Raw genomic sequence first — 114,857 nt, 5'->3', positions numbered from 1 at the left:
CGGTGCGTACTGCGCCTCAAAATTTGGCCTTATCGGTCTCACCAAGTGCTGGGCGAAGGAACTCGGCCGCGAAGGCGTCACGGTCAACGCGGTGTGTCCCGGCTGGGTCGACACCGAAATGACCGGCAATGACGTCGCTCGCATCGCCGCGGAGATGGGGCGCGACGCCGCCTCGTTCAAGGCCGAAATCGCTGATCCGCTGGAGTTGAAGAGGTTCAACACCCCTGAAGAAGTCGCCGAACTGGTCGCGTTTCTGATGTCGGACAAGTCGTCCGGCATCACTGGTCGTGCCTGGCTGATGCAGACGATCTGGAACCAACAGTAATGTCAGTCAATCCGGTTGTCGTGGTTCCGGTACATATCAAACATACCGAGCCGGAAGCAGAGACGTCGCTTCGGCATCTGAAGAAATATCTCGGTCGCTATCGCCTCGTGCTTGCCAAGCCCGCGCAACTCGACTGGTCGATCGAGGGGCTGGATAACGAGATATTTCCGGACGAGAGCTTCCAAGGTTTGCTTGGATATAATCGCCTGATGTTGTCTCCTGCTTTCTATCGTCGCTTTGCGCAGCACAGCCATATTCTGATCTATCAGCTCGATTCACTTGTATTTCGGGATGAACTGACTGAGTGGTGTGAAACCGAGTATGATTACATTGGCGCGAGTTGGTATCCTGACCTGATCGAGCGATACATCGGTGAACCATGGCCATTCGCCAAGGTTGGTGCGGGAAATGGCGGGTTCAGTTTGCGCCGCGTGTCCGCCTTCATAGAACATTTGGAGAATCGAAGACCGACTTTCCGTCATGCCTTCGATAGGTTGTTTGATGGAAACGTCGACGTTGCAATGCGCCTCTTGCGCTTCCGCAAGCACTTGACGCCTTCGAACTACAAAGAGCACAAGATGCTTGCTGAAGACGTATATTGGGGCGTTTTTGCGCCGCTGATGGACCCGTCGTTTCGAGTCGCTCCTCTGGATGTCGCTAACCGATTCTCATTCGAATATGATCCGAACTTCTTGCTGCAACAATCACGCGGCCACTATCCGTTCGGATGCCATGCTTGGTATCGCTTTGCCGACGCTAGAGAGTTCTGGGAGAGTCGGCTGTTGCCGCCGCTGGGCAAGTCGGTCTAGCTTCCAACCACTTGTCAGCCGTGGCGGCCTTTCTTTTCCTCTATTCGAACTACGTAATTCGCGGAGTTGGCCTCCCGGCCCCGACCGATTGGAACGAACCTCCTGAATGCGGATGTGGGCGGTCACCATAGTAGGCGAGGGTGAAATCCTGCCAGACCTCGCTAGCGAACCGCATATCTTTTTTCACTTCGTCTGAAAATACGCCGGTCTGGTCTGCCGAGTCGATCCGGTCGCGATTGTGGATGACGAGCCGGCGTTCGAAATCGTTGAGGCAGAACTGCAGTGGATCGGTCGGGAAACCACGAGCGAGGGGCGGAGATCGTGTCAGCGAGAGATAGCTGCTGAACAGTCGTTCAACAATGAAGGGGAGAAACGGAGACGGCGGGATGTGAACCGTTGTCTTGAGGACGTCGCGGCAGGCCGGGTGCTCGGGGTGAGCTTCGAGGAATTCGGCCATCGGCACCAGCACGCCCCCGACATAGTCCTCCCAGAATTGTTCGGTGCCGACCCAGAAGTTGCAGTAGCACAGCAGGTCCGGACCATGCCGTGGCAGCTCGGCAACCCGGATCGCGATGCCGCAGGCGTCGAGCAGTGCCTGGGCCCGCGCGACAAGGCCCGGATGGGCGTTCTCCCCCTGCATCCAGACGTTGAACGAGATATAGGCGAGCTGCGGAAACGGATTGACGAAACAGACCTCGGCGTCGGCATTGGCGTTGACGAAGTCGATGAATTGCGCGCCGGAGAGCCCGGTCTTCAGGCCGAATTTCGGAGAGAACAGCCCGGTGAAGCGGTGTTGGCGATGCAGCCCGCGACGATACATGTCGACCAGAATGGCGAATTCGCGCCATTCCGGCCGGTTGTTGTCGGTGATCAGAAGCGGCTTGAACGCCGGCTCGACGAGGGTCTGTCCGGGGCGATACAGCGGCTCGTAGATCGCGATCATCGCTTCATGCGCCCAGGTGCTGATACCTGTTCATCACGTCGACCGGATCGCCGGAGGCCGCAATGCTATGGTTCTCGATCAGGAAGGCCTGATCGCACAAGGTGGTGATGTCCGCCGCCGAATGCGACACCAGCACGATGGTGCCGCCGGAGGCGCGAAACTGCTTGATCACCTCGGTGCACTTGGCCTGGAACGCGAAATCGCCGACGGCGAGCACCTCGTCGACCAAGAGAATTTCCGGATCGAGTTGCGACACCACGGCAAAGCCCAGCCGCGCCAGCATGCCGCTGGAATAGAACCGAATCGGCGTGTCGATGTGGTCTTCGAGTTCGGCGAAGGCGATGATGCTGTCTGCGCGCCGGCGGATTTCCGCGCGCGAGAACCCGAGCACCACGCCGTAAAGATCGATGTTTTCGCGGCCGGACAGATCCGGATGGAACCCGGCGCCGAGTTCCAGCAGCGACGAGACCCTGCCGGTGACGCTGACCATGCCGCTGTCGGGGCGCATGATGCCGGCGATCAGCCCGAGCAGCGTGCTCTTTCCCGCGCCGTTGCGGCCGACGAAGCCCACCGTGGTGCCTTGCCGGATCTCGAACGAAATGTCCGTCAGCACCGGATGGGTCTTCTTGTACTTGCTGGCGGAAAAGATGTTCAGCACATAGTTTTTCAAGCCGCCGGTGAGGAAGGTGCGGTCCGAATAGCTCTTGGTGACGTTGTCGAACTTGATTGCGACTGCCAAAGTCATCGCCCTATTTTTGCATTGAACCGGCTGGCCAGGCCCCGAGCCGCAGGCGCGCCGTCGCGATTAGATGACTTCCGCGAAGCCGGGAGAGAGTTTGCGGTAGATCAAGCTGCCGATGACCAGCGCGATCGCGGCATAGATATAGCATAATTCGATGTTGCCCCACTGCACCTCGTTCTTCAGCAGCACGCCGCGCCAGGCTTCGATCAGCGGCGTCATCGGATTGAAGCTCATCCAGTGATTGTAGGGCGCCGGCACCTTTTCGATCGGGAACAGCACCGGCGACAGATACATCATCATGCTCAGCACGATGGCGATGATCCGTTCCATGTCGCGAAAGAACAGGTTGATCGAGGAGGCCGCGAGGCCGATTCCCAGCAGGAACAGGAACTGCGCCGGGATCAACAGCAGGACCCCGACGATCACGCTCGATCCGATCGGAATATGGTAGAAATACATGAAGCAGAACGTGATCGGCAGCGACATCACGAAGTGGAAGGCGTCCTGGATGTTCAGGGCGATCGGCAGCACCGAGCGCGGAAACACCGACTTTTTGATCAGGCTGCCGTTGGCCAAGAACACGCTGCAGGCGCCGATCAGGTAGTTGTTGAACCATTGCCAGGCAAACAACCCGATGATCAGGAACAAGGGATAGTTCGGGATGCTCGACTTGAATACCACCTGCATGGCGAAATAGAACACCAGCGCCGACGCCAGCGGATTGGCGAGCGACCACAGATATCCCAGCACGTTGTTCTTGTAGCGGACCTTGACCTCTTTGTGGGCCAGGGTGATCACCAGGTCGAAATAGTGCCAAGTCGAGAATCTCGTGCTCCGTTTGGGACGGAGAACGGCGATTTCGCTGCTGCTCATGGCAATTTCAGTCCGTTGCATCGGTCGCGTCTAACCTTGGGTGGCCTCGCCGACCTGAACCGTCTCAGCCTGGCGCACGGCGGGCGGCAAAGCCAAAGGGTGACGAGAATGGCTGTCCGCGGCGGCTGCACTCAGGCGAGCAGCCGGTCGAGGCACGTCTTTAGAGCATCTCGCCAGGATTGTGAAGCGACGCTGAAAGTGGCCTCGGTCGCGGCGCAGTCCAGGCGCGAATTGGCCGGGCGGCGGGCCGGGGTCGGATATTGATCGGAAGTGATCGCCAGCACCCGCTGCGGGGTGCGGCGTCCTCGCCGGCTGGCCTCCGCGAAGATCGCCTGCGCAAAGCCATACCAGGTCACGTCGCCGTGTCCGGCGTAATGGTAGATTCCTCCGGCCGATCCGGCGCGGAGGCCTGGGTGCGCGGCGAGCCGCAGGCAGGCGGCCGCGAGATCGTCGGCGAAGGTGGGATTGCCGAGTTGGTCGTCGACGATCCGCAACTCGTCGCGCTCGGCACCGAGTTCGAGCATGCGCTTGACGAAGTTGCTGCCGGTCTCGCTGTACACCCACGCCGTCCGCAGGATCGCCGCGGCCGGATTGGCGACCCGCACGGCGATCTCGCCGGTGGCCTTGGAGGCCCCGTAGATGCTCACCGGACGGATCGGGTCGGTCGGCAGATAGGGCGCGGCTTTGCTGCCGTCGAACACGTAGTCGGTCGACAGATGGATGAACGGAACGCCGCGCGCCGCTGAAATTTCCGCGAGCAGCCGCGGCAACCGCTGGTTCAGCGCGTAGGCGGCGTCCTGGTCGGTTTCGGCCTTGTCGACCGCGGTGTAGGCCGCCGCGTTGATGACCGCCTCGGCGCCGGTTCGCGTTACCGCGTCGTCGAGCTCGGCCTTCACCAGGGCGTTGACGTCGTCATGCCCGAGACAGGTCACGTCGTGAACGCCGGCGCCAAGCCGCGCCAAGGCTGTGGCGACTTGTCCGTGGCGTCCGATCACCAGAATTCGCATGGTGGCCTCGTTTCGTCGCTCAGGCGTGTTTCTGCCGCAACGGCTGCCACCACCAGGCGTTGTCGATGTACCATTGTACGGTGCGGCGCAGACCGTCCTCGAACGAGTGCTGCGGCTTCCAGCCAAGCTCGCGTTCGATCTTGGAGCAATCGACGGAATAGCGGAAATCGTGGCCGGCGCGGTCGGTGACGAAGCTGATCAACGACCGATAGCTGCTGCCGTCCGGCCGCGGCCGAAGCTCGGTGAGCAGATCGCAGATGCCGTGCACCACGTCGATGTTGCGGCGTTCGCTGTGGCCGCCGATCATATATTTCTCGCCGACGGCGGCCTTGTCGAACACGGTCCAAAGCGCGCGGGCGTGGTCTTCGACGAACAGCCAGTCGCGCACGTTGGCGCCTTGTCCGTAGACCGGCAGCGGGCGGCCTTCGAGGCCGTTGAGGATCATCACCGGAAACAGCTTTTCCGGAAACTGGTGCGGACCGTAATTGTTCGAGCAGTTCGACGTCACCGTCGGCAGCCCGTAGGTGTGCAGCCAGGCATTGACCAGATGGTCCGACGCCGCCTTCGACGCCGAATAGGGCGAGTTCGGCGAATACGGCGTATCTTCCTTGAACACGCCGGTTTCGCCGAGCGCGCCATAGACCTCGTCGGTGGAGACGTGATGAAACTTGAAACCGTCACGGTCGGCGGCGGCGAGCGCACCGTGGTAGGCGCGTGCGGCTTCCAGCAGCACGAAGGTGCCGTTGATGTTGGTGGTGATGAACGGCGCCGCCGAGGCGATCGAGCGATCGACATGGGATTCCGCCGCCAGATGGATCACGCCGCGCGGCTGGTGGGTGGCGAACACGCCGGCCATCGCCGCAGCATCGCATATATCGAGCTGCTCGAACACGAAGCGCGGGTTGCCCTCGAGCGTCTTCAGGGACGTGCGGGTTCCCGCATAGGTCAGCTTGTCGATGCAGACGACCTTGACGTCGGTGGACGAAACGACATGCCGACACAGCGCGGAGCCGATGAAACCGGCGCCCCCCGTGATAATGACCGTATTCTTCATGGTTCGCCTTGAATGATGGATCGAAATGCCCGGGGCGGGCGGGCGTGATGCGGGGTCAGTGTCGCAGCAGATTGAGGATATATTTGCCGTATCCGCTGGCGACCAAGGGATGGGCGAGCTGCTCGAGCTCTTCGTCGTCGATGAAGCCCATCCGCCAGGCGACCTCCTCGATGCACGCGATCTTCTGGCCCTGGCGTTTTTCGATGGTCTGGACGAATTGGCTGGCTTCGAGCAGCGTGTCGTGGGTTCCGGTGTCGAGCCAGGCATCGCCGCGGCCGAGTTTCTCGACGGCGAGGGTGCCGTTGGCGAGATAGACGTTGTTGACCGCGGTGATTTCCAGTTCGCCGCGTTCCGACGGTTTGACGGCTTTGGCGATCTCGACAACGTCGTTGTCGTAGAAATACAAGCCGGTCACCGCGTAGTTGCTCTTCGGCTTGGCCGGCTTCTCTTCGATCGACAGCGACTTGCCATTCTCGTCGAATTCGATGACGCCGTAGCGCTCGGGGTCGTGCACCCAATAGGCGAAAACCGAGGCGCCCTTCTCGCGCGCGGCCGCGCTGCGCACCCCGTCGCCGACTCCGGAGCCATGAAAGATGTTGTCGCCGAGCGCCAACGCGGCGTGCGATCGGCCGATGAACTTCTCGCCGATGACGAAGGCTTCCGCCAGTCCCCGCGCTTCGGCCTGTACCGCGTAGTCGAATTCCATTCCGATCTGGTGACCGGTGCCCAACAGCTGTTGATAAAGCGGAAGCGCGGTCGGGGTGGAAATGATCATCACCTCGCGAACGCCTGCGAGCATCAACGTGCTCAGCGGGTAATACACCATCGGTTTGTCATAAAGCGGGATCAACTGTTTGCTGATCGAAATCGTTGCGGGGAAGAGTCGCGTGCCTCTTCCGCCGGCCAGAATGATGCCCTTGAATTTCGGCTTTGCCATGTCAGATCCGGCTCACTGTTCACAAAACAACTCGATGCCCTCCAAGCGGGGAAGGGCTCCCGACAGGTCGTCCGGACCTCAGAATAGATTAGCAGGTTTGGCCCCGAAGGCGGATCCGTCACTGTCCTGGAATTGCCATCCTGCGGATCGACAGATTCTGGGCCAGCATAATCGAAAGGCTTAGATTTTCTGGGTCCGAGCGTCAATACTTCCTTGGCAGTGGCGACCGAAAAGGGTTAAGTCCTTGCGGTTTCTCATGCCTGCGAGTTGTCGAAATGCGGCTACTGTTGACAACCTATCATCAAGCTTTTCTGGCGCCGGGCGGGGGAGAGACCGAATTTTTGTCGCTGGCGGAATACATGAGCGAAAACGGCGTGCGCGCCGATTTCTACGGCCCCACCTCGCGTCCGCTGCGCTATTACGATGCCGTGGTGCATTTCTCTGCGGTCGGCGGTGGCGAGGGATTGCTGAGAAATATTCGGGATTCCGGAAAGCCCATCATCCTTCTGCCGAATTATAACTTCTTCAGCCCGGCGCCCGAGTCGCTGGCTGTGGTGCAAGAGCACTTTGATCTCGCCGACCTGATCGTACTGAGAACCTTCGTCGAAGCCGAGCTTTGCAAAGCCACCTTCAAGGTCGACGAAGCCAAGCTGGTCGTGGTTCAGCCGGGCATCAATCCGTCGTTCGCCAAACCGGTCGCGGACGATCTGTTCCGATCCGCCTATGGCGTCGATCGATTTGTGCTGTGGGTGGGGGCGCTGGACGAAGCCAAGCAGCAGTTGCAGGCGATCGAAGCGCTGAACGAATTCGCCGTGCCGTTGATCTTCATCGGCGGCTATCGCGATCGCGGCTACTTCGAGAAATGCAAGGCCGCGGCATCCGAGAACATTCGATTTTTGCCGTATCTGCAGCCCGGCTCCGAGATCATTCGCTCGGCCATGCAGAGTTGCAACGTGTTCCTGGAACTGGGGGTCGATTTTCCGGGCCATTCCGCCATCGAGGCCGGGCTCGCCGGCGCGCCCTTGGTGCTGCGCGAGCATCCGTGGTCGCGGGAACTGCTCGGCGATGACGTCAGATATATTTCGGATGACGCGCCGGCGGCGATCCGGGAGGCGGTGAGCGAGGTTTTGGCTCATGGCAAGCGCGGTCTCTTGGTCGATCGCATCAAGCGCGGTCTGGTTCAGCCCGACAGCACCGCGCGTTTGATCGCGGAAATCGAGGCCTATGTCGAGCGGCGAAAGGCCCGGGGCTGACCGGGCATCGCCTCGCTGGCGATGCGCGTCGATCATGTTCGGAGTGAGGCGATGACGTTCGGCATCAAGCGGAGCTAGGCGAGCGCGATGGCACGACGGCATTGCCTCGTATGGGTCCGCGGCACCACCGGACCGCAGCCGCAGATTTGGGCCCCCGAAGCCTTCGAAGTCACGCAAGGGCGGATCGATGCGTACGTCATCGCAATCCACGAACTGAGCGCGGAAGAGCAATCGATGCCGCTGCGAAGCCTTGCCGCGCGATACCCGTTGTCGTCCGGCAGCGCGGGTTGATGCGATCTGCGGCGAGCGCCGTGGACGTGCGGTGACTGCCGTGGCGGCTCGGATCGGCGCGTAGAGCTGCAACTACTTCTGGCGTCGGCAGGCCAGGCGCGAAAGCCATCGCGCATGCCGCGTCGATCGGCGACGCCGCCGTCACCCGCCATGGATCGATGCTGGGGACCCAGACGGGGGGCGGCGGCCCGTCCGGTACATCGCCGCGGCACTCTTGCGATCTCTTTCCAAATGGGATAACCGCCGTCAGGAGGGCAATCCGTCGACTGAGAGACGTATCATTCCGCTGATCATGTGCGGCGGTGCCGGGACGCGACTGTGGCCCGCGTCGCGCGAGGTGCGTCCCAAGCAGTTTCTGCCGCTGTTCGGGCCGCGATCGACCTTCCAGAACACGGTGTTGCGGGTGTCCGACCCTGGGGCTGTTCGAACGCCCGATCGTGATCACAAATCTCGCCTATCGGTTCATGGTGCTGGAGCCGCTGGCCGACATCGGGCTGGGAGCCGACGTGATCCTGGAGCCATTGCGGCGCGACTCCGGTCCGGCGATCGCCGCCGGCGCCGCGTTCGCGCAAACCCGCGACCGTAACGCTATCGTCCTTGCGCTGGCCGCCGATCTCGTCGTCGCCGATACCGCGGCTTTCGTTGTCGCTGCAAATGCATCACCATCGGTCCGAGCATTGGATCATGATTCGCGGCACCGCACAGGTGACGGTGGGCGATGCCGTGAAGATGGTTCACGAAAATGAATCGGTCTACATCCCGATCGGGACGACCCACCGGCTGGAAAATCCGGGCAAGATCCTGTTGGAGCTGATCGAGGTGCAGACCGGAAGCTGTCTCGGCGAGGACGACATCATCCGCATCGAAGACGATTATCAACGCCTTTAGTGTAAGATAACAAGGTCCGTGGTCTCGACGCATGGTTGGTTGAGGAGTTCTAGACCGAAACCCGGATTGCGGAGCTGGCCTGGTGCGGGGGCCTCATTTTAGTACCGGGACGTCGGCTGTGCTCGGTAGGTTGCCGTCGCGATCCGGGGACGATGACGCGGCGTGCGATGAAGGCTGATGGAGGAGGACATGGCAAGTGGCGACCGCCTGCAGATCATCGTGCCTTGTTACAACGAGGAGCAGGTGCTGCAATCCACCGCCGCCACGCTGGCCTCCGTGATCGAGTCCTGCATCAGCGCGGGCCTGATCGCGCCGTCGAGCGCGGTGCTGTTTGTCGATGATGGATCCTCGGACCAGACATGGCGTCTGATCGAAGACTTGCACGCCGCCGATCCGCAGCGTTTCGACGGCGTTCGGTTGTCCGCCAATCGCGGACACCAGGCGGCGCTGTGGGCGGGGCTGTCGACCGCGGATGCCGATCTTGTCGTGTCGATCGATGCCGATCTGCAGGACGACCCCCAGGCGATCGTCAGGATGATCAAGGAATACGACGCCGGCGCAGACGTGGTATTCGGACTGCGCTCGAATCGCGAAAGCGACGGCTGGTTCAAGCGCAGTTCGGCCACGCTGTTCTACCGCTTGTTGCGCCTGCTGGGCGTCAACATCGTGCCGCAGCACGCCGATTTCCGGTTGATGAGCCGCCCGGCGATCGACGCCTTGCTGCAATACTCGGAATCCAACTTGTTCCTACGGGCGTTGGTGCCGCAGCTCGGCTTCGCCACGGCGCAGGTCAGCTACCCCCGAACGTCGCGGGCCGCGGGAACCACCAAGTACCCTATCGGCAAGATGCTCGGTCTGGCCATTGACGGGATCACCTCCTGGTCGGTGGCGCCGCTTCGGGCGATCGGGTTGCTTGGCCTGACGGTGTCGGCAATGGCCTTCTTGCTCGGTCTGTGGGCGCTGTGGGCCGCGCTGTTCACCCATGCGACCATCCCGGGCTGGGCCTCGATCATGCTGCCGCTGCTGTTCTCCCAGGGCTTGCAGTTCATCTTCCTGGGCCTAATCGGCGAGTACATCGGTAAGATCTTCGTGGAGACCAAGCGCCGGCCGAAATTCATCATCCGCGCCCGGGCGGGGACGAACCCGCGCTCGGCCGCGGCCCGCGCCGAGCGCGCCGAGAAAGTGAACTGATGCAGTTCGCGACCGAGTTTGAAGTTACCACCCCGGCGCACTGGAGCCGCACCGTGGCGCGCTGGCCGGTGGCACTGGCTGCACTGGCGGTCTTGCTGACGGTCGCGGCCAAATTGTTCATGGTGTTCACGCCGAGCGAGATGGACAGCTTCTGGATCTATTCCTGGGCGGTCAATCTGGTCGACCACGGCATCCGTGCCGACCGGTTCTTCTATCCGGACGATCCGGTCGGCGGCACCCATGTATTCCAGATGATCCCGACCGCGCTGGTCGCGGCGATCTATCTGGTGACGGGGCACAGCTCCACGACGATCCTGCTGGCCAATCTCTTGTGGCTCTCGATCGTGTTCGGCGCATTGTACTGTTTCCTGCGCAGCGATTTCGCTTGGCCCCCGGTGGCCGCGCTGACGGCAAGCGCGGTGCTGTGCTTGATGGAACCGGTGCTGCGCGACATCGTTTCGTTGCGCGCGGAGAGCATCTCGCTCGCCATGACGTTGATCGCGCTGCTGCTGGTGCGACGGCGGCGCTTGGTGTGGCTGGCCGGCGTGCTGGCAGTATTGGCGGTGGAAGCGCATGCCACCGGCGTCGTCGGCGCCACGTTCATCGCCTTGCGGGCGCTGCGGGATCGGCCAAGCCTCGAACGCTTCGCGGCGTTGGCGGCGGGCGGCGTCGGCGGACTGCTGGTGGTTTGGGCACTGCATCCGGACATCCTGTCGTTGCGATGGTTGCACGCGCTCGGCGAACGGCAGGGCAGCAATGGCATCCGCTCGCCGCTCGCGGCTTATTTCTGGTTTGCCCAATACAAGCGGCATCTGCCCGAACTGGCCGGCCTCGGCCTCGGCGCCTGGCTGATGCTGCGCAGCTGCGGCTGGCGAGGGATCTGGTCGCATGCCTCGGAGTATCTGCTGCAAGCGCTGATCGCGGTGTGCCTGCTGGAACTGCTCGGCCGCGGTAGTTATCTCTATGTGATCTGGATTTTCGTGCCGCTGTATTTCGCGGCATTGCGGGTGTTTCCGCTGGCGCTGGCACCGCTGCTGGCGTTTCACCTGCTGAACTATCTGGCGCTCGCGGTGCATCTCGGCGGTTACAGCCATGCCGGCTTGGCGAGCGTGCTGCGGTCGATGGCGACGCCGCAGACCATTGTCATGGGTCAGAATCCGGTGCTGATGGGAGCGCCGACGCCGGATCAGTTTGTCTGGTTGCCGGACAGCGCCGGTCTGCCGCCGCAGATCCTGGCGACATCCCGGCCGGTGCTCGTGGTCAGCCGCGTGGTGCGGCCCGAGGTGCAGATCGATCGGAAATTCGGCGAGTTTTACATCGGCTGGCTGCGCGGCAAGCCGAGCCCTTGATACGGCCGCGGGTTTGAACCATCGCTTGGGAGAGCTCACTCATGGCATTGCCGCCACCGGACGAGGCCCCGGCCACGCGTTGGGCCGCGGAGGACTATCCCGATTATGCCGCGGACGTGAACAGCTCGATCGATTTTTCCGGGCTGCCGCAGTCGTTCTTCACGCGCGGCAAGGCCGAGAAGATCATCGAGAAGGTCCGCGCGCTGCAGGGCGCGTCACCCGCAAGGCTGCTCGACATCGGCTGCGGACCGGGATTGATCCACGCGTTTCTGCCGGCTGCCGAGATCCAACTGACCGGCGTCGACGTCAATGCTGGCGCGATCGCGGCCGCGCAGGCCCAGCATCAAGCCAACGCCTATCTGACCTATGATGGCCGCGCCTTGCCGTTCGAGGATGCCAGCTTCGACATCGCGGTCGCCATCTGCGTGATCCACCATGTCCCGCCGGCGGAGTGGGGCGGGTTCGTGCGCGAGGTGCGGCGGGTGTTGCGTCCTGGCGGCGTGATGGTGGTGTGTGAACACAATCCGCTCAATCCGCTGACCCGGCTTGCGGTGCATCGCTGCAAATTCGACCACGATGCCGTGCTGCTCAGGGCTGGTTCGATGGCGAAATTGATGCGCGATGCCGATTTCGAACCGGCGCAGATCGAGTACATCTTTTTCACACCGTTCGACGTCGCAATCGTCAAGCGTCTTGAAAGAGCGATTCGCTGGCTGCCGCTCGGCGCACAATACGTCGCCACAGCACGCAAGCCGGCCTGACCTCGCGATGCGGTCATCGAGCCGGGATGACGCGACGTCGCATGCCTTGGTCGATTCAGCGAATCGAAGCGATCTGCACGGCGGCGCTGGTGCGCAACGTCATGCCACCGGCAACTCCCGCGGCGATGAGAAATGCTGCCATCGCAACGGGGATGGCGACCAGTCTGAGTACTTGCGTTGACGGACGCATGGCGGTCTCCTGGGAATCGAACCCGGTTTCAGCCTGCGAAGTTTTGGTTAACGCGCCCTTAACACGGCGTCATCCTGGGTCTACTACCAGGCTACCGGTCCGACTATAGCCAACGCTTGCGGCGTTTGAAGCTCTTCAGATTCTTGAAGCTCTTGCGCTGATCCCCCGCGCCGCCGAGGTAGAATTCCTTGACGTCCTCGTTGTCGCGGAGCTCTTCGGCGGTGCCGTCGAGTACCACCTTGCCCTGTTCCATGATGTAGCCGTGGCTGGCGACCGAGAGTGCTGCGCGGGCGTTCTGTTCGACCAGCAGGATGGTGACGCCGAGGTCGCGGTTGATCTGTTTGATGATCGAAAACACCTCTTTGACCAGCAACGGCGACAGCCCCATCGACGGTTCGTCCATCAGGATCATTTTCGGGCGCGCCATCAGCGCGCGGCCGATCGCCAGCATCTGCTGTTCGCCGCCGGAGAGGTAGCCGGCGAGGCCAGTGCGTTCCTTCAGCCGCGGAAAGTAGTTGTAGACCATCTCGATATCGGCGCCGATCTTGTTGTCGTTGCGGGTGAAGGCGCCGAGCCGCAAATTCTCCAGCGAGGTCATGTCGGAAATGATGCGGCGGCCCTCCATCACCTGGAAAATGCCGCGGCGCACGATCTTGTCGGGATCGATGCCGTCGATCCGCTCGCCGTCGAACAGGATCTCGCCGCGGGTGACCTCGCCGTCCTCGGTCTTCAACAGCCCGGAGATCGCCTTCAGCGTGGTGGATTTGCCGGCGCCGTTGGCGCCGAGCAGCGCCACGATGGCGCCCTGCGGCACTTCGAGGCTCAGCCCACGCAGCACCAGGATCACGTCGTCATAGACCACTTCGATGTTTTTGACGCTGAGCAGCGGGGCGGCAGCGGACGCTGGGATAGGGCGGCTGCTGATATCGGTGTTCGTTTGCACGGGCGTGGCTCCGGCTCATCTCGCATCGCTTCATCGCGACGGATGCGTTGCGGTTCCTGCACCTCTCCCCGCAAGCGGGGAGAGGGAAGCGCTACCACCCCGCCCATTCCGCCTTACGCGGCAGCTCGATGGTCTTGACCTTCTCGAGCTTCACGGTGCCCTTCTTGATCAGGTCGTTGAGGTCGCCGTCGGTCGGGCCGGAGACCCGCGAGCGATACAGGTTGACGGTCAGCGTGCCGCGGTGGTCCTTGTCGGTCCAGGTCGAGGGATTGCAGACGCCTTCCATCCCGGCCGGCACCCAGTCCTTCTTTTGGTAGAAGCCCTTGGCGACGTTCTCGCCGGTGGCGCCGCCGTTCGCCGCGGCCCAATCCAGCGCTTCCTTCATGTAAAGCGCGCTGCAGACCCCGGCGATGTAATGCACCGGGCGATAGACGTTGCCGGTGGGATCGGAGATCTTGGAGATCTCCTGCACGGTCTTCATGCCCGGCGCGTCGCCGCCCCAGCCGACCGCGGTGCGCAGCGGGAAGATCACGCCGTCGGCGGCGTCGCCGGCGGTCTTGGCGGCGTTCTCGTCCATGCCCCAGACGTTGCTCATGAACTGCACGTCGACGCCGGCGGTCTTGCAGGCCTTCATCACCGAAATATTCGAGGCCGCGGTGTTGCCGAGATAGGCGTAGTTGGCGCCGGCGCTCTTCAAGCTGAGGCATTGCGCGCTGTAATCGCCCGGGGCGAGCGCGAACACCAGCGGCGGCAGCACGTCGAAGCCGAGTTCGGTCGCCATCGCTTCGCCGGCGGCCTTCGGCGCGTTGGGGTAGGGATGGTTGGCGCCCATGTGGACGAATTTCGGCTTGCCGGATTTGCCCTTGGCTTTCCAGTCTTCCGCGGCCCAGGTCAATTCGGCGCGCAGCGCATCGGAATAGGAGGGACCGTAGAAGAAATTATACGGCGCCGGCTTGGCCTTGCCGCTGGCGCCGAGCGGATCGGTCAGCGCCGCGGCGTAAGAGCCGGACAAATCGGGGATCTTGTCGTTGGCGAGGAAGCCGGTCAGCGCCTCGGTGTCGGCGGTGCCCCACCCCATGATCGCCGCGACCTTGTCGCTGCCGGACCATTTCTTGTACAGCGCGATCGCTCGCGGCACCTGATAGCCGTAATCGTTGGTGTCGACATTGAGCTGCTTGCCGCCGACGCCACCGTGCTTGTTGACCCAGGCAAAAGTGTCGGCGACGCCCTGGCCGTAGGGCGTGCCGACGTCCGACGTGCCGCCGGAATAATCGGCGAGGTGGCCGATCGCGATCTGCGCCTGCGCGCCGGCCCCGAAGCCCGCGATCACGAGCGCCAGCGACGCGGTGCTCAACAAGGATTTCATCGTCATGTGGTGTCCTCCGGTGATCTTTCGTTGACGTTTCATTCGGTCGTCCCGCTCGAGCTTCAATGCGAGAATGGGTAGAGTTTCCAGTAAGTCTTGATCTGCCGCCAGCGATGCGCCAGGCCATCGGGTTCGAAGATCAGGAACAGGATGATGATCACCCCGATCGCGATCTCGCGCAGAAAGGTCAGGTTGTTGTTCAGCGACAGCGCGCGATCGATCGCGCCGCCTTTCAGCGAGGCGGAGAGCCATTCCATCGATTCCGGCAGCAGCACCACGAAGGCGGTGCCCATCAGGGTGCCCATGATCGAGCCGGTGCCGCCGATGATCACCATGGCGAGGAAGATGATCGAGCGTTCGATGCCGAAGCCTTCGTTGGAGACCACCAGCTGATAATGCGCATAGAGCGCGCCGGCGATCCCGGCGAAGAATGCCGCCAGCCCGAACGACAGCGTGCGATATTTGGTGAGGTTGATGCCCATGATCTCGGCCGAGAGATAATGGTCGCGCACCGCCACAAGCGCGCGGCCGTCGCGGCTGCGCATCAGGTTGGTGACCAACAGATAGCTCGCCAGCACATAGGCCAGCACCACATAGAAATATTGCCGGTCGCCGCGCAGCACATAGCCGAACAGCGAGAACGGCTGCGCCATCGCCGGCACCGAGCCGCCGGAAAACCATTCGGCGCGGGAGAAAAAGTCGAGCAGGATATATTGCGCCGCCAACGTGGCGATCACCAGATACAGCCCCTTTAGCCGGGCCGCCGGCAGGCCGAAGATCAGGCCGACCAAGGCGGTGATCACGCCCGACAGCGGAATCGCGAAGAACACCGGGATCGGCAGGGTGTTGGAGATATAGGCCGAGGTGAAGGCCCCGAGCAGGAAGAATGCGGCGTGGCCGATCGAGATCTGCCCGGTGAAACCGACCAGGATGTTCAGCCCGAGTGCGGCGATGCCGTAGATGCCGATCTGGATCAGGATGCTCAGCCAGTATTCGCTGAGCAGCAGCGGCGCGAAGCAGACCACCACGATGCCGGCGAGCGCGGCATTGCGGCTCATCGGGGTCGGGAAGATCGTGGTGTCGGCGGCGTAGGAGCTGCGGAAATCGCCGGCCGGAATGATCGAAGGTGTCGCCATGGGGATCAGATCCGTTCGATGTCTTTGGTGCCGAACAGCCCATAGGGCTTGATCATCAGGATGATGATCAGCACGTAGAACGGCGCCACCTCGTAGAGATTGCCCCAGTGCAGATATTCGCTGTCGACATATTGGGCGACGTTCTCGAGGAGCCCGATGATCAGGCCGCCGACCACGGCGCCGCCGATCGAATCCAGCCCGCCGAGAATCGCCGCGGGAAACACCTTGATGCCGTAGGTGGAGAGCCCCGACGACACGCCGTTGACCACCGCCACCACGACGCCGGCGACCGCCGAGACGGTGGCCGAGATCGCCCAGGCCATCGCGAACACGCTTTTCACCGAGATGCCGAGCGACTGCGCGACCTGCTGGTTGAACGCGGTGGCGCGCATCGCTAGACCATATTTGGAGACCTTGAAGAACCACGCCATGCCGATCATCATCGCCACCGAGACCACCAGGCTCATGACATAGACGGTCTGGATCTGCAGTCCGGCGAACGACACCGACTGGCTCTCGAACACCCGCGGAAACGGCTGCGGGCTGACGCCAAAAATCCATTTCAGCGCGGCCTGGAACACGGTCGACAGCGCGATCGTCACCATGATCACCGAGATGATCGGCTCGCCGATCATCGGCCGCAGCACCACGATCTGCACCGCGATGCCGAAGCAGAACATGAAGGCCAGCGTGATCGGCATGCCGAGATAGAACGGCACCTGGTATTTGGTCAGCAGCGTCCAGCACACCCAGGCGCCGATCAGCAGCAATTCGCCCTGCGCGAAGTTGACGACCTGCGTGGCTTTGTAGATCAGCACGAAACTCATCGCCACCACGCCGTACAGCGTACCGACCACCAGGCCGTTGACCAGAAGCTGGATTAGGAGCTGGGAATTCATGCGGAAGGGGCTCCGTCAGTTCTGCGGGCGAAGAGTTTGCGAGAGTCGTCTGACCTCTCCACGTCATGCCCGGGCTTGTCCCGGGCATCCACGTTATGGCTGTAGATAAGGACGTGGATGGCCGGGACGTCAGGACGCGACGTGTTCACGTCGCATCCTTCGCCCGGCCATGACGGGTCTTGCGGCCCAACTTTCCTCATTCCGCCGCCCCCATTGCCGCCGCGTCGCGGGCGAGGTCGACCACGGCGAGCCTGGTGCGGATGCGTTGCGTGGTGCCGTCCTGGAACTGAATCATGGTGTCGACCGGAATTTCCGGCGCGCCGCCATAAACGCCCTCGATGATGTCGGCGTATTTCTCGTTGATGACGCTGCGGCGGACTTTTCGTGTGCGGGTCAGTTCGCCGTCGTCGGCGTCGAGCTCCTTGTAGAGCAGCAGGAACTTGCCGATCCGCTGCGCCGCCGGCAGCGTGGCGTTGACCGCTTCGACCTCCTTGCGCAACAGCGCATAGACCTCCGGCCGCGAGGCGAGGTCGGTGTAGGTGGTGAAGGAGATCCGTTTCTTCTCCGCCCATTTCGAGATGATCGAAAACCGGATACAGATCATCGCCGCCAGCATGTCGCGGCCGGCGCCGAGCACCACGGTCTCGGCGATGTAAGGCGAGAACTTCAGCTTGTTCTCGATATATTGCGGCGAGAACCGTTCGCCGTGCGAGGTCTCGGCCAGATCCTTGATGCGGTCGATCACGACCAGCTGCGCGCTCTTGTTGAAATAGCCGGCGTCGCCGGATTGCATCCAGCCGTCGATGATGTCGGCGGAGGCCTCGTCGTTCTTGTAGTAGCCGAGGAACATGTTGGGGTGGCGCACCACGATTTCGCCGACGCCGTGGATGTCGGGATTGTCGATGCGGATCTCGATCTCCTCGGACATCGCCACCCCGGTGGTGTCGGGATCGACCTCGCCCTCGCGATGCAGCGTGTAGGCGCCGAGCAACTCGGTCTGACCGTACAGCGTGCGTAACGGCACGCCCATCGCCTGGAAGAACTTGAAAGTGTCGGGGCCGAGCGCGGCGCCGCCGGTCGCTGCCGAGCGCAGCCGCGTGAAGCCGAGGCGATCGCGCAGGGCGCGAAACAGAATAGCATTGGCGAACAGCGAGGTCTCGCCGCGCGCCAGCGCCGACAGGCCGGCCTTCATGCCGAGGTTATAGAGCCCTTGTTTCAAGGGCGAAGCGTCCATCACTCGCGCCCGGACGTCGGCGGCGATGCTCTCCCAGACCCGTGGCGCGAACAGCACGAAGGTCGGCGCGATCTCGCGAAAATCGTTCATCATGGTGTCGGGCTGCTCGACGAAGTTCACCTTCATGCGGCTGAGCAGGCCTTTGCCGAGCACATAGACCTGCTCCATGATCCAGGGCAGCGGCAGCACCGAGACGTATTCGTCGTCGGGGCCTTTCGGATCGAAGGCCAGATAGGCCGCGCAGTGCCGCAGCACGCGGCCGCTCGCGAGCATCGCCAGCTTCGGATGTGCGGTGGTGCCCGAGGTGGTGCAGAGAATCGCGACGTCTTCGCCGTGCGTCGCATCGACCAGCGAATCGTACAACATCGGGTTGTGCCCGGCGCGGGCGCGGCCCATTGCGGCGAGTTGATCGGCGTCGATCAGCCGGGGATCGTCGTATTTCCGCATGCCGCGCGGGTCGGAATATACGATGTGGCAAAGCTGTGGCACGCGCTCGCCGAGCAGCAGCAGCTTGTCGACCTGTTCCTCGTCCTCGGCGAACACCAGCTTGGCCGCGCCGTAGCTCAAAAGATACGCCGCCTCGTCGTCGAGCACGTCGCGATAGAGGCCAAGGCTCATCGCGCCGAGCGCGTGGCTGGCGATTTCGGCCGCGACCCAGTCGGGGCGGTTGTCGCCGATGATGCCGATGACGTCGCCGCGCTGCACGCCGAGCTCGAGCATGCCGAGCGCGAAATTCTGCACCCGCTCCTGATAGTCGGACCAGGTGACTTCGCGCCACAGTCCAAAGTCTTTCTCGCGTAGCGCGATGTCGGCGCCGTGCTGCTGCGCGTTGAGCCGCAACAACTTCGGATAAGTGTCGGCTTCGGCGACGCGGGCCGCATAGTTCATCATGCCGCGGTCTCCGTCACCACCGGATGATCGGGCTTGTCGTCGGGGTCGACCAGCACCTCGTCCTCTTCGCCGAGATAAGCGCGCTTGACGTGAGGATCTGCCAGCACGGCGGCGGGATCGCCCTCGGCGATCTTGCGGCCGAAATCCAGCACCATGACGCGGTGGGAGATGTCCATCACCACGCCCATGTCGTGCTCGATCATCATCACCGTCATGCCGTACTCTTCGTTGAGGTCGACGATGTAGCGCGCCATGTCCTCCTTCTCTTCGAAGTTCATGCCGGCCATCGGCTCGTCGAGCAGGATCAGTCGCGGCTCCAGCGCCATCGCGCGGGCGAGTTCGACGCGCTTGCGCAGGCCGTAGGGCAGGGTGCCGGCGGTGGCCTTGCGCACGCTCTGCAGGTCGAGAAAGTCGATGATCTCCTCGACCTTGCGGCGGTGCTCGAGTTCTTCCTGGCGCGCGCCGGTCAGCCAATACAGCGAGCCGGTGATGAAGTTGTTCTTCAGCAGGTGATGGCGGCCGACCATGATGTTGTCGAGCACGCTCATATGGTGGAACAGCGCCAGATTCTGGAAGGTGCGGCCGATGCCGAGCGAAGCCCGGGCATTGGGCTTCAAGCCGGTGATGTCGCGGCCGTGGTAGAACAGCTGGCCTTCGGTCGGCCGGTAGCGGCCGGAGATGCAATTGACGATCGAGGTTTTGCCGGCGCCATTCGGGCCGATGATGGAAAATAACTCGCCGTCAGCGACCGCGAAGCTGACGTCGGTCAGCGCGCGGACTCCGCCGAAGCGCAGCGAGACTGCGCGCACTTCCAATGCGTGATCCACGCATTCCCTCCCCTGGTTCGTCGGCACGGCGGCGTTGAACACGCCTGCCGTCGCAACGCACTCGATCCGAGCGTTTGACGCTCTGTATCCCGCGGTTGGTCCGCTGGTCCGAGCTTACACGGATCGAATCCGCGTCATATTCGACTATTAGGTTCGCCGATGTCAAAGCCGGCCGACTGCGGCGTATTTGCGCTTCGGTGTGAGGGGAGATGCTGCGTCGCAGCAATGCACGGGCCTCGCGCGGCGCTTATCAGGCGCTGAGGCGGAGCGGGGTCTTGCGTCGGCGGCGGGTTGGGCAGAGCGCGACCGCATCCTGCAGCGACATCGGACGGCCGAGCAGATAGCCCTGGACCTTCTTCACCCCGATCGAGCGCAACGCATCGAGTTCGGATTGACGCTCGACGCCTTCGGCGACGATCCGGCTGCCGGTGTCGCGGGCGAAGCCGACCAGCGCACGGGCCAGCGCCTTGCGCGCCGGGTCGAGGTCGATGTTCTGGGTCAGCCCGATATCGAGCTTGATGAAGTCCGGCTGCATGTTGAGGATATGGTGCAGGCTGGAATAGCCAGCGCCGGCGTCGTCGACCGCGAGCCGCAAGCCGCGCTGGCGCAGTGGCCGCAGCACGTCGAGGATGGCGTCGTAGTTGCCGACGCTGGAATGCTCGGTGATCTCGACGATCAACCGATCGAGCGGCACGCCGTCGAACAGCCGCGCGAGATCGCCGCCGAGGATGGTCGCCGCCGAAGCGTTGACGCTGAGGTCGATCGGCGCCGGAAAGCGGCCGATCGCCTGCAACGCCTTGCGGATGGCGTGCAGTTCGAGTTCGACGCCCATGCCGACCTCGGCCGCGTCTGCGAACCATTTGTCCGGTGAGCGCAGCGGCAACGGCGAGAACCGTGCCAGGCATTCGAAGCCGAGCGGCTGCATCGCCTCGATGTCCCAGACCGGCTGGTACACGATCGACATCAGATCCTCGTCGATCACTTGGCCGACAAGGGTTTGTTTTGCGCGCAGCTCGCGTTGCGCCTCCAACTCACAGCCGATCTCGAACGAGGCGATCTCGGCGAACGCCTTCATGGTCGCGAGGTCGCGCTCGTTCAGCGAGCAATCGGCCTGAAAGCCGATGCAGCAGAACATGCCGTAGGTCTCGCCGTTCGGCAGCTCGATCGGGACGCTGAGATGGCTGCCGATCTGGCATTCGGCGGTGATCGGCATCGCCATCGCCAGCGGTTCGGCGGAGGTGTCGGGAATCAGTTGCGGCAGCCGGCCTTGCAATATGTGCCGGCAGTAGATTTCGTCGAGCGGGCGGCTGTCGCCGGGCTTGATGACGTGCTCGAGGCCGGGCGCATCGACGACGCGGAACACCGAGCGCTCGCCCTCGAACCTGGAGACGTAGGCGACTTGCAGGCCGAGATGGCTGCGCACCGCCTGCAACGCGCGGCGGATGCGGTCGCTGGCGTCGCCTTCGCGTTTGACCGCAGCGAACAACAGCGGAAGAGTCTGATCACATTCGCTCAGGTCATTCCTCATGCCGCTGGCCTCCAAGGGCGTCGCGCTATTCTGCTACGCATGTACCAAGTGAAAGTGCCTCCACTCGTTCCGGCCCGCGCTGTTCCATTGCAAATGTGGTAAACGGTCTCTTGCCGGGCACGCGGAATGAGCCGCTCCGCCGGGCGGCCCACGATTGCGCCGCCGCAGAACGGGACGAGAACCGGCGTCATGAATCACCGGCGCGAGGCTGTCTGGCAGCAAAAAGGCGCCGCCCAGCTCTGCGAACCGGTTTTGACATGGTAGCCTCTGGTAGCTACAATGCAGGATGCGCTCCGTCGGTCTCAAGACACTGAAGAACAAGCTGAGCGAGTATGTGCGGATTGCCGCCGGTGGCGAGACCGTTCTGGTCACCGACCGCGATCGCGTCGTTGCGGAGATCGGTCCTCCCAACCCGGCTCGTAGTTCGATGCCATCGGACGCGTTGTTGCTGGATGCCGTTCGCAACGGTTGGCTGACGCCATCGATCATCATCGGACGGGGGCCGCCGCCCCGCAACCCGGTGATGACCGTCGATACACTGTTGAATGAACTTCACAGCGACCGAGCGGACCGGTGATCTAGCTCGATAGTTCCGTCGCGCGCCTGCTCGGATTTTCCGAATGGAATGCGAAGGAGTGAGGAAGAAAACGAGTTCGGCATCGTGTCCCGGGCGCGGTGCAGCACGAAGTGCTGCTCCGCAGAACCGGGACCGCTACGAGGGCCGCGTTCCGTTACGGCCCCGGCTCTGCAGCGCACCACGCCGTAAAGAGCGGCGCGATGCGCTGCGTCCGGGGCACGCTTGATATCCGTTTTTGTCCAGACGGGTCGGCCGAAGGCCGGAGTTTCACTCGCCATGACCCACTCGCCATGACCCACTCGCAATGACCAACTCGAAGTCAGCCTTCGGGGATTCGCCGACGTCGCCTCAGACCTCCAGCCATTCCTTGCGCACGGCGTCGTTGGCCTTGAGGTCGGCCGGCGAGCCTTCGAACACGATGCGGCCGTGGCCCATCACATAGACGCGGTGCGAGATCCGCAGCGCGATCGACAGCTTCTGCTCGACCAAGAGGATGGCGACGCCGCGCCGGGCGATCTCGGCGATCAGGTCGCCGACCTGCTGCACGATGATCGGCGCCAGCCCCTCGGTCGGCTCGTCGATCATCACCAGGTCGGGGTTGCCCATCAGGGTGCGGCAGATCGTCAGCATCTGCTTCTCGCCGCCGGACAACACGCCCGCGGCGGTGTCGGCGCGCGCCTTCAGGTTCGAAAACATCTCCAGCATGTCGTCGAGCCGCCACTTGCCGGGATGGCGCGGGTCCTTGATGCCGAGCATCAGGTTCTGCCGCACCGTGAGCCCCGGGAAGATGTCGCGATGCTCGGGCACATAGCCGAGCCCGCGATGCGCGATCTTGTAGCTCGGCAAGCCTGCGATATCGGCGCCCTTGAAGCGAATGCTGCCGACCGGCGGCACTTCGCCCATGATCGCCTTCACCGTGGTGGAGCGGCCGACGCCGTTGCGGCCGAGCAGGCTGACCACCTCGCCGGCGGCGATCTGCATGTCGACGCCCTGCAGGATGTGGCTCTTGCCGTAATAGGCGTGCAGATCCCTGACCTCGAGCATCACGCCGCCTCCTCGCCGAGATAGGCTTCCTTGACCCTGGGATTGCCGCGGATCTCTTCCGGCGTGCCGGACGCGATGATCTGGCCATAGACCAGCACCGAAATCCGGTCGGCGAGGCCGAACACCACGCTCATGTCGTGCTCGACGATCAAAAGCGTGCGGCCCTCGGTGAGCCGGCGGATCAGCGACACCGCGCGCTCGGTCTCGGCGTGGCTCATGCCGGCGGTGGGCTCGTCGAGCAGGATCACGTTGGCGCCGCCCGCGATGGTGATGCCGATCTCCAGCGCGCGTTGTTCGGCGTAGGTCAGCAGACCGGCCGGGACGTCGCGGCGGCCGACCAGATGGATGTCCTCGAGAATCCGCGCGGTGCGCTCGCGCACCTCGGGCAGCTTGTCGATGTTCTTCCAGAACGCATAGCGCTGGCCGGTGGCCCACAGCACCGCGCAGCGCAGATTTTCCCACACCGTCATGTTGCCGAACACGTTGGTGACCTGGAAGCTGCGCGACAGTCCGCGGCGGTTGATCTGGTAGGGCGGCAGCCCCGAGATCACCTCGTCGCGCAACAGGATGCTGCCGGTGGTCGGCCGCATATAGCCGGAGATCAGGTTGAACAACGTCGACTTGCCGGCGCCGTTCGGGCCGATCAACGCGTGGCGTTCGCCCTGGGCCACTTTGAGGTCGACGTTCTGGATCACCTTGGTGACGCCGAAGCTCTTCTCGACGCCGCGCAATTCGATGGCGCTGGGCTCAATGGCGCTCATGCCGCAACTCCGTTCTGCCGGGCGGTGGTCAGCGCCTCGTCCCAGGCGTGGCCGACGCGGCGCCAGCTCAGCCGTGCCAGCGCAAAGCCGCCGACGATCAGCACGGCCGCGGTGGCCCAGGTCAGCGGGCTCGCCGCATCGAACGGGATGCCGAACGAGCGGATATGCGGGTCTTCGCCGGGATTGACGGTGTAGTGCACGGTGGATTCGATCGCCAACATCAGCCCGGTGATCATCGCCAATGTGGGCAGCAGCGCCACCGCGTAGCTCGGCAGCACCCGCGCCATGGCGCGGCCCTTGATCAGCGGCCGGTGCATCATCAACAGTCCGGTGACGCCGCCCGGCGCGAACATCACCACCGCGATGAAGAACAGGCCGAAATACAATTGCCAAACCGGGGTGACGTCGCTCAAGCCCAACGACAGGAAGGTGACGAAGATCGCGCCGACGATCGGGCCGATGAAGAAGCCGATGCCGCCGATATAGGCGGCGAACAGCACGGTGCCGGACTGCACCGCGCCGAGATAGGCGGAATTGGCGATCTCGAAATTGATCGCGGCGAGCGCACCGGCGATGCCGGCGAAGAAGCCTGCGAAGCAGAACGCCAGATAGCGGATGACGTGCGGATCGTAGCCGACGAATTGCACCCGCTCCGGATTGTCGCGCACCGCGTTGCACATCCGACCGAGCGGCGTCCGGGTCAGCGCGTACATCGCGATCACCGCCAGCAGCGTCCAGGCCGCGACCAGATAATAGATCTGGATCTGCGGGCCGAAATTCCAGTCGAACACTTTCAGGAGCTTGGTGCGATTGGCCGAGACGCCGGCTTCGCCGCCGAAGAAAGAGCGCAGGATCAAGGCCGAGGAGGCGACCAGTTCGGCGAGGCCGAGCGAGATCATCGCAAAGGCGGTGCCTGAGCGCTGCGTCATCACCCAGCCGATCAAGGCTGCAAAGAACAGCCCGGTGGCGCCGCCGATCAACGGCACCAGCGGCAGTGGGATCGGGAATTTGTGGCCGACGATGAAATTGATGGCGTGGATGGCGAGGAAACCGCCGAGCCCGTAATACACCGCGTGGCCGAACGACAGCATGCCGGTCTGGCCGAGCAGGATGTTGTAGGAGAGCGCGAAGATGATCGAGATGCCGATCAGGCTGAAGGTGGTCAGCGAGCCGCCGGAGGAGAAGATCTTCGGCAACAGCAGCAGCATCAGCGCCACCGCGATCCAGATGCCATAGAATTTCAGTTTGTCGACCAGCGCCGGCGGCGGAGGAGCTGCGCTCACGGTGATATCTCTCATGTGTCGCGGGTCCCCAACAGGCCCATCGGGCGGAAGATCAGCACCAGCACCAACAGCAGATAGGGCATGATCGGCGCGATCTGCGCGATGGTGACGTTCCAGATGTCGCTGAGCCAGCTCTGCGCCAGGTCCGGGCTGAGCGGGCCGAGCAGGCCGGCGAGCGAGGCGTTCATCGACACCGCGAAGGTCTGCAACAGGCCGATCAACAGCGAAGCGATGAAGGCGCCGGGCAGCGAGCCGAGCCCGCCGACCACGACGACGACGAACAGGATCGGGCCGAGTAGCCCGGCCATGTTGGACTGCGTCACCAGCGCCGGCCCCGCGATCACGCCGGCGACCGCCGCCAGCGCGGTGCCGACGCCGAACACCAGCATGAAGATGCGCCCGACATTATGGCCGAGATGGCCGACCATATGCGGATGGGTGAGCGCGGCCTGCACGATCAGCCCGATCCGGGTCTTCTTCAGCGCCAGCAACAGGCCGAGGAAGATCGCGACCGAGACCAGCAGCATGAACATCTTGAAAGCGGGATAATTGGTCGAGAACAGCGTGAAGGCGGGGAAGTCGAGCAGCGGCGGCACGCGGAAATCCACCGGGCTCTTGCCCCAGATGATCTGCACGATCTCCTCGATCGCAAAGGCGAGGCCAAAGGTGAACAGCAGTTCGGCGACGTGGCCGTTCTTGTGCACGCGGCGCAGCCCGTAGCGCTCCACCGCGGCGCCGATCGCGCCGGCCAGCAAGGGCGCGATCAGCAGCGCCGGCCAGAACCCGAACCAGCGGCTGATCTGGAAGCCGAAGAACGCGCCGAGCATGTAGAAACTGGCATGGGCGAAGTTCAGCACGCCGAGCATGCTGAAGATCACGGTGAGCCCGCTGGCCATCAGGAACAAGAGCATGCCGTACAGCACGCCGTTCAATGTGGAGATGACGATCAGTTCAAGCAAGGTTTGGCCTGCGATCTTGAGAATGGGGGGCTTTCTTCACCTCTCCCCGCAAGCGGGGAGAGGGAGTTCGCCGCGTCGCGTGGCGTGCGCCGCGCGCGTGCGTCGACGTCGCGGCTACGGCCGCTCCATCTTGCAGGTGGTCGGCAGCATGGTCTGGGCGGTGTCGATCTTGGCGACGAGCTTCCAGCCCCAGCCGGTCTTTTCCTCGTCGAACGGCTCCTTCTCGCTGCGTTCGCCGAGCGAGGAGATGTAGATCGGCTGGAAGAACTGGTGGTCGTCCTTGCGCATGATGCCTTCGCCGCCGTCCAGCACTTCGAACTTCATGTCTTCGAGCGCCTGCGCGACCTTGACCGGCTCCAGCGACTTGGCCTTTTCGGCGGCCGCGGCGAACATCCGCATTTCGTTGACGACGCGCGGATAGAACAGGCTGAAGTCGTACTTGGCGCGGATCGCCTTTTCGAGATCCTCCGACGGCTTGTGGCCGAGATTGGCGATGCCTTCGGTGATCTGGAACACCTGATGGTTGAGGCCGGCCTGCTTGATCGCGGTCGGTCCGCCGGTGCCACCGGCATAGTAGGTGTACCAGTTGACCTTCAGCCCGGCGTCGGCGGCGGCCTTCAACAACAGCGCAATGTCCTGGCCCCAATTGCCGGTGACCACGGTGTCGGCGCCGGATGCCTTGATCTTGGCGACGTAGGGCGCGAAATCGCTGATCTTCAACAACGGATGCAGTTCGTCGCCGACGATCGCGATGTCGGGGCGCTTGGCGGCCAGCATCGCCTTGGCCTGGGTGCGGACCGACTGGCCGAACGAATAGTCCTGATTGATCAGGTAGACTTTCTTGATCGCCGGAACGCCCTTGATGTAGTTGGTGAGCGCCGCCATCTTGATGTCGGAATTGGCGTCCCAGCGGAAATGCCAGAAGCTGCATTTGTCGTTGGTCAGCACCGGATCGACCGCGGCGTAATTGAAGTACAGCACTTCCTTGCCGGGATTGCGCTCGTTGTATTTGGTGACGAAGTCGGACAATGCGCCGCCGACCGCCGAGCCGTTGCCTTGCGTCACGTAGCGCACGCCGGCGTCGATCGCCTTCTGCGCCTGGATCAGGCTTTCCTGCGGATTGGTCTTGTTGTCGAGCGGGACGATCTCGACCTTCTTGCCGAGAATGCCGCCCTTGGCGTTCAACTCGTCGGCCATGAACTGGAAGGTCTTGAAGCCGACTTCGCCGACGCTGGCACCGCCGCCCGACAACGGGTCGATGTAGCCGATCTTGACGGTTTCCTGGGCGTGGGCAGCCTGGCCGAGCATCGGCAGGGCCAGCGCGGCAGCCACTACGAGTCTACGCATGGGGTCTCCTCCTTGGTTTTTTTGTTATGGTCGCGGGTATTGCCGAAGGCGTTGAGGTTGCCGCCCGACGATCCCGATTTGATTTTGATTGTGAGGCAATGATCGCGGCGCCGCAAGTGCGCCGATCGTTTCACGCTCACCGTTTGCCGGCCCTCCGTTCGGTCGACCCGTTCGCATCGGGAACCGCTGTTCGGCTGCGCTCCGCGTGAGCCCGGTCGTCATGTTGCGCAACTCGGTGATGCCGTCGTGGGCCAAGCGAAACGTCTGCCGGTCGGCAGCATGGCCGTCGTCGGCGCCGTGGTCTTGCGTCAAGTCACTGCGCATTCCGCTGCGCGGGATGGGGCTTGCGATCGGCCGCGCAATTTGCGCAATGTCGGTTCGAAGCGGCGCACGCTGCGGCGATCGAATCGCTTCCGCTGCGCGACGATTGATCGCATCGAAACGAAGCCCGGAGGTGACCGAGAGTCAAACCGCAGGTTGTCGCGGCATGGCAGATCGCGCATCGCGGACGGCCGAACGGGCCGTCGCGGTCCCGGCGGTACGCCAACGGTAACGTCGGCGGCGCTGCCGCATGGCCCGCCGCGACCTGATCCGCTAGGGGATTGCGTCGCCCGATGCAGGCTGGCATCGCTGCGGCAATGCGCCCATACACCCTGCGGCGTCTTGCGAGACGTCGTCACAGAATCTGAGAGTTTAGAGATGAAGCTTGGCAAGCGAGTATTGGTCACCGGCGGCGCCGGCTTCTTGGGATCGCATCTGTGCGAGCGGTTGCTCGGGCTCGGCCATCAGGTGATCTGCGTCGACAATTTCTTCACCGGGCAGCGCCGCAACATCAAACATCTGCTCGCCAACCCCGACTTCGAGGTGATCCGCCACGACGTCACCTTTCCGCTCTATATCGAGGTCGACCAGATCTACAATCTGGCCTGTCCGGCTTCGCCGATCCACTACCAGCACGACCCGGTGCAGACCACCAAGACCAGCGTGCACGGCGCCATCAACATGCTCGGGCTGGCGAAGCGGCTGCGCTGCAAGATCTTCCAGGCCTCGACCTCGGAGGTCTATGGCGATCCGGAAATCCATCCGCAGGTCGAGAGCTATTGGGGCCGGGTCAATCCGATCGGGTTGCGGTCGTGCTACGACGAGGGCAAGCGCTGCGCCGAGACGCTGTTCTTCGACTATCACCGCCAGCACGCCACCGCGATCAAGGTGGCGCGGATCTTCAACACCTACGGCCCCAGGATGTACGTCAACGACGGCCGCGTGGTGTCGAATTTCGTGGTGCAGGCGCTGCGCGGCGAGGACATCACGCTGTATGGCGACGGCGCGCAGACCCGGTCGTTCTGCTACGTCGACGACCTTATCGAGGGCATCATCGGCCTGATGGAGACCGCCGACGACATCACCGGCCCGGTCAATCTCGGCAATCCGGTGGAATTCACCATCCGCGAATTGGCCGAGCAGGTGGTCGAATTGACCGGCTCGCGCTCCAAGCTGGTGTTCGCACCATTGCCGTCCGACGATCCGCGGCAGCGCAAGCCGGACATCTCGCTGGCGACGCGATTGCTGGACTGGGAGCCAAAGGTGCAGCTGCGCGAGGGGCTCGGCAAGACCATCGAGCACTTCAGGGGCGTGCTTGCCGAGTAACGACGCTTGGTCACTGCGCCGCGGCGCGCGGCTTGCGGGCATTGAGCGCGGTCGCCATCGCGCTGATCAACGGCTTCATGAAGAAGGCGTCGTTGGCCGGGTAGATGTCGGTGCGCAGCCCGTAGGATTTCAACTCCTCGGAGACCACCGGGCCGACCGAAGCGATCGGCGTCGCCGCCAAGGCCTCGCGCAGCCGCGGCTCGCAATGATGCGCCCGCGCCACGTCGATCAGCCGGCGGATCTGTCCCGAACTGGTCAGCGCCAGCGCGTCGATGCTGCCCGCCGCCATCGCGTCGATCGCCGCCAGCACGTTGCTCTCGGCGGCGCGGGCGTCATAGACGTACGGCAAAACCGGGTCGACGCTGGCGCCGCCCGCGGTGATCGCCGCGATCAAGACGCTATGGTCCTTGTCCGGATAGAGCTGCAGCCCGAGCCTTCGACCGCGAAGGTCGACGGCTTTCAGCGTTGCGGCGATGCCCTCCGAGGTCGGCACTTCGGTGACGATGCTGGCCTCCAGGCCGATTTCGCGCAGCGCCCGGCCGGGCTTCGGCCCGCGCGCAAAGCTTCGCGACTGTCCGATCGCGGCGATCAACGGCTCGCCGAGCTCGATGCGCCGCGCCGCCTTCACCAGCCGGCGCAGTCCTTCGCCGGTGGTCAGCACCAGATCGTCGAACGGCTGCGCGATGCAGCGTCTGATCCAGGCTTCGACCGGGGCGGGGTCCGGCGCGTCGTGGATGGCGAACATCGGGCATTGCAGCACCGCGGCGCCCTGTTCGGTCAAAAGCCGCGCGAACTGGGCTTCTTCCCGGGTTTCCAGGATCAGAATGCGGTAGCCGTCCAGCCGTTCGACCATGGGATCTCCTGCGCTCGAGGCCTCGGCATCTTGCCGCTTTGGACGGGATTGGCGCAAGGCCGCCGCGGGTGGTAGAGCAGAGTCGCTTCGCCTGCCGTTCCCGCTTCGTCCTCGCATCAAGCTGGCCTCATGCCTCACCATCAATTCGTGCTGACGCTGTCCTGCCCCGACCTGCCCGGCATCGTCTCCGCCGTCTCGACCTTCCTGTTCGACAATGGACAGAACATCCTCGACGCGCAGCAGTTCGACGACACCGAGACCGGCCAGTTCTTCATGCGGGTGGTGTTCAACGCGGCGCAGACCCGGGTGACGCTGCCGGTGCTGCGCGAGCTGTTCATCCCGGTGGCCGAGCGGTTCATGATGCGCTGGCAGATGCGCGACCGCGGCAACCGCCGCCGGGTGCTGCTGCTGGTGTCGAAATCCGACCACTGCCTGGTCGATCTGCTGTATCGCTGGCGCACCGGCGAGCTCGAAATGACCCCGACCGCGGTCATCTCCAACCATCCGCGCGATACCTATGAGGGGCTCGATTTCGGCGAGGTGCCGTTTCACTACCTGCCGGTCAGCAAAGAGACGCGGCGGCAGCAGGAAACCGCGATTTCCGGGGTGATCGCCCACACCAAGACCGATCTGGTGGTGCTGGCGCGCTACATGCAGGTGCTGTCCGACGAAATGTCGGGGCGGCTCGCCGGGCGCTGCATCAACATCCATCACTCGTTCCTGCCAGGCTTCAAAGGCGCCAAGCCCTACCACCAGGCCCATGAGCGCGGCGTCAAGCTGATCGGCGCCACCGCGCATTACGTCACCGGCACGCTCGACGAAGGTCCGATCATCGACCAGGATGTCGAGCGGATCAGCCACCGCGACCGGCCGGAGGATCTGGTGCGCAAGGGGCGCGATATCGAACGGCGGGTGCTGGCCCGGGCGATTCGCTATCACCTCGAAGATCGCGTGATCCTCAACGGCAAGAAGACCGTGGTGTTCGTCGATTGAGGGGCCAACGGATGGCGCGCGGCCGGGCGTGGCGTCGTGGTCGGATTTAACCAATGAACACAAATTCAGTGTTCTTAAATTCGACTTGGTTTGGTCTTAACCCGCCGCGGTTCGCGGGAACTCGGGCTGTCCACGCCGGCGGATTGTCGATGTGATCGTCCAATCGCGGCAGGAGTTTCATGTTACCGACCTGGTTACGAAACGGCAGGGGGTGACGGTGACTGCTGTTGGCAATGGCGAATGTCTTCGGGTGCAGGGCCTCGGTTCTGCTATGCAACGGTTGAACCGGAACATCCGCGAGACGTTGAGCGGCCGCGTAAGCGAAAGTGAGTGATGAAACATCCCAAACGAATGCCCGCCGCTCGATGACCAGGATCTCCGCTTTTACTTACCGGAACTGGCTGATCGCGATTCACGATGCCGGGGTGACGGCGTTCGCGGTGATCGCCAGTTTTTTCTTGCGGTTCCAAGGCGAGAACTTCACCGAGCGACTGCCGCTGCTGCTGACGATTCTGCCTTATTTCGTGGTTTTCAGCTTTTTCGTCTGTTACTTTTTCCATCTGACCACCACCAAGTGGCGGTTCATTTCCGTCCCCGATCTTTTGAACATCCTGCGCGCGGCCAGCGTACTGACGGTCGCGCTGCTGGTGCTCGATTATATCTTCCTGGCGCCGAACGTGTTCGGAACGTTCTTTCTCGGCAAGACCACCATCATCATCTATTGGTTTCTCGAGGTGTTCTTCCTCAGCGGTTCGCGGTTGGCCTACCGGCATTTCCGCTACACCCGCACCCGCAACCAGGCCAAGCTCAAGGACGCCGCGGCGACCTTGCTGATCGGGCGCGCCGCCGACACCGAAGTGTTTCTGCGCGCGGTCGAGAGCGGCGCGGTGAAGCGGCAATGGCCGGTCGGCATCCTGTCGCCGTCCAGTTCGGATCGCGGGCAGCTGATCCGCGGCATCCCGGTGCTGGGCACGATCGACGATCTGGCCAACGTGGTCGACGATTTCGCCGGCCGTAACAAGCCGATCAAGCTCGTGGTGATGACGCCGTCGGCGTTCGAGAGCGAGGCGCAACCGGAATCCGTGCTGATGCGGGCGCGCAAGTTGGGCCTCGCGGTCAGCCGGTTGCCGTCGCTGGAGGAGAGCCGCGATACGCCGCGGCTGGCGCCGGTGGCGGTGGAGGATCTGTTGCTGCGGCCGAGCGTCAAGATCGACTACGCCCGGCTGGAGGCGTTCGTGCGCGGCAAATCCGTGGTGGTCACCGGCGGCGGCGGATCGATCGGTTTCGAGATCTGCGACCGCGTCACCACCTTCGGCGCCGCGCGGCTGTTGATCATCGAGAATTCCGAACCGGCGCTGCATGCGGCGATGGAAACCATTCTCGCCAAGGAGCCCGCGGTGGCGGTCGAAGGCCGCATGGCCGACGTGCGCGACCGCGATCGCATCCACCAATTGCTGACCGCGTTCAAGCCGGACATCGTGTTCCACGCCGCGGCGCTGAAGCATGTGCCGATCCTGGAGCGCGACTGGGCGGAGGGCGTCAAGACCAACATCTTCGGTTCGGTCAACGTCGCCGACGCCGCACTGGCGTCGGGCGCCGCCGCGATGGTGATGATTTCCACCGACAAGGCGATCCAGCCGGTGTCGATGCTGGGGCTGACCAAGCGGTTCGCCGAAATGTACTGTCAGGCGCTGGATCGCCAATTGATGACCGGCGCCGACGGCGGCAAGCCGCCGATGCGGCTGATCTCGGTGCGGTTCGGCAACGTGTTGGCCTCGAACGGCTCGGTGGTGCCGAAGTTCAAGGCGCAGATCGAGGCCGGCGGGCCGATCACGGTGACCCATCCGGACATGGTGCGCTACTTCATGACCATCCGCGAAGCCTGCGATCTGGTGATCACGGCCGCGACTCATGCGCTCAGTCCGGCGCGGTTCGATGCCTCGGTCTATGTGCTGAACATGGGGCAGCCGGTGAAGATCGTCGATCTCGCCGAGCGGATGATCCGGCTGTCCGGGCTGCAGCCCGGCTACGACATCGAGATCGTGTTCACCGGGGTGCGCCCCGGCGAGCGGCTGAATGAAATCCTGTTCGCCGAGCAGGAGCCGATCAGCGAGACCGGCATCGCCGGCATCGTCGCGGCCAAACCGAACCAGCCGCCGATGGCGTTGCTGCGGCAATGGCTGACCCAACTCGAGCAGGGCGTCAGCAACGAAACCTGCTCGGAGATCTCCGGGGTGTTGAAAGCCGCGGTGCCGGAGTTCGGCGCCGAGGCCGAGCTTCGCACCGCGGCGCAGTGATCAGCGGCGCGGCCGCGAAAACCGCGTCAGGACCACCGCGACCGCCGCGACGCCGAGCGCCAGCAGCCCGGCTTCGATGATCGGCGAGTGGCTCAGCGCCGCGCCGATCGCCAGCGCGGCGAGGCCGAGATTCAACACGAACACCTCGGACACCACCTGCATGACGGTGAATTTGTTGGTGGTGGCGCGCTGATAGAAGTGCGAGCGGTGCGATTGCCAGACCGCCTCGCGCTTCGCCAACCGGCGCAACAGCGTCAGCGTGGCGTCCATCAGATAATACAACGGCAGCAGCAGCGCGGCCGCCCACGACTGTGCCGCGAGTTCGATCAGGCACCAGGCCAGCAACAGCCCGATCGGCAGGCTGCCGACGTCGCCGAGGAAGACCCGCGCCACCGGCCTGTTGACCGGGGCAAAGCCCAGACAGGCGCCGCCGAGCGCCGCCGCCAGCACCGCGTCCGGCCACGACAGCGTGCCGATGAGGCCGAGCGCCGCCAGCGCGCCGGTCACCGGCACCACCTCGGCCACCGTGATCCAGTCGAGCCCATCCATGAAGTTGACCAGATTGACGAACCACAGCGTGCCGACGAGCAGCCCGGCGCGTTCCAGCCATTCGGGGAGAAACGGCGCGATCCGCAAGCCGTCCGGCAGCGCCCAGACCATGGCGGCGACGGCGACGGCTTGCGCGATCAGCCGCGGCGTCACCGATAGAGGCGCGATGTCGTCGATCGCGCCGATCGCGGCGAGCAGCAAGGCGGCGGCGAACACCGGCAGCAGCGTCGCCAGCGCCGCGGGCGCCTGCAGCCAGATCAGACCTCCGGCCACCAGCAGCGTCGCGGCAACCACCGCGATGCCGGCGCCTTGCGGAGTCGGCGTGGTATGGGAGGAGCGGGCATTCGGCCGCGCCAGCGCGTAGCGCCTGAGCAGCGGCAAGCTCAATCGGATCAGCAATGCGGCCAGCGCCGCCGCCGACCCGACGCCGAGGCAGATCAACCATGCGGGGTGAAGCGCGTCGTTCGGCATGGCCGGTGGGATCGATGTTGCGGACTGCGAACGGTCCATCGGGGCTGGGTGACCGCCGTATAGGGGATCGCGGTGGTGTCGTCCATCGGCGCCGTGCGACGGCGCCTGGCCCGCCGCGCCAGCCGCTATCGCACCGGCAATTCCTCGGCAAGCTTGCGGGTGATCGGCTTCGGCAGAGTGAGGCCGGACAATTTCCAGCCGAGGTCCTCGTAATGCAGTTCGACCGCCGCCAGCGTCTCCGGATCGGATGTGTTGCTGACGCGAACGGCGAGCTTCACCGGATTGATCAGGCGCAGGCGCCCGAGCAGCGACGCCGGATCGCTGGTGTTGAGCTCCGCCAAGGCCGGCAGTCCGGCGATCGATGGCGTACCGGGGGCGCCTTGCAGCGCGCCGGATTTCAAGATCGTCGCGAGATTGTCCGCGGTCAGCAACTTGCCGACCAGCGCGTCGGCCAGCCCCGCGCCATAGGTGTTCACCAGCGCCTTCTCGATCGGCCGAATCCGCCGGGTTTCGCCGATGCGCTCCAGATAGGCCGCGACGACTTGCTGGGCCAGAGAGTCGGTGAGGGCCTTGAGATTCGTGCGTTGCACGATCTCCGCGCCGTCGCCTTGGCGTGCCGCGTTGGCCAGCGCCGACAGCGCGAAGGCGGCGCTGCCCAGATAGGCGCCGGCGAGCAGCAACACAGCGAGCAGACCGCCGATCATCCAGCGCATGCCAACCTCATTCTGGGTTCGGGCGTGTTCAACGTCCTGGAGCGCGGCAAGTTGCCCGGAACGCGGCTCAACCGTGCGCCCCGAGCCTATTGGCCGCTCGACTGGCGCAAGCCCGACGGATCGGTCTTCTCCAGCTCCTTGCGCTCGGGAGCCGGCATGGCGCGACGCCGCGCCATCTCCTTTTGCCAGGCCTCGTATTTGGCGCTGCCCGGCCGCGGCGGCGCGTCCGCCGGCAGCCCGCCGGCCCATTGCGGGACGTAATCGCCGGCGCCTTCGGAAATCTTTTCATTGATGGTGCCGCAACCGCCGAGGCTGCACGCCAACAGCACGGCGCCGACCGCGCCGCGGCGTTGCCAGGAGCCCATCTCGAACCAATTAGAAACCCGCAAAATCGTCCTGCCTCGCCACCAGATGGCCGCAAATATCATCCGGCCCCTCAATGATAGATCCTGGCTTCCATGGCAATGATATGGCTGCCGCGCCAGGTTTGCCAACGATCAGTTGTGCTGCGGCGGCTCGTCTCGGAGGACGTGCGCAGCCCGCGCGGATCCGAGCGGCGCGGCAGGGTGAAGCTGTCGGCGTTCGGTTTGCATTGAATTAATGATGTCTTTCTATGGTCGTTTTGGATGGCCGGTCGAACGTGTAGCGGTGTGCGCGCCGACGCATTCGACTGACAGGGAGACATGATGCAACGGACGAGACCGCCGTTTCGTGCGGACCATGTGGGCAGCCTGTTGCGCCCGCAGAAAATTGAGGACGCTCGCGCCAAGCTGGCGAGCGGCGCGATCACCGCCGACGATCTGCGCAAGATCGAAGACGTCGAGATCGAAAAGCTGGTGCACAAGCAGTCGGCCTATGGGCTGAAGCTCGCCACCGACGGCGGATTTCGCGACTCCGGACCGCTGGACTTTATCGGCGGGCTCGCAGGCTGCGAGCTGGATGCCGACGGTCGTTCGGTGCGGGTGATCGGCAAGCTGGATTTTCCCGACGATCATCCGTTGCCGACGCAGTTCAAGGTTCTGCAGCGCCACGCCGAAATCGCCCATGTGACGCCGAAGCTGACGATTCCGTCGCCCTCGGTGCTGCATTTTCGCGGTGGCCGCGACGCCATCTCGCAGGAGGCCTATCCGAGCATCGGGCTGTTCTTCGAGGATCTCGCCAAGACCTATCGCAAGGCGGTCAAGGCGCTCTACGACGAAGGCTGCCGCTATCTGCAGTTCGACGACCCGGTCTGGGCTCACCTGTGCTCGGAGGCCGAGCGGCAGACGCTGCGGGAGCGCGGCACGGACGCCGCCAATCTGCAGCAGGTCTATGCCCGCATCATCAACTACGCGATCGCCGAACGCCCCTCCGACATGGTGATCACCAGCCATGTCGGCCGCGGCAATTTCCGCTACTCTTGGCTTGCGTCGGGCGGCTACGAGCCGGTGGCCGAGACCTTGCTCGCAGGCATCAATTGCGACGGCTATGTCCTGGAGTTCGATTGCGACCGCGCCGGCGGCTTCGAATCGCTGCGGTTTCTGCCCAAGGGCAACAAGGTCGTGGTGCTCGGCCTCATCGGCTCGAAGAGCGGCGCCTTGGAGAGCAAGCCGGAGCTGGTGCGGCGGCTGCAGGAGGCCGCCAAATTCGTGCCGCTGGAGCAGCTCGCGCTGGCGCCGCAAAGCGGCTTCGCCGCCGCCGCGGAGGGCCACAGCCTCACCGAGGACGAGCAGTGGACCAAGCTGCGGCTGGCGGTCGAGGTGGCCAACGAGGTGTGGGGCAGGTGAGGCATCGTCAGAGGCGATCAGGAACCTGCGCTTATTTGGCGCCGGTCCAGGCCTCAGGCGCGACAGTGTGGAGCGGCTCGAGAGCAGAAGATAAAGTGCTCTTAAGAGCAATTAAAAGCGCTTTATTCTCTCTTAAAAGCCGGGCCGCATTCGTCTATGCGGGGTTTTCGTACTGAGCTTCGTGGTCGTCGCGATTCAACAGCGGCACGCCGTGATCGCACTGGGACAGACTTCGAGGCCAATCGCCGCCAAATCGCCCCGTGGTGCGGCCGCTGCCGCAGCCTATCATCGCTTGCTGGTGTTGGTACGAGGCGACTTTTCTGCGGTTGCAGCGTACCGTTTTGCCATGCGAAGCCAGGTTCCGATCAAACCTCAAGGTGCGGCCGTGCAAAGGTTCGTCCTGGAAGAAAACGCCAAGCTCTACAAGAGACTGCTGGCCGAAGCCGGCGACGAAAGCCGTCGCCAGGTGCTGCGCAAGCTATTGGCCGAAGTGGAAGCCGAGCAGACACAGAGCAAAGCCGGCTGAGCGCGTCGACACGCCAAACGGTGGCGGCGCGTCTTGGGCTTCTGAAGCCCCGAACTGACGACTCGCTACGCCGGTCCAGTTTTCTCATCTTGCGGGGCCGACGGTCAGCCTTTGCGAATAGATCCAGATCGTTTGACCGGCGCAATCGATGACGCGCGCGGGTTGGCCAAAGCGGGCGGTGAGCGCGGCCTGATCCAGTCCATCCGGCAGGATCCATCGGTAGTCCGGCGGCCGGCCGCGATCGATGCGGCTTTCTGAATAGGATCGCGGATCGTTGCCCCAATGATAGCGTTCGCCGGTGGCGCTGACCGGGTCGGCGTGCAGGCGCCATTCGCTGCTGGCCGTGATTTGGCGTGCCGTCCAGTATCCGGCGAGCCCCTCGCGAAGTGGGGCGGTTTGCGCGTCGTCGCCCAAGCAGTCGACGGCAGGATGCTGCCAGGTCCAGAGCGAGATCGAGGGCCTCAGCACGGCATACAGGGCTATCGCCGCAAAACCCGCCGCGACCACCGACGTCAGCCCGACGATCAGCGAAGTCCATCGCTTCAGCAGCAGGCCGACGGCGGCGGCCGCAAAGATCGTCGGCCACCAGATAACGCTGGCGAGATAGCGATAGGCGCCGCGATCTTCGTAGAGGAATGCGGCGGTCAGGCTGAGCGTGCCGACCATGGCGCAGGCTGCGATAGTCCAATAGAACCGTGCGCCGTCACGGTTCTGGCGACCCGCGGGTAACCAGCGCACGGCCAGCGGCGCGGCCAGCAACAGCAGCATCGGGATCAGCGTTCCGACCAGTAAAGAGGCGTTGATCTCGCTGAAAAACAAGCCGATGTGATGCGGTATCATCGACCAATTCAACGGAATGTCCGGCTGCCGGTTGAGAAAGCCGTCCCCGATCAGGCCGGCGGCCGACGCCAATGCTACGCCGGACAGCAACCATCGGCGGTTCCGGGAGGCGGTGGGGCTGAGCAGCAGTGCGACCGCCACCGGCGCGCTGTAGCAGAGCACGAACAGCTTGTCCGACGCGACTCCCAGAGCGCAGATCGCAAACAGGACGATGGCTCCCGAAGGCCGAAAATTGCGCCGCAACTGATCGGTCAGCCATGCCGCCGCCAGCGAAGCGATAAATGCACCGCCATGCGCCACGGGCTGCAGGGCTTGGAAATGCCGGCCGGCTCCCGAGAATGCCAGCTCGGCGCTCAGCATCGTGGCACTGACGATCCAGCACACGGCGATCGCTGGCGCTTTCGGTAACGTCGCGATGCGGCCGACGATGAGGCCGGCAATGACGACCAAGGTGATCAGCAAGGTACCTGCAAGCACGAAGGTCGCCACGCGCCAGGAGCCTGTGGCGATCTGTACCGGTGCAAACAACAATAGGTCGGGAAACAGACTGGGCGTTCGCGGGAGCTGAAATTGCATCCAGCCGAGCCCGTCGTGGAACACGTGCCGCGTCCACTCGGCGGCCAGGAGTTTGTCGGCGTCGACGAAATTTCGGAAGAAAGTCTCGCGAGAAAACCCGAACAGCAGCAGAAGCAGGCAGCCGAGGATAACGATCAGCAGCGTCGATCGCTCCCCCCAGCGTCCAGTGCGATGTTGTAGATCCTCCGGATGCGGCATTGCGCGAATGTGCCCTTGGAGTGGATCAGGACGCCCCCGTCCCGCGTCCGACGCTTTCATAGACGAAGCCGTGCGCGGCCATCTGTTCGGGACGATAGATGTTGCGCAGGTCGACCACCACCGGCTGCTTCATCGCGGCTTTCAGCCGGCCGAGATCGAGCGCGCGGAACTGGACCCATTCGGTGACGATCACCAATGCGTCGGCGCCCTCGGCGCAGGCATAGGCATCGTCGCAATAGGTCACCTCGGGCAATTCGGCGCGGGCCTGCTCCATGCCGACCGGATCGAAGGCGCGCACCTTGGCGCCCATGTCGAGCAAGCCGGTGACCAGCGGGATCGACGGCGCCTCGCGCATGTCGTCGGTATCCGGCTTGAAGGTGAGGCCGAGCACCGCGACGGTCTTGCCGCGGATATGGCCGCCGAGCGCGTGCGAGACCTTGCGCGCCATCGCGCGCTTCCTGTTGTCGTTGACCGCCAGCACCGCCTCGACGATGCGCAGCGGCACGTCGTGATCGAGCGCGATCTTGACCAGCGCGCGGGTGTCCTTGGGAAAGCACGACCCGCCGAAGCCCGGGCCGGCATGCAGGAATTTCGGCCCGATCCGGTTGTCCATGCCGATGCCGCGCGCCACTTCCTGGACGTCGGCGCCGACCTTTTCGGCGAGATCGGCGATCTCGTTGATGAAGGTGATCTTGGTGGCCAGGAAGGCGTTGGCGGCGTATTTGATCAGCTCGGCGGTGCGGCGCGCGGTGTACATCAAAGGCGCGGCGTTCAGCGACAGCGGCCGGTAGATCTCGCCCAAAACCTTGCGGCCGCGTTCGTCGTCGGTGCCGACCACGATGCGGTCGGGGAATTTGAAGTCGCGAATTGCTGCGCCTTCGCGCAAAAATTCCGGATTGGAGGCGATCACCACGTCGGCGGTCGGGTTGGTCTCGCGGATCAACAGTTCGACCTCGTCGCCGGTGCCGACCGGCACCGTCGACTTGGTCACCACCACGGTGAAACCCTTCAGCGCCACCGCGATCTCGCGGGCGGCGGCATGGACATAGCTCAAGTCGGCATGGCCGTCGCCGCGTCGCGACGGCGTGCCGACCGCGATGAACACCGCATCGGCCTCGCCGACCGCCGCCGACAGCTCGGTGGCGAAATCCAGCCGGCCGGCTTTGACGTTGGAGGCGACCAGGGCGTCGAGACCCGGTTCGAAGATCGGAATTTCGCCGCGCCGCAGCGCGTCGATCTTGGCTTCGTCCTTGTCGACGCAGGTGACCTGATGGCCGAAATCGGCAAAGCAGGCGCCGGACACCAGCCCTACATAGCCGGTGCCGATCATGGCAATTTTCATGGAAGAACCTGTCGCTGGTGGTGGCCCGGGCGGACCGGTGCGCGGCCGCGTCATAGCAGACCGCTGCCCCGCTGCCAAAGCCGGGCTTGGGCCGGATCACCGTTTCCTAACGCAGCGATACGACGTTGGCATGGCAGGACGATTTTGCCCGCGCCGCGCGTTCCAAGAGTGGGCAGACTGTGTTACCAGCCGAGGCCGTATCCCTCCTGCCCACCGGCGCCCCATGAAGAACGACCAGCTGCTCGGCGAGATTTCCGACTTCTGCCGCCGCGTCGGCATGGCGGAGACCACCTTTGGCCGCCGCGCCGTCAATGACGGCAAGCTGGTGCATCGGCTGCGCGAGGGCAAGCGCATCACCATCGACACGCTGGACCGGATCCGCGCCTTCATCGCCGTCGGCACCGAGGGCGGCGTGCCGCCGCCGCGCGGCCTGGTGGTGCCGCCGGAGCGCCGCGATCCGCAGGGCAATTTCCGGTTTTTCGAGAACCGCCAAAAATACCTGCTGTTCGTCCACACCTGCAGCGAAAAGCGGGTGATCGCCGAACGGGTGGCGCTGGAACTCGGCAGCATCCATCCCCGCCCACCGGCGATTCGGGTGTTCGACGCCGGAGTGGGCGACGGGACGGTGCTGGCCCGCGTGCTGCGCACCATGCATGGCCGGTTCCCGCATATGCCGTTTTACATCGCTGGCAAGGAACTCAGCCTGGAGGATGTTCGGCTGACACTGGACAAAGTGCCGGACCGGTTGTTCGAGCATCCGGCGACGGTGTTTGTTCTCACCAATATGTATTATGCCGAGGCGCCCTGGCTGACCCCGGCGTCGCCGACCGCAGCCGCCGGGATGATCTGGCACGAAGTGGTGCTGCGCGGATCTTCGTCCGGAGAGTTCGAGACCCAGATCGCCGAACTCGGCCCGTTCCTGGAAGAGAACTGGCGCGCCAGCATCAGTGCGCGGTCCGGAATGCCGATCTATGAACGCCCCGTCGCCATCGTCATCTATCGGGAAGATCACCGCTTTTTGCTCGATTCGATGATTCCCCGGGCGGGCCGCAGCGAGGCCAATTTCGACCTGGTGATCGCCTCGCAACCCTACCGGGCGAAATCCAGTGTAAACTTTCGGGCTAAGCGGATCATCGCCCCCTTGGCGCGTGCGCTGCGCCCCGGGGGCCGGCTGATCGGGATTCACTCCCATGGCCAGGATCCGGGGCTGGACATTGTCCGGGCGGTGTGGCCCGGAGAAAATCCTTTTGCCGTGAGCCGCCATGAGCTATTGCGCGCTGTGAAATACGAGCTGGGGTCGGCGGGCCGCGACCTCAACTTTAATGCTTATGCCGATAGTCGTTCGATCTTCAGATATGATATGGAGGCGCTGCCGAACGAGGTCACCGGATCGATCGGGACATCCACGGCTTTTGCAGCCTGGAACGCAGCCGTCTATGTGGCTCAAATCGAGGATGACCGATTAACCGAAATGACTGACGGCGGCCACTATCTCAATGCCACCAGAGAGGTGTTGCGCAAGCACAGCGGGCTCTGGTTTTACGACGAATCCTATGTCATCTCGCGCCGCCGCGATTGACTTCTCAGGACATCATCAGGAAAGGGCCGCCGGGTGCCGGCGGAAAGGGGTTGGTTTGATGCGCGCGTCTTATCTGTTCACGAGTGAATCGGTTTCGGAGGGTCATCCCGACAAGGTCTGTGACCGGATTTCCGACGAAATCGTCGATCTGTTTTTCCGCGAAGGTCCGAAGGCGGGCATCGATCCTTGGGCGATCCGCGCCGCCTGCGAGACGCTGGCGACCACTAACAAGGTGGTGATCGCCGGCGAGACCCGCGGTCCGGCCTCGGTCACCAACGAGCACATCGAGCACGTGGTCCGCGAAGCCATCAAGGACATCGGCTACGAGCAGGACGGCTTCCACTGGAAGACCGCCGACATCGAGATCCTGCTGCATCCGCAATCGGCGGATATCGCGCAGGGCGTCGACGCGCTGCAGCCCGGTACCAATCAGGAAGAGGGCGCCGGCGACCAGGGCATCATGTTCGGCTACGCCACCAACGAGACCCCCGACTTGATGCCGGCGCCGATCTTCTACGCCCACAAGATCCTGCGGCTGATCTCGGAAGCCCGCCACTCCGGCAAGGAGAAGGTGCTGGGTCCGGACTCCAAGAGCCAGGTCACCATCCAGTACGAGAACGGCAAGCCGGTCGGCGTCCGCGAGATCGTGGTGTCGCACCAGCATCTGGTCGAGGACATGACCTCGAACCAGGTTCGTGAGCGGGTCGAGCCCTATGTGCGCGAGGCGTTGCCGGAGGGCTGGATCACCGACAAGACGATCTGGCACATCAACCCGACCGGCAAGTTCTTCATCGGCGGCCCGGACGGCGACACCGGCCTGACCGGCCGCAAGATCATCGTCGACACCTACGGCGGCGCCGCCCCGCATGGCGGCGGCGCGTTCTCCGGCAAGGACCCGACCAAGGTCGACCGCTCGGCGGCCTATGCGTCGCGCTATCTCGCGAAGAACATCGTCGCCGCCGGCCTCGCCGACCGCTGCACGCTGCAGCTCGCCTACGCGATCGGCGTGGCGCGGCCGTTGTCGATCTACATCGACACCCACGGCACCGGAAAGGTCACCGAGGACAAGCTCGAGAAGGCGGTCGCCGAGGCGATGGACCTCACCCCGCGCGGCATCCGCAAGCATCTCGATCTCAACAAGCCGATTTATGCGCGGACCTCGTCCTACGGCCATTTCGGCCGCACCCCGGATGCCGAAGGCGGCTTCTCCTGGGAAAAGACCGATCTGGCGGAGGCGCTGAAGCGCGCTATCTAAGTAAGCAAGTCGCTCCCTCGGCAGCTCGCCGGGGGAGGTCGTGCCGTCATCCTGAGGTGCGAGCCGTCTTCGGCGAGCCTCGAAGGATGACCCGGCGAAGTGCCCGCGGCCATCCTTCGAGGCGCGCACAACAGTGCGCGCACCTCAGGATGACGCTGTGCTCGCGGGAATCGTCACAAAACGCTCGATTTTGTTTCGTATCGACGTGTCCGAATTACTCCGTTTCAGGAAACCCATATGACCGCCACCGCCAAGAAGCCCAGCTTCACCGACTACATTGTCAAGGACATCGGCCTCGCCGATTTCGGCCGCAAGGAAATCTCGATCGCCGAGACCGAGATGCCCGGCCTGATGGCCACCCGCGAGGAATACGGCCCGACGCAGCCGCTGAAGGGCGCGCGGATCGCAGGCTCCTTGCACATGACGATCCAGACCGCGGTGCTGATCGAGACGCTGGTCGCGCTCGGCGCCGACGTCCGCTGGGTGTCGTGCAACATCTACTCGACCCAGGACCATGCCGCCGCGGCGATCGCCGCGGCCGGCGTTCCGGTGTTCGCGGTCAAAGGCGAGAGCCTGGAAGACTATTGGGCCTACACCGCCAAGATGTTCGACTGGCACGGCGCAAAGCCGGGTGAAATTCTGACCCCGAACATGATCCTCGATGACGGCGGCGACGCCACCATGTTCGTGCATCAGGGGCTGCGCGCCGAGAACGGCGACACCGTGTTCCTCGATCAGCACAACTCCGAAGAGGAGGAAGTGTTCTACGGCCTGATCAAGCGGCTCTTGAAAGAGAAGCCGAAGGGCTACTTCGCCGAGATCGCCAAGAACATCAAAGGCGTCTCCGAAGAGACCACGACGGGCGTGCACCGGCTGTACGACATGCAGAAGACCGGCACGCTGCTGTTCCCGGCGATCAACGTCAACGATTCGGTCACCAAGTCGAAATTCGATAACCTCTATGGCTGCCGCGAATCGCTGGTCGACGGCATCCGCCGCGGCACCGACGTGATGATGTCGGGCAAGGTGGCGATGGTCGCGGGCTTCGGCGACGTCGGCAAGGGCTCGGCGGCCTCGCTGCGCCAGGCCGGCGCCCGCGTCATGGTGTCGGAAGTCGATCCGATCTGCGCGCTGCAGGCGGCGATGGAAGGCTATGAAGTGGTGACGATGGAAGACGCCGCACCCCGCGCCGACATCTTCGTCACCGCCACCGGCAACAAGGACATCATCACCATCGAGCACATGCGCGCGATGAAGGATCGCGCCATCGTCTGCAACATCGGCCACTTCGACAACGAGATTCAGATCGCGCATCTGAAGAACCTGAAGTGGGACAACATCAAGCCGCAGGTCGACGAGATCACCTTCCCGGACGGCCACCGCATCATCCTGCTGTCGGAAGGCCGCCTGGTGAACCTCGGCAACGCCACCGGCCACCCGTCCTTCGTGATGTCGGCCTCCTTCACCAACCAGACGCTGGCGCAGATCGAACTCTACGCCAACAACAAGGACGGCAAGTACAAGAAGGAAGTCTACGTGCTGCCGAAGTCGCTGGACGAGAAGGTCGCGCGGCTGCATCTCGCCAAGATCGGCGTCAAGCTGACCACGCTGCGCCCCGACCAGGCCGACTACATCGGCGTCAAGCCGGAAGGCCCGTTCAAGGCGGATCATTATCGGTATTGAGATCGGTTGCCGCCGTCATCGCCGGGCTTGACCCGGCGATCCATCCACACACGAAAGCCCCGGAGCGATCCGGGGTTTTTTGCTGGCGGGCGTCTGAGCCCCGTGTCCCGGACGCGGTGCAGCACGGAGTGCTGCTCCGCAGATCCGGGACCCCGCTACGCTGCCGGACAAAGCGGTTGAGCGTCGTCGAAGCGGGGCCCCGGATCAGCAGCGCACCACGCCGCAAGCGCGGCGCGCCGCGCAGCATCCGGGGCACGGCGCCGCGTTGGCCAAACGCTCAGTCCGTAGCCCGGATGGAGCAAAGCGAAATCCGGGGAGATGCATCGTCGAATCGGAAGACCCGGATTGCGCTTCGCTCCATCCGGGCTACGCTTGCTATCGCTACTAAGACCAGGTGCCGTCATTGTCGGGCTTGCCCCGGCCGCCAGGACAAAGCCCCGGAGCGATCCGGGGCTTTTTTCGTCTTCAGGACATCGACATTCTTGCGGGCGCAAAATACAGCCCCGATCCGTTGCGCGTCGCCCCAACCCCCGGTAGCGTCGCTTGACAAAGGATTCTCTGCAATGTCCTCCGCCAAGTCCACGCCTAAGCAACTCGCGCCGAACCATCTGTATTACGGCGACAATCTCGACATCCTGGGTGGTTCGATCGCCAGCGAGTCGGTCGATCTGGTCTATCTCGACCCGCCGTTCAATTCCAACGCCAGCTACAACGTGCTGTTTCACGCGCCGGGAGGCGAAAGCAGCCCAGCGCAGATCGAGGCTTTTGATGACACTTGGCACTGGAGCCCAACAGCTGAGCGCGCCTTTGACGAGGTGATCCAATCGGGCAATTCCGATGTCAGCGAAATGCTGCGGGCAATGCGCTCCTTCCTCAAAGACAACGACATGATGGCGTACCTTGCCATGATGGCGGTTCGTCTCCTGGAACTGCATCGGGTGCTTAAGCCGACCGGATCGCTATATCTTCACTGTGACCCGACAGCGAGCCACTACTTAAAGATCTTACTAGATGCGGTGTTTGGTAAGCGGCAGTTCAAAACAGAAATTAGTTGGCGTAGACAATCTGCTCACAACGATGCAAAGCAGGGCCGGACGCAGTACGGAAATGTTCGGGATATCATTTTCTTTTACACGAAGTCTGACAAGTGGAATTGGAACCAGCAATACACGCCTTACTCTGAGGAGTATGTTAGAGATTTTTATAAGTTTTCAGATCCAGATGGTCGTCGGTACCGCTTGAGCGACATCACCGGGCCAGGAGGAGCAGCCAAAGGAAATCCTAGCTACGAAATATTTGGTGTCACCCGCTACTGGCGCTACTCCAAACTGCGAATGCAACAACTTATAAATGAAGGGAAGGTAATTCAAACGCGTCCCGGAACCGTGCCTGCTGAAAAGAGGTATCTCGACGAGATGCCCGGCGTAGCGCTTCAGAATGATTGGAGTGACATTGGCCTTCCGTCGCGAAAAGAAAACCTGGGTTACGGTACTCAAAAGCCCGTTGCTTTGCTTGAACGCATCATCTCCGCTTCGTCTAACGAAGGCGACGTGGTGCTCGATCCGTTCTGCGGCTGCGGCACCACCGTGCATGCGGCGCAGAAGCTGAACCGCAACTGGATCGGTATCGATGTCACCCATCTGGCGATCAATCTTATCAAGCGGCGGCTGATCGATGCCTTTCCGCATGCTCAGTTCGAAATTCACGGTGTGCCGAAGGACATCGGCGCGGCGCAGGCGCTGGCCACGCAGGATAAGCATCAGTTTCAGCTCTGGGCGCTGTCGATGGTCGAGGCGCAGCCCTACAAGGGCGGCCAGAAGGGTGCCGATGGCGGTGTCGACGGCTATCTGTACTTCAAGCCCGACGGCAAGATCACCGAGAAGGCGATTGTCTCGGTCAAGGGCGGCGGCAATGTCGGCGTCGGCATGATTCGCGACCTGATCGCGACGGTTGATCGCGAGAAGGCCAAGATCGGCATCTTCCTGACCCTGGAAGACCCGACCACCAGGATGCGCACCGAAGCCACCGCCGCCGGCTTCTACGAGAGCCCGCTGCACGGCAAATTCGAGAAGATTCAGATCCTCACCATCGAGGATTTGTTCGACGGTAAGCGCCCTCATATCCCCTGGGTCGATCCCTCAGTCTTCAGGAAAGCCAAACGCGAGAATCTAGAAAAGCAGAGCACGCTGGATTTGTAATCAAGGCTGTTCGATCACGCGAAGGGTCCGACATCTGATGGTGAAGTTCGACCGGCCGCTGCCTCTGGCGCCGTCGCGACAGTGCGGTCAGCCCGTAGGCGGATTAGCGCAGCGTAATCCGCCATTGCGTCGAGACAAGCCCTGCGGCTGTTCGGCGGGTTACGCCTTCGGCTAATCCGCCCTACGAAGAATGCGCTTGCTGTCCCGGATATCGCTGCGCTCGTTCGGGCTACGTGGACCGCTACGTCCCCATCCACGGATCGACCACCGCAATCCCGCAGTCCGCGAAATCCGCAACATTGCGGGTTGCCAGCCGGGCGCCGCGGGAGCGGACGATGGCGGCGATCTGGGCGTCGATCTGACTGATGGGGTGGCCGCCGTGTCGCCGGCTCGCCGCGATGGCCGGGTAGGCGTCGGCGGCGTCGGTGTCGAACGGCAGCACGCGACCGGCCAGATCGATCTCGAAGATCGGTCGCGCGGCGGCGATCAGTTGGTCCCGGCGGCGTCCCTCGGGCACCAGTGCCAGGCCGTAAAAAATCTCAGCCTGCGTAAGGGTCGTCGTGAACACGCCGGCGATCGGCTGCTGACCGAACCACGCCATCACCGCGGCATCCGGCTTTGCACGCATCAGCTCGGAAATGACGTTGGTGTCGAGGACGATCATTCGCCGAATTCCGGCGGCGGCCGGATCGCCTGGCGCGGCGTGTCGGGAAGGTCGACGCCGCCAAGCGCCGTGAACCGCTCATGGATGGCCTGCGCGAGATTGCGCGCGCGCGGCTCGTCTGTCGACAGCGCCGACCGCAGGATGTCCCGCGCCTCGTCTTCCATCGAGCGCCCGTTGACGGCGGCGCGCACGCGGAGCCGCTTCTTGATGGCATCGTCGATATTCCGGATCGTCATCACCGCCATGCCGGCCTCCATCAGTCAATGACTGCAAAATAGTCATTGAAAGGTTGGCGAGCAAGCGTGGAAGGGAAGGAACGAACGTTGACATTCGATGGACGAGGATAGATCCGTTGCTGATGAATCTCTCGGGGCACAGCGCCGCAACTGGCGGCCATAACACCGCGCCACGGCCTCTGGTGATCGGTGCGACCGGGATGGTCGGCGGGCTGATTCTGCGGCGGCTCGCCGAAGCCGGAGAGTTGCCGATCGGCGTGTCGCGACATCCGCAGGCCGCCGCGCCGGGCATCGAATGGCTGACCGCGGACCTCGCCGATCCCGCAGGCTTAGCGCTGCCTTCGCTCGAGACGGTGTATGCGACCAGTCCGGCGGCGCTCGTGGCCGACGCGATCCCAGCGCTCGCGGCGCACGGCATGACGCGGCTCGTGGTCTTCACCTCGACCAGCCTCGAGACCAAGCAGAACTCCGACGATCCCGATGAGCGCGAGATGATCCGCCGCTGGGCCGAGGCCGAGCGCCGCATCATCGAGCAGTGCGCCGCGCGCGGCATCGCCTGGACGGTGCTGCGGCCGACGCTGATCTATGCCGAGGGCCGCGACGCCAACGTGTCGCGGATCGCCGCGCTGATCCGGCGCTTTCGTTTCTTTCCGCTGGCCGGCGGCGGTGAGGGGCTGCGCCAGCCGGTGCACGCCGACGATCTGGCGCAGGCGGCGATCGCCGCGGCGTCGCGGCCGAATTGTTTTAACAAGACCTACAACCTGCCGGGCGGCGAGACGCTGAGCTATCGCGAGATGGTCGGCCGGATCTTCGACGGGCTCGGGCTGCGGCGGATGATTATTCCGCTGCCGGGCTTCGTTTGGGCGGTGGTGGTGCCGGTGGTGGCCAAGGTGGTGCCGGGGATCTCCGGCGCGATCGTCGGGCGGATGGCCAAGGACATGACCTTCGATCTGACGCCTGCGGCGACCGAGATCGGCTGGCAGCCGCGGCCGTTCCGGCCGAATTTCCGCCGCTGAGCGACGCCGGCGCGGCGGCGCCGCAGCAGCGCTGCGATCAGCGTTTGGCCTTCTTGGTCGCGCTAACTTTCGCGCTCTTGGCCGGCTTTTTGGCCGGCGCCGCCTTCTTGGCCGGCTTGCCGGGCGCGGGCTTTTTGGCCGCCGGCGTTTTGTTGGCCGGCGGGGCGGTGGTCGGGGCTGGCTTCGCGGCCGGCGCCTCCGCGGCCTTGCGCATCGCGCGGGCGTAGGAATCCGCGGCGTTGTCGGCGGAGGTCTGCAGCCGCTTGGCGGCGGCGGTGCCTTGCTCGAACGCCTCTTTGCCGAGCGCCTTGAACCGCGCCTTGGCGGCGGCGTCCTTGGCCTTGGCGGCGAGGCCGAGATAGCGATCGCGGCGCGTCTTGGCGGCGGCGGTCAGCGTCCGGGTCTGTTGCTTCGCAAGCTGCCGGATGATGACATCGAGATCGGCGTCCGCCATGGCTTCAAGTCCTTTGAGTGTCGCAAGCTTAAATGTCTGAGCGCTAACTACGCGGTGCTGCATGGATTAGCGATTTCGCGGCGTCTGGCAAGTCGCCAGGCGAGCGATCGCCGGTGCACGTGGTGTCGATCGGCGTTCTGGCTCGGCCGCCCTCACGCCGCGCGGACGTCGGCGAGGAAGCGGTTGACCTGGCTGGCGAGATCTTTCGACTGCTGCGACACCTCTTCGGCGGCGCCCAGCACTTGCGTCGCCGCGGCCCCGGTGTCGTTGGCGGCCTGCTGCACGCCGGAGATATTGGCGTTGACCTCCTGGGTGCCGTGCGCGGCTTCCTGGACGTTGCGGGCGATCTCCTTGGTGGCCGAGCCTTGCTGTTCGATCGCAGCCCCAATGGCGCCGCCGATCTGCTCGATCTCGGTGATCACCTCGAGCACGTTGCGGATCGCCGTCACGGTCTGGTCGCTGGCGTTCTGGATCGCGGCGACCTGTTCGGAGATTTCGGTGGTGGCCTGCGCGGTCTGGCCGGCCAGCGATTTCACCTCCGAGGCGACCACGGCAAAGCCGCGCCCGGCTTCGCCGGCGCGCGCCGCCTCGATGGTGGCGTTCAGCGCCAACAGGTTGGTCTGCGAGGCGATGTTCTGGATCAGCGTCACCACGTCGCCGATCTTCTGCGCGCCCGCGGCGAGCGATTGCGCGGTGTCGCCGGTGCGCTTGGCGTCGGCGACGGCGCGGGCGGAGATTTGCGCCGATTGCGCCACCTGGCGGCTGATCTCGCTGATCGACGAGGTCAATTCCTCGGTGGCGCTGGCCACCATCTGCACGTTGGAGGAGGTTTGCTCGGAGGCGCCGGCGACCAGGCCGGCCTGGCGGTTGGTGGTGGCGGCGGTCGACGACATCGCGCGGGCGGTCGACTCCATGGTCGCGGAGGACGACGACAGGCCCTCGACCAGCTCGCCGATCCTTGTCTCGAAGGATTTGGTGAGATCGTCGATCATCCGCGCGCGCCGCATCTTGGCGTCGTTCTCCGCGGCCTGGGCGGCGGCCAGCTCTTCGCCGCGGATCATGTTGTCCTTGAACACCTGGACGGCGGCGGCCATCGCGCCGATCTCGTCGTGGCGGTCGCTGGCGGGAATAGCGCCGGTGGCGTCGCCGCCGGCCAGCCGCGACATCGAGGCGGTGATATCGACGATCGGCTGGCAGATCCGGCGTCGCACCATCACCACGAGGCCGGCGCCGGCGCCGGCAACCGCCAGCAGCACCACGACCGCGATCAGGAAACTGAGCCGCGCGTCGCCATAGGCGTCGGCCAGGATCTCCTCGGCATTGTCATAGAAGGCGTCGCGCACGCCGATCACCGAGGCGAGCGCGATCTGGGTCTCGCCGTAATAGGTCTCGACGTCGTGTTCGAACTGGCCGCTCACCGCGCCGGTCCGAACCATCTTCAATTCCTTGCCGAAGCGATCGACGAAGATCTCCTTCATCTTGTCCAGCGCGGCGGCGACATTGGCGGGCGTCGCCGGATTGCCGCGCAGCGCCAGCAGCGAGGCCTCGATCTGATCGGACGCGCCCTGCGAGCGGGCGAGCTCCAGCCGTTCGGCCTCGGTGGCGACGCGCTTGGCGCCGACGATGTTCTTGTGCAGGCTGGAATTCAGGCCGCCGACGTCGCGCAGCGACCAGGCGACGTTGGCGTAGGTGGCCTGCCGGTAGGCCGCGCCGCTGCGCGAAGCGATCTTGCGGACCTGCTCGGCGAGCAGCGTGGTGACCGCGGCGTTGAACGCCGAATTGTCGGCGATGATCTTCTTGGCGGCGTCGCGGCGGGGCTCCGCCGGGCCGTCGATCGCCGCGTCGATCGCGCCGCGCAGCGCCTTGAAGCGGCCGTTCAGCGCCTCGATCTGGCTTGCGATGTTGGCGCCGTCGTCGAACGCCGCGACGGAGTTGGTCCTGATCTGGTTCATCTTGTCGAGCGCGCCGTCGGTCGGCTTGCGATACTTGGCGTCCAGTTCGGCGCGCAGCTTGGGGTCGACCACGGCCGGTCCGAACAGGATGTTGGTGGAGAAACCGCGTTCGGAATTGAGGTAGCGCGGAATGTCGCCGACCGCGCGCACCAGCGACAGCCGCGCTTGCGCGTTGGAGACCTGCTCCATGGTCTGGTATTTGGTCGCAGCCAGATAGACCGCGAGTCCGCCGCCGACGGCCGAGAGCGAAGCGACGGCGAGGGTGAGCAAAGTGCCGATTTTCATGGAGCGGGTCCGCAGCAGGGGAAAAGCAAGGCTTTCAGTGTAGCGCAGCGGGCTTAAGCGAGCGTTGACGGGAACCGGGCGCCCGGGTGAGCAAGCGTGCACCGCCGGGGACGACGTCAGGCTGGCGAAAGCTTCAACCGATGTGTGGCGGGGCGGAGGGCGCCTCCGAGCGCAGCGTAGCGACGGACGTCGCGCGCGATTGCAGCCGTCTTGGCCTGATTACCTGGCATCGGCCGCGCTGACCTCCCATATCGAACGCATGGTCAAGACAACGTCCCTCGTCATCGCCCGCCCGCGCCGCGCCCCGCCTGTGCTGATCTGCCGCAAATGCCTGTCGCGCGTCGACGACGGCAAGGCGCTGAAGCGGGCGTTGAAATCCGCATTGAAGCAGCGCAGCCAGGCGCAAGGCGTCAAGCGCCCGCGCCTGGTGATAACCGGCTGCCTCGGCATCTGCCCGAAACGCGCCGTCGTAGCGGCCAGCGCCGCGACCCTGCAGCGCGACGAGTATTTGCTGCTGAAGGAAGCGGGAGAGGCAGGGGAGGCGGCGGGGGTGTTGATGGGGGAGGGGTGATCTCGCATCGACGCAAACACCACGTAGCTGTGTTCAGCGTGGCACGCCGATACAAATGACCCGTGTACCCCGTTGTCTCCCTCGCGAACAAAACCCGATCTTGCCATCGACGATCGTGTAGCCAACAAAACCGCCCACGACTTCTTCAGCCGCGGCCGCCATGTGGGATTTGATAGGGAGCGGGGAGCTTACGATTCGAATTCGTCGGCCAATTTGAATGCGGAGGCGATCCTCTCGATGGTCGCCTGCGAGATGCCTTCCGCTTCGAAGAATGAGCGCCATTCGCGGACCTGGCGAGCAAGGCGCTCGACCTCGCTTGCAGCGGCTTCCCGTGACAGCCCGAAATCGCCACAGCGGCTGAGGCAGTTCGCGATACTCGGAAACACGCCTAATCGGCCCAGAGCGATGGCATGCTCAGGCTGCATGTCCGGTTGCGGCACGACGTCGAACGCCGGCGACAGCCGCCATTCGCGCCCATCGTAGATAAATGCATGGTTCTTGAGGTGATCATCGCGGTTGCCGCAGAGCACATTGAAGATCATGCGACGAAAAAGCTCCCGACGATCTTCATCCGGGCGCGCTCCATGACGCAGCAACTCCGCCGCGATGGCGGCGTATGACCCTTCAGCAACCGTCTCGTCGCCGTTCAAGAGCGACAACGCGCTCAGGAAATGGACGGTCGGGGCGAAATCCGGCGCGGGCGATCGATCGAACCTCTTCACCAGCACGGCGTTCCGGAAGCCGATCTGGACAAGCCGGGTCTCCGGAACGTCGATGCCGCATGTGGCCGCGAGCCGCATGGTCGCATGCTCGGCGCCGCATTGGTCGAAGGTGTCGGTCTTCCGCTCGAATTTCGCGATCCAGAGCGCGCCGTCCACATCGAGAACGGCCTTGGGTCTGGCGCCGCCCATGGATACGCCGGCGTCGTAGATGCGCTTGGCTTCGGGGGAGGCAGGTAGGCCGGCTTCAATCTTCTCGAATTCAGCGGCGATGGCCTCCAATGATCCGAGGCCCAGGCGGGCATTGTTGACGGTTGCCGTCATGTCGGTGTCGGACGAGAAGGCCAGCGACCCGACGCGGTCGGGCCCCGCAACGTGCAGCCAATCGACCGGCGAGAATATTTTCCCCGGCGTGGCCAAGATCGCCAGTTCACGTCCCCATCGGTCGGGGGTCGCATCGGCCAGGGCACCGTGCAATCGGCCGCGTTTCACCGTCGTGAACGTCTCTCGCGACAGCGGCAGGTTCACCGGGTCGAGCGGAAATGCATCTGAGCGGCGCAACCACGACCCGACATACTGAAATTCGCCGAAGGCTTTGGAGGCGCCAGCGCGTAGGTGCCGATATCGCCCGACAAGGGCTGGAATCCCGTCGGGAACAGCCGTGAAGACGAAGGCGACGTCAGAGGTCGTCAAGATCGACCTCGCCCCCGTGTCTGACACGCTTCGGCATCCGCGCGAGATCCAGGGTCAGGCCCACTTCGTCCGCCGCCGGATCGAGCGCCTCGATCATGGCGGGCAACAGATCGAGCAGCCAAAGAGCCATGACGAATTTGCCGATAGAAACTCCCGGGTCTCCCGACTCCAGCTTGCGTAACGTAGGCAACGACACATCGAGACGATGGGCGAAATCCGCCGCCCGTTTACGGCGCCGAATGCGTGCCGTCCGGATCGCCGCTCCTAATCTGGGCAATGCGTCTGCTACTGGAAAAGGCAGAGTGCGAGATGTCATGAAGCTTTATTTTCATGAAAACGCATTAAGGGCAAGAATAATTTCATTTTCTCTTCTTCCGCCCGCCGCGATGTCCCCGGCGCGCCGCCCGATGAGCGCGGCGAGGGGCCGAATTCCGGGCCCGAACTCGCGCGACGCGGGTTTTGTCATGGTGAGCACCCCATTGCCGTCGGGTGATTCAAAACGCCTTCGGCAGTCCCGCCTGCTTCAAGATGCCGTTGGCGGTGTGTCGCGATTTGATCTTGGAATCGACCGGAAAGGTCTTGCCGCTGATCGGGCTTTTCCACATCTCGTGGTCGCCCTTGCCTTGATGGACGAATTCGCAGCCGTTCTGTCGGAGGATATCTTTCACGGCCGGCGCGAAGTCGGTCATTCAGGCGACGCGGCTCCGCGGACGCGGATGGGAATGCGTGATCAGTTCGAAGCGCACGTCGGTCCCGGCGCGCGGATCGGCGTTGTCGGTGAGCACGTCCTGGATCATGTCCGGCAATTTGCGGAACAGGATCTCGAAGGTGTCGGCCTCGGTCACTAGCGAAATCTCGCTGCACTCGGCGACCCAGACGCCGGCCTCCTCGTCGTAATCGACCTGGATGGTCAGGGTTGCCGACATCGTTGACTCCTGATCAGTCCAGCCGGAATGATAGCGCAGCTCGGCGGACATTCATACAGCTCCACCCGCCCCTGTGCCCCGCCGCGCCGCCCGACGAGTGCGGCGTGGGGCCGAATTCCGGGCCGAATTGCCGGCTCAAAGTCGGCTGAAAACCGTTCGCCTATTCGGCGGCGAGCACCCGCACGCGCGGCTCGATGGTCGGCCAATCGCCGGCGCGGGCACGGCGCAAGTCGTAAGACGCCTGCAGATTCATCCACAGTTCCGGCGTGGTGCCGAAATATTTCGCTAGCCGCAGCGCGACAGCGGCGGTGATGGCCGAGCGGCCGTGGACGATGTCGTTGACGCGGGCCGGGTTGATGTCGATGTCGCGCGCCAGCCGGTTCTGGCTGATGCCGTTCGGCTTCATAAACTCCTCGATCAGGATCTCGCCGGGAGGGATCGGGGCGAGTTGTTTTGGTCTGACCATCGTCGCCGTCCTCTAATGATAGTCCACGATCTCGACCATCTCCGCGCCACCGTCGCGCCATTCGAAGCAGATCCGCCATTGATCGTTGATGCGGATCGAATGTTGTCCATGGCGATCACCCTTGAGGGCTTCTAGCCGATTACCGGGCGGCTGCCGCAGATCGTCCAACGCTCCAGCGCCATCGAGCAGCAGTAACTTCCGGCGGGCTTGACGCTCGATGGCGCGAAATCGCGCTACGTCCTGGTCTGCGAACAGCCTTGCGGTTGCCGTATCTCGGAACGAGCGGATCATCCGGGGAAGCTATTCCGTGTTGGGGAATAGCGCAAGTGGAATGCCAGCCGCGCCAACTACCTCTTCTTCCACCCGCCGCGATGTCCCGGCGCGCCGCCCGAGGAGCGCGGCGAGGGGCCGAATTCCGGGCCGGATTCCCGCGACGTCTTCGGCTGAAAGATCCTGCTCTCGGTGCCCGGGCCCATCTCGTCGAGCGTCGGCTTGCGCGGCTTGGCGCGGCCGGAGCGCGCCGGCTTGACCTCGTGCCAAGTGGCGATGCCCATCTCGTCGAGATCGGGCTTGTGGATGCGAGAGGCTGCCACTTTAGACCCCCCACCCCGACCCTCCCCCGCAAGGGGGGAGGGAGAAGAACCGTCGCGTTGCGCCGAAGCGCCGGAGGCGCCCCGCACCTTCGGCGTGTTGTTGCCGCCGCGCTCTTTGGACTGCTGCGGCAGGTTGGCGGCGGCGCCGAACTGCTTGTCGCCTTGAAGGCGCCGGCTGATCAGCCTTTAGCCGAATTGTTCGTGGAAAAGGAAAAGCCTCCACCACAACACTGATACAACTTGTGATAACCATGTTGCGGACTGTCCGGGGAGCCTAAACTATGAAAGTGAGACCTTACGAACGCTCAAATTTGTGGCGTAGCGCGTTCCAAAAGAGAAGAAACGATCCAGACGAAGGTGACCGCGAGGCTCTCGCAGGTGCATATAGACAGCTACGAGACAGGGCCGGCGACCTGGTCAACCAAATCCACTCTGCGCTACCACATTTGACGGTACACGACCTAACGCATGCTGACACGCTGTGGGATGTTGCGTCGGAGATCTGCGGCCCCGATCTTAAGCTGAATCCACTTGAAGGATTTGTTCTTGGAGCGAGTTTTCTGTTGCACGACGCGGGGATGGCGCTGGCGGCTTACCCCAACGGCCTCGAAGATCTTAAAAAATCGATCGAATGGCGGGATGCGGTCGCCTCTGCTTGGAAAAAGCGCGGTGTCGAACAGCCGAGTGATGAACAGCGCGAGAAGCCCGATAGCGAGATCGTCGATGAGGTGACATTTCAGATCTTGCGATCTCAACATGCCTCCCAGGCCAAGAAACTTGTGACGGCGCTCTGGACGCAACCTTCCAGTGGGCGCCCGATGGCGCTCATTCAGAATGACGACCTCCTCGAGTCCTACGGATTGCTGATCGGAAACATTGCAGCGAGCCATCACTGGCCTCTTCCTGAACTCGCCCGTTACTTCGGCGATCCTACGCCTGCGTCTGCCGCCTGGCCAAGGGAGTGGGAGGTTGATGGCTTGTTGCTTGCGAGCATCTTACGCTGTGCCGATGCCTGCGCGATCGATGAAACTCGCGCTCCAAGTTTCCTCTTTGCGCTGCGTCGTCCTCAGGGAGATTCCAAGCGCCACTGGGCATTTCAAAACAAGATCTACCCGGCGAAGCGTCGGGAGGATGGACTCCTGTTTGACAGTAAGTCGGCATTTCAAATGGCGGAAACCGACGATTGGTGGCTTTGCTTCGATGCTATCGAAATAGCCGATCGAGAATTGAGGGGATGCGACGCTCTTCTTGCCGATCGGAAACGTCGTCCCTTCGTCGTGCGAAGAGCCGTAGGCGCTGGTGACCCTGATATCCTGGCTCAAACGGTCAAAGTTGAAGGCTGGAAGCCAGTGAACACTCTCCCGAAAATATCGGACCCTAGCGGCATTATTGAGCGTTTAGGGGGTAAGCAGCTGTACGGGGATGATCCTACCGTACCCATCCGCGAACTTATTCAGAATTCTGTCGACGCGATCCGTGCAAGGCGCTTCGTCGATCCCCATTTTCGACCAACAGATGATAACAAGTATCCGGGCCTCATCCGGTTATCTTTCGAGGAAATTAGAGAAGGCGAATTTTGGTTGATCGTCGAGGATGATGGTGTGGGGATGTCTGAAAGGACAGTCACGCGGTCTCTATTGGATTTTGGTACCTCTTTTTGGTCAAGTTCCAGCGCCGCAGAGCTATATCCAGGCCTGCCCAGCGAGCCAAAATTCAAGCCCGTTGGAAGATTTGGAATTGGCTTCTTTTCAGTTTTTATGTACTCAACTGTTGTTGTCGTGGCATCGCGTGAATTTGCCGGCCCCAAACGCTCTTGGAATGTTCTGGAGTTTGCTCACGGAGTTCGCGGTCGTGCAAACTTCTCGATCGAAGAAAAAATACATGACGTGTCTGCGCCTGATGTAAATACCCGAGTGATGTTGAAGATTAGCGAAAAGAGTTTCCAGCGGCTACAAGATCGATATTTTTATAGAAACAGTAGAATATTATCTGTCGAGGATATGCTATTCCATTGGCTAGGCGTTACCACTGCCGCCTTGGATGTGAGCGTTGTGTTTCGCTTCTCCTCTTCTGCTCCAATGGTCGTTAATGCGCCGTTGGTGTACGAAAGTGAAGCGAGTGAGGTATCTAAGCGTTTGTCGACGCTCCTTGCGAAGACCGAACACCCGCCTCTTTCCGAAGACGAGAATGAACTTCTCGCGCCGATGGGTAGTAAGGCCGAAGGGTTTTACGGTTATTGCTGCGTTAGCCTGCGCGAATATCAGTCGCGGCTTATAAAATCGGTGGGTGGAATTGGGACCCTAGCCCAGGGGCCCGGCGACCCCATTGCGGGGATCGCTGAGTACGATGTGTCAGCTGCCAATAGAAGGCCAAATAAACTACTGGCTCCACAATCTATAATTGTGCCTTGGGCTAAAGATCAGCTTGTCAGATTGCGTCGTTCCACAATATCTGACCAGGAACTTGAAATAGCTTGCTACCATCTTGGAGAACTAATAGATGACGTGCGCGAAATTTTTCGCGTGCAAAGTAGTGTTGGCTGGCTCGATTTGGACGGAATGATTGCGGAGTTAGAAAAATCGGGAGAGATGCTAATACCCGTTCGTCCCATCCAAGAATACTACTGTGTTGGCGTGTATCACAGTTCATCCCAAGTTAGTTTGCGTCTGAACGAGCTGAATTGCGCCCAGTTAACGCTATTGCCCACGGGTCATGTTCCAATTCAATGTGCAGATCGGGGGATTATTCAAGATTGGGAGCCGAGGATTTACAAGGGCTTCTGGGACACGCTATTCAATACGTTGTCTGAACGAAAGATTGATTTTGAAGTATTCCTAATCAATAAATTCCCATTCGCAACATTTTCAGGACTGGAGTCCCACCGCGATCAGCTCTTTAAAGGTGGGCAGCTTATTCAAGATTTGATCAAAATAAAGGTCCGTTAGTAACGGCTACCTCTTCTTCCATCCTCCCCTGTGCCCCGGCGCGCCGCCGGATGAGCGCGGCGAGGGGCCGAATTCCGGGCCGGATTCGCGCGACGTCTTCGGCTGAAAAATCCTGCTCTCGGTGCCGGGGCCCATCTCGTCGAGCGTCGGTTTGCGCGGCTTGGCGCGGCCTTTGCGATCCGGCATGACCTCGTGCCAGCTGGCGATACCCATCTCGTCGAGATCGGGCTTGTGGATGCGAGAGGCTGCCGCTTTAGACCCCCCACCCCGACCCTCCCCCGCAAGGGGGGAGGGAGAAGAACCGTCGCGTTGCGTGGCGGCGCCCGTCGCCCCCCGCACCTTCGGCGTGTTGTTGCCGCCGCGTTCCTTGGATTGCTGCGGCAGGTTGGCAGCAGCGCCGTATTTCTTGGCGCCGGCGTAGGACCCCGCCTTGCCCTGCACGGTGCGTTGCTTGGCGGTGGGATCGTCGACCACCGCCAATTCGGTGGCGCGCAGCCGCTTGACCTCGTCGCGCAGCCGCGCGGCCTCTTCGAAGTTCAGGTCGGCCGCGGCCTCGCGCATCCTGGTTTCGAGATCGGCCAGCACCGTCTCGAAATTATGCCCGATCGCGCCGACGTCGTCGGACCAGCTGCCGCCTTGGCCGCCGCCGCCGATTTCGACCAGCACGTGGTCGCGCTCATAGACGCTGTTGAGAATGTCGCCGATCGATTTCTTGATGCTCTCCGGGGTGATGTTGTGTTCGGTGTTGTACTCGACCTGCTTCTCGCGGCGGCGGTCGGTCTCGGCGATGGCGCGCTCCATCGATCCGGTGATGCGGTCGGCGTAGAGGATCACCTTGCCGTCGACGTTGCGCGCGGCGCGGCCGATGGTCTGGATCAGGGAGGTCTCGCTGCGCAGAAAGCCTTCCTTGTCGGCGTCGAGGATCGCCACCAGCGCGCATTCCGGAATGTCGAGTCCTTCGCGCAACAGGTTGATGCCGACCAGGGCGTCAAAAGCCCCCAAGCGTAAATCGCGGATGATCTCGATGCGTTCGATGGTGTCGATGTCGCTGTGCATATAGCGCACCCGAATGCCCTGTTCGTGCAGATATTCGGTGAGGTCTTCGGCCATCCGCTTGGTCAAGACGGTGATCAGCGAGCGATAGCCGGCCTGCGCGGTGGCGCGGACCTCGCCGACCAGGTCGTCGACCTGGGTGCGGGCCGGACGGATGTTGACCGGCGGGTCGATCAGCCCGGTCGGGCGGATGACCTGTTCGACGAACACGCCGCCGCTCTCGTTCAGCTCCCACGCCGACGGCGTCGCCGACACCGCGACCGATTGCGGGCGCATCATGTCCCATTCCTCGAACCGCAGCGGCCGGTTGTCCATGCAGGACGGCAAGCGGAATCCATACTCGGCCAGCGTCGCCTTGCGTCGAAAATCGCCTTTGAACATGCCGCCGATCTGCGGCACGGTGACGTGGCTCTCGTCGGCGAACACCAGCGCGTTGTCGGGGACGTATTCGAACAGCGTCGGCGGCGGCTCGCCGGGGCGGCGGCCGGTGAGATAGCGCGAGTAGTTCTCGATGCCGGCGCAGCTTCCGGTGGCCTCCATCATCTCGATGTCGAAGGTGGTGCGCTGCTCGAGCCGCTGCGCCTCCAGCAATCGGCCCTGATCGTTGAGCTGATCGAGCCGCCATTTCAACTCGGCCTTGATCGATTTGATCGCCTGCAACAGCGTCGGCCGCGGCGTGACGTAATGCGAATTGGCGTAGATCTTGATGAATTCCAGCTCGTCCTGCTTGTGGCCGGTGAGCGGGTCGAATTCCTCGATGGTCTCGACGGTGTCGCCGAACAGATTGACGCGCCAGGCGCGGTCTTCATAGTGCGCCGGGAAGATGTCGATGACGTCACCGCGCACCCGGAAGGTGCCGCGAGTAAAATCGGCCTGGGTGCGCTTGTATTGCAGCGCCACCAGATCGGCGATCAGCGCGCGCTGGTCGATCCGCTCGCCCTTCTTCAGCGCAAAGGTCATCGCGGTATAGGTCTCGACCGAGCCGATACCGTAGATGCAGCTCACCGAGGCGACGATGATGACGTCGTCGCGCTCCAGCAGCGCGCGGGTGGCGGCGTGGCGCATCCGGTCGATCTGTTCGTTGATCGATGAATCTTTTTCGATGTAGGTGTCGGTGCGGGGGACGTAGGCCTCGGGCTGGTAGTAATCGTAATAGCTGACAAAGTACTCGACGGCGTTGTCGGGGAAAAAACTCTTGAACTCGCCATAGAGCTGCGCCGCCAGCGTCTTGTTCGGCGCCAGAATGATCGCCGGGCGCTGCGTCGCCTCGATCACCTTGGCCATGGTGTAGGTCTTGCCGGAGCCGGTGACGCCGAGCAGCACCTGGGTGCGATCGTTGCGCGAAATGCCTTCGACCAGTTCCTTGATCGCGGTGGGCTGGTCGCCCTTCGGTTCATATTCGGATTTGATGACGAAGCGCACGCCGCCTTCGGTCTTCTCCGGGCGCGGCGGGCGATGCGGCGTCCATAGCTTGACGTTGCCGTCCTCGCCCTTGAATTCCGGGCGGCCGTCGCGGATCAGGTTCTCCAGCGCGTCGGCGGTGGCCTGCACGCCGAGCGCTTCCATCTTGTTGCGCGGCGGGCGGGCGAGGGCGGCTTCATCCTCTTCCTCGGTGGTGAAGCCGAGCTGCTTGGCGAGTTCCGGATCGAGCGTCGGGATGGTGGCTGTGGTGCCGTAATTCGGCGTGGCGAAGTCGGATTGCGGGGCTTCGGCGAAGCCGGGCGCGGTCGTGCGCGTGGCGCCCCCACCCCGGCCCTCCCCCGCAAGCGGGAGAGGGGGCGATGGCTGCCCCTCCACGGATTCAACGCGAGCGACGGTGTGCGGCGCTCGCCGCGCGGAGCCCTCTCCCGCTTGCGGGGGAGGGTTGGGTGGGGGCACTTGTGTCGTCGACGCTCGCGCGCGATGGATCGCGGCCTCGCCGCCGGTGCGGCGGTCGCGGGAATTGTCCGGCGGCGGCTGTAGCCCGGTGCCGGAACCCATGCCGGCGTCGCCGCGATTGATCGCGGGATTGAGCAGTTCCGCCAGCGCCGGCCCGATCGGCTTCACGTCGGGCCGATGCGCCTTGGATTTCGGGGTCTTGATCGGCTTGTTGGGTTTGTCGGGAGTCTTCGCCATGCCGCCAATATGGGGGCAAGCAGTCGCCGAATAAAGGTCCGGGACCGACCGAACGCGGTGCCCGGCTAGCCGGTCGGCGCCGGGCGCAGTCGTTTCAGCACATCCGGCAGCCGCGCCTCGACCCAGCCGGCGATCGCCGCCTGATGGCGGTTGGCGTACAGCCCGAGCGCGATGATGGCGATGCCGATGGCGGACAGCGCGAACGGGAACAGCAGCGAATCCTTGAACAGCTCGGCGGCGAGGTCGCCGAGATAGATCGCGATGCCGAGCGTGCCGAACACCGCGAACACCCGGCGCGCCAGCAGCACCGCGATCAGCAGGAAGCCGACGTTGAGCGCGCAATACGCCGCCTTGTCGAGCGCGCTGCCGCTCGCACTCGCGGTGATCCCGCCCCAGAACGTCAGCACGCCGAACAGATACAGCCAGAACGCGAAATCGCCCGAGCGCTGCCGCAGATTGACGATCACGGCAGCCAGCAGGATGCCGAGGCCGAATCCGATCGAGACTCTTCGCGAGGTGTCCCAGTCGCCGAGCTTGGCACCGGTCAGCCACGGCACGATGTCCATCGACAGGAACCAGAGCGCCACCGCCAGCACCAAGACGATGAACGGAAAGCGGTAGAATGTCAGCGCCAGCAGCGCCGCCGCGATGGTGGCGAGCTCCATGAATACGAAGCTGCCTTTCACCCAGATGTAGAAGTCGCGCACCGTCGCGGGCCGGCCGAACTCGGTCCACAGCCCGAGCGCGTCCTGCACGCCGAACACCGCGAGCGGCGCCATCGCCACCGCGACCGCGATGCACAGCCCGCCCGGGGTGCGCAGATTTTTGCGATGCCACAGATAGTGCCCGGCGGCGCCGAACAGCGCGGCGTAGACCAGCGCGGAGGCGGTCAGCGCCGGGCCGCCCATCTTGGCGAACGCCAGCGTCGAGAACAGCCCCATCGCGCCGATCACCACCAGCGCGCCGGCGTACCACAACAGATGCACCAGATCGAAGCGCGGCGCGGCGGTCGGCGGCGCGACGGCGGCCGGCCGCTGGCGGGTGGCGAGAAATTCCCGCAGCGCCGCGAGCTGATCCTGGCTGATCAGTCCGGCCGCCGCGGCCGCCTGCAGGTCGTCGGTGCTATCTCGCATCGGGTTCTCCGCAACGCGCCATTGCGGACGCTGACGAATGGGCAGCGTGGAACGTGGCGCCGGACGATTGTCGGCGCAATCGGCCGTGCGGTTCAAGCCCGAACCGAGACCGGCGCCCTCGCGCGGCGCGCGCTGCGCAACACCCGTAACGTCATTGGCCGAAAACCAATCTCCACTCTTCGTGATCATGCTCCAGATTGCGTCAACCGACTCGCCGCTCCAAGATTCAAGCGGCGGTCAACCGGCGAGGCCATTGACTCGGGCCGGTATCCGGTGAAAAGTCCATGCACTCGCATCCATTCGGGTGCCCCAAACCGAGCAAGAACAACCCCAGGGACCGCCCATGACCGCGCCGAAGCTCGATCTGTATTACTGGACCACGCCGAACGGCCACAAGATCACGATGTTCCTGGAAGAGGCGGCGCTGCCTTACACCGTCATTCCGGTGAACATCGGCAAGGGCGATCAGTTCAAGCCGGAGTTTCTGGCGATCGCGCCGAACAATCGGATCCCGGCGCTGGTCGATCATGCGCCGAAGAGCGGCGACAAGCCGATCTCGATCTTCGAATCCGGCGCCATCCTGCTGTATCTCGCCGAGAAGACCGGCCAGTTCCTGTCGTCGTTCCTCAATGCGCGCTACGAGGCGATCCAGTGGGTGTTCTGGCAGATGGGCGGGCTCGGCCCGATGGCCGGGCAGAACCACCACTTCAGCAACTACGCGCCGGAGAAAATTCCCTACGCCATCGACCGCTATGTCAACGAGACCAACCGGCTGTACGGCGTGTTGAACAAGCGGTTGGCGGATCGCGACTTCATCGTCGGCGAGTATTCGATCGCCGACATGGCGTGCTATCCGTGGATCGTGCCCTACAAGAACCAGGGCCAGAACATCGATGATTTCCCGCATCTGAAGCGCTGGCTCAACGCCATCGAACAGCGCCCGGCGACCCAGCGCGCCTATGCCAAGGCCAAGGAGGTCAATCCGGATTTCGGCCAGCCGACGATCCGCACCGAGGAGGAAAAGAAGCTGTTGTTCGGCCAGACCGCATCGGTGGTGAAGTAATGGCGCTGCGGCTCTACGAACTGGTCGGCGTCGAGGAGACCCGGCCGTTCAGCCCGTATTGCTGGCGGATCCGGATGGCGCTGGCGCACAAAGGGCTCGACGCCACCTCGATTCCCTGGCGCTTCACCGAGAAGGGCGCGATCAGCCCCTACAACTCCGAGAAGGTGCCGGTGCTGCTCGACGGCGACAAATCAGTCGCGGATTCCTGGGCGATCGCCAACTATCTGGAAGACGCCTACCCGGAGCGGCCGTCGCTGTTCGGCGGCGAAGGCGGACGCGCGATGGCGCGGATGCTGAACTGGTGGGGCGACATCGCGGTGATCGGCGGGATGTTTCCGCTGATCGTTGCCGACATCCACGGCCATCTGCGGCCGGTGGATCAGCAATACTTCCGCAACACCCGCGAGGCGCGGTTCGGCAAGTCGCTGGAACAGGTCTCCGCCAACCGCGACGCCGCGGTCGAGGGGTTTCGCAAAGGGCTCGATCCACTGCGGCTGACGCTGAAGTCTCAGCCGTTCGTCGGCGGCCAGGCGCCGAACTACGCCGACTACATCATGTTCGGCGGCTTCCAATGGGCGCGGGCGACCAGCCCGTTCGCGCTGCTGAAGCCGGAGGATCCGGTCTATGCCTGGCGCGAGAAAATGCTCGACGCTTTCGATGGCTTGGCGCGGAAATCCGAAGGTTATTCGGTGTAGTTTACGGCACTGCGCTCACCTCAAACACAGCCGCCATCCCGGATTGCGAGTTCGTCAGAACGAGCAAGTCCGGGATCCATATCCCCTGCAGGGGTTATGGATCCCGGGCTCACTCGCAGCTTCGCTGCTCATGCCCCGGGATGACGGCCTCTTTTTGGGGTAAGCGCTTCGCCCCAAAGCGCCGCAGCCCTCATGGTCGCTGGATCAAAGCCCCGCCCGCGTGCGCAGCAGCGCCAGCACGGCGTTGAGATCGGGCAGCACCGCGGCGCATTGGCCGCGGGTGGCGGCGTTCGGCTGCTGCAGGTCCGGCACCATCAGCGCGATGGCACCGGCGGCGAATGCCGCGGCGATGCCGACGCTGGAATCCTCCACCGCGACGCAGGCCCGCGGCGTCACGCCGAGCCGCTTTGCCGCCAGCAGATAGAGATCCGGATTGGGCTTGCCGTGCGCGACGTCGTCGCGGGTGACGATCAGTTCGAACCGCGCGCGGATGCCGCCCAGCGTCAGATGCGCCTCGGCGGTGCCCTGCGATGCCGAAGTGACCACCGCCATCGGCCAATCCGCCGCGCGCAGCGCGTCCAGCAATTCGACCGCACCTCGCTTCAGCGGCAGGCCATCCGCCAGCATGGCGTCACGCCTCTCGGCGAAAGCGCGGTTGATCTTGGGCAACGGAAAGTCGGCGCCGTAACGCTCGACCAGCAATTGCTGGCATTCCGGACCCGGCAGCCCGACCATGGCGGCGCAGACCGCGGCGGCGTCGGGATAGCCGAAGCCGTCGAGCACTTCGGTCAAGCTCGTGATGTAGACCCGCTCGGTGTCGACCAGGGTGCCGTCCATGTCGAGCAGCACCGCGTCGACTTGCCAGTCAGCTGTCACGTTGCGATTCCCGCTCGATCGGATGCGCGCGCGGCGCGTTAGTGCACAGCGGTGGCGCTGGCCTTGCGCAGGCAGTCGCGGCACAGGCAATCGCCGTCGCCGCTGTCCTCCGGCATCGGCAGCTTGGCGGATTCGTCGGCGCACCAGCAGTCGCTGGAGAGATTGCAGGCGAACTCCGCGCCGCAGCGGGAACAGACCAGGCGGCGCGCCGCAGGCGCCGGGATTCCAAACCGTTTTGTCATGAAGGTGATCGCACTCTCGCAGGCTTTCACGTCGGGTTCATCGCAACCGCGAGTATAATCGGCCGAAACGGTTGCGTCGCTTATCATTTCGACCCCTTCAGACGGTGCGGAAACGGCAGGGAACCGGAAGGCGCGGAGGTGCGCCTCCACCCTGCGGCGAAGGTCGATACTTCGCCGCCTGGGTGATGGGGGTGCGCGCAGCGACGACCGCGCCGGGCTACTTCAGCGAGATCGCCAGCCCGCTCAAGTCGGCGTTGACCATCAAGCCGGTCTGCCGGCCGCTGAGTTCGAGCACCGCGCCCTTCTCATTGGTCAGCACCATGCCGCGGACGCCGCGGCCGACCGCCGCGCCGGCGCCGCCCGCGCCGTAGACTCCGGCGACATCCGACGGCCGATAGATGTTGCTGACGCGGCCGGCGAGGTAGGTCTGCGACGCGCCGAACACCAACCCGGCGCTCAGCCCGCCGATCGACAACGGATATTTGCGGCCGTGAAACGTCAGCGTGCCGCTGCCGCCGGAGGCGCCGATGAACCAGCCGCCCTTCAGCACCGAAATGCGAATGGTGCCGCTATCGGCCTTTGCCGGGGCTGTGGCGCTGAGGCCGGCGAGCGCGAGCGCCGCGACCAGCGCGGTGCGAATGCGAAACGATGACATGGGTATTTCCTTTGCAAGCGAATCTGCCACCGGGCACTGTTCAGCAAAACACCGCCCGGGTCCATGGGCGTGCTGCTATTTGGGTTGCGACAAAGGTCGCCGCGCGCTGTGACGGACGCCATGAATCACGACCTCGGCGTCTGTGGCGCGATAGTAGATCAGGTAAGGATAGGGATAGGCGACCACTCGCCGGAGCCCGACCTTGTTGGTCAGCCGCCCGGCTTGCGGATACTGCGGCAACAGCGCGATGACCGCGAACAGCCGCTGTTTGACATGCTGGGCACCTTGCGGCGATCGGTGGTCGATCGACGAGAGGACTTCATCGAGTTCGGCGGCGGCGCGGATGGTGAAGCGCAGCTTCACAGCCCATGCTTCGCCCAAATCGCGCGCAGCTGTTCGTCGGTGGCGAATTCGCCGCGCTCAGCCTGCGCCAGCGATTCATCGAACGAGGCGGTCTCCTCGGCGCTCATCTCAAGCGGTGGTTGGTCGACGCCAGCGAACTGCAACAACAGTCGCGCCAAGGCGTCCTGCGTCTCCGCGGGTAGATCGCGCAAGGAAGCCACGGCCTGATCGAGCAAAGTCGTCATCCTGCAAGACTAGCAGTTTGGGGCGCGTTCAGAAAGAAGAAACCCGGTAGGATTTCGCCCCTCCCGCGTCTGCTAGGCGACGATATCGATCGGCGGCACCGCTTCGGGCTGCGCGATCGAGGATTGCTGGGCGGCGACAAGCGCGCGCTCGTCGGCCTTGATGATCGCGGGATCGGCTTTTGCGGTCTGATGCGCAACGAGCCGAACTTCCGCTTGAGCTACAAATATCTGCGCCGGAAAGGCTGGACCAATCGTCGTCATGCGAGTTACTCCCCCGATGACAGTGTGATCTCAGCAAGCGCTCGATCCATTCCTGTTCCCTTAAAATCTTAGGTTAATACGCCCTGGTACGAATGCGAGGGAGAAGGACGAATTAGTATGCGACGCGTAGCGCGCCGGATCGGTTGCTCGCTCGCGAGGCCGCCGCAAGTGATGGGTATCGCTTCGCTCAACCCATCCTACCAAGGCGTCGACATGACGCGAGCTGATCGCCGGCGGGGGACGGGATGCGAATCCGTCCTGGATGCGGTCTTTGTCACCTGTTCGCCGTCATCCTGAGGAGCCCGGCGTAGCGCAGCGAAGCCGGGCGTCTCGAAGGATGGGCCGCGGGCTTGGGGCGCCACAAACACGCGTAGCCGCATCCTTCGAGGCTCGCCTCGACTTTCATCGTGGTTAGCGCTGCCGGCGACGCCGGCTCGCACCTCAGGATGACGGCGCCACGCGTGTTGCAAGCACTTTCAGCGCTCACGCCTGGGTGATCTTGTCGATCTCGGCAAATTCCTCGGCACTCAGCGTCCAGTTCAGCGCGGCGACGTTCTGTTCGACCTGCTCGGGCGTCGAGGCGCCGGCGATCACGCTGGAGACTTGCGGGCGGCCGGCGAGCCAGCTGAACGCCAGCTCAAGCATAGTATGGCCGCGGGCTTGCGCGAACGCCTGCAGGCGCTCGACGATGTCGAGATTCTTTGGCGTCAGGTAGCGCTCTCGCATATAGGGCGTCTTGCCGAACCTTGTGTCGGGCGGCACCGGCGCGCCGCGCTGATACTTGCCGGTCAGCATGCCGCCGGCCAGCGGGAAGAACGGCAGCAGCCCGAGATTATAGGCCTGCGCCGCCGGCAGCAGATCGTTTTCGATGTCGCGCACCAACAGGCTGTATTCGTCCTGCGCCGAGACGAAGCGGTTGCTGCCGAGCGCGCGGCCGACGAATTCGGCTTCGGCGATTCGCCAGGCCGGGAAATTGGAATGGCCGATGTAGCGGACCTTGCCGGCGCGGATCAGGTCCTCCAGCGCGCGCAGGGTTTCCTCGATCGGCGTCAGCGCATCGAAATCGTGCTGCTGATAGAGATCGATATAGTCGGTCTTCAGCCTCGTCAGGCTGGCCTCGACCGCGGTGATAATGTAGCGCCGCGCCGCGCCCTGCTTGGTGCCGTCGTCGCTCATCGGCTTGGCGAACTTGGTGGCCAGCACGATGTCCTTGCGGCGGGTGCCGAGTACGGTGCCGAGCACGGTCTCCGAGCCGCCGCGATTGGCGTAAGTGTCGGCGGTGTCGAACAGCGTGACGCCGAGATCGATCGCCTTGTGGATCACCTTGCGGGCGCTGTCGAGATCGGTGCGCTGGCCGAAATTATTGCAGCCGAGTCCGACCGCGGAGACCCGCAGGCCGGAGCCGCCGAGATTGCGAAATTCCATGATTTGGTCCTGTCGAACGTCCCGCGCATTGTGGCGTGCGCGCCAGACCACGGCAAGAGACGGGAAGGCAAGAGACGGGAAGGCAAGAGACGGCGGAGGCAACACTCGTGCGGCGCGGCCGCGGCTCAGGCCGGCTGCGGCCAGGGCAGCGGCAATTTCTCGGTGGCGGGCGCCGGCAGCGCCGGCGGCGCCGCGCGCAACGCTGCGCCGGTCATCCGCCGCACCTCGGCTTCGGCCTGGCGCGCGATCGCCTTGCGGTCGGCGGAGACATCGTGAGCGACCGCGTCGCCCCAGCTGACGGTGACGTCGATCGCGCCGGCCGACAGCACGCCCATCAGATGCGGCATCAGGTCGGCGTCGCCGTACCAGGCGACGCGTTCGCGCAGCGCGCGGCCGACCGGCAATCCGGCGAAACGGACATAGGCCAGCGACAACGGCTGCACGGTGATGGCGTTGTGCTGGGTCGAGGCGCCGAGCGCGTGATGCACCGCGCCGATCAAGGCCGAGCGGAACGGCAGGATGCGAACGCCATCGCTGGAGGTGCCTTCGGCGAACAGCACCACGGCGTCGCCGCCGACCAGCCGGTCGCCGATTTCCTGGGTGGCGGCGCCGGTGCGATGGCGGGCCTGGCGGTCGATGAACACGGTGCGCTGCAGCCGCGACAGCCAGCCGAACACCGGCCAGCGCGCCACTTCGCTCTTGGAGACGAACACCACCGGGCCGAGCGCGCCGATCACGCAGATGTCGAGCCAGGAGACGTGATTGGAGAGAATCAGCGCCGGGGCGTCGGCGCTGCGTTGGCCGACTTGGCGGATGCGGACGCCGATCAATCGGCACAGCGCGCGGTGATAGAGCTGCGGAATGATCCGCTGCAAACGCAGGTCGAAGCGCATCGCCAGCAATTGGAACGGCAGCAGGAGCAGGGTGAGCGCGACGAATGCGGCGACGACGACGACGAAGCGGATCATGGCGATGGTCTTTTTCAGCGGCTGCCATCGCAACGGCGCGCGGCAGAGGATGGGCCTGTGCAGATTATCCGAGCAAAATATTCGAAAGCACGCCGGCGTTGAAAAAGGTGCGGTCCCAGACAGGCGCGGCGACTGACGGGGACCGCGTTGGGAGCGATGATCGGCGACGGGGGTTGTCGATCACCGCACCGGAAGGTTAGCTGCGCATTGTTACGCGGTCGTGACGTGGCCTTGTCCGCTGGGGCAGCGTTGGCGCGGCAAGGCCGTCTTCGCCGTGCCGGAACTTGCCGTTGCGTCTCTCGTTAGCTCCGTTTTTGGAAGGATTTCCATGCCAGTGTCGCCCTATCTGCTGCCGATCCTGATGCTGCTCGCCTCCAACGTGTTCATGACCTTCGCGTGGTACGGCCATCTCAAATACAAGAGCAGCGCGCTGGCGCTCGTGGTGATGATCAGTTGGGGCATCGCGTTTTTCGAGTACTGGCTGGCGGTGCCGGCGAATCGCTGGGGCAGCGAGGTGTATTCGGCGGCGCAGCTGAAGACCATTCAGGAAGTGATCACGCTGGTGGTGTTCGCCGGATTCTCGATTCTGTATCTGAAGGAGCCGCTGGGCTGGAATCACGCGGTCGGCTTCGCCTTCATCGCGGCGGGGGCGTTTTTCATTTTCCACAAGTGGTCGTGAGGCGGGCGCGTCGGCAAGCGTGCCCCGGACTATTCGCGACGCGCCGCGCATGCGGCGTGGCGCGAAGCGAGCCGGGGCCGTAGCGGAGCACGGCATCCGTAACGGTCCCGGGGCTCCCGAAGCCGCGCGAAGACGGGCAGCTTCGGGCCGGGACACGGACTACTTGCCGGCCGGCGTCACCCGCAGGATGCGGCCCGTGGCGCTGTCGGTGAGCAGATAGAGCGCGCCGTCCGGTCCCTGACGGACGTCGCGGATGCGTTCGCCGAGTTGGTGTAACAGCCGCTCCTCGCCGGTGACTTTGTCGCCGTCGAGCGACAGCCGCACCAGCATCTGGCCAGCGAGCGCGCCGGTGAACAGGCTGCCGCGCCACGCTGGAAACAGCGCGCCGATGTAGAACGCCATGCCGCTCGGCGCGATCGACGGCACCCAGTATTTGATCGGCTGCTGCATGCCGTCTTTGATGGTGCTGTCGTGAATCTTGCTGCCGTCGTAATCGATGCCGAAGCCGATCACCGGCCAGCCGTAGTTGTTGCCGGGGGCGATGATGTTGACCTCGTCGCCGCCGCGCGGGCCGTGCTCGATCTCCCACAGCGCGCCCGACCTCGGATTGAAGGCGAGGCCCTGCGGATTGCGGTGGCCGTAGCTCCAGATCTCCGGCCTGGCGTCGGAGCGGCCGAGAAACGGATTGTCTTTCGCGGCGGCGCCGTCCGGGGTGATGTGGATCAGCTTGCCGAGATGGTTGGCGAGGGTCTGCGCCTGGTCGCGGGCGAAGAAATGCTCGCCGAGGGTGACGAACAAATTGCCGTCCGGCGCCTGCGCGATCCGGCAGCCGTAGTGATTGCCCTTCGACAACGGGCCGTCCTGGCGGAAGATGATCTTCACATCGTCGAGCCGCGGCGGGCGCGCATCGTCGAGCTTGGCGCGCGCCACCGCGGTGCGGCCGCCATTGCCCGTGCGTTCGGCGAAACAGAAATACAGAGTCTTGTTATCAGCAAACGACTTGTCGACCACGACGTCGAGCAGCCCGCCTTGGCCGGAGGCCCAGACCTCGGGGACGCCCTGCAGCGGCGGCGAGAGCTGGCCCTGCGGCGTCACGATCCGCATCCGGCCGGGCTTCTCGGTGACCAGCATGCGCCGGTCCGGCAGGAACGCCAGCGCCCATGGATTGACCAGGCCGGAGGCGACGGTGTGGACCTCGAGCGGGCCGGCGGAGGAGGCGAACGAACTGGTTTCGCCGCGGCTCGCCGTGGTGGCGATCAGGAACGAGGCGGTCAGTACGATGGCCGCGACCAGCGATCCGGTGACCCAAACGAGTGGAGCCTTCATCGCAAAGCCTCATGCACCAACGGGTCCAAGCCAAGCGTCGCGTTTCCGTGCCGTCGCCGGGGCCGCGTCGGGGTGCGCGAGCTCAGAGCGGCCGCGCCATGCCCAGACCCGTCGACAGCAAGGTGATCACCACGATCAGGCATAGCGACAACGAACTGAACGCCAGCGCAGCCGCGACGGCGTGGGTCAAACGCGAGGGAGTGAGCGCGCGGAGGCTCTTGAAGCCCTCCTCCGTGCTTGGCGACCGTGTCATGGTCGGGATCCTTAAAGACGCGGCGAATCACCGCGATAGGCTTGTTTCCCAATACTCGCAGGCAATTTTGCGGCGGTAACTCAGCGAAAAAGGCGGAACGAGGGCGAAATTACTTGTTATGCCCGCTATTTACCGGCGCTAACGGCCCGTTAGGCCTCGGCGGCGATTCCCGGGGCGTCGTCCGAAATACTCTCCGGGCGCCAGTTCATCGAGACGTAGCCGGGCGATTGCTGCACCCGTTTCAGCCAGGCGCCGATCGCGGGAAACGCCTCGAGGTCGAAGTCGCATTGATCGGCGACATGGGTGTAGCCGTACAGCGCGATGTCGGCGATGGTGAGTTGGCCGGCGGCGAAGTAATCATTGTCCTTGAGGTGATTTTCCATCACCTGCAGCGCCGCGTAGCCGCGCTCCATCCAGTCTTCCAAGGCGTGGGTCTGCAGGTCGCGGCCGCCCTTGACCAGCGACAGCCAGAAATACGCCGCCCCGATATTGGGCTCCAGCGCGTGCTGTTCGAAGAACATCCATTGCAGCGCGTCGGCGCGATCGATCCGCGATTCCGGCGCCAGCGAGGTGCCGACGCCGAGATACCAGAGGATGGCGTTGGACTCCGCGAGGTAACGGCCTTCGGCGACCTCCAGCAGCGGCACCTGGCCGCTGGGATTCTTGGCGAGGAAATCCGGCGTGCGGCTTTCGCCGCTGAGAATGTCGACCTCGATCGCACGGTACGGCGCGTCGAGAAACGCCAGCGCAAGGCGGACCTTGTAGCTGTTGCCGGATCGTTGCATCGAATAGAGTTTGTACATTCTGCCGCCGCTTGGTTCCGTCGCCGCCCCGTGTGCGTGGATTTGCGTTGTCCATCGTCACCGCGGCTAAACAATGATGCGGCCGGGGGTGGCTCGCAAGCCCCTCATTCCGGAAAAGCTCGAAATCGCCTGCCGCACTGCAACCGACGAGCAGATTTTACCAATCAAAGGCGATTAGGAATGCGCCGGCAGCGCCGTTGCAGCGGTTGGAGTTGCGCAATCCGCCACCGCGCGTCGCAAGGTGAAAGCGTAAAGCGAAAGCAGCGCCAGCAAGCCCAACGGAATCCCGGTGCCGGCAGCGATGCCGCGCGACAGCAGCGGCACGATGAAGGCGGCGGCCAGCATGCTGATCTCATAGTCGCGAAATCCGCGGGCGAAGCCGTGGCGGACGAAAAAGCCGATCGAAACCGCGAGCACGACGAGATCGTAATCCAGCACGTAGGGGGTGGCGAGCAGGCACGCCGTCGCCAGCGCCGAAGCCTTGAGTTCGAATTGCGCGGTGCTGCGCCATAGCCAGGCCAGGCTGGCCGCGACGGTCAGCGCCAGCAGCAGCTGCAACGCATAGGCGACGGGCACCGTCGCGCCCCAATTGCGCGCTGCGGAGAAGATCGATTGAATCTTCTCCCAGCCGGTGTTGCCCTGTTCGAGGACCACGTCTTGGGTGAAACGGGTGGACTCGGCAAAGGCTTGCCAGATGCCGCTGCCGAACGCCGCCACGCTCAGCGCGAACAGCACGGCGACGGTGGCCGCGGCGGCGCCGATCGGTTTCCACCGCCCGCCTGCGAGCAGCGCCAGCGGGATCAGCAACCCGAATTGCGGCTTGTAGGCCAACAGCCCGATCAACACGCCGGCCAGAATGGGTCGCCGGTCGAGCCAATGCAACGCACCGCCGAGCAATGCGGCGGTGAGGAAGCCGTTCTGGCCGTGGCCGATATTGACCAGCACGGCGGGGAAGGCGAGCGCGACCAACAGCGTCTCCGGTCGCGGCAGCACCATGCGAATCATTGCCAGATAGGCCGCAAGGCTCGAGGTCAGCCAGAGCAGCAATCCCCAGCCATAGGGCAGCGCCGCCACCGCCATCGCCACGGCGAAGAAGAACGGCGGATAGTGCCAGCCATAGAACGGCACGTCGCGGCCGCCGAACACCGCGCGTTCGGCGTCGTGCTGCAACGCGGGGACGTAGGCATCGGCGGCCTTGCCGGCGAGCGCCAGGGTGCCGGCGGCGTAGGGGTCGGAGAAATCGGTGCCGATCGGCTTGCCGTTGCGGTCGATCATGGCGTCCGACAGCGCCAGCCAGCCGACGATCGCCGCGGCGCCAAGGCCGAGCAGAATCAGGCTGTAGCCGCGGACCCGTTCGCCGGTCAGCCAGGCTCCGCTGCGCAGCCCGGCAAGGATTCCGGTTCGCTGAAAAAAGCCCATGTCGCCGTGCCACTTATCAAAAGTTGCGCGAACCCTAGCGAGCCCGTTTTAACGTTGTCTAAAGCACGGCAGCGCATGCGCCATGCGCGCAACCGGCTTGCGGACCACGGGATCGCCGCTTAGTGTGCGGCCATCCCGTCAGATCGAGCCCGTGACAATCGCTGGTTCTCGACGCTTGCAAGGAAGATGATGATGTCGTTTTTGTCCGCTGCGCTCGACCGTGTGAAGCCGTCCGCGACCATCGCGGTGACGGATAAAGCGCGGGAGCTGAAAGCGGCTGGCCGCAACGTCATCGGGCTCGGCTCGGGCGAGCCGGATTTCGACACCCCAGCCAACATCAAGCTCGCCGCGATCCACGCCATCGAGGCCGGCAAGACCAAATACACCGCGGTCGACGGCATTCCCGAATTGAAGCAGGCGATCATCGCCAAGTTCAAGCGCGAGAACAGCCTCGACTACAAGCCGAACCAGATCATCGTCGGCACCGGCGGCAAGCAGGTGTTGTACAACGCGCTGGTGGCGACCCTCAATCCCGGCGACGAGGTGATCATCCCGGCGCCGTATTGGGTGAGCTATCCGGAGATGGTGGCGCTGGCGGGCGGCGAGTCGGTGCCGGTGGTGTGCACCGCCGAGTTCGGCTTCAAGCTGCAGCCCCAGGCGCTGGAGGCCGCGATCACGCCGAAGACCAAATGGGTGATCCTGAATTCGCCGTCGAACCCGACCGGCGCCGCCTATTCGCATGCCGAGTTGAAAGCCCTGACCGACGTGCTGGTGAGGCACCCGCATGTCTGGGTGATGACCGACGACATGTACGAGCACCTGGTTTATGACGATTTCGTCTTCACCACGCCGGCGCAGATCGAACCCAAATTGTTCGACCGCACGCTGACGGTGAACGGCGTCTCCAAGGCCTATTGCATGACCGGCTGGCGGATCGGCTATGCCGGCGGCCCGGCGCAATTGGTCAAGGCGATGACCACGATCCAGTCGCAGTCGACCTCGAATCCGTCGTCGATCGCCCAATGGGCCGCGGTGGAAGCGCTGAACGGGCCGCAGGACTTCATCCCGACCCACAACAAAGTGTTCAAGGAGCGCCGCGATCTGGTGGTGTCGATGCTGAACCAGGCCAATGGCATCGATTGCCCGCGGCCGGAAGGCGCGTTCTACGTCTATCCGTCCTGCGCCGGCACCATCGGCAAGACCGCGCCGTCGGGCAACGTCATCGGCAACGACCAGGATTTCGTCACCGAATTGCTGGAAGCCGAAGGCGTCGCGGTGGTGCAGGGCTCGGCGTTCGGGCTCGGCCCGGCGTTCCGGATTTCTTACGCTACCAAGACCGCCGACCTCGAAGAGGCCTGCAAGCGCATCCAACGGTTCTGCGGAAATCTCAAATAAGCCAAAGGTTGGGAACTTTTTCGACAGTTTGTGACGCCAGCGCCTTGTTTTGAACACGGCTCTTGCATCCTGTGCCCCGGCATCAATTCCTCATCGGAGACTACTACTATGCGTCTTTCAAGTTTGTTCGGTATCGCAGCGCTCTCGCTGGTTGCTTCGGTCGCCACCGCCAACGCGCAGCAGCGCCAGTTGCAGGTCGGCGTGCTCGAATGCTCCGGCGGCCAGAATGTCGGCTTCGTCGTCGGCTCGGTGACCGATCTGCAGTGCGCCTTCCGCGCCGACGGTCGTCGTCCCGAGCCCTACGTTGCTACCATTCATCGGTTCGGCCTTGATCTCGGCTTCACCCAGGACACCGGCTTTGCTTGGGCGGTCTACGCGCCGACCGATCGGATCGGCCGCGGCGATCTCGCCGGCAGCTACGGCGGCGTCGGCGCCAATGCGTCGGTCGGCGTCGGCTTCGGCGGCAACCTGTTGGTTGGCGGCTCGTCCAATGCCTACTCGCTGCAGCCGCTCAGCCTGCAGGGTCAGACCGGTCTGAACGTCACCGCCGGCGTCGCCGATCTGCAGCTGCGCCCCGCCGATCTGCGCGGCCCGCGCCGCGCCGTTCGGCATCATCGCCGTCATCGCTAACAACTAGTTACCGTCGCGAATCATTCGCGATCGGAAAAGGGCTCGCTTCGGCGGGCCCTTTTTTTGCGGAGCGTCGCCGCCGCATTGAAGATTCGCAAAGGCTATGACTAGATTGCGGCGCGTAGTTCCGCTGCGCCGCAAGCCCCAAGGGGCCCTGCAATATCCTGCATCACGTCGCTCACCCGGAGATCTGTCATGCGCCGACTTTCGCTCCTGCTTGGTATCACCACCGCCGTGTTCGTCGCCGGCAGCGCCGAGGCGCAGCAGTCCCGGGTGCAGATCGGCGTGCTGGAGTGCCGCGGCGGCGCCAGCGTCGGCTTCATCGTCGGCTCGGTGACCAATCTCGGCTGCGTGCTGCGGGCCGAAGGCCATCCGGATCAGCCCTACGTCGCCACCATCCGCAAGGTCGGCCTCGACCTCGGCATCACCCAGGAGACCGGCCTGGCCTGGGCGGTGTTCGCGCCGATCGAGCGCGCGGCGGTCGGCGATCTGTCCGGCAATTACGCCGGCGCACAGGGCTCGGCGTCGGTCGGCGTCGGGCTCGGCGCCAACGTGCTGGTCGGCGGCTCGGCAAATTCGATCGCCCTGCAGCCGCTCAGCCTGCAGGGCTCGACCGGCATCAACGTGGCGGTGGGGCTCGCGGGCCTCGAGCTACGCCCGGGGCGCTGAGCGCTCCTCGCTTTATGAGCTGATGAGGCTGTGAACCGAACGCCGGCGCGCTCGCCGGCGTTCGGAAAAATCCGCATGTCATTGATCTTTCTCAACTGTTGCGTTTCTCGCGCGACTATTTTCCTGCTTGCAAAGCGCAGGCTCCCCTGAAACGATCCGCCGCCGACCCAATCATGGGCCGAGCTCCAACCAAGGAGGCGGCGATGGGACAGAACCTCAGAAGTCCCCGCGGTCCACGGTGCATCGCACTGGTGGGCCCTTTCCAAAGCGGAAAAACCACACTGCTCGAAGCCATCCTGGCCCGCACCGGTGCGATCCCCCGCGCCGGCAGCGTCGACGCCGGGACCTCGTTCGGCGACTCCAGTCCGGAGGCGCGGCATCACAAGATGGGCGTCGGCTTGACCGCCGCGACCACCAGCTTCATGGACGATACCTACACCTTCATCGATTGTCCGGGATCGGTCGAATTCGCGCATGACATGCGCGCCGCGCTGCCGGCGGTGGACGCCGCCGTGGTGGTCTGCGAAGCCGACGAGCGCAAGCTGCCGCAGCTGCAGATCATCCTGCGCGAGCTGGAAGATCTCGGGATTCCCCGGTTTCTGTTTCTCAACAAGATCGACAAGGCCAATACGGCGACGCGCGATGTGTTGAGCATCCTGCAGCCGGCCTCGCGGATTCCGCTGGTGTTGCGGCAGATTCCGATCTGGAATGGCGACCTGATCGGCGGTTATGTCGATCTCGCGCTGGAGCGCGCCTTCGTTTACCGCGAGCACAAGGCCTCCGAGGTGATCGCGCTGGAAGGCGGCGATCTCGACCGCGGCAAGGAGGCGCGGTTCTCGATGCTGGAGAAGCTCGCCGATCACGACGACGCGCTGATGGAGCAATTGCTCGAGGACGTCGCGCCGCCGCGTGACGCGGTGTTCGACGATCTCGCCCGCGAATTGCGCGAGGGCGTGATCTGTCCGGTGCTGCTCGGCTCGGCATTGCGCGAGAACGGCGTGCTGCGGCTGTTGAAGGCGCTGCGCCACGAGGCGCCCGACGTCGCCGAGACCGCGGCCCGGCTCGGCGCCAATGGCCCCGACGCGCTGGCCTATGTGTTCAAGACCAACCATCTGCAGCACGGCGGCAAGCTGTCGCTGGCCCGCGTGCTGACCGGCCAGCTCGAGGACGGCGCTTTGGTTCACGCCTCCAGCGGCGAGACCGGCAAAGTCTCCGGCATCCACGCCGTGACCGGCGGCCACGACACCAAGCGCGCGACGGCCGCGGCCGGCGACATGGTGGCGCTCGGCAAGCTCGACGCGGTCAAGACCGGCGACACGCTGTCGACCGGCAAGGCCACCCCGGCCGCGCTGGTGCAGGTGGTGCCGACCGCTCCGGTGCTGGCGATGGCGCTGTCGGCGGCCGACCGCAAGGACGACGTCAAGCTCGGCCAGGCCTTGCTGCGGCTGAACGAGGAGGATCCCTCGCTGACCGTGATCCACAACAGCCGCACCCACGACATCGTGCTGTGGGGGCAGGGCGAGATGCATCTGCGGGTGGCGCTGGAGCGGTTGCAGGACCGCTTTGGCGTGACCGTGAAATCGCATCCGCCGGCGATCGGCTATCAGGAGACGATCCGCAAGTCGATCACCCAGCGCGGCCGGCACAAGAAGCAGTCCGGCGGCCACGGCCAGTTCGGCGACGTGGTGCTGGAGGTCGGTCCGCTGCCGCGCTCGACCGGCTTCAGCTTCGCCGAGAAAGTGGTCGGCGGCGCGGTGCCGCGCAACTACATCCCGGCGGTCGAGGAGGGCGTGGTCGATGCGTTGCTGCATGGGCCGCTCGGCTTCCCGGTGGTTGACGTGCAGGTAACGCTGATCGACGGCTCGTTCCACACCGTGGATTCCTCCGATATGGCGTTCCGCACCGCCGGCCGGATCGGCGTCGTCGAAGCGTTGCCGCAGTGCCAGCCGGTGCTGTTGGAGCCGATCCACATCGTCGAGATCGTCTGCCCGACCGACGCCACCGCCAAGGTCAACGCCATCCTGTCGGGGCGGCGCGGCCAGATTCTCGGCTTCGACACCCGCGACGGCTGGCCCGGCTGGGATCTGGTCCGCGCGATGATGCCGGAGGCCGAGATCGGCGATCTGATCGTCGAGCTGCGTTCGGCGACCGCCGGCACCGGCAGCTTCACCCGCAGCTTCGACCACATGGCCGAAGTCACCGGGCGCGCCGCCGAGCAGATCATCGCCGCCAACCGTCCCGCGGCCGCCTGAGCCGCCCGCAACACGGGCCCGATCAAAAACAATCCGGCTTCGATGATGTATCAAACATCATCGAAGCCGTTTATGTTTGCGGCTTGTCTTCTGTCGCCTGCGTCGTCAAGTCGGATATTGCACGTGATTACTTCATTTCAGATGCGCGCCGCCCGCGCGCTGTTGGGGATCGACCAGCGCACGCTGGCCGAACTGGCCGGCGTCTCGGTGCCGACCATCCAACGCATGGAAGCCAGCGTCGGCAACGTTCGCGGCATCGTCGATTCGCTGACCCGGGTGGTCGAGGCGCTGAACCGCGCCGGGGTGGAATTGATCGGCGAGCACACCCGCAGCGACGACGGCGGGCGCGGCGTGCGGCTGAAACAGCCCGGGCCGCCGCCGCCGGTGGGGCCCTGACCGCGGTGGCCGTTCGCCAGGACAAGGATCGTCGATCATGACCCGGATCAAGGCCGCCTGCCTGATCGGCTGGCCCGCGGCGCATTCCCGCTCGCCGATGATTCATCATTACTGGCTGCGCACGCTCGGCATCGAGGGCGGCTACGCCATCGAATCGGTGCCGCCGGAAGGTTTTGGCGAGTTCGTGCTGCATCTGTCGACGCACGGCTATCTCGGCGCCAACGTCACCATCCCGCACAAGGAGCGCGCGCTACTCTTGACCGAGCCGGACGCCCGCGCCCGTGCGGTCGGCGCTGCCAATACGCTGTGGTATGATGGTGAGACGCTGCGTTCGACCAATACCGATATCGAAGGCTTCCTCAACAATCTCGACGCCTGCGCGCCGGGCTGGGACGGAATCGACGAGGCGCTGGTGCTCGGCGCCGGCGGTTCGTCGCGCGCCGTGGTGTTCGGGCTGATCGAGCGCGGCATCAAGCGCATCCATCTCGCCAACCGCACGCTGGACCGCGCCCAGGCGGTGGCCGATCAATTCAACGCCGACGTGGTGCCGACCGCCTGGCAGGATCTCGCCGCGGTGTTGCCGCGGGCGAAACTGCTGGTCAACACCACCTCGCTCGGCATGAAGGGCCAGCCGGCGCTCGAGGTCGACATCGGCTTGTTGCCGACGGACGCCGCGGTCGCCGATCTGGTCTATGTGCCGCTCGAGACGCCGCTGCTCGCCGCCGCCCGCGCCCGCGGCCTCGCCACCGCCGACGGCCTCGGCATGCTGCTGCACCAGGCGGTGCGCGGCTTCGAATTGTGGTTCGGCACCAGGCCTTCGGTAACGCCCGAACTGCGCGCGCTGATCGAGGCGGATCTGGCGCCGGCGTAGTTTTCTCCCCTCCCCCTTGCGGGGAGGGGTCGGGGGTGGGGGTCTCCGAGCACGGCGCTCGTCCAACTCTTCTCGGACTGATGAGTTCAAAGCCCGACGGCGTGCCATCGTGCATAGCGCCCACGCGGCACTATCCCGACGCGGCACCCCCACCCCCAACCCCTCCCCGCAAGGGGGAGGGGAACGCGCTGCCGCCGCGGTTGAGGTTGAGATAAAACCTCATGGCCGGACGTATGACCTGCTCGCGCAGCGCTGCGACGTATCTGCGCCGCCCCACAACGCGACGTCATCCTGAGGAGCCCGGCGAAGCCCGAAGGGCGAAGCCGGGCGTCTCGAAGGATGGGCCGCGGGCTTGGCGGTGCCGCCAGCCCTCGCGGCCGATCCTTCGAGGCACGCCGGCCGGCGCAAGAGCGCCGCCGGCGTGCACCTCAGGATGACGTCACCTTTCCGAATTCCACCACGCGCCGTCATCCTGAGGAGCCCGGCGAAGCCCGAAGGGCGAAGCCGGGCGTCTCGAAGGATGGGCCGCGGGCTTGGCGGTGCCGCCAGCCCTCGCAGCCGATCCTTCGAGGCACGCCGGCCGGCGCAAAAGCGCCGCCGGCGCGCACCTCAGGATGACGTCACCTTGCGGAGCTGTCCGACTACAACGCCAGCACGTGGTCGTCGATCTCGTCGATCGAATTGACGCCGCACAGCGCCATGGTGGTGGAGAGTTCGTTCTTGATGATGTCGATCGCTTTCGCCACGCCGGGGCCGCCGAACGCGCCGAGGCCGTAGATATAGGCGCGGCCGATCATGCAGGAGCGGGCGCCGAGCGCCAGTGCCCGCATCACGTCCTGCCCGGAGCGGATGCCGCCGTCGAACATCACCTCGATCTGGTCGCCGACCGCGTCGACCACGTCGGGCAACACTTCGATCGAGGACGGCGCGCCGTCGAGCTGGCGGCCGCCATGGTTCGACACCACCAGCGCCTCGGCGCCGGCCTTCACCGCAAGGGCGGCGTCCTCGACGTCGAGAATGCCCTTGATGATCAGCTTGCCCGGCCAGATCGAGCGGATCCAGTCGATGTCGCGCCAGCTCAGCGACGGATCGAACTGCGACGCCACCCAGGCCGACACCGAGCCCAAATCCTTGGAGCCCGGCAGGTGGCCGGCGATATTGCCGAAGTTGCGGCTCTTGCCGGCGAGGATGCCCTTCACCCAGCGCGGCTTGGTGGCGATGTCGATGATGTTCTTCAGCCGGAAGATTTCGGGGGGCACCGACATGCCGTTCTTGATGTCCTGATGGCGCTGGCCGATCACCTGCAGGTCGACGGTGAGCACCAGCGCGCTGCATTTGGCGGCGATCGCGCGCTCGATCAGCGCTTTGACGAAGCCGCGGTCGCGCATCACATAGAGCTGAAACCAGAACGGCTGCTCGACATTGGCGGCGACGTCCTCGATCGAGCAGATCGACATGGTGGACAGCGTGTAGGGGATGCCGGCGGTCTGCGCGGCGCGGCAGGCGTGGATCTCGCCGTCGCCATATTGCATGCCGGTCGAGCCGACCGGGGCTAGGATCAGCGGCAGCGCCGCGCGCTCGCCGATGATGTCGGTGGACAGGTCGCGCTCCGAAATATCCACCAGGATGCGCTGGCGGAACTTGATGTCCTGGAAATCGGCGCGGTTGGCGCGCAGGGTTTCTTCGGCGTAGGAGCCGCGATCGACGTAGTCGAAGAACATCTTCGGCACCCGGCGCTGGTGAATGTCGCGCAGGTCGTCGATGCAGGTGATCTGTTTCATGAGCCGCCCCGCCCTTTCAGGATTTTCCGGTGCCGTGCTCTAGAGCATTTTCCGGCGCAGTGGAATTCGGATTGAAGACCGCGCGGCGCGGTGCACGGAACGGGGCGCCCCTCGGTTGTTGGAACTCGGCGGGGGAGGCGGCGTTGGTTCCGTCATCAGACTGGAGATCCCCGATGCCCGATCACGCCACCGATAAAGCCAAGAAGGACCAGGACAAGGCGCTCGACGAGGCGCTGCAGGAGTCCTTTCCGGGCTCCGATCCGGTCAGCCTGACCCAGCCCGCGCCATCGAAGCCGGACGCCGATTCCAAGCGCAAGGATAAGAAGAAGGGTTGATCCCCAGCTTTCTGGCCCCCGTGCCGCCGCTGCGATGGCAAGGTCGGCCCTCTCGCAATGCAATAAAATCCGGCGCCAGCAGGGGGGTGGGGGCCGGCACGGTTCCCAATTGGTAATGATTCATCATATTTTTTGAGGTCATTTCAACCGGAAACGACCTATAAGGCGCTTTCGTGCCCGGCCGGAGCTGCCGGCCGGGCACCGATGACGCCGGGGGAATCGATGAGTCGCAGATATTTCGGGACGGACGGGATTCGTGGTCGCGCCAACGGCCTGATCACGCCGGAACTGGCGATGAAGGTCGGCCAGGCCGCCGGGCTGGTGTTTCAGCGCGGCGAATATCGCCATCGCGTCGTCATCGGCAAGGACACCCGGCTGTCCGGCTACATGATCGAAACCGCGCTGGTGGCCGGCTTCACCTCGGTCGGCATGGACGTGCTGCTGCTCGGCCCGATGCCGACCCCGGCGGTGGCGATGCTGACCAAGTCGATGCGCGCCGATCTCGGCGTGATGATTTCCGCTTCGCACAATCTATTCGAAGACAACGGCATCAAGCTGTTCGGTCCGCTCGGCTTCAAGCTCAGCGACGATGTCGAAAAGCAGATCGAGCAGCTGCTCGACGAATCGCTCGATAAGAAGCTCGCCGAAAGCGCCAGCCTCGGCCGCGCGCGCCGCATCGACGGCGTGCATGACCGCTACATCGAGTTCGCCAAGCGGACGTTGCCGCGCGACCTCTCGCTCGACGGGCTGCGCGTGGTGATCGATTGCGCGCATGGCGCCGCCTACAAGGTGGTGCCGGAGGCGCTGTGGGAGCTCGGTGCGGACGTGATCGCGATCGGCGTCGAACCCGACGGCTTCAACATCAACAAGGAATGCGGCTCCACCGCGCCGGAAGCGCTGTCGCGCAAGGTGCGGGAGATGCGCGCCGACATCGGCATCGCGCTGGACGGCGACGCCGACCGGGTGATCCTGGTCGACGAACGCGGCCACGTGGTCGACGGCGATCAGTTGCTGGCGGTGATCGCGCAGAGCTGGAAGGAAGACGGCCGGCTGTCGAAGCCCGGCATCGTCGCCACCGTGATGTCCAATCTCGGGCTGGAGCGCTTTCTGCAAAGCAACGGCATCGAGATGGTCCGCACCCCGGTCGGCGACCGCTACGTGCTGGAGCAGATGTTGAAGCAGGGCTACAACGTCGGCGGCGAGCCCTCCGGCCACATCATCCTGTCGGATTACGCCACCACCGGCGACGGCTTCGTGGCCGCCTTGCAGGTCTTGGCGGTGGTGCAGAAGCTCGGCCGCCCGGTGTCCGAGGTCTGCCATCTGTTCGAGCCGCTGCCGCAGGTGCTGAAAAACGTGCGTTACCGCGCCGGCAAGCCGCTCGAGGACGACGAGGTGAAGTCGGCGATCCACGCCGCCGAGAAGCGGCTGAACGGCCACGGCCGGCTGCTGGTGCGCTCGTCGGGCACCGAGCCGGTGATCCGGGTGATGGGCGAGGGCGACGACCGCGAGATGGTCGAGGAGGTCGTCGATACGATCTGCTCCGCGCTCGGCGAGGCGGCCGCAGCCGCCGCCTGACATTAGCCGCGCTCGCTGCGCCGCAACCCTGCCATGGCCGGGCGATGCTAGCGCTTCGCCGTTGCATATTCTATTTGGTCGAAGGCTGCGCCCCTTTAGGGGCGGCATGCCGATTTCATTCCACCTGCAAAACCGTCTGGAAACGCCGTGAACAAGCCCGTGGTCGTCAACGCGGAAGATCAGCCCGCTCCCGTCGTGATTGCCGACATGCCGCCCACCGCGGCGGTGAAGGCCATGGGGCCGACCTATCTGGTGCTCGGCGGCATCAGCTTCTCGCACTTCCTCAACGACACCATGCAGTCGCTGATTCCGTCGGTCTATCCGATCCTGAAGGCGAACTACGCGCTTGATTTCGGCCAGATCGGATTGATCACGCTGACCTTCCAGATCACCGCCTCGCTGCTGCAGCCGGTGATCGGCCACATCACCGACAAGAAAGCCCAGCCCTATTCGCTGGCGATCGGCATGGGCTCGACCCTGATCGGGCTGGCGCTGCTCAGCATCGCGCATCACTACTTCGTTATTCTGCTGGCGGCGGCGCTGGTCGGGCTCGGCTCGGCGGTGTTCCACCCGGAATCGGCGCGGATCGCCCGGCTGTCCTCCGGCGGGCGCTACGGCTTCGCGCAATCGGTGTTCCAGGTCGGCGGCAATTTCGGCCAGTCGATGGGGCCGCTGCTGGCGGCGCTGATCGTGGTGCCGTTCGGGCAGGGCAGTCTCGGTTGGTTCTGCCTGATCGCGGCTCTGGCGATCGTGGTGCTGTGGCGGATCGGGAGCTGGTACAAGCCGCGGATCGTGCCGCGCAGCCGCACCGCGCCGCAACGGCATCCGGGGGCGCCGAGTTCGCGCCGCGTCGCGGTGGCGATCGGCCTCTTGATCCTGCTGGTGTTCTCGAAGTTCATCTACATGTCGAGCCTGACCAGCTACTACACCTTCTACCTGATGCAAAAATTCGGCGTCAGCACGCAGACCTCGCAGGTCTATCTGTTCATGTTCCTCGGCGCGACTGCGGTCGGCACCTTCTTCGGCGGCCCGATCGGCGACCGCATCGGCCGGCGCTACGTGATCTGGTTCTCGATCCTCGGCGTGCTGCCGTTCACGCTGTTGTTGCCCTATGCCGACCTGATGTGGACCGCGGTGCTCAGCATCGTGATCGGGTTCATCCTGTCCTCGGCGATGCCGGCGATCCTGGTCTATGCCCAGGAATTGATGCCGCATCGCTTCGGCATGATCTCCGGGCTGTTCTTCGGCTTCTCGTTCGGCGCCGGCGGCATCGGCGCCGCGATGCTGGGCCAGGTCGCCGACCACAAGGGCATCGAGTTCGTCTATCAGATCTGCGCCTTCCTGCCGGCGATCGGGCTGCTCGCGATGTTCCTGCCGAAGATGCCGCGCCACGGCCACTAACTGATCGTTAACCAGCGGCCATCGCCATCAACGTCTTGTTAGTGAATAAGGCGCCCGGAACTCGACCGGGCGCCGGAGCACACGTCTGCCGTGAAATAGTCACCAGGCATCAACCCTAATTATTAGGGTTAAGCGGCGCTTAAGAAATTACTGCCATCCTGGCTTTGTCAGTTTCGGGTGTGAGGCCTCCGTAATCGCCTCTTTTTGACAAAAAGGACGAAGCCAATGCGTAGCGTGAAATCACTATTGGCCGCCGGAGCGGCCTCACTGTTACCGATCACCGGGGCGTTTGCCGCCGACATGCCGATCGCCCCGCCGCCGGCGATGTACGCGCCGCCGCCGCCCGAGGATTTCGGCGGCTGGTACCTGCGCGGCGATATCGGGATGACCAATCAGGATTTGAAATTCAAGGACACCGGTACCGCTTCCTACGAAGACCGCGGATTCGAATCCAGCAGCTCGGCGTTGTTCGGGCTGGGCGTCGGCTACCAGTTCAACAATTGGTTCCGCGCCGATGTGACCGGCCAGTATCGCGGCAAGGCCACGCTTCACGGTGCCACCAACATCTATACCAGCCCGAGCCAGATCTTGGCGGACAACTATTCCGGCAACAAATCAGAAATCCTGGTCTTGGCCAATGCCTACGTCGATCTCGGCACCTGGTGGTGCGTGACGCCGTTCGTCGGTGCCGGTGTCGGCATGGCCAATGTCAAGATCAGCGGCTTTCGTGACGATGGCGTCGGCTATCTTCCCGGCTCGGTTCCGGTCTTGAGCACCACCTACTACGACGACGTCTCGAAGTGGAATTTCGCCTGGGCGGCGCATGCTGGCCTGGCCTACAAAGTCACTCCCAACGTCACGCTCGAACTGGCCTACAGCTACGTCGACATGGGGTCGGTCAATATGGCCGGTTGGACCAACTACGCCCATGCGAGCGGGCAGTCCGCTTATCAGCTGAAGAACATCACCTCGAACGACGTGAAGCTCGGCGTGCGATGGAATTTCGACAGCGCGCCGATCTATGCGCCGCCGTTGATGCGCAAAGGCTGAGCCAAGACGACTACTTGTTAGGACGGATGAACGGCGCGGGGTGCATCCCGCGCCGTTTTGTTATGTCCGCGGCGGTGTAAGGCAACGAATGATTAAGGTTAACGAGCGATGATCGGCCGTGATCCAGTGGTCGAGGAGCGTTGCAATGCGTCGGGTTGTGGTGGGAGCAATGTTGCTGACAGTGGCGCAGGAGGCTTACGCCGCCGACATGCCGTTTCTGCGGGGGTCGGTGCTGGACGGGCCATCGCGCGTCGTCAATTGGGAAGGTTTCTACATCGGCGGCCAAGCCAGCTACGGCACCTCTGATATGAATTTCACCGATGCCACGCGCGGTCTGGCAGAGCAGGCGATGACCAACACCCTGGTCAACAGCGCGATGCAGGTCTCGGACTGGCCGACCCTGGGCAAGCAGTCCGCGCACGGCCAGGGCTATGGTGGATTTGTCGGCTACAATTGGCAATGGACCGACGTAGTTCTCGGTCTCGAGGCCAATTACATTCACGGCAAATTCGATGGGTCGGACAGCAATGTGGCCAATCCGATGACCCGATGCATGGGGCTTTCTGATTCATTGTATCATTGCGCCGGCTATCGTTCCGCGGCCTCGATCGTGATCAACGATCTCGGCTCGGCGCGCGCGCGGGCGGGCTGGTCGGTCGGCAGTTTCCTGCCCTATATGTTCGGTGGTGTTTCGCTGGGGCAGGCCGATATCGTTCGTTCGGCGAGCATCCGGGACACCCTCTATACGGCGTCGCCGGCACTCGGCGGAACCTATGTGGGCTACAATCAGTTCGACCGCGCCAAGGTGCAGAACGGTCATTTCATCTACGGCTATGGCGGCGGCCTCGGCGTCGATATGATGGTGTTCGGCGGCCTGTTCGTGCGGGCGGAGTGGGAATATCTGAAGTTCGCCGCCCCGGTCGATACCAGCGTCTCGACCGTGCGCGCCGGCGTCGGCTACAAGTTCTAAGCGCCGCTTGACCGTCGATCCCGCAATGCACGCTGCATCCCCGATCACCATCCGCCCGGCGCGGCGCGACGACGTCGCCGCGATCGTCGCGATGCTGGCCGACGATCATCTCGGCCGCGGCCGCGAAGTCGTCGCCGATCCGTTGCCGGAGTCCTACTACGCGGCGTTCGACGCGCTGCAAGGCGCGCCGCACATTCAGATGGTGGTGGCGACGGATGGTTCGGACGCGGTGGTCGGCTGCCTGCAACTTGCCGTGCTGCCTGGCCTCAGCTCGCAGGGCGCCTCGCGCGGCATCATCGAAGACGTCCGCGTCGCCGGCGATCACCGCAGCCAGGGCATCGGCGAGCAGATGGTGCGATGGGCGATCAGCGAGGCACAAGTGCAGGGCTGCAAGCTGGTCGAGCTGTTCACCCACCAGAGCCGGGTCGATGCGCAGCGGTTCTACGCCCGCTTGGGGTTTCAGCCGAGCCATGTCGGCATGACGCTGCGGTTCTGATTCGTCCGAGCGCACACCGAAGCGTAAATTTTCCGTTCCGTATCAGATTGACCAGACGACGGGGGAACCGGCGTGGAACATGGCGTCATCGTAGTTTGCCGTGTTGCAGTGAGGCAATCGCCGACAGTGCTCCTGTTTGCCTCCAACTCCGAGGTTCACGGTCATGCTGCTCACCAGGTCGGCGGATTCAATCGGATCCGAAAAGACGTCCGACGGCTTTCCGTGCACCGATTGCTCCGCATGTAATGCGGCGTTGTCGTATCGCTGCATCAACTGCGAGCGCGCCGATCGAGCGCGTCATGCCGCCACCGACCCGATGTCGTCGCAACAGCTCCGAGGCTGGATCAGCAGCGGATTGTATCCGCCGAAGTAGCGGCTGCGGGCATGCTGGCCGGTCTCGCGGCCGGCGCGGACCTGGGTTCGCCCTCGCACCGGCGGGGCAGGCCGCGCCCTGATCGCCCAAAGTCTAGCCGCGCGAGGCGGCGGTCTTGCGCAATCATCCTTGACTTTCGAGGCGATTGGACTATCCCCGGCGGCGGGAAACCTCTCCCCACCGAGAGGCTGCTATCTGGAAGGATAGATTATGACTGTTGCGAAGCCCGCATTGCGGCCCACTACCCCCAATTTCTCTTCCGGCCCCTGTGCCAAACGGCCCGGCTGGACCCCCGAAAATCTCAAGGACGCGCCGCTCGGCCGCTCGCATCGCGCGAAGGTCGGCAAGGCCAAGCTGAAGCTTGCGATCGACCTCACCCGTGAGGTGCTCGAAGTGCCGGCCGATTACAAGATCGGCATCGTTCCGGCGTCCGACACTGGCGCCGTCGAAATGGCGCTGTGGTCGCTCTTGGGCCCGCGTCCGGTCACCACCATCGCCTGGGAATCGTTCGGCGACGGCTGGGTCACCGACATCGTCAAGCAGCTCAAGCTGAAGGACGTCACCAAGCTCAGCGCCGGCTATGGCGAAATCCCGGATCTCGCCAAGGCCGATCCGAAATCCGATATCGTCTTCACCTGGAACGGCACCACCTCCGGCGTGCGCGTGCCCAACGCCGACTGGATCGCGGCCGACCGTGAAGGCCTGACCATCTGCGACGCCACCTCGGCCGCCTTCGCGCAGCCGCTCGACTGGGCCAAGCTCGACGTCGTCACCTTCTCCTGGCAGAAGGCGCTCGGCGGCGAGGCCGCGCACGGCATGCTGATCCTCAGTCCGCGCGCCGTCGCTCGTCTCGAGAGCTACACGCCCTCCTGGCCGATGCCGAAAATCTTCCGCATGACCAAGGGCGGCAAGCTGATCGAGGGGATCTTCCAAGGCGAGACCATCAACACCCCGTCGATGCTGTGCGTCGAAGACTATCTCGACGCGCTGACCTGGGCGAAGTCGGTCGGCGGCCTCAAGGGCCTGATCGCCCGCGCCGACGCCAACACCAAGGTTCTGGCGGACTGGAAGGCCAAGACCCCGTGGGTGGATTTCCTCGCCACTGACGCTTCGATCCGCTCCAACACCTCGGTCTGCATGAAGGTGGTGGACCCGGCGATCACAGCACTTCCGGCCGACGCCCAGGCGGCGTTCGCCAAGGCGCTGGTCGGCGCGGTCGAGAAGGAAGCTGCCGGCTTCGATCTCGGCGCCTATCGCGATGCGCCTCCCGGCCTGCGGATCTGGTGCGGCGCCACGGTGGAAGCCGCCGACGTCGCCAAGCTGACCGAGTGGCTGGACTGGGCGTTCGCAACCACCAAGGCGGCGCTGCCCAAGGCGGCCTGATCCGGTCCTTACCCTCCCCTCGAGGGGGAGGGTCGACGCGGCCGGCGACGCGAAGCGTCGCAAGGCGCGGCGGGGTGGGGTGAACAGTCTCCCCACCACCGATGTGTTTTTTGGAATCTCATCTCACCCCGGCGCTGCGCGCCGACCCTCCCCCTCAAGAGGGGAGGGTGAAGGAGCCCATCCCCATGACCGCACCCAAAGTTTTGATTTCAGACGCCCTGTCCCCCGCTGCCGTGCAGATCTTCAAGGATCGCGGCATCGACGTCGACTTCCAGCCGGCGCTCGGCAAGGACAAAGAGAAGCTCGCCGAGATCATCGGCAATTATGATGGCCTGGCGATCCGCTCGGCCACCAAGGCCACCGCGAAGATCCTCGAGAAGGCCACCCGCCTCAAGGTGATCGGCCGCGCCGGCATCGGCGTTGATAACGTCGAGATCCCCGCCGCCACCGCCCGCGGCATCATCGTGATGAACACGCCGTTCGGCAATTCGATCACCACCGCCGAGCACGCGATTACGTTGATGTTGTCGCTGGCCCGCGAAATCCCGGCGGCCGATGCTTCGACCCAGGCCGGCAAGTGGGAGAAGAACCGCTTCATGGGCGTCGAGATCACCGCCAAGACGCTCGGCGTGATCGGCTGCGGCAACATCGGCTCGATCGTCGCCGACCGCGCGCTCGGCCTGAAGATGAAGGTGATCGCGTTCGACCCGTTCCTGTCGCCGGAGCGCGCCAAGGACCTCGGCGTCGAGAAGGTCGAGCTCGAAGACCTGTTCAAGCGCGCCGACTTCATCACGCTGCACACCCCGCTCACCGACAAGACCCGCAACATCATCGACGCCGCTGCAATCGCCAAAATGAAGAAGGGCGTGCGGATCATCAACTGCGCCCGCGGCGGTCTGGTCGACGAGCAGGCGCTGGTCGATGCGTTGAACTCCAAGCAGGTTGCCGGCGCCGCCTTCGACGTGTTCGTCGAGGAGCCGGCCACCAAGAACGTGCTGTTCGGCCACGCCAACGTGATCTGCACCCCGCATCTCGGCGCTTCCACCACCGAAGCCCAGGAGAACGTCGCGCTGCAGGTCGCCGAGCAAATGTCGGACTACCTGTTGACCGGCGCGATCTCCAACGCGGTCAACTTCCCCTCGATCACCGCGGAAGAAGCCCCGAAGCTGAAGCCGTTCATCGAGCTCGCCGAAAAGCTCGGCTCGTTCGCCGGCCAATTGACCGAAAGCGGCATCTCCAAGGTGACCATCACCTATGAGGGCGCGGTCGCCGAAATGAAGATCAAGGCTTTGACCTCGGCGGCGCTCTCCGGCCTGCTGCGGCCGATGCTCGGCGACGTCAACGTGGTGTCGGCGCCGGTCGTCGCCAAGGAGCGCGGCATGGTGGTCGACGAGGTGGTTCGCGCCGCCGAGAGCGACTACGAGAGCCTGATCACCGTCACCGTCACCACCGCCGACATGAAGCGTTCGGTGTCCGGCACGGTGTTCGCCGACGGCCATCCGCGCCTGGTCGACATCAAGGGCATCCGGGTCGACGCCGAATTCGGCAAGTCGATGATCTACGTCACCAACGAGGACAAGCCGGGCTTCATCGGCAAGTTCGCGAGCCTCTTGGGCGACGCCAAGATCAACATCGCCACCTTCAATCTCGGCCGTCACGAACTGGGCGGCGACGCCATCGCGCTGGTCGAAGTCGACGGCGCGGTGCCGGCCGAGGTGATCGCCAAGGTGCAGGCGCTGCCGCAGGTCAAGCAGGCCAAAGCGCTGGTGTTCTAAAGCCTTCGATGGTTTGCGGCTCCGCGAATTGCTCGGAGCTTGCACGCTCAAAACCCCTCCCTCGCGGGAGGGGTTTTTTTGTCTGCCTCTCGCGATCCGGAGGACCGGCGCTACTCGCTGCAGCCAACCGCCATGCGCCATGCAGGTCGCGCGGCGGCCCGGGCTGAGGTGACCCCGGCACCTCGGAAACGTACGTAGTCCCGATTAAACACGTTGGGAACGTTGTGCCGATAGCTTGCCTCCAATCGTGTGCGCTCTGCGCGCGTTCGGAGATCGCAACGTGAAGCTGAACAATCTGACCATCACGCCCAAGCTCGGCATTCTCGTCGGCGTCACCTTGCTCGGCCTTTGCGCCGCCGGATTGCTGGCCGGCAAGCTGATGCAACGCGAAATGCTCAACGCCCGGGTCGACCAGATCAAGGCGATCGTCGAAACCGCGCGCAACATCGCCGTCGGCCTGCAGAAGGAGGTCGACGCCGGCAAGATCACCAAGGAAGCCGCGATCGCCGAATTCGGGCGGATCGGCAACATGATGCGCTTCGACAACGGCTCAGGCTATTTGTTCGGCTCCACCATGCAAGGCGTGACGATCCTGTCGCCCAATCCGGAGCAGATCGGCAAGAACCGTATCGAGTCGAGCACCAATGGCCGGTATCTGACCCGCGAATGGATCGCCGGCGTCCCCGCCACCGGCGAACACTTGTTGACCTATGAATTCATGAAGCCTGGCGAGAAGCAGCCGATCCGCAAGATCGGCTACGCCACCGCCATCCCCGGCTGGAACATGTATGTCGGCACCGGCGGCTATCTGGATGATCTCGACGCCAAGCTGATGCCGATCATGTGGGCGCTCGGCTTGGCTATCCTGGCGATCGGCGCGGCCGCCGGGGCGATCGCCTGGATGATCGGCCGTAGCATCACCCGACCGCTCGGCCGGCTCGGCGCACGGATGCGCTCGCTGGCCGATGGCCACCTGGACGAGACGATTCCCGGCGCCGAGCGCGGCGACGAGGTCGGCGCGATGGCCAAGACGGTGCAGGTGTTCAAGGACAATGCGATCCGGATTCGCGGGCTGGAGCAGCTCGAGGTCGAGACGCAGCAGCGCGTGGCCGGCGAGCGCCGCGCCGCGATGGAAAGCATCGCCGATGATTTCGAGCGCAGCGTCTCGGGCATCGTGCGGTCGGTGTCCTCGGCGGCGTCGGGCATGCAGACCACCGCGCAATCGATGACCGCGACCGCCAGCGACGCATCGTCGCGCGCCGCCTCGGTCGGAGCCGCCTCGCAGACCGCGTCGAACACCGTCGGCATGGTGGCGGCGGCGGCGGAGCAGCTGTCCGGTTCGGTGGCGGAGATTTCCCGGCAGGTGACGCAATCGCGCGAGATCGCCGGCCGCGCCGTCGGTGACGCAGAACACACCAACGAGACGGTGAAACTGCTGTCGATCGGCGCCGAGAAGATCGGCGAAGTGGTGCAGCTCATCCACTCGATCGCCTCGCAGACCAATCTGTTGGCGCTGAATGCCACCATCGAAGCGGCGCGCGCCGGCGAATCCGGCCGCGGCTTCGCGGTGGTGGCCTCCGAGGTCAAGGCGTTGGCGAGCCAGACCGCCAAGGCGACCGAGGAGATCTCCGCGCAGGTCGCCGCGATGCAGGCCTCGACCGCGACCGCGGTGGAGTCGATCGCCGGCATCACCGCGACCATCGGCCAGATGAGCGACATCACCATGGCGATTTCCGGGGCCGTAGAGCAGCAGGGCTCGGCGACCCGCGAGATCGCCCGCAACATCCAGGCGGTCGCCGCCGGCTCCAACGAGATTTCCGATCACATCGGCGGCGTCGCCGCCGCCGCGGAAGCCTCCGGCACGGCGGCCTCCGAAGTGTTGTCGAACGCCCGCGAACTCGACAGCCAGTCCGGCTCGCTGCGCGCCGCGGTCGACGAATTCCTCGGCAAGGTCCGCGCGGCGTAAGCGCGGGGCCGAGCCCGAGAAGTCGGCGACCCGAGCTCGGTCGCTGATGACAGCAGCCCAGCGCGATGGCACCAGCCTTCGCGCGCGGCGAATTGCGGCCATATGAGTAACAGTTCCGGAAGGTTATGCCGTTACTGTGATGCCGCCCGCCCCGCTGCAGTCGCCGGAGACATCGCCGTGAAATTCAACAATCTTACGATCACCCCGAAACTTGGCATCCTTGTGGGGGTGACGTTGCTCGGCCTATGCGCCGCCGGCGTGCTCGCCGGATCGATGATGCAGCGGGAGATGCTGAACGCGCGGATCGAGCAGACCAAGACGGTGGTCGAGGTGGCGCGCACCATGGCGATCGGTCTGCAGAAGCAGGTCGATGCCGGTCAGCTCACCAAGGACGCGGCGATTGCCGAATTCGCCAAGCGCGCCAACACGATGACGTTCGACAACGGCGCCGGCTATTTCTTCGCCTACACCATGGACGGGATCACCATCGCGCATTCCGATCCCAAGGCACTCGGCACCTTTCGCCTCGACACCCAGACCAACGGCCGCGCGATCTCGCGCGAACTGCGTGACGGCGTGGCCGCCAAGGGCGAGTTCTTGCTGAGCTACGAATTCATGAAGCCTGGCGAGAAGCAGCCGACCCGCAAGCTCGGCTACGCCGTGGCCATTCCCGGCTGGAATATGTTCGTCGGCACCGGGGCCTATCTGGACGACCTCGACGCCAAGTTGCAGCCGATCATGTGGGCGCTCGGTCTGGCGTTCCTGGCCATCGCGGTGTTCGCAGGTTTGATCGCGCTGCTGATCGGCCGCAGCATCACCGGGCCGCTCGGCCAGCTCGGCGCGCGGATGCGCTCATTGGCCGACGGCCGGCTGGACGACGACATTCCCGGCATCGCCCGCGGCGACGAGGTCGGCAAGATGGCCGCCACCGTGCAGGTGTTCAAGGACAACGCGATCCGGATCCGCGGCCTGGAGCAGGTCGAGGCCGAGGCGCAACAGCGCGTCGCGGCGGCGCGCCGCGCCGAGATGGAGAGCCTCGCCGACGATTTCGAGCGCAGCGTTTCGGGCATCGTCCGCTCGGTGTCGGCGGCGGCGCAGGGCATGCAGTCGACCGCGCAGTCGATGACCGCGACCGCGACCGACGCCTCGTCGCGCGCCGCCACGGTCGGCGCCGCGTCTGAAAATGCTTCCACCAATGTCGGCACCGTGGCCTCGGCCGCCGAAGAACTGTCTGCCTCGGTCACCGAGATCGCCCGCCAGGTCAGCCAGTCGCGCGAGATCGCCAGCCGCGCGGTCGGCGACGCCGAGCAGACCAACGAGACCGTGAAGCTGCTGTCGATCGGCGCCGAGAAGATCGGCGAAGTGGTGCAGCTGATCCACTCGATCGCATCGCAGACCAATCTGCTGGCGCTGAACGCCACCATCGAAGCCGCCCGCGCCGGCGAGTCCGGCCGCGGCTTTGCCGTGGTGGCCTCCGAAGTCAAAGCGCTGGCGAGCCAGACCGCCAAAGCCACCGAGGAAATCTCGACGCAGGTTTCGGCGATGCAGGCCTCGACCTCCGACGCGGTGAAATCGATCGGCGGCATCACCGGCACCATTGCGCAGATGAGCGAGATCACGCTGGCGATTTCCGGCGCCGTGGAAGAGCAGGGCGCCGCGACCCGCGAGATCGCCCGCAACATCCAGTCGGTCGCGGCGGGCTCCAGCGAGATCTCCAATCACATCGGCGGCGTCGCAGCGGCTGCGGAAGCCACCGGCAGCGCGGCCTCGGAAGTGCTGTCGAATGCCCGCGAACTCGACAGCCAGTCCGGCCTGCTGCGCGTCGCGGTCGACGAGTTCCTCGGCAAGGTTCGCGCGGCGTAAGGCGTTCCTGCCCCGGACGCAGTGCGACGCGCCGCGCATGCGGCGTGGTGCGCGGCAGATCCGGGGCCGTGACGCGACGTGGCGCTTGGAACGGTCCCGGTTCTGCAGAGCAGCGCGAACCGCGCTGCTCCTTGTCCGGGACACGGTTTGTTATTCCGCTTACTTCGCCTTCAGGAAATCGCCGACTTCGAGCAGCACGAACTCGTTGTCGTCGGCCTTGTTGGGATCGCGGCTGGAGGAGAACGGCAGGTTGTTGTCGTTGCCGACGATGATGTGCGTGTCGTCGACCTGATCGACGTTCTCGATGGTGAAGAACGGGAAGGTCAGCACGCCGTCGTTCAGCGGCTTCTTCGCCTTGTGGTTGGGGTCGCGAATCTTCATCAGGTCGATGTAACCGATCTTGCGCACCGGCTTGCCGACATTGGCGTCGCTGAGTTCAATCTTCACCACGCGCTTGAACCGGGCGAGGTCGGGGAAGCAATCGGCGCCGCGGTTTGCTTCGGCGCAGGCCTTGTCCTTGGTGCCTTCGCCGTTGTCGCGCTCGATGATCAGGCCGTGGCTGGCGTCGATCATGTTGAAATCGCCGATTGCGTTGCCGTTCTGCTCGAACACGTATTGCCAATAGCGGCCGGTGAATTTTTCCGCGGCGACGTCGAATTCGACAATCCGCGAGGCCTCATGGCCGTCGACCTTCTCCCAGTCCTTGCTCTCGGCGTTCCACAGCGGGCCTTCCAGCAGGCCATAGAGGAATTTGCCGTCCTTCGAGGACGCAAAGCCTTCAAAACCCTTGGAGCGGCGCAGATTGACGCCGGTGTAGCTGGCGCCCGGCGCGCCCGGCGACTGCACCGACCAATGGTCGGGCGATTTCACCGGCTTGCCGTCGGCGAAGGTTTCGAACACCGCCAGCACCTTGCCGGCCTTGTCGGTCTTCAGGATGTAGGGGCCGAATTCGTCGCCGATCCAGAAAGTGTCGCCGATGATCTGAAAGCCCTCGGTGTCGAAATCCGCACCCGTCAGATAGCGCTTGGCGGTGTCCTCGTGGACGATGCGGAACGGCACCTTCTTGTCGGGGTCGTGCAGGAACACGGTTTCCTGGCGCTCGATCTTGCCGCCCGCCCAGTCGATCTTGTGCCGGTTGAGATACAGCATCGAGTCGGCGGAATTGTAGCGCGAGCCCATGCCGTTGTCGGTCAGCACCCAGAACGAGCCGTCCGGCATCACCTTGATGCCGGAATGGCCCTGCAGCGGCTGGCCCTTGAACGGCAGCGACACCCCGGTCGGCCGCTCATAGGACTTGCCCATCACGCTGCCCAGCGCCTCGACGCGCTTGCCGGTGGTGTATTTGCCGGAGGTCTTCAGATCGTCGGGCGCGTCCTTCGGCGCATCGATGAAGCTCTGCGCCGGCAGCACGGCATGGCCCGCCAGCGTCGCCGGGAACTCGCCTTCGGTTTGTGCTACGGCCGTGGTGACGCCGAGCGCCAGCGCGGCGACCGAACAGAGCAGGGTGATGCGCATCGAAAAACCTCCTGTGATTGACAGCGGACGTTGTGCCGGGCCGCGATCACAGCCGGCTGACGGTTCGATGAAACGGCGATGACGCGCGGATGTCGGGGCTTTTGACAGCGAAGGCCGGCCAGACTAAACGATTAGAACAATTCTAGATTGGATCCGTGATGAAGGCCTTTGCCGAGCTGACCGAGCGCGAAATCCTCGCCGTGGCGATCGCCGGCGAGGAAGAAGACAGCCGCATCTATCTGGCTTTCGCCGAAGACCTCGCCGAGCGCTATCCCGACTCCGCCAAGGTGTTCACCGAAATGGCCGAGCAGGAAAAGGGCCATCGCCACCTGTTGCTCAAGCTCTATGAGCAGCGGTTCGGCCCCAACCTGCCGCCGATCCGCCGCCAGGACGTCAAGGGATTCATCCGCCGCCGGCCGATCTGGCTGACCCGCAACCTGTCGCTCGACACCATCCGCAAGGAAGCGGAGACCATGGAGTTCGAGGCCGAGCGGTTCTACGCCAAGGCCGCCGAGCAGACCACCGACACCGGCGTCCGCCGCTTGCTGTCGGATCTCGCCGAAATCGAGAAGGGCCACGAGCAACTCGCCGTCAAGTTGTCGGAAACCATCCTCACCGCCGGGGTGCGCGGCGAGGAGGACAGAACCCGCCGCCGGATGTTCGTGCTGCAATACGTCCAGCCGGGCCTCGCCGGGCTGATGGACGGCTCGGTGTCGACGCTGGCGCCGCTGTTCGCCGCGGCGTTCGCCACGCACCAGAACTGGCAGACCTTCCTGGTCGGGCTCGCCGCCTCGATCGGCGCCGGCATTTCCATGGGCTTCGCCGAAGCCTTGTCCGACGACGGCTCGATGACCGGCCGCGGTTCGCCGTGGCTGCGCGGCGGCATTTGCGGGTTGATGACCACGGTCGGCGGGCTCGGCCACACCCTGCCGTATCTCGTTCCCGATAGCTGGGCCAACGCGTTCTGGATCGCCACCGCGATCGCCGGCGTCGTGGTGTTCATCGAATTGTGGGCGATCGCCTATATCCGCGCCAAATACATGGACACTCCGTTCCTGCAGGCGGTGTTCCAGATCGTGCTCGGCGGCGTCATCGTGCTCGCCGTCGGCATCCTGATCGGCGGGGCTTAGCAAGCCATCGCGGCGCGGCTTTCCTCGGGCTCCTACCAGCCGACAAATTAACTAAAATCAACACCCCGATGGCTACGCTTTATTCGCCGTAGTCCGCGCGACGATGTCGCATTTCAACGCTGAATGAGGCCGGCGCTCGTCGCGTTCGCATGCTGCCCTGCGCTCCGTGCCGCGGAGACCGAGGCGTTGCTGTGCGACGCGGCCGGCGTGAGCCCGTTGCTTCGATCGGGGAGCCTCCATGAGCTTACGTATCCGCACGCTGCTGCCGTTGATCGTCTGCGCGCTGGCGCTGATGGCAGTGGCCTTCGCCGGGCTCGATGCCCGCGACGCGCTGCTGCGCCGGCAGCGTTCCGAGGCCTTCGTCGAGGTCAATCAGATTTCGCGTCTGCTGCTGCGCAGCGCCGCGCAATGGGCGACCGAACGCGGCACCACCAATGCCGCGCTGAAGGCCCCGGAGCCGGCTTCCGCGGCGCGGCTCGCCGCGATCGGCCAGCTACGTAGCGGCGCCGATGCAGCCTTCCGCGAGGCGCTGGCGCAGCTCCGCGCGGTGCCGCAGATGCAAACCGCGGGTTCGGCGATCGCCGCCGCCGAGCAGGCGTTCGATTCGCTGCAGACGATGCGCCGCCGGATTGACGACGCCATCGCCAAGCCGGCGGCGGCGCGCTCGCCCGAGCTGATGCAGGGCGCCTTCGCCACCCTCACCGGCGCGATCGACGGCGCCGCCACGCGGTTGCGCCAGACCCTTGAAACCATCGCCAGTCCGCCCTCGGTGGCGCTGTCGCAGCTCGTCACGCTGCGCCATCTCGCCGCGCAGATGGCCGAAAACGCCGGACGCGAACGCGGCTATCTCGGCGGCATCATCAACGCCCGCGCCAAGCTCGGCAGCGAGGCGCTGCGCAACCTGTCGCTGTTCCGCGGCCATATCGATCTGGCCTGGAACATGGTGTCGACGCAAAAGCAGCGCGGCGATCTGCCGGCCGGCATCGGCGAAGCGATCGCCGCGGTGGAGCAGGACTATTACCGCGTCTACGACGCCACCCGCGACGCGATCTTCGCCGCCGGCGAACGTGGCGATTACGCGATCAGCGGCGACGATTACTTCAAGCGCGCCACCGTCGCGGTCGACGCCGTGCTGCGGCTCGGTGAGGCGATCGGCGCCGCCGCCGATGCCGAGGCGGTCAACGACGCGGCGCGCAGCGACTCCGCGCTGATGCGCAACGGCGCGCTGCTGGTCGCGGCGCTGGCGCTGGTGTTGGTCAGCCTGTGGCTGACCTTCATCCGTATCTTGCGGCCGTTGTCGGCGCTGGCGGTGGCGCTGCGCCGGCTCGCCGCCGGCGAACTGACCATCGTGCTGCCCGGGCTCGAGCGCCGCGACGAAATCGGCGAGATGGCGCACGCGGTGCAAGCCTGCAAGGTCAACGCCGAGACCAAGGCGCGCGACGAAGCGCACGCCAAGATCGCGCAGAGCGAAAGCGCCGCGGCGCAGCGCCGGCAGGACATGACGCGGCTCGCCGACGGTTTCGAACAGGCGATCGGGGAGATCGTCGAGACCGTGTCGTCGGCGTCGACCGAACTCGAGGCCTCGGCCGCGACGTTGACCGCGACCGCGGAGCGCTCGCAGGCGCTGACGGTGCGGGTGGCGCAGGCTTCGGAGGAAGCCTCCACCAATGTGCAGTCGGTCGCCTCGGCGTCCGAACAGATGACCGCCTCGGTCAACGAGATCAGCCGCCAGGTGCAGGATTCGGCGCGGATCGCCGGCGAGGCGGTGGATCAGGCCCGCGACACCAATGACCGGATCGGCGAATTGGCCAAGGCGGCGGCGCGGATCGGCGATGTCGTCGAGTTGATCAATGCCATCGCCGGGCAGACCAATCTCTTGGCGCTGAATGCCACCATCGAGGCGGCGAGGGCCGGCGAGGCCGGACGGGGATTCGCCGTGGTGGCGTCCGAAGTGAAGGCGTTGGCGGAGCAGACCGCCAAGGCCACCGGCGAAATCGGCCAGCAGGTCGCCGGCATTCAGTCCGCGACTCAGCAATCGGTCGGCGCCATCAAGCAGATCGGCGACACCATCGGCAGGATGTCGGAAATCGCTTCGACGATTGCCGCGGCGGTCGAGCAGCAGGGGGCCGCGACCCAGGAGATTTCCCGCAACATCCAGCACGCCGCTCAAGGAACGCAGGCGGTGTCCTCGAACATTGTCGACGTCGAACACGGCGCCGGCGAAACCGGCGCCGCGGCGGTCGAGGTGCTGTCGGCGGCGCATTCGCTGGCCGGCGACAGCAACCGGCTGAAGCTCGAGGTCGGCAAGTTTCTGCACACCGTGCGGGCGGCGTAGCATGGAATTGCGGAACACCCCCTCCGGTCGCGCCCCCTGCATCGTTGGGGCTCGGCGCCGCGGCCGCGCCGAACGGCGCCCGCCGCTGCGTGGTGTGTCAGCGCTCGATCCGCGGGCGCATGGTGTTAACCTGAATTTAAGTTTCGGCGGTGCCGGAAATTACTTCCGACTAAATCCCGTCGCGGCATCTTTCGTGACGGCTTCAGGCAGGTTTTACTACAAGCCGAATTGGTCGTTATGCAACGCAATCGCACGTTGCACTGCGGTGCGGGAGCCGTATGGTGCTCTGGCACTACCGATCTGGATAATCCGATCGATGGTCGCGAGCGTCGACCGTTGGATGAACATCGTTCCTCCGGCAGGCTGCGGTTCGCGGCCGAAAACTCCATTCAAGGATGAGTCCAATGAGCTTCTGGCAACGCAATTCCGACGCCGATAGTGCTGCGGCGCAACTCGAGGCGATCGGGCGATCGCAGGGCGTCATCGAGTTCGGCATGGACGGCAGCATCCTCACGGCCAACCGGAATTTTCTCGACGTGCTGGGCTACACGCTGGCGGAAATTCAGGGCAAGAATCACAGCCTGTTCGTCGATCCGGCCGAGCGCGGCAGCGCCGCGTATCGCGGGTTCTGGGCGGCGTTGCAGCGCGGCGAATTCCAGGCGGCGGAGTACAAGCGGATCGGCAAGGCCGGCAGGGAAGTCTGGATTCAGGCCTCCTACAATCCGATCCTCGGCCGCGACGGCAAGCCGTTTCGAATCGTCAAATTCGCCACCGACATCACCGCGCGGAAACTCCGCAGCATGGAAGACGCCGGCAAGATCGCCGCGATCCAGCGCGCGCAAGCCGTGGTCGAATTCAAGCTCGACGGCACCATCATCACCGCCAACGACAATTTCTTGAAGGCGATGGGCTACACGCTCGACGAAATCGCCGGCAAAAATCACAGCATCTTCGTCGAGTCTGCGACCCGCGACGGCGCGGCGTATCGCGAGTTTTGGGCGGCGCTGAACCGCGGCGAATATCAGGCCGCCGAATACAAGCGGATCGGCAAGGCCGGCCGCGAGGTCTGGATTCTTGCGACCTACAATCCGATCATCGACGAGACCGGCAAGCCGATCAAAGTCGTCAAATTCGCCACCGACGTCACCGCGCAAAGGCTCGGCACCGCCAATCTCGCCGGTCAAGTCGAAGCGATCGGCAAGTCGCAAGCGGTGATCGAATTCGGCATGGACGGCACTATCCTCACGGCCAACGACAATTTTCTGAACGCGATGGGCTACACGCTGTCCGAGATCAAGGGCCGCCACCACAGCATCTTCGTGGAGCCGGCCGAGCGCGACAGCCCGGCCTACGGCGCGTTCTGGGCCGGGCTCAACCGCGGCGAATTCCAAGCCGCCGAATACAAGCGGATCGGCAAGCACGGCCGCGAGGTCTGGATCCAGGCGTCCTACAATCCGATCCTCGATCTCAACGGCAAGCCGTTCAAGGTCGTCAAATACGCCACCGACACCACCGCGCAGGTGATCGCCCGGCTGAAAAGCGACCGGGTCCGCGCCATGATGGAGTCGGTCGCCGCGGGGGCCGAGGAATTGAACGCCTCGGTGCGCGAGATTTCCGAGGCGATGACCAAATCGCGCAACACCGCGATGTCGGCCGTCAGCAAGGTGGAATCGGCGGACGAACAGGCGCAGCGCCTCAGCGTCGCCGCGCAGGCGATGGGCGGCATCGTCGACCTGATCGGCAACATCACCGGTCAGATCAATCTGTTGGCGCTCAACGCCACGATCGAATCCGCGCGCGCCGGCGAAGCCGGCCGCGGCTTCGCGGTGGTGGCGTCCGAGGTGAAGAGCCTCGCCAACCAGGCCAAGCAAGCCACCGACAGGATCGGTAGCGAGATCGCCGGCCTGAACGGCATTTCCGGCGATGTGATCAGCGCCCTGCTTGCGATCAAGACGGAAATCCAGAACGTCAGCGAATACGTCACCGCCACCGCGGCGGCGGTCGAGGAGCAGAGCACGGTGACCAGCGAGATGTCGTCCAGCATGCAGCGCGCCGCCGCCGAAGCCGCCAGCATCGGGCGCTAACATCTTCTTGGTAGTGTTACCTGCCGCCGGCTTAACGCCGGGGAAACCCGCCACCGGCTATTGCGGACGAGACCTGTCGCGTTCGGCTCTGCCGCTGCGTCGTCGCGACACGGCGGCCGCCGTTCGCCGTCAGGGCGGGGTCCAAGCCCGCCGCCGTGGTGGCGACGATCTATCAGGCGGCACGCTGCAAACGCGGCGTTGCCTCGTGGACTTCCGCAGAACGAGGACGAACGAGATGGCATTTTGGACGCGCAGCTCCGACGCGGAGAGTGCTGCACAGATGCAAGCCATCAGCCGGTCGCAGGGCGTGATCGAGTTCGCCATTGACGGCACCATTCTCACCGCCAACCAGAATTTTCTCGACGCGCTCGGCTACAGCCTGGCCGAGATCAAGGGCAAGCATCACCGGATGTTCGTCGATCCCGACGAGCGCGACGGCGCCGCCTACCGCGCGTTCTGGGCGAGCCTTGGCCGCGGCGAATACCAGGCCGCCGAATACAAGCGGATCGGCAAGGGCGACCGCGAGGTCTGGATCCAGGCCAGCTACAATCCGATCATGGATCGCAGCGGCAAGCCGGCCAAAGTCATCAAGTTCGCCACCGACGTCACCGCGCGCAAGATCCGCGGCATGGAAGACGCCGGCAAGATCGCCGCGATCCTGCGGGCGCAGGCGGTGATCGAGTTCAATCTCGACGGCACCATCATCACCGCCAACGACAATTTCCTCGGCGTGATGGGCTACGCGTTGGCCGATGTCGTCGGCAAGCCGCACAGCATGTTCGTCGAGCCGGCGGAGCGCGACAGCGCCGCGTATCGTGCGTTCTGGGCCGGGCTCAATCGCGGCGAATATCTCGCCGCGGAGTTCAAGCGGATCGGCAAGGGTGGCCGCGAGGTCTGGATCCTGGCGTCCTACAACCCGATCATCGACGAGAAGGGCAAGGTCTTCAAGGTGGTCAAATTCGCCACCGAGGTGACCCAGCAAAAGCTGCGCTTCACCGAACTCGACGGCCAGGTGCAAGCGATCGGCAAGTCGCAGGCGGTGATCGAATTCGCCATGGACGGCACCATTCTCGGCGCCAACGGCAATTTTCTCGACGCGATGGGCTATTCGCTGGCCGAGATCAAGGGCCGTCACCACAGCATGTTCGTCGACCCCTCGGAGCGCGACGGCGCCGCCTACCGGGCGTTCTGGGCCACGCTCAATCGCGGCGAGTTCCAGGCCGCCGAATACAAGCGGATCGGCAAGGGCGGCCGCGAGGTCTGGATCCAGGCCACCTACAATCCGATTCTCGATCTCAACGGCAAGCCGTTCAAGATCGTCAAATACGCCAGCGACACCACCGCCCGGGTGATCGCACGGATCAAGAGCGACCGGGTCAGCAGGATGCTGGAGTCGGTGGCGGACGGCGCCGAGAAGTTGAACGCCTCGGTGCGCGACATCGCCGAGGCGATGACCAAATCGAAGTCCACCGCGATCGCGGCGGTCACCAAGGTGGAGTCGGCCGATCAGCAGACCCAAAGGCTGGCCGTGGCGGCGCAGTCGATGGGCGGCATCGTCGAACTGATCGGCAACATCACCGGCCAGATCAACCTATTGGCGCTCAACGCCACGATCGAATCGGCGCGCGCCGGCGAGGCCGGCCGCGGCTTTGCGGTGGTCGCCTCCGAGGTGAAGAATCTCGCCAACCAGGCCACCGACAAGATCGGCAGCGAAATCTCCGGGCTGAACGGCATCTCCGCCGACGTGGTCGCGGCGTTGCTGGCGATCAAGCAGGAAATCCAGAGCGTCAGCGAATTCGTCACCGCCACCGCCGCCGCGGTCGAGCAGCAGAGCGAGGTGACGGCCGAGATGTCATCGAGCATGCAGCAGGCCGCCGCCGAGGCCGCCAGCATCGGGCATTAGAGCATCTTCGGTTAGGATTGAATCATCCAACCGAAATCGGCGTCATTCCGGATTGCGAGTTCGAAGAACGAGCAAGTCCGGAATCCATACTCCCCGCGGTGGTTATGGATTCCGGGCTCACTCGCAGCTGACGCTGCTCGTGCCCCGGAATGACGGCCTGGACTCTTGAACCGCAGCAATCCTAACCGAAAATGCTCTAGCGCGTGAGCGAAAGCAGCGTGGAGAAGTGGCCTCAATCGAATGAGCATCGTGTGCCGCGCCGGGGCCACGCCTCTGTGGCGAGCATCGAGCGCGTCGCTTAGCAAGCCGCAGCCGGGTTGTATCGCTGGATTGCTTCTAAGAGGAGTTCTATTGGCGCCGTCGCCGGTACGCGACTAAGCACGCCCCGTCATAGAAACTGTCGCGTCACCTTCGCTGACGAGACGTCGGATCGGGGGGACGTGTTGTGTCAAAGCATCTCTATGCGTTGCGTTTAACTGTTGCGTCGGGCGCGCTCGCGCTCGGCTTGATGTCGACCGATGTCGCGTTGGCGCAGCAATCCTCAACAACAATCGCCGGCGAATCCGCATTGCCGCCGGTGGTGGTGAATTCGCAAAAGCCGCGCCGCGCCGCGCCGACGCGCCACGTTCGCGCCGCGCCGGCGGCGGCCGCCCGTGCGCCGCAGGCCAAGCCCGCGCCAACCTTGGTGGAAAATCCGCGCGGCCCGATCCAGGGCTACGTCGCCAGCCGCTCGATGGCCGGCACCAAGACCAACACCGCGATCAACCGCACCCCGCAGGCGGTCTCGGTGATCGGCGCCGAACAGATCCGCGACCAGAAGCCCGGCAAGCTCGACGAGGCGCTGCGCTATTCCGCAGGCTTGGTTGCAGGCACCTTCGGCACCGACACCCGCAGCGACTGGTTTCTCATTCGCGGCTTCAAGTCGAACGACAACAGCACGTTCCTGGACGGCATGCAGCTGTTCTCGACCGCTTACGCGACCTGGAAGTTGCAGCCGTTCAATTTGGAACGCATCGAGGTGCTGCGCGGGCCATCGGCGATTCTCTATGGCGGCTCCAGCCCCAGCGGCATCGTCAATGCCGTCAGCAAGATGCCGCCGGCGGAGCCGATCCGCTACATCGAGAGCGGCGTCAACAATTACGGCAACCGCTACGTCGCGTTCGATGTCGGCGGTCCTGTCGCCACCGCCGCGGAAAACGGCAAGCTGTTCACCCGGCTGGTCGGGCAATTTCAGGGCGGCGACACCCAGGTCGACCACACCGTGGACAACAACTACTTCATCGCGCCGTCGGTGACCTGGAAGCCCGATGCCGACACCAGCCTCACCGTGCTGGCCTCCGCCGCCAAGAACGTCACCAACGGCCAGAACTTCCTGCCCTATGAGGGCACGGTGGTGGCGGCGCCGTTCGGCCGGATCTCGACCAAGCTGTTCACCAGCGAACCCAGCCTGGACACTTTCAAGCGCACCCAGGCGACGATCGGCTACCAGTTCGAACGCAACCTGACCGACGATCTGACGTTCCGGCAGAATGCGCGCTTTGCGCATGTCGACGTCACCGAGGCGACCGACTACGGCTTCGGCTATTCCGGCGCGTCGTCGTCGGCAAATCTGACAAGGTTCAATTTCTACGCCCACGACGTCGCTGATCAAGCCACGCTCGATAACCAGCTGGAATATCGCTTCGCCACCGGCGCGCTCAGTCATACAGCGCTGTTCGGCGTCGATCTCAAGCATTACAGCATCGACGACGTGCAGCACTTCAGTTTCGGCACGCCGCTCAATCTGGTCAATCCGGTCTACACTCCGACCGCGGTTGCCAGCGGCGCGTTCAAGGATCAGACCCTGACCCAGAAGCAACTCGGTCTGTATGCGCAGGACCAGATCAAGCTCGATCGTTTCACGCTGGTGCTGAGCGGCCGCAACGATTGGGTCAAAACCGAGAACGCGGATCGCATCGGCGCCGACCTGTCGCGCGACGACAGCAAGTTCTCGGGCCGTGCCGGGCTGATCTACAATTTCGACAGCGGGCTCGCGCCTTACGTCTCCTACGCCACCAGCTATGATCCGATCATCGGCACCAACACCTCGGCGGGATTGCCCGGTTCGTTGTATGTGCCGGAGACCGGGCAGCAGACCGAAATCGGCGTCAAATTTCAGCCGGTCGGCTTCAACGGCCATTTCGGCGTCGCGCTGTTCGACCTGAAGCGGCAGAACGTTCTCACCACCGATCCGAACGTCGCGGTGCTCTCGACCCAGACCGGCGAGGTCACCTCGCGCGGGCTCGAACTCGAGGCGGTCGCCAATCTGGCGCCGGGCTTCAAGGTGATGGGCTCGTTCACCACCACCAACATCTTCGTCAGCAAGGATGGCAACGCGGCGTTGATCGGCACGGTGCCGACCAACACGCCGCGACAGCTGACCACGGGGTGGGCGGACTACACGTTCCAGGACGGCGCGCTCGCCGGCTTCGGCTTCGGCGGCGGCGTGCGCTATGTCGGCTCGTCATTCGCCGATCAGGCCAATACGTTGACGGTGCCGGCGGTGGTGCTCGGCGACGCCGCGATCCATTACGAGCGGCAGAACTGGCGGCTGGCGCTGAACGTCATCAACATCAGCGACGAGACCTATGTGGCGAGCTGTCAGTCCGCCAGCGTGTGCTTCTACGGCGACCGCCGCCGCGTCACCGCCAGCGTCGGCTACAAATGGTGAGGGGGAGGGTCATGAACGCGAGCTGGTGTCCCGGGCGAGGAAGCAGCGCCTTTGGCGCTGCGCCGCAGACCCGGGACCGTTCCAGACGCTGCGTTCCGTAACGGCCCCGGCTCGCAGCGCACCACGCCGCAATGCGGCGCGCTGCGCTGCGTCCGGGGCACGTTTGCTGTTATTCCGCCGCCTTCTGCTTCCTTGCCGCCACATACACCCCCGCCAGCACCAAGGCGTAGCCGAAGGCGTGATACAGCTGCGGCCGTTCGCCGAGAAAGCCGATCGCCATCGCCGAGCCGAACACCGGGATCAGGTGAAAGAACGGCGCGGCGCGGTTGGCGCCGATCAATTGGATGCCGCGGTTGTAGCAGAGATAAGCCAGGATCGAGGGAAACACCGCGACATAGCCGAGCGAGGCGAAGTTGCCGAGCGTCAGCTCCGGCGGCGGCCGCAGCATCAGTTCCACGATCAGCAACGGCACGAGGCCGAGCGCGCCACAGCCGAAGGTGAAGGCCAGGAACGACAGGCCATGGATCGCCGGGCGCTTCTGCGACAGCGCCGAATACAACCCGAAGATCGCCATCGCGGTGATGAAGATCAGATCGCCGCGGTTGAGGTCGATGTGGGCGAGCTGGCCGAGGTCGCCGTGCAGCAGGATCACCGCCACGCCGAGCATCGACACCAGCACGCCGAGCGCCTGCGCCAGCGTCAGCCGGATGCCGAGAACGATCAGCGACCAGATCGCCACGAACAGCGGCGCGGTGGATTGCAGCAGCAGCGCGTTCAGCGCCGTGGTGTATTCCAGCGCGGTGTATTGCAGCGTGTTGAAGGTCGAGATGCCGGCCACCGAGATCGCGATCATCACGCCGAGCCGGCGCCGGATCTCGTGCCAGTCGCGCTTCAGATGCGGCCAGGCGAACGGCAGCACCAGCAGGAACGCCACCGCCCAGCGCAGGAACGACAGCGTCACCGGCGGGAAATGCCCGGCCGCGGCGCGGCCGACGATGGCGTTGCCGGCCCAGAACAGCGAGGTCAGGCTGAGCAGCAGATAGGGCTGATCGGACAGCCACGCGAAACGGTGGTGCGGGGCGGGCGGAGGCAAGGGGGTCATGCAAGGCCTGAATTGATGGCGCGGCGCTGCGTCTGCGCGACCCGCATCCGTGAACGCCGCCTCCCTGATTTGGCCCAGCAATACGGATTTCTGCGGCAATCACAATGCCGTCCGCCGCATGGCCCGGCGGCATCGCGATTCGCGGCATCGGCCGCGTGGAGCTGTTCAGCCGACCTCGCTCTGTTCGGTCTTCTTCAGCTTGCCGATGCCGAGAATGTCGAGCATCGCCTTCTCGTAGAAAGGCTCGCTCTCGCCGCGGCTCATCTTGCGCATGAAATACTTCTCGAACGCGATCTTGGCGTTGTGCACCCAGACCCCGGAGGCCGACCAGTTGACGTTGCGCGGCGGCAGTTGCGGCTGCGCCACGAAGGCGACGCCGGAATCGCCGAAATCCGCCAGGCACACCGCGTTCCAGGTCGCCTGGTGGGTCGGCTGTTTGCCGTCGAGCATTTGCCGGATGTTGTGCGCGGTCGCGGTGACCATAGATTCGATCATGAAGCCGGTCTTCGGCACGCCGCAGGGCACCGCGGTCGGCCCGGTCGGCGGGATCGCGACGCAGACCCCGACCGCGAACACGTTGCGATATTTCGGATTGCGCTGATGCTTGTCGATCAGCACGAAGCCGCGCGGATTGACCAGGCCGTCGATGCCGCGCAGCGGCGCGATGCCGCGGAACCCGGGGATCAGCATCGAATAGCCGAACGGCAGTTCGCTGGTCTTCTTCACCGCGCCGTCGTCGGCGATTTCCTCGACGATGATCTTGCCGGGCTCGACGCGGGCGACGCGGCTGTTGGTGATGAACTTGATGTGGTGCTGCCGCATCTCGGCTTCGAGCAGCCCCTTGGTATCGCCGACGCCGTCGAGCCCGAGATGCCCGACATAGGGCTCAGGCGTAATGAAGGTCATCGGCACCTGGTCGCGGATCTTGCGGCGCCGCAGCTCGGTGTCGAGGATGAAGGTGAATTCGTAGGCCGGGCCGAAGCAGGAGGCGCCTTGCACCGCGCCGACCACGATCGGACCGGGCTTCTTGCAGAACGCCTCGAAGGCGTCGGCGGCCTTGCTGGCGTGGTCGACGTGGCAGATCGAGGCGGTGTAGCCCTCGGGGCCAAGCCCCTCGATCTCGTCGAAGGCGAGCTCCGGGCCGGTGGCGATGATCAGGATGTCGTAGCTGAGCTTCGTGCCGTCGGCGAGTTCGATCGTGCTGCTGTCGGGGTCGAGCCTGGTGGCCGGCACCGGCTTGTAATCGATGCCGCGGCGTTCGAACACCGGCGCCAGATCGATCTGCACCGACTCCCGGGTGCGCCACTTCACCGCCACCCAGGGGTTCGACGGCACGAAGTGATAGATCGGATCCTTGGTGACCACGGTGACGGTGTCGTGCAGTCCGAGCTGGTCCTTGATCTCGTAGGCCATGATGACGCCGCCGAGGCCGGCGCCCAGAATCACGATGTTTGCCATCGCCCTGTCCTCCGTTTCGGCCACGACCGATCGCGGCCGCGGCGCTGTTTCCCTGATCGGCCGCAGTTGCCGTTGCTTGTTGTTGGCTGCGGGCCCGCGACCGTTTCGGCCTGCGGGGTGGGTTGCCGCGCCGGCGCAGGATCGGCGATCCGCGTCGGCCGGGCTGTGGTTAGTTTCGTATATTCGTTTATTTGAAGATATGAATATATAGGACGCCAGGCCGGGCGTTGTCAACTCGTCCGATCGCGGCTTGGCGAGCGGCGCGGCGTCAGCCCGGCCGCGCGGCGCCGCCATTGTCGAGCACCGCCAGCGTGGTTTCGCCGTCCTGGCGCAGGTCGCTGGTGAAGCGCGCCGCCAGCGCCTGCATCGGCAGGTTGGATTTCAGGCACGACATTTCGATGCGGCGGATGCCGAGCCGGTGCGCCTCGGCGATCATCGCCGCCATCAGCTTGCCGCCGATGCCCTGGCGGCGATAGTCGGTCTCGACGCTGAACGCGGCTTCGGCGCTGTGCTGCTGCGGATCGCCCAGCAGCAATTCGCAGCCGCCGCGGATTTGGCCGTCCGCCAGATAGCCGATCACCACCCGGCCGTCGGCGAGCGCGGCGCCGGCGTGCAGCATGACCTGAAAATCCGGCACGTCGTCGAAGAACCGCATCCGCCGCGCGGCTTGGTCGAGCCGCATCAGGTGCTCAGCGTAGCGGTCGGCGTCGGCAGGCCCGAGCCGGACGACGCAGCCCCCTGGATCGAGTTTCGCGGTCATGGTCGAGGCCCCCCGGACAAGCCCTCGAAGATTAGTCCGTGATGGGAACCGCGCAAGCGGGCGGCGGAGGTTAAGTGGTACGGGCGGGGAGGCTAAGTGCTACGCGCTCCGCGGGTGCCATCTGAAAGGGCTACTTGCCTCTCCGCGTCATGGCCGGGCTTGTCCCGGCCATCCACGGAAATAGGTAGCTCCTTGCTCGTGGGCGTGGATGGCCGCGACGAGCGCGGCCATGACGTGTTGAAGTCAGGTGCCTGAACTCTATCGCTTTGAGTGAGGCCCGCTTGTCGCTCCTCCGCCTAGCAGCCCTGGTCGACCGGTTGCGCGCCTTGCGCTTGCTGGGATGCGGTGGGCTGGCCCTGCATCTGCCGCTGCGCGTCTTCCGACGAGGCCGGGCCGCCGGCGGCGGCGCGGCCGATGGTCGAAGTCGGCGGGTGCTGTTCGGTGCTATTGCTGTCGGCGCGCGGCGCTTGGCCGGTGTTGCCGACCGTCGGTCCGGCGCCGGCGTCCTTGGGCTTGCCGTCGGCGCCGACGGTGCAGGGGCCGGCCTGCGCGCTGCCGATGCCGAGCGCCAGCAATGCTGCGCCGCAAATAATCGATTTCTTCATCCGTCTCTCCCAGGGTTTCCCGCCCTTCTGCGTGCGCTCTGCCGGCGCCTGTGAGGGCACAGCGACAACCCGGCGGTGCGGCGGCGGTTCCTGGCGCTGCCGTGGGGCTTACGCCACCAGGTCGCGTGCCACGGCGCCGAGCGCGGTAGCGGCCTCGTTGGGATCGAGCCGGATCTGCAGCCCGCGCTGGCCGCCGTTGAGATAGACGTTTGCCTCGGTGAGCGCGGCCTGCTCGATCGCGGTCGGCACGCGCTTCTTCTGGCCGAACGGCGAGATGCCGCCGACATGGTAGCCGGTCAGGCGCTCGGCATCCGCGGGCTTCATCATCTTCGCCGCCTTGCCGCCGAAGGCGTGGGCGAGCTTCTTCATGCTGACTTCGCGGTCCGACGGCACCACGACGCAGACCGGCTTGCCGTCGACCTCGGCCATCAGCGTCTTCAACACGCCGCGCGGTTCGGCGCCGAGCGCGGCCGCAGCCTGCAGCCCGATCGAGTCGGCGTCGGGGTCGTAGTCGTAGCTGTGCAGCGTGAAAGCGACGCCGAGCTGCTCGAGTGCCTGGGTGGCGCGGGTGGTCTTCGACATGATGCGGACGCCTGTTGTGAGTGCACGGGCCGGGAACGCGGCGATCGCGCTGCGCTCTCATCGCGCGCGAAGCTCCGAGTTCCAAGCAGAATCTCGCCAAATCGTGGCGAGAACTGACCAATTTTGAACAGTCAAGCCGGTCCGGTTGATTTTACACAACCTCGTCATGGTCCGTTTGATACGGTCCGGCACGTTGCGTGGAACACGCGCGCTGCAGCAAGGCCTCGGGCTTAGACCCAAAGCTCCGGCTGATCTTGCCGAGCCGAAACGTTCAGGGAGGGAATGATGCGGCGCGCTGATGCGGCGAAGAAGCAGCTGGCTGATCCACGTCACCCATGCCCGGTGTGCGGCACCCCGACCATTCTTGCCGAAGTTGCGCCGCACCCGTTGCATGCGAATTTCGACGTTCACGGCTATCTTTGCGAGCGCTGTGGGCCGGTGAAATGCCTGGTCGTGTTGCGCGCGCCGTCGTCCTACCGGATGATGTGAGACCCCCCGCCGGTCGTTAGCGTCCGGCGATGGTGAACACGGTGCGCCGGCGGCTATCGTCGGCGGGCCAGGCGCGTTCGACGTCCGACAGCGGCACCGCTGTCGAAGCGATCTTGAGCCCGATCGGCGTCGCGGCGTGCAGCATCTCGCGTACCGCATCGAACAGGCGATCGAGCGCGATGCTGCCGATCCCGCTGCCCATCAGTTCGATCGCAGAGGAGCGCAGCACGGCGCCTGGCAGGGTAATGTCCGCGCCGCTCAGCGAGCCGATCTGAACGAAGCGGATCGGCACGGCATCCTGGCCGAGCTTGGCCGCGGCGATCAGCAGCCGTTCGGCGCTGCGGCCCCACAGATAGTCCAGCACCACGTCGACGCCGTCGGCGAATTGCTGCTGGAAGGCGGCTTCCATATCCCGTTGATCGTCGAGCAGCGTAATCGTCACGTCGGCGCCGAGCGCTGCGAGCGACTGCAGCGCCTCGGCATCGCGCCCGGTGGCGATCACCTTGCCGGCGCCGAGATGTTTGGCGATCTGTACCGCGAGCCGGCCCGAGGTGCCGGTGGCGCCGTTGATCAGCACGGTCTCGCCGGGCTTGAGCTTGGCGCGTTCCTTGAGCGCCGCCCATGACGACATGCCGGGATTGGCCAGCGCCGCGGCGGTGACGTCGTCAAGGTCGTCGGGCAGGGCGATGCACTGCGCCGTACGCACCACGGTTCGCTCCGCCATGCTGCCGAACGGCGCGCGCGGCAGCACGAAATACACCCGTCGCCCGTCCTCGAGCCGTCCGACGCCGTCGATGCCGACCACCAGCGGGAACTGACCGGAGGCGCTGTAATGCGTGCCGGCGGCGCGGCCCTTGACCAGATGGCTGATCGCGGCGGCCGTCACCGTGACCAGGCTCTCGCCCTCGCAGGGCTGCGGCGCGTTGAACTCGCCGAACACCGGCGTCTCGCCGGCGCGGGAAATGACTGCGGCTTGCATCGGGTTGTCCTTTCGGTCGTCGCGATTATGTGCATATTGCACGCATATCGGAGGGGCGAAATGCCGTCAAGAAAAAATGTGCAAAATACACATAATAGCGAACGGCTCCGTGTGCTGCACGGCGCGCTGCTGGACATCGTCAGCGCCATGAACCAGCCGCATCGCGACGAGGCGATGATCCGGACGGCGGGGATTCCGCTCGACCGCGCGCTGTTTCCGTTGCTGGTCTTGATCGAACGGTTCGGACCGATTGGGGTCGTCGACTTGGCCGATCGGGTCGGGCGCGACTACACCACGGTCAGCCGCCAGGTCGCCAAGCTGGAAAGCCTTGAGCTGGTGCAGCGGCGGGATAACGCCGCGGATCGCCGGGTGCGCGAGGCGATCGTCACCGCGAAGGGCAAGGCGATGACCGATCTGGTGGACGGCGCGCGGGAGCGCATCGCGCGCGGCATTTTCGCGAGCTGGGAGCCCCGTGAGTTCGACGAACTGGTGCGGCTGATGCGGAAATTCGCCGACGCGGTGTCGCGCGATCCGCCGGCCGAATGATCGATTCCCTACAGCAGCCGCTGCGCCGAACGGATACCGCGCGCCGATCCCCCGTCCGTCCTGGACAGGCGATGGCGGAGAAGGCGCGGAAAGGGCTTAGATCGCAACTATCAGGTGGTGTAGTCGAGCAGCAGCGCGTTTTGCGAGGCCGCGGTGGTGCTGGTGGCGCCGCTGGCGCTGTAGGCGGTCGCCGAGGCTTGCTGGTCCTGCAGCAGCTTCAGGAAATCCTTCAGGATGGTGGCGATGTCGTCGGAGCTGGAGGACGACGTGCTGTCGGTCGATGCGGTGCTGCTGGTTGCGGAAGAGGAATCCGACGGTGGCGGGCCGGGCGGCGGGCCGCCGGCGGAATCCGACGCGAACGCGTTGGCGAAGATGCTCTTCAATTCGGTGGCCTGGTCGCTGGTCAGGTTGCCGTTGCTGACCTGGGTGGCGATCAGGTCGTCGATCTTGGACTGCATCTCGTCAGTCGAGGGTGGTTGGCTGCTGCTGCTCTGCGCGCCGCTCAGCGAGGAATCGATGCTGGTCAGCGCCGAGGACAACGCCTCGCTGTCGGTCGAGGCGACCGTTCCGGAGGCGAGTTCGGCCTTCAGCTCTTGCTGCAGTTTTTCGAGAGGGGTGAGGTAGCTGCTACTGGACGCAGCGGAGATCGTGGTCATGGCGTGCTCCGATCGTGCTTTCGAGACGCCTGCACGGTATGGTTAACGAACTTAACGAGACCTTGCCGCCGCAGCAGCGATGTATTGCGCCATATTGCAGCTCGGCGCATCGACACACTCGGAAACAGGATTTCGCCGAAGGACGCCGGCGGCGCCGGCCGCGGCGGCGTGATTTGGATCAATGGGGCGATCGGGCAATGGACGCATGCTGCGCCACGCCCATTGACCGGCTCCCGCCATGACCAGCGCCGACGCGCCCCGCCCGCAACTCAAGATCCGCCTGATCCATCTCGACACCGGCCGCGAAAACGTCGCGGTGATGTCGCGGCGCTCAAAGGCGCTGCGCCCGGAGGTGTTCAGCGGCTTCAGCCGGGTCGAGATCCGCCGCAATGCGAAGTCGGTGCTGGCGACCTTGCTGATTACCGACGACGACGCGCTGGTCGGGCCGGACGAACTCGGCCTCGCCGAGCCGGCGTTCCGGCGTTTCGGCGAACCCGCCGGGACCTTCGTCACGGTGTCGCCGGCGACGCCGCCGGACAGTCTCGACGCGGTGCGCGGCAAGATCCAGGGCCGCACGCTGAGCGCGGCGGAGATCACCGCCATCGTCAACGATCTCACCCGCTATCGTTATTCCGACATGGAGATCGCCGCCTTCCTGATCGGCGCGGCGCGGTTCATGACTTCGGACGAACTGCTGGCGCTGGTGTCGGCGATGGCCTCGGTCGGCACTCAGTTGCGCTGGGATCGCCCGATCGTGGTCGACAAGCATTGCATCGGCGGCATTCCCGGCAATCGCACCTCGATGATCCTGGTGCCGATCGTCGCCGCGCACGGGCTGACGATTCCGAAAACCTC

The 114,857-nt window shown here is 64.5% G+C and carries 104 protein-coding genes and 2 pseudogenes (2 of these 106 cut by a window edge); 47 read left to right on the top strand and 59 right to left on the bottom strand.

Annotation, left to right across the window (positions count from 1 at the left end; genetic code table 11):
* Together RPC_RS20955 and RPC_RS20950 are read left to right on the top strand one after the other, a co-directional pair.
* Positions 1-325: the 3' end of an SDR family NAD(P)-dependent oxidoreductase gene (locus RPC_RS20955; RefSeq protein ID WP_011474598.1), read on the top strand. It extends 428 nt beyond the left edge of the window; the window shows 325 of its 753 coding nt (coding positions 429-753); its start codon lies off the left edge, out of view; it ends in the stop codon at positions 323-325.
* On the top strand, positions 325-1,134 hold the full coding sequence (locus tag RPC_RS20950) for a DUF5672 family protein (RefSeq protein WP_011474597.1): 810 nt from the start codon (positions 325-327) through the stop codon (positions 1,132-1,134). The genes RPC_RS20955 and RPC_RS20950 overlap by 1 nt, the downstream gene beginning before the upstream one ends.
* Positions 1,135-1,183: 49 nt before the next feature.
* Here RPC_RS20950 and RPC_RS20945 read toward each other — a convergent pair whose 3' ends face one another.
* The 6 genes from RPC_RS20945 to rfbA form a co-directional block, all read right to left on the bottom strand.
* Positions 1,184-2,077 carry a hypothetical protein gene (locus RPC_RS20945; protein ID WP_011474596.1) on the bottom strand — a complete coding sequence of 298 codons (894 nt, stop codon included), beginning with the start codon at positions 2,075-2,077 and terminating at the stop codon, positions 1,184-1,186.
* A gap of 4 nt (positions 2,078-2,081) precedes the next feature.
* Entirely contained in the window at positions 2,082-2,822 is a 741-nt protein-coding gene (locus tag RPC_RS20940) for an ABC transporter ATP-binding protein (protein ID WP_011474595.1), read from the bottom strand.
* Between the two features lie 60 nt (positions 2,823-2,882).
* A complete protein-coding gene (locus RPC_RS20935; protein WP_415914756.1) occupies positions 2,883-3,692 on the bottom strand; it encodes an ABC transporter permease in 810 nt (269 codons plus the stop codon).
* 131 nt (positions 3,693-3,823) lie between these two features.
* A complete protein-coding gene (gene rfbD, locus RPC_RS20930; RefSeq protein ID WP_011474593.1) occupies positions 3,824-4,699 on the bottom strand; it encodes a dTDP-4-dehydrorhamnose reductase in 876 nt (291 codons plus the stop codon).
* 19 nt (positions 4,700-4,718) lie between these two features.
* Complete coding sequence (rfbB, locus tag RPC_RS20925; protein ID WP_011474592.1) at positions 4,719-5,753, bottom strand: dTDP-glucose 4,6-dehydratase; 1,035 nt, start codon at positions 5,751-5,753, stop codon at positions 4,719-4,721.
* Between the two features lie 55 nt (positions 5,754-5,808).
* Positions 5,809-6,690 carry a glucose-1-phosphate thymidylyltransferase RfbA gene (gene rfbA, locus RPC_RS20920; RefSeq protein ID WP_011474591.1) on the bottom strand — a complete coding sequence of 294 codons (882 nt, stop codon included), beginning with the start codon at positions 6,688-6,690 and terminating at the stop codon, positions 5,809-5,811.
* 287 nt (positions 6,691-6,977) lie between these two features.
* Between rfbA and RPC_RS20915 the strand changes: the two genes are divergently transcribed.
* The 5 genes and pseudogenes from RPC_RS20915 to RPC_RS20890 all read left to right on the top strand — a co-directional run bounded on the left by RPC_RS20915 (position 6,978) and on the right by RPC_RS20890 (position 12,423).
* Entirely contained in the window at positions 6,978-7,943 is a 966-nt protein-coding gene (locus tag RPC_RS20915; RefSeq protein ID WP_415914755.1) for a mannosyltransferase, read from the top strand.
* 583 nt (positions 7,944-8,526) lie between these two features.
* Positions 8,527-9,122, top strand: a pseudogene (locus RPC_RS25700) (sugar phosphate nucleotidyltransferase).
* Positions 9,123-9,299: 177 nt separating this feature from the next.
* Positions 9,300-10,313 (top strand): glycosyltransferase family 2 protein, encoded by a 1,014-nt coding sequence (locus RPC_RS20900; RefSeq protein ID WP_208855624.1) that lies wholly within the window; start codon positions 9,300-9,302, stop codon positions 10,311-10,313.
* On the top strand, positions 10,313-11,662 hold the full coding sequence (locus RPC_RS20895; RefSeq protein WP_011474588.1) for a hypothetical protein: 1,350 nt from the start codon (positions 10,313-10,315) through the stop codon (positions 11,660-11,662). The genes RPC_RS20900 and RPC_RS20895 overlap by 1 nt, the downstream gene beginning before the upstream one ends.
* A 41-nt stretch (positions 11,663-11,703) precedes the next feature.
* Positions 11,704-12,423, top strand: coding sequence for a class I SAM-dependent methyltransferase (locus tag RPC_RS20890; protein WP_011474587.1), 720 nt, complete (start codon positions 11,704-11,706; stop codon positions 12,421-12,423).
* Positions 12,424-12,478: 55 nt separating this feature from the next.
* Here RPC_RS20890 and RPC_RS26945 read toward each other — a convergent pair whose 3' ends face one another.
* The 8 genes from RPC_RS26945 to RPC_RS20855 all read right to left on the bottom strand — a co-directional run bounded on the left by RPC_RS26945 (position 12,479) and on the right by RPC_RS20855 (position 21,437).
* Positions 12,479-12,613 carry a hypothetical protein gene (locus tag RPC_RS26945; RefSeq protein WP_415914754.1) on the bottom strand — a complete coding sequence of 45 codons (135 nt, stop codon included), beginning with the start codon at positions 12,611-12,613 and terminating at the stop codon, positions 12,479-12,481.
* Between the two features lie 103 nt (positions 12,614-12,716).
* A complete protein-coding gene (locus RPC_RS20885) occupies positions 12,717-13,556 on the bottom strand; it encodes an ABC transporter ATP-binding protein (RefSeq protein WP_011474586.1) in 840 nt (279 codons plus the stop codon).
* 91 nt (positions 13,557-13,647) lie between these two features.
* A complete protein-coding gene (locus tag RPC_RS20880; RefSeq protein WP_041802162.1) occupies positions 13,648-14,928 on the bottom strand; it encodes an ABC transporter substrate-binding protein in 1,281 nt (426 codons plus the stop codon).
* Positions 14,929-14,984: 56 nt separating this feature from the next.
* Positions 14,985-16,058, bottom strand: a complete 1,074-nt coding sequence (locus RPC_RS20875) for a branched-chain amino acid ABC transporter permease (RefSeq protein WP_011474584.1) — start codon at positions 16,056-16,058, stop codon at positions 14,985-14,987.
* 5 nt (positions 16,059-16,063) lie between these two features.
* On the bottom strand, positions 16,064-16,957 hold the full coding sequence (locus RPC_RS20870; protein ID WP_011474583.1) for a branched-chain amino acid ABC transporter permease: 894 nt from the start codon (positions 16,955-16,957) through the stop codon (positions 16,064-16,066).
* Positions 16,958-17,153: 196 nt separating this feature from the next.
* Positions 17,154-19,082, bottom strand: a complete 1,929-nt coding sequence (locus RPC_RS20865) for a long-chain fatty acid--CoA ligase (RefSeq protein ID WP_011474582.1) — start codon at positions 19,080-19,082, stop codon at positions 17,154-17,156.
* Positions 19,079-19,909: an ABC transporter ATP-binding protein gene (locus tag RPC_RS20860; RefSeq protein WP_011474581.1), complete on the bottom strand. Its 831-nt coding sequence runs from the start codon at positions 19,907-19,909 to the stop codon at positions 19,079-19,081. The genes RPC_RS20865 and RPC_RS20860 overlap by 4 nt, the downstream gene beginning before the upstream one ends.
* 250 nt (positions 19,910-20,159) lie before the next feature.
* Positions 20,160-21,437, bottom strand: coding sequence for a sensor domain-containing phosphodiesterase (locus RPC_RS20855; RefSeq protein ID WP_011474580.1), 1,278 nt, complete (start codon positions 21,435-21,437; stop codon positions 20,160-20,162).
* Between the two features lie 286 nt (positions 21,438-21,723).
* Between RPC_RS20855 and RPC_RS20850 the strand changes: the two genes are divergently transcribed.
* A complete protein-coding gene (locus RPC_RS20850; protein ID WP_011474579.1) occupies positions 21,724-22,014 on the top strand; it encodes a type II toxin-antitoxin system Phd/YefM family antitoxin in 291 nt (96 codons plus the stop codon).
* Between the two features lie 348 nt (positions 22,015-22,362).
* Here RPC_RS20850 and RPC_RS20845 read toward each other — a convergent pair whose 3' ends face one another.
* The 5 genes from RPC_RS20845 to RPC_RS20825 form a co-directional block, all read right to left on the bottom strand.
* Positions 22,363-23,058, bottom strand: a complete 696-nt coding sequence (locus RPC_RS20845; protein WP_011474577.1) for an ABC transporter ATP-binding protein — start codon at positions 23,056-23,058, stop codon at positions 22,363-22,365.
* Positions 23,058-23,819: an ABC transporter ATP-binding protein gene (locus RPC_RS20840; RefSeq protein WP_011474576.1), complete on the bottom strand. Its 762-nt coding sequence runs from the start codon at positions 23,817-23,819 to the stop codon at positions 23,058-23,060. Before RPC_RS20840 ends, RPC_RS20845 begins: the two co-directional genes overlap by 1 nt.
* Complete coding sequence (locus RPC_RS20835; protein WP_011474575.1) at positions 23,816-25,117, bottom strand: branched-chain amino acid ABC transporter permease; 1,302 nt, start codon at positions 25,115-25,117, stop codon at positions 23,816-23,818. Before RPC_RS20835 ends, RPC_RS20840 begins: the two co-directional genes overlap by 4 nt.
* Complete coding sequence (locus RPC_RS20830; protein ID WP_011474574.1) at positions 25,114-26,061, bottom strand: branched-chain amino acid ABC transporter permease; 948 nt, start codon at positions 26,059-26,061, stop codon at positions 25,114-25,116. Before RPC_RS20830 ends, RPC_RS20835 begins: the two co-directional genes overlap by 4 nt.
* Positions 26,062-26,175: 114 nt before the next feature.
* Positions 26,176-27,408 carry a branched-chain amino acid ABC transporter substrate-binding protein gene (locus RPC_RS20825; RefSeq protein WP_011474573.1) on the bottom strand — a complete coding sequence of 411 codons (1,233 nt, stop codon included), beginning with the start codon at positions 27,406-27,408 and terminating at the stop codon, positions 26,176-26,178.
* A 699-nt stretch (positions 27,409-28,107) separates the two neighbouring features.
* Between RPC_RS20825 and RPC_RS20820 the strand changes: the two genes are divergently transcribed.
* Positions 28,108-29,055: a UDP-glucuronic acid decarboxylase family protein gene (locus RPC_RS20820; RefSeq protein ID WP_011474572.1), complete on the top strand. Its 948-nt coding sequence runs from the start codon at positions 28,108-28,110 to the stop codon at positions 29,053-29,055.
* 10 nt (positions 29,056-29,065) lie between these two features.
* Here the strand turns inward: RPC_RS20820 and RPC_RS20815 are convergent, their stop codons facing one another.
* On the bottom strand, positions 29,066-29,908 hold the full coding sequence (locus RPC_RS20815; RefSeq protein ID WP_011474571.1) for a uroporphyrinogen-III synthase: 843 nt from the start codon (positions 29,906-29,908) through the stop codon (positions 29,066-29,068).
* 129 nt (positions 29,909-30,037) lie between these two features.
* On the opposite strand from RPC_RS20815, the gene purU reads away from it, so the two are divergent.
* Both purU and RPC_RS20805 read left to right on the top strand, forming a co-directional pair.
* Positions 30,038-30,901: a formyltetrahydrofolate deformylase gene (gene purU, locus RPC_RS20810; RefSeq protein ID WP_011474570.1), complete on the top strand. Its 864-nt coding sequence runs from the start codon at positions 30,038-30,040 to the stop codon at positions 30,899-30,901.
* 365 nt (positions 30,902-31,266) lie between these two features.
* Positions 31,267-33,198, top strand: coding sequence for an SDR family NAD(P)-dependent oxidoreductase (locus RPC_RS20805; RefSeq protein WP_011474569.1), 1,932 nt, complete (start codon positions 31,267-31,269; stop codon positions 33,196-33,198).
* Here the strand turns inward: RPC_RS20805 and RPC_RS20800 are convergent, their stop codons facing one another.
* The 3 genes from RPC_RS20800 to RPC_RS20790 form a co-directional block, all read right to left on the bottom strand.
* Positions 33,199-34,218, bottom strand: coding sequence for a glycosyl transferase (locus tag RPC_RS20800; RefSeq protein WP_041802160.1), 1,020 nt, complete (start codon positions 34,216-34,218; stop codon positions 33,199-33,201).
* 125 nt (positions 34,219-34,343) lie between these two features.
* Positions 34,344-34,931 carry a DUF2939 domain-containing protein gene (locus RPC_RS20795; protein WP_011474567.1) on the bottom strand — a complete coding sequence of 196 codons (588 nt, stop codon included), beginning with the start codon at positions 34,929-34,931 and terminating at the stop codon, positions 34,344-34,346.
* An 86-nt stretch (positions 34,932-35,017) separates the two neighbouring features.
* A complete protein-coding gene (locus tag RPC_RS20790) occupies positions 35,018-35,320 on the bottom strand; it encodes a hypothetical protein (protein WP_415914753.1) in 303 nt (100 codons plus the stop codon).
* A 297-nt stretch (positions 35,321-35,617) separates the two neighbouring features.
* Between RPC_RS20790 and RPC_RS20785 the strand changes: the two genes are divergently transcribed.
* A complete protein-coding gene (locus RPC_RS20785) occupies positions 35,618-36,697 on the top strand; it encodes a cobalamin-independent methionine synthase II family protein (RefSeq protein ID WP_011474565.1) in 1,080 nt (359 codons plus the stop codon).
* Positions 36,698-36,878: 181 nt separating this feature from the next.
* The gene (locus RPC_RS26575) at positions 36,879-37,223 is read left to right on the top strand and encodes a hypothetical protein (RefSeq protein WP_167532046.1); all 345 of its coding nucleotides are present in this window, start codon (positions 36,879-36,881) and stop codon (positions 37,221-37,223) included.
* 84 nt (positions 37,224-37,307) lie between these two features.
* Here RPC_RS26575 and RPC_RS20775 read toward each other — a convergent pair whose 3' ends face one another.
* Positions 37,308-38,837, bottom strand: coding sequence for a hypothetical protein (locus tag RPC_RS20775; protein ID WP_011474563.1), 1,530 nt, complete (start codon positions 38,835-38,837; stop codon positions 37,308-37,310).
* A gap of 25 nt (positions 38,838-38,862) precedes the next feature.
* Positions 38,863-40,179: a UDP-glucose dehydrogenase family protein gene (locus RPC_RS20770; RefSeq protein WP_011474562.1), complete on the bottom strand. Its 1,317-nt coding sequence runs from the start codon at positions 40,177-40,179 to the stop codon at positions 38,863-38,865.
* Positions 40,180-40,402: 223 nt separating this feature from the next.
* On the opposite strand from RPC_RS20770, the gene RPC_RS20765 reads away from it, so the two are divergent.
* The 4 genes from RPC_RS20765 (at position 40,403) to RPC_RS20750 (ending at position 46,894) form a co-directional block, all read left to right on the top strand.
* Positions 40,403-41,758 carry a hypothetical protein gene (locus RPC_RS20765; RefSeq protein ID WP_011474561.1) on the top strand — a complete coding sequence of 452 codons (1,356 nt, stop codon included), beginning with the start codon at positions 40,403-40,405 and terminating at the stop codon, positions 41,756-41,758.
* A gap of 58 nt (positions 41,759-41,816) precedes the next feature.
* Positions 41,817-43,013, top strand: coding sequence for a methionine adenosyltransferase (gene metK / locus RPC_RS20760; protein ID WP_011474560.1), 1,197 nt, complete (start codon positions 41,817-41,819; stop codon positions 43,011-43,013).
* A gap of 237 nt (positions 43,014-43,250) precedes the next feature.
* The gene (gene ahcY, locus RPC_RS20755) at positions 43,251-44,696 is read left to right on the top strand and encodes an adenosylhomocysteinase (RefSeq protein ID WP_011474559.1); all 1,446 of its coding nucleotides are present in this window, start codon (positions 43,251-43,253) and stop codon (positions 44,694-44,696) included.
* 563 nt (positions 44,697-45,259) lie between these two features.
* Positions 45,260-46,894, top strand: a complete 1,635-nt coding sequence (locus tag RPC_RS20750; protein ID WP_011474558.1) for a site-specific DNA-methyltransferase — start codon at positions 45,260-45,262, stop codon at positions 46,892-46,894.
* 241 nt (positions 46,895-47,135) lie between these two features.
* Here RPC_RS20750 and RPC_RS20745 read toward each other — a convergent pair whose 3' ends face one another.
* Positions 47,136-47,558 carry a type II toxin-antitoxin system VapC family toxin gene (locus tag RPC_RS20745; RefSeq protein ID WP_011474557.1) on the bottom strand — a complete coding sequence of 141 codons (423 nt, stop codon included), beginning with the start codon at positions 47,556-47,558 and terminating at the stop codon, positions 47,136-47,138.
* Positions 47,555-47,803, bottom strand: a complete 249-nt coding sequence (locus RPC_RS20740; RefSeq protein ID WP_011474556.1) for a FitA-like ribbon-helix-helix domain-containing protein — start codon at positions 47,801-47,803, stop codon at positions 47,555-47,557. The genes RPC_RS20745 and RPC_RS20740 overlap by 4 nt, the downstream gene beginning before the upstream one ends.
* Positions 47,804-47,916: 113 nt before the next feature.
* Between RPC_RS20740 and RPC_RS20735 the strand changes: the two genes are divergently transcribed.
* The gene (locus RPC_RS20735; protein WP_011474555.1) at positions 47,917-48,810 is read left to right on the top strand and encodes an SDR family oxidoreductase; all 894 of its coding nucleotides are present in this window, start codon (positions 47,917-47,919) and stop codon (positions 48,808-48,810) included.
* A 37-nt stretch (positions 48,811-48,847) separates the two neighbouring features.
* On the opposite strand, the gene RPC_RS20730 is transcribed toward RPC_RS20735, so the two are convergent.
* Together RPC_RS20730 and RPC_RS20725 are read right to left on the bottom strand one after the other, a co-directional pair.
* Entirely contained in the window at positions 48,848-49,264 is a 417-nt protein-coding gene (locus RPC_RS20730) for a hypothetical protein (protein WP_011474554.1), read from the bottom strand.
* A gap of 152 nt (positions 49,265-49,416) precedes the next feature.
* Positions 49,417-51,501: a methyl-accepting chemotaxis protein gene (locus RPC_RS20725; protein ID WP_011474553.1), complete on the bottom strand. Its 2,085-nt coding sequence runs from the start codon at positions 51,499-51,501 to the stop codon at positions 49,417-49,419.
* Between the two features lie 199 nt (positions 51,502-51,700).
* Between RPC_RS20725 and RPC_RS20720 the strand changes: the two genes are divergently transcribed.
* On the top strand, positions 51,701-52,072 hold the full coding sequence (locus RPC_RS20720) for a (2Fe-2S) ferredoxin domain-containing protein (protein ID WP_415914752.1): 372 nt from the start codon (positions 51,701-51,703) through the stop codon (positions 52,070-52,072).
* Positions 52,073-52,260: 188 nt separating this feature from the next.
* On the opposite strand, the gene RPC_RS20715 is transcribed toward RPC_RS20720, so the two are convergent.
* From RPC_RS20715 to RPC_RS26935, 7 genes and pseudogenes are all read right to left on the bottom strand, one after another.
* On the bottom strand, positions 52,261-53,484 hold the full coding sequence (locus RPC_RS20715) for a type II toxin-antitoxin system HipA family toxin (RefSeq protein WP_011474551.1): 1,224 nt from the start codon (positions 53,482-53,484) through the stop codon (positions 52,261-52,263).
* Complete coding sequence (locus RPC_RS26940; RefSeq protein ID WP_415914751.1) at positions 53,471-53,614, bottom strand: hypothetical protein; 144 nt, start codon at positions 53,612-53,614, stop codon at positions 53,471-53,473. The genes RPC_RS20715 and RPC_RS26940 overlap by 14 nt, the downstream gene beginning before the upstream one ends.
* 364 nt (positions 53,615-53,978) lie before the next feature.
* Entirely contained in the window at positions 53,979-54,173 is a 195-nt protein-coding gene (locus tag RPC_RS20705; RefSeq protein WP_011474549.1) for a type II toxin-antitoxin system HicA family toxin, read from the bottom strand.
* Entirely contained in the window at positions 54,174-54,410 is a 237-nt protein-coding gene (locus tag RPC_RS20700; RefSeq protein ID WP_041803133.1) for a DUF1902 domain-containing protein, read from the bottom strand.
* Between the two features lie 160 nt (positions 54,411-54,570).
* A complete protein-coding gene (locus tag RPC_RS20695; protein WP_011474547.1) occupies positions 54,571-54,876 on the bottom strand; it encodes a HigA family addiction module antitoxin in 306 nt (101 codons plus the stop codon).
* A gap of 12 nt (positions 54,877-54,888) precedes the next feature.
* Entirely contained in the window at positions 54,889-55,167 is a 279-nt protein-coding gene (locus tag RPC_RS20690) for a type II toxin-antitoxin system RelE/ParE family toxin (protein ID WP_011474546.1), read from the bottom strand.
* 56 nt (positions 55,168-55,223) lie between these two features.
* Positions 55,224-55,631 (bottom strand): annotated as a pseudogene (locus RPC_RS26935) (excinuclease ABC subunit UvrB); the annotation flags it as partial.
* A 119-nt stretch (positions 55,632-55,750) separates the two neighbouring features.
* Here RPC_RS26935 and RPC_RS25695 point away from each other — a divergent pair.
* Positions 55,751-58,414, top strand: coding sequence for an HD domain-containing protein (locus tag RPC_RS25695; RefSeq protein WP_011474545.1), 2,664 nt, complete (start codon positions 55,751-55,753; stop codon positions 58,412-58,414).
* 6 nt (positions 58,415-58,420) lie between these two features.
* Here the strand turns inward: RPC_RS25695 and uvrB are convergent, their stop codons facing one another.
* Both uvrB and RPC_RS20665 read right to left on the bottom strand, forming a co-directional pair.
* Positions 58,421-61,582: an excinuclease ABC subunit UvrB gene (gene uvrB / locus RPC_RS20670; protein WP_011474544.1), complete on the bottom strand. Its 3,162-nt coding sequence runs from the start codon at positions 61,580-61,582 to the stop codon at positions 58,421-58,423.
* Between the two features lie 65 nt (positions 61,583-61,647).
* Entirely contained in the window at positions 61,648-62,715 is a 1,068-nt protein-coding gene (locus tag RPC_RS20665; protein WP_011474543.1) for a hypothetical protein, read from the bottom strand.
* 343 nt (positions 62,716-63,058) lie between these two features.
* Between RPC_RS20665 and RPC_RS20660 the strand changes: the two genes are divergently transcribed.
* Together RPC_RS20660 and RPC_RS20655 are read left to right on the top strand one after the other, a co-directional pair.
* Positions 63,059-63,778 (top strand): glutathione binding-like protein, encoded by a 720-nt coding sequence (locus RPC_RS20660; protein ID WP_011474542.1) that lies wholly within the window; start codon positions 63,059-63,061, stop codon positions 63,776-63,778.
* Positions 63,778-64,473 carry a glutathione S-transferase family protein gene (locus RPC_RS20655; protein WP_011474541.1) on the top strand — a complete coding sequence of 232 codons (696 nt, stop codon included), beginning with the start codon at positions 63,778-63,780 and terminating at the stop codon, positions 64,471-64,473. Before RPC_RS20660 ends, RPC_RS20655 begins: the two co-directional genes overlap by 1 nt.
* Before the next feature lie 204 nt (positions 64,474-64,677).
* Here RPC_RS20655 and RPC_RS20650 read toward each other — a convergent pair whose 3' ends face one another.
* From RPC_RS20650 to RPC_RS20615, 8 genes are all read right to left on the bottom strand, one after another.
* Positions 64,678-65,349, bottom strand: coding sequence for an HAD family hydrolase (locus tag RPC_RS20650; RefSeq protein WP_011474540.1), 672 nt, complete (start codon positions 65,347-65,349; stop codon positions 64,678-64,680).
* 38 nt (positions 65,350-65,387) lie between these two features.
* Positions 65,388-65,591: a cysteine-rich CWC family protein gene (locus RPC_RS20645; RefSeq protein ID WP_041803129.1), complete on the bottom strand. Its 204-nt coding sequence runs from the start codon at positions 65,589-65,591 to the stop codon at positions 65,388-65,390.
* Positions 65,592-65,808: 217 nt separating this feature from the next.
* A complete protein-coding gene (locus RPC_RS20640; RefSeq protein ID WP_011474538.1) occupies positions 65,809-66,246 on the bottom strand; it encodes a hypothetical protein in 438 nt (145 codons plus the stop codon).
* A 75-nt stretch (positions 66,247-66,321) separates the two neighbouring features.
* Positions 66,322-66,609: a type II toxin-antitoxin system RelE/ParE family toxin gene (locus RPC_RS20635; protein WP_049766140.1), complete on the bottom strand. Its 288-nt coding sequence runs from the start codon at positions 66,607-66,609 to the stop codon at positions 66,322-66,324.
* On the bottom strand, positions 66,606-66,833 hold the full coding sequence (locus RPC_RS20630; protein ID WP_011474536.1) for a hypothetical protein: 228 nt from the start codon (positions 66,831-66,833) through the stop codon (positions 66,606-66,608). Before RPC_RS20630 ends, RPC_RS20635 begins: the two co-directional genes overlap by 4 nt.
* Positions 66,834-66,905: 72 nt before the next feature.
* A complete protein-coding gene (locus RPC_RS20625; protein ID WP_041802150.1) occupies positions 66,906-67,094 on the bottom strand; it encodes a hypothetical protein in 189 nt (62 codons plus the stop codon).
* 483 nt (positions 67,095-67,577) lie between these two features.
* On the bottom strand, positions 67,578-68,519 hold the full coding sequence (locus RPC_RS20620; RefSeq protein WP_011474535.1) for an aldo/keto reductase: 942 nt from the start codon (positions 68,517-68,519) through the stop codon (positions 67,578-67,580).
* Between the two features lie 125 nt (positions 68,520-68,644).
* Positions 68,645-69,487: a lysophospholipid acyltransferase family protein gene (locus RPC_RS20615; RefSeq protein WP_041803127.1), complete on the bottom strand. Its 843-nt coding sequence runs from the start codon at positions 69,485-69,487 to the stop codon at positions 68,645-68,647.
* 328 nt (positions 69,488-69,815) lie between these two features.
* Here RPC_RS20615 and RPC_RS20610 point away from each other — a divergent pair, with 328 nt between their 5' ends.
* Positions 69,816-70,166 (top strand): DMT family protein, encoded by a 351-nt coding sequence (locus RPC_RS20610; protein ID WP_011474533.1) that lies wholly within the window; start codon positions 69,816-69,818, stop codon positions 70,164-70,166.
* A 159-nt stretch (positions 70,167-70,325) separates the two neighbouring features.
* Here the strand turns inward: RPC_RS20610 and RPC_RS20605 are convergent, their stop codons facing one another.
* The 4 genes from RPC_RS20605 to RPC_RS20595 form a co-directional block, all read right to left on the bottom strand.
* Entirely contained in the window at positions 70,326-71,492 is a 1,167-nt protein-coding gene (locus RPC_RS20605; RefSeq protein WP_011474532.1) for a PQQ-dependent sugar dehydrogenase, read from the bottom strand.
* 82 nt (positions 71,493-71,574) lie between these two features.
* Positions 71,575-71,745, bottom strand: coding sequence for a hypothetical protein (locus RPC_RS26570; RefSeq protein ID WP_167532087.1), 171 nt, complete (start codon positions 71,743-71,745; stop codon positions 71,575-71,577).
* Between the two features lie 149 nt (positions 71,746-71,894).
* Positions 71,895-72,548 carry a glutathione S-transferase family protein gene (locus tag RPC_RS20600; protein WP_011474531.1) on the bottom strand — a complete coding sequence of 218 codons (654 nt, stop codon included), beginning with the start codon at positions 72,546-72,548 and terminating at the stop codon, positions 71,895-71,897.
* Positions 72,549-72,722: 174 nt separating this feature from the next.
* Positions 72,723-73,967 carry a glycosyltransferase family 87 protein gene (locus tag RPC_RS20595; RefSeq protein ID WP_011474530.1) on the bottom strand — a complete coding sequence of 415 codons (1,245 nt, stop codon included), beginning with the start codon at positions 73,965-73,967 and terminating at the stop codon, positions 72,723-72,725.
* 192 nt (positions 73,968-74,159) lie between these two features.
* On the opposite strand from RPC_RS20595, the gene RPC_RS20590 reads away from it, so the two are divergent.
* The 6 genes from RPC_RS20590 (at position 74,160) to RPC_RS20565 (ending at position 80,180) form a co-directional block, all read left to right on the top strand.
* Complete coding sequence (locus RPC_RS20590; RefSeq protein ID WP_041803123.1) at positions 74,160-75,362, top strand: pyridoxal phosphate-dependent aminotransferase; 1,203 nt, start codon at positions 74,160-74,162, stop codon at positions 75,360-75,362.
* Positions 75,363-75,470: 108 nt separating this feature from the next.
* Entirely contained in the window at positions 75,471-75,992 is a 522-nt protein-coding gene (locus RPC_RS20585) for a DUF992 domain-containing protein (RefSeq protein WP_011474528.1), read from the top strand.
* Positions 75,993-76,187: 195 nt separating this feature from the next.
* Positions 76,188-76,661, top strand: coding sequence for a DUF992 domain-containing protein (locus RPC_RS20580; RefSeq protein ID WP_011474527.1), 474 nt, complete (start codon positions 76,188-76,190; stop codon positions 76,659-76,661).
* 203 nt (positions 76,662-76,864) lie between these two features.
* Positions 76,865-78,913: an elongation factor G gene (locus RPC_RS20575; protein ID WP_011474526.1), complete on the top strand. Its 2,049-nt coding sequence runs from the start codon at positions 76,865-76,867 to the stop codon at positions 78,911-78,913.
* Between the two features lie 123 nt (positions 78,914-79,036).
* Positions 79,037-79,309 (top strand): helix-turn-helix domain-containing protein, encoded by a 273-nt coding sequence (locus RPC_RS20570; RefSeq protein ID WP_041802147.1) that lies wholly within the window; start codon positions 79,037-79,039, stop codon positions 79,307-79,309.
* Positions 79,310-79,346: 37 nt separating this feature from the next.
* Positions 79,347-80,180: a shikimate dehydrogenase gene (locus RPC_RS20565; protein WP_011474524.1), complete on the top strand. Its 834-nt coding sequence runs from the start codon at positions 79,347-79,349 to the stop codon at positions 80,178-80,180.
* Positions 80,181-80,821: 641 nt separating this feature from the next.
* On the opposite strand, the gene RPC_RS20560 is transcribed toward RPC_RS20565, so the two are convergent.
* Positions 80,822-81,961, bottom strand: coding sequence for an alpha-hydroxy acid oxidase (locus tag RPC_RS20560; RefSeq protein WP_011474522.1), 1,140 nt, complete (start codon positions 81,959-81,961; stop codon positions 80,822-80,824).
* Positions 81,962-82,134: 173 nt separating this feature from the next.
* Here RPC_RS20560 and RPC_RS26565 point away from each other — a divergent pair, with 173 nt between their 5' ends.
* The 10 genes from RPC_RS26565 to RPC_RS20510 all read left to right on the top strand — a co-directional run bounded on the left by RPC_RS26565 (position 82,135) and on the right by RPC_RS20510 (position 95,148).
* Positions 82,135-82,296: a hypothetical protein gene (locus RPC_RS26565; RefSeq protein ID WP_011474521.1), complete on the top strand. Its 162-nt coding sequence runs from the start codon at positions 82,135-82,137 to the stop codon at positions 82,294-82,296.
* Positions 82,297-82,518: 222 nt separating this feature from the next.
* Positions 82,519-83,871 (top strand): phosphoglucosamine mutase, encoded by a 1,353-nt coding sequence (glmM, locus tag RPC_RS20555; RefSeq protein ID WP_011474520.1) that lies wholly within the window; start codon positions 82,519-82,521, stop codon positions 83,869-83,871.
* A gap of 147 nt (positions 83,872-84,018) precedes the next feature.
* Positions 84,019-85,272: an MFS transporter gene (locus RPC_RS20550; RefSeq protein ID WP_041802145.1), complete on the top strand. Its 1,254-nt coding sequence runs from the start codon at positions 84,019-84,021 to the stop codon at positions 85,270-85,272.
* A 225-nt stretch (positions 85,273-85,497) separates the two neighbouring features.
* Positions 85,498-86,322 (top strand): outer membrane protein, encoded by an 825-nt coding sequence (locus RPC_RS20545; protein ID WP_011474518.1) that lies wholly within the window; start codon positions 85,498-85,500, stop codon positions 86,320-86,322.
* A gap of 145 nt (positions 86,323-86,467) precedes the next feature.
* Positions 86,468-87,292 carry an outer membrane protein gene (locus tag RPC_RS20540; protein WP_011474517.1) on the top strand — a complete coding sequence of 275 codons (825 nt, stop codon included), beginning with the start codon at positions 86,468-86,470 and terminating at the stop codon, positions 87,290-87,292.
* 25 nt (positions 87,293-87,317) lie between these two features.
* Positions 87,318-87,788 carry a GNAT family N-acetyltransferase gene (locus RPC_RS20535; protein WP_011474516.1) on the top strand — a complete coding sequence of 157 codons (471 nt, stop codon included), beginning with the start codon at positions 87,318-87,320 and terminating at the stop codon, positions 87,786-87,788.
* A 583-nt stretch (positions 87,789-88,371) separates the two neighbouring features.
* Complete coding sequence (locus tag RPC_RS20525) at positions 88,372-89,544, top strand: phosphoserine transaminase (protein ID WP_011474514.1); 1,173 nt, start codon at positions 88,372-88,374, stop codon at positions 89,542-89,544.
* A 185-nt stretch (positions 89,545-89,729) separates the two neighbouring features.
* Entirely contained in the window at positions 89,730-91,319 is a 1,590-nt protein-coding gene (gene serA, locus RPC_RS20520; RefSeq protein ID WP_011474513.1) for a phosphoglycerate dehydrogenase, read from the top strand.
* Between the two features lie 280 nt (positions 91,320-91,599).
* The gene (locus RPC_RS20515; RefSeq protein ID WP_011474512.1) at positions 91,600-93,285 is read left to right on the top strand and encodes a methyl-accepting chemotaxis protein; all 1,686 of its coding nucleotides are present in this window, start codon (positions 91,600-91,602) and stop codon (positions 93,283-93,285) included.
* A 177-nt stretch (positions 93,286-93,462) separates the two neighbouring features.
* The gene (locus tag RPC_RS20510; protein WP_041802142.1) at positions 93,463-95,148 is read left to right on the top strand and encodes a methyl-accepting chemotaxis protein; all 1,686 of its coding nucleotides are present in this window, start codon (positions 93,463-93,465) and stop codon (positions 95,146-95,148) included.
* Positions 95,149-95,307: 159 nt separating this feature from the next.
* Here the strand turns inward: RPC_RS20510 and RPC_RS20505 are convergent, their stop codons facing one another.
* The gene (locus RPC_RS20505) at positions 95,308-96,663 is read right to left on the bottom strand and encodes an esterase-like activity of phytase family protein (protein WP_011474510.1); all 1,356 of its coding nucleotides are present in this window, start codon (positions 96,661-96,663) and stop codon (positions 95,308-95,310) included.
* Positions 96,664-96,821: 158 nt separating this feature from the next.
* On the opposite strand from RPC_RS20505, the gene mbfA reads away from it, so the two are divergent.
* The 5 genes from mbfA to RPC_RS20480 all read left to right on the top strand — a co-directional run bounded on the left by mbfA (position 96,822) and on the right by RPC_RS20480 (position 106,825).
* Positions 96,822-97,793, top strand: a complete 972-nt coding sequence (mbfA, locus tag RPC_RS20500; protein WP_011474509.1) for an iron exporter MbfA — start codon at positions 96,822-96,824, stop codon at positions 97,791-97,793.
* 238 nt (positions 97,794-98,031) lie between these two features.
* On the top strand, positions 98,032-100,128 hold the full coding sequence (locus tag RPC_RS20495; RefSeq protein WP_011474508.1) for a methyl-accepting chemotaxis protein: 2,097 nt from the start codon (positions 98,032-98,034) through the stop codon (positions 100,126-100,128).
* Between the two features lie 404 nt (positions 100,129-100,532).
* Complete coding sequence (locus RPC_RS20490) at positions 100,533-102,212, top strand: methyl-accepting chemotaxis protein (protein WP_011474507.1); 1,680 nt, start codon at positions 100,533-100,535, stop codon at positions 102,210-102,212.
* A 235-nt stretch (positions 102,213-102,447) separates the two neighbouring features.
* Positions 102,448-104,115 carry a methyl-accepting chemotaxis protein gene (locus RPC_RS20485; protein WP_011474506.1) on the top strand — a complete coding sequence of 556 codons (1,668 nt, stop codon included), beginning with the start codon at positions 102,448-102,450 and terminating at the stop codon, positions 104,113-104,115.
* 508 nt (positions 104,116-104,623) lie between these two features.
* Entirely contained in the window at positions 104,624-106,825 is a 2,202-nt protein-coding gene (locus RPC_RS20480) for a TonB-dependent siderophore receptor (protein ID WP_049766139.1), read from the top strand.
* A gap of 169 nt (positions 106,826-106,994) precedes the next feature.
* Here the strand turns inward: RPC_RS20480 and RPC_RS20475 are convergent, their stop codons facing one another.
* The 5 genes from RPC_RS20475 to ybaK form a co-directional block, all read right to left on the bottom strand.
* Positions 106,995-107,927 carry a DMT family transporter gene (locus RPC_RS20475; RefSeq protein WP_011474504.1) on the bottom strand — a complete coding sequence of 311 codons (933 nt, stop codon included), beginning with the start codon at positions 107,925-107,927 and terminating at the stop codon, positions 106,995-106,997.
* A gap of 165 nt (positions 107,928-108,092) precedes the next feature.
* Positions 108,093-109,385, bottom strand: a complete 1,293-nt coding sequence (locus RPC_RS20470) for an NAD(P)/FAD-dependent oxidoreductase (protein ID WP_011474503.1) — start codon at positions 109,383-109,385, stop codon at positions 108,093-108,095.
* 268 nt (positions 109,386-109,653) lie between these two features.
* The gene (locus RPC_RS20465; RefSeq protein WP_011474502.1) at positions 109,654-110,145 is read right to left on the bottom strand and encodes a GNAT family N-acetyltransferase; all 492 of its coding nucleotides are present in this window, start codon (positions 110,143-110,145) and stop codon (positions 109,654-109,656) included.
* A gap of 296 nt (positions 110,146-110,441) precedes the next feature.
* Positions 110,442-110,750: a hypothetical protein gene (locus RPC_RS20460; protein WP_011474501.1), complete on the bottom strand. Its 309-nt coding sequence runs from the start codon at positions 110,748-110,750 to the stop codon at positions 110,442-110,444.
* A gap of 108 nt (positions 110,751-110,858) precedes the next feature.
* Positions 110,859-111,332: a Cys-tRNA(Pro) deacylase gene (gene ybaK / locus RPC_RS20455; protein WP_011474500.1), complete on the bottom strand. Its 474-nt coding sequence runs from the start codon at positions 111,330-111,332 to the stop codon at positions 110,859-110,861.
* 285 nt (positions 111,333-111,617) lie between these two features.
* On the opposite strand from ybaK, the gene RPC_RS26350 reads away from it, so the two are divergent.
* Complete coding sequence (locus tag RPC_RS26350; RefSeq protein ID WP_157043262.1) at positions 111,618-111,821, top strand: hypothetical protein; 204 nt, start codon at positions 111,618-111,620, stop codon at positions 111,819-111,821.
* Positions 111,822-111,837: 16 nt separating this feature from the next.
* Here the strand turns inward: RPC_RS26350 and RPC_RS20450 are convergent, their stop codons facing one another.
* Positions 111,838-112,800: a quinone oxidoreductase family protein gene (locus tag RPC_RS20450; RefSeq protein ID WP_011474499.1), complete on the bottom strand. Its 963-nt coding sequence runs from the start codon at positions 112,798-112,800 to the stop codon at positions 111,838-111,840.
* Between the two features lie 60 nt (positions 112,801-112,860).
* On the opposite strand from RPC_RS20450, the gene RPC_RS20445 reads away from it, so the two are divergent.
* On the top strand, positions 112,861-113,346 hold the full coding sequence (locus RPC_RS20445; RefSeq protein ID WP_011474498.1) for a MarR family winged helix-turn-helix transcriptional regulator: 486 nt from the start codon (positions 112,861-112,863) through the stop codon (positions 113,344-113,346).
* A 110-nt stretch (positions 113,347-113,456) separates the two neighbouring features.
* Here RPC_RS20445 and RPC_RS20440 read toward each other — a convergent pair whose 3' ends face one another.
* Complete coding sequence (locus RPC_RS20440; protein ID WP_011474497.1) at positions 113,457-114,002, bottom strand: hypothetical protein; 546 nt, start codon at positions 114,000-114,002, stop codon at positions 113,457-113,459.
* Between the two features lie 238 nt (positions 114,003-114,240).
* Here RPC_RS20440 and RPC_RS20435 point away from each other — a divergent pair, with 238 nt between their 5' ends.
* Positions 114,241-114,857, top strand: partial view of a thymidine phosphorylase family protein gene (locus RPC_RS20435; protein WP_011474496.1) — the 5' end (the start) only. 925 nt of this gene lie beyond the right edge of the window; 617 of the gene's 1,542 nt are visible here — the first part of the coding sequence; the start codon lies at positions 114,241-114,243; its stop codon lies off the right edge, out of view.

This window comes from Rhodopseudomonas palustris BisB18 (assembly GCF_000013745.1).
In the GTDB taxonomy this organism is placed as follows: domain Bacteria; phylum Pseudomonadota; class Alphaproteobacteria; order Rhizobiales; family Xanthobacteraceae; genus Rhodopseudomonas_A; species Rhodopseudomonas_A palustris_F.
The sequence above is the reverse complement of the archived record's forward strand: the minus strand, read 5'-3'. Positions and strand labels throughout refer to the sequence as shown.

Bases quoted from the DNA above. Each gene is read 5' to 3' on its own strand.
- RPC_RS20950 (WP_011474597.1), top strand. From the start codon at position 325: ATGTCAGTCAATCCGGTTGTCGTGGTTCCGGTACATATCAAACATACC.
- RPC_RS20945 (WP_011474596.1), bottom strand. From the start codon at position 2,077: ATGATCGCGATCTACGAGCCGCTGTATCGCCCCGGACAGACCCTCGTC.
- RPC_RS20940 (WP_011474595.1), bottom strand. From the start codon at position 2,822: ATGACTTTGGCAGTCGCAATCAAGTTCGACAACGTCACCAAGAGCTAT.
- RPC_RS20935 (WP_415914756.1), bottom strand. From the start codon at position 3,692: ATGAGCAGCAGCGAAATCGCCGTTCTCCGTCCCAAACGGAGCACGAGA.
- rfbD (WP_011474593.1), bottom strand. From the start codon at position 4,699: ATGCGAATTCTGGTGATCGGACGCCACGGACAAGTCGCCACAGCCTTG.
- rfbB (WP_011474592.1), bottom strand. From the start codon at position 5,753: ATGAAGAATACGGTCATTATCACGGGGGGCGCCGGTTTCATCGGCTCC.
- rfbA (WP_011474591.1), bottom strand. From the start codon at position 6,690: ATGGCAAAGCCGAAATTCAAGGGCATCATTCTGGCCGGCGGAAGAGGC.
- RPC_RS20900 (WP_208855624.1), top strand. From the start codon at position 9,300: ATGGAGGAGGACATGGCAAGTGGCGACCGCCTGCAGATCATCGTGCCT.
- RPC_RS20895 (WP_011474588.1), top strand. From the start codon at position 10,313: ATGCAGTTCGCGACCGAGTTTGAAGTTACCACCCCGGCGCACTGGAGC.
- RPC_RS20890 (WP_011474587.1), top strand. From the start codon at position 11,704: ATGGCATTGCCGCCACCGGACGAGGCCCCGGCCACGCGTTGGGCCGCG.
- RPC_RS26945 (WP_415914754.1), bottom strand. From the start codon at position 12,613: ATGCGTCCGTCAACGCAAGTACTCAGACTGGTCGCCATCCCCGTTGCG.
- RPC_RS20880 (WP_041802162.1), bottom strand. From the start codon at position 14,928: ATGACGATGAAATCCTTGTTGAGCACCGCGTCGCTGGCGCTCGTGATC.
- RPC_RS20875 (WP_011474584.1), bottom strand. From the start codon at position 16,058: ATGGCGACACCTTCGATCATTCCGGCCGGCGATTTCCGCAGCTCCTAC.
- RPC_RS20870 (WP_011474583.1), bottom strand. From the start codon at position 16,957: ATGAATTCCCAGCTCCTAATCCAGCTTCTGGTCAACGGCCTGGTGGTC.
- RPC_RS20865 (WP_011474582.1), bottom strand. From the start codon at position 19,082: ATGATGAACTATGCGGCCCGCGTCGCCGAAGCCGACACTTATCCGAAG.
- RPC_RS20855 (WP_011474580.1), bottom strand. From the start codon at position 21,437: ATGAGGAATGACCTGAGCGAATGTGATCAGACTCTTCCGCTGTTGTTC.
- RPC_RS20850 (WP_011474579.1), top strand. From the start codon at position 21,724: ATGCGCTCCGTCGGTCTCAAGACACTGAAGAACAAGCTGAGCGAGTAT.
- RPC_RS20845 (WP_011474577.1), bottom strand. From the start codon at position 23,058: ATGCTCGAGGTCAGGGATCTGCACGCCTATTACGGCAAGAGCCACATC.
- RPC_RS20840 (WP_011474576.1), bottom strand. From the start codon at position 23,819: ATGAGCGCCATTGAGCCCAGCGCCATCGAATTGCGCGGCGTCGAGAAG.
- RPC_RS20835 (WP_011474575.1), bottom strand. From the start codon at position 25,117: ATGAGAGATATCACCGTGAGCGCAGCTCCTCCGCCGCCGGCGCTGGTC.
- RPC_RS20825 (WP_011474573.1), bottom strand. From the start codon at position 27,408: ATGCGTAGACTCGTAGTGGCTGCCGCGCTGGCCCTGCCGATGCTCGGC.
- RPC_RS20820 (WP_011474572.1), top strand. From the start codon at position 28,108: ATGAAGCTTGGCAAGCGAGTATTGGTCACCGGCGGCGCCGGCTTCTTG.
- RPC_RS20815 (WP_011474571.1), bottom strand. From the start codon at position 29,908: ATGGTCGAACGGCTGGACGGCTACCGCATTCTGATCCTGGAAACCCGG.
- purU (WP_011474570.1), top strand. From the start codon at position 30,038: ATGCCTCACCATCAATTCGTGCTGACGCTGTCCTGCCCCGACCTGCCC.
- RPC_RS20805 (WP_011474569.1), top strand. From the start codon at position 31,267: ATGACCAGGATCTCCGCTTTTACTTACCGGAACTGGCTGATCGCGATT.
- RPC_RS20800 (WP_041802160.1), bottom strand. From the start codon at position 34,218: ATGCCGAACGACGCGCTTCACCCCGCATGGTTGATCTGCCTCGGCGTC.
- RPC_RS20795 (WP_011474567.1), bottom strand. From the start codon at position 34,931: ATGCGCTGGATGATCGGCGGTCTGCTCGCTGTGTTGCTGCTCGCCGGC.
- RPC_RS20785 (WP_011474565.1), top strand. From the start codon at position 35,618: ATGCAACGGACGAGACCGCCGTTTCGTGCGGACCATGTGGGCAGCCTG.
- RPC_RS20775 (WP_011474563.1), bottom strand. From the start codon at position 38,837: ATGCCGCATCCGGAGGATCTACAACATCGCACTGGACGCTGGGGGGAG.
- RPC_RS20770 (WP_011474562.1), bottom strand. From the start codon at position 40,179: ATGAAAATTGCCATGATCGGCACCGGCTATGTAGGGCTGGTGTCCGGC.
- RPC_RS20765 (WP_011474561.1), top strand. From the start codon at position 40,403: ATGAAGAACGACCAGCTGCTCGGCGAGATTTCCGACTTCTGCCGCCGC.
- metK (WP_011474560.1), top strand. From the start codon at position 41,817: ATGCGCGCGTCTTATCTGTTCACGAGTGAATCGGTTTCGGAGGGTCAT.
- ahcY (WP_011474559.1), top strand. From the start codon at position 43,251: ATGACCGCCACCGCCAAGAAGCCCAGCTTCACCGACTACATTGTCAAG.
- RPC_RS20750 (WP_011474558.1), top strand. From the start codon at position 45,260: ATGTCCTCCGCCAAGTCCACGCCTAAGCAACTCGCGCCGAACCATCTG.
- RPC_RS20745 (WP_011474557.1), bottom strand. From the start codon at position 47,558: ATGATCGTCCTCGACACCAACGTCATTTCCGAGCTGATGCGTGCAAAG.
- RPC_RS20740 (WP_011474556.1), bottom strand. From the start codon at position 47,803: ATGGCGGTGATGACGATCCGGAATATCGACGATGCCATCAAGAAGCGG.
- RPC_RS20735 (WP_011474555.1), top strand. From the start codon at position 47,917: ATGAATCTCTCGGGGCACAGCGCCGCAACTGGCGGCCATAACACCGCG.
- RPC_RS20730 (WP_011474554.1), bottom strand. From the start codon at position 49,264: ATGGCGGACGCCGATCTCGATGTCATCATCCGGCAGCTTGCGAAGCAA.
- RPC_RS20725 (WP_011474553.1), bottom strand. From the start codon at position 51,501: ATGAAAATCGGCACTTTGCTCACCCTCGCCGTCGCTTCGCTCTCGGCC.
- RPC_RS26940 (WP_415914751.1), bottom strand. From the start codon at position 53,614: ATGGCTCTTTGGCTGCTCGATCTGTTGCCCGCCATGATCGAGGCGCTC.
- RPC_RS20705 (WP_011474549.1), bottom strand. From the start codon at position 54,173: ATGACCGACTTCGCGCCGGCCGTGAAAGATATCCTCCGACAGAACGGC.
- RPC_RS20700 (WP_041803133.1), bottom strand. From the start codon at position 54,410: ATGTCGGCAACCCTGACCATCCAGGTCGATTACGACGAGGAGGCCGGC.
- RPC_RS20695 (WP_011474547.1), bottom strand. From the start codon at position 54,876: ATGGTCAGACCAAAACAACTCGCCCCGATCCCTCCCGGCGAGATCCTG.
- RPC_RS20690 (WP_011474546.1), bottom strand. From the start codon at position 55,167: ATGATCCGCTCGTTCCGAGATACGGCAACCGCAAGGCTGTTCGCAGAC.
- RPC_RS25695 (WP_011474545.1), top strand. From the start codon at position 55,751: ATGAAAGTGAGACCTTACGAACGCTCAAATTTGTGGCGTAGCGCGTTC.
- uvrB (WP_011474544.1), bottom strand. From the start codon at position 61,582: ATGGCGAAGACTCCCGACAAACCCAACAAGCCGATCAAGACCCCGAAA.
- RPC_RS20665 (WP_011474543.1), bottom strand. From the start codon at position 62,715: ATGCGAGATAGCACCGACGACCTGCAGGCGGCCGCGGCGGCCGGACTG.
- RPC_RS20660 (WP_011474542.1), top strand. From the start codon at position 63,059: ATGACCGCGCCGAAGCTCGATCTGTATTACTGGACCACGCCGAACGGC.
- RPC_RS20655 (WP_011474541.1), top strand. From the start codon at position 63,778: ATGGCGCTGCGGCTCTACGAACTGGTCGGCGTCGAGGAGACCCGGCCG.
- RPC_RS20645 (WP_041803129.1), bottom strand. From the start codon at position 65,591: ATGACAAAACGGTTTGGAATCCCGGCGCCTGCGGCGCGCCGCCTGGTC.
- RPC_RS20640 (WP_011474538.1), bottom strand. From the start codon at position 66,246: ATGTCATCGTTTCGCATTCGCACCGCGCTGGTCGCGGCGCTCGCGCTC.
- RPC_RS20630 (WP_011474536.1), bottom strand. From the start codon at position 66,833: ATGACGACTTTGCTCGATCAGGCCGTGGCTTCCTTGCGCGATCTACCC.
- RPC_RS20625 (WP_041802150.1), bottom strand. From the start codon at position 67,094: ATGACGACGATTGGTCCAGCCTTTCCGGCGCAGATATTTGTAGCTCAA.
- RPC_RS20620 (WP_011474535.1), bottom strand. From the start codon at position 68,519: ATGGAATTTCGCAATCTCGGCGGCTCCGGCCTGCGGGTCTCCGCGGTC.
- RPC_RS20615 (WP_041803127.1), bottom strand. From the start codon at position 69,487: ATGATCCGCTTCGTCGTCGTCGTCGCCGCATTCGTCGCGCTCACCCTG.
- RPC_RS20610 (WP_011474533.1), top strand. From the start codon at position 69,816: ATGCCAGTGTCGCCCTATCTGCTGCCGATCCTGATGCTGCTCGCCTCC.
- RPC_RS20605 (WP_011474532.1), bottom strand. From the start codon at position 71,492: ATGAAGGCTCCACTCGTTTGGGTCACCGGATCGCTGGTCGCGGCCATC.
- RPC_RS26570 (WP_167532087.1), bottom strand. From the start codon at position 71,745: ATGACACGGTCGCCAAGCACGGAGGAGGGCTTCAAGAGCCTCCGCGCG.
- RPC_RS20600 (WP_011474531.1), bottom strand. From the start codon at position 72,548: ATGTACAAACTCTATTCGATGCAACGATCCGGCAACAGCTACAAGGTC.
- RPC_RS20595 (WP_011474530.1), bottom strand. From the start codon at position 73,967: ATGGGCTTTTTTCAGCGAACCGGAATCCTTGCCGGGCTGCGCAGCGGA.
- RPC_RS20590 (WP_041803123.1), top strand. From the start codon at position 74,160: ATGTCGTTTTTGTCCGCTGCGCTCGACCGTGTGAAGCCGTCCGCGACC.
- RPC_RS20585 (WP_011474528.1), top strand. From the start codon at position 75,471: ATGCGTCTTTCAAGTTTGTTCGGTATCGCAGCGCTCTCGCTGGTTGCT.
- RPC_RS20580 (WP_011474527.1), top strand. From the start codon at position 76,188: ATGCGCCGACTTTCGCTCCTGCTTGGTATCACCACCGCCGTGTTCGTC.
- RPC_RS20575 (WP_011474526.1), top strand. From the start codon at position 76,865: ATGGGACAGAACCTCAGAAGTCCCCGCGGTCCACGGTGCATCGCACTG.
- RPC_RS20565 (WP_011474524.1), top strand. From the start codon at position 79,347: ATGACCCGGATCAAGGCCGCCTGCCTGATCGGCTGGCCCGCGGCGCAT.
- RPC_RS20560 (WP_011474522.1), bottom strand. From the start codon at position 81,961: ATGAAACAGATCACCTGCATCGACGACCTGCGCGACATTCACCAGCGC.
- RPC_RS26565 (WP_011474521.1), top strand. From the start codon at position 82,135: ATGCCCGATCACGCCACCGATAAAGCCAAGAAGGACCAGGACAAGGCG.
- glmM (WP_011474520.1), top strand. From the start codon at position 82,519: ATGAGTCGCAGATATTTCGGGACGGACGGGATTCGTGGTCGCGCCAAC.
- RPC_RS20545 (WP_011474518.1), top strand. From the start codon at position 85,498: ATGCGTAGCGTGAAATCACTATTGGCCGCCGGAGCGGCCTCACTGTTA.
- RPC_RS20540 (WP_011474517.1), top strand. From the start codon at position 86,468: ATGCGTCGGGTTGTGGTGGGAGCAATGTTGCTGACAGTGGCGCAGGAG.
- RPC_RS20535 (WP_011474516.1), top strand. From the start codon at position 87,318: ATGCACGCTGCATCCCCGATCACCATCCGCCCGGCGCGGCGCGACGAC.
- RPC_RS20525 (WP_011474514.1), top strand. From the start codon at position 88,372: ATGACTGTTGCGAAGCCCGCATTGCGGCCCACTACCCCCAATTTCTCT.
- serA (WP_011474513.1), top strand. From the start codon at position 89,730: ATGACCGCACCCAAAGTTTTGATTTCAGACGCCCTGTCCCCCGCTGCC.
- RPC_RS20505 (WP_011474510.1), bottom strand. From the start codon at position 96,663: ATGCGCATCACCCTGCTCTGTTCGGTCGCCGCGCTGGCGCTCGGCGTC.
- mbfA (WP_011474509.1), top strand. From the start codon at position 96,822: ATGAAGGCCTTTGCCGAGCTGACCGAGCGCGAAATCCTCGCCGTGGCG.
- RPC_RS20495 (WP_011474508.1), top strand. From the start codon at position 98,032: ATGAGCTTACGTATCCGCACGCTGCTGCCGTTGATCGTCTGCGCGCTG.
- RPC_RS20490 (WP_011474507.1), top strand. From the start codon at position 100,533: ATGAGCTTCTGGCAACGCAATTCCGACGCCGATAGTGCTGCGGCGCAA.
- RPC_RS20485 (WP_011474506.1), top strand. From the start codon at position 102,448: ATGGCATTTTGGACGCGCAGCTCCGACGCGGAGAGTGCTGCACAGATG.
- RPC_RS20480 (WP_049766139.1), top strand. From the start codon at position 104,624: ATGTCGACCGATGTCGCGTTGGCGCAGCAATCCTCAACAACAATCGCC.
- RPC_RS20475 (WP_011474504.1), bottom strand. From the start codon at position 107,927: ATGACCCCCTTGCCTCCGCCCGCCCCGCACCACCGTTTCGCGTGGCTG.
- RPC_RS20470 (WP_011474503.1), bottom strand. From the start codon at position 109,385: ATGGCAAACATCGTGATTCTGGGCGCCGGCCTCGGCGGCGTCATCATG.
- RPC_RS20465 (WP_011474502.1), bottom strand. From the start codon at position 110,145: ATGACCGCGAAACTCGATCCAGGGGGCTGCGTCGTCCGGCTCGGGCCT.
- RPC_RS20460 (WP_011474501.1), bottom strand. From the start codon at position 110,750: ATGAAGAAATCGATTATTTGCGGCGCAGCATTGCTGGCGCTCGGCATC.
- ybaK (WP_011474500.1), bottom strand. From the start codon at position 111,332: ATGTCGAAGACCACCCGCGCCACCCAGGCACTCGAGCAGCTCGGCGTC.
- RPC_RS26350 (WP_157043262.1), top strand. From the start codon at position 111,618: ATGCGGCGCGCTGATGCGGCGAAGAAGCAGCTGGCTGATCCACGTCAC.
- RPC_RS20450 (WP_011474499.1), bottom strand. From the start codon at position 112,800: ATGCAAGCCGCAGTCATTTCCCGCGCCGGCGAGACGCCGGTGTTCGGC.
- RPC_RS20445 (WP_011474498.1), top strand. From the start codon at position 112,861: ATGCCGTCAAGAAAAAATGTGCAAAATACACATAATAGCGAACGGCTC.
- RPC_RS20440 (WP_011474497.1), bottom strand. From the start codon at position 114,002: ATGACCACGATCTCCGCTGCGTCCAGTAGCAGCTACCTCACCCCTCTC.